This is a genomic window from Nocardia kruczakiae NBRC 101016, assembly GCF_001612965.1.
Taxonomy (GTDB): Bacteria; Actinomycetota; Actinomycetes; order Mycobacteriales; family Mycobacteriaceae; genus Nocardia; species Nocardia kruczakiae.
Map to the genome: position 1 here is coordinate 57,672 of NZ_BDBL01000005.1, position 115,343 is coordinate 173,014.

The window sequence follows — 115,343 nt, forward strand, 5'->3', positions numbered from 1 at the left end:
GTCATCAGCGCCGGCCCGCGATCGTCGAGCAACTGCCGGATCCGGGCATCCGGTGTCTCGGAGGTGCGCGCCACGATCACCCGGGCGCGGGCCTCCATCCCCAGGGTGAGGGCTTCGGCGAGGTCGGCCGCGCCGACCGCGAGGAACACATCGCCGGTAGCCGCGTGCGGGCGGATCGGGTCGTGGACCGCGACGCTGTGGATCTCGACCGCACGGTCCACGACGGTGCCGTGGAGGCGGGCGCCGTAGCGGCTCACGATATTGATCAACCGGTCCAATTTGACCATCGGTGCAGCTCACGACTCCTTCCGGGACATCGAGCGACCGTCACGCTGTTCGGCAGCGACAATATCGTCCGACAAGATTGTTTTCTGCCGACAATGTAGCGGGTATGTCGGCGGGTCACTCTGGAGGTGGACCCTCGGTGCGGCGGATGTGGTGTCGTCCGGGGGGCCGGGTGTTGTCGGCAGTGGACGAAGAGAATGAGATGACGGGAACCGAAAGCGTCTGGTTGACGCAGCACGCGTACGAGCGGCTGCGGCGGGAATTGCTGGAGTTGAGGGCGGCGCACCACGGCCCCGGCGACGAGGACGGGCAGTCCGCGGCCGGGCGGCGGTTGCGCCGCCTGGAGTTGGAGGAGTTGCTGGATCGTGCCGTGGTCGGGCAGGCGCCCGCCGACGACGGCATCGCCGAACCCGGGATGGTGCTGACCGTCCGGTTCGACGACGAGCAGACCGAAACGTTCCTGCTGGGCCGGCGCGACGGCGCCGACACCGCAGAGCTCGAGGTCTACTCGCCCGAGTCACCGCTGGGCAGCGCGCTCACCGGCGCCCGGCCCGGGCAGGTGTGCTCGTACCGCATTCCCAGCGGGGCGTCGGTGAACGTGACATTGCTCGAGGCGGTCCCCTACGGCATGCACCAGCGACGGCGTTGATCGCGGTCGGCCGCGGCGGACTCGGCCGGAAAGTGAGGTCGTGAAATGGATTGGCCACATCTGCTCAGGTTCGTCGGTGTCACCGTCGCGTTCTCGGCGCTGGTGCTGCTGATCCTGGTGCCGCGGAAGGTGACGCGCCGATTGTGCTCGCACTGCGGGCATTCCAATATCGTGCACGACCCGGTGTCGGGCCACTGCCGCAGCGCCGTGGACGCCGGGGTCCTGGTGTCGCGCGAGCGCGGCGCCGCGCTGCCGACGCAACCCTGCCGATGCCAGGACTATCGCGGCGAACAGTGACCGGGCTCAGGAGTGTGTGCCCGGTTGCCGGCGTCCGGCGAGGAAGTAGGCGATCGGGACCGTACCCGCCGAGTTGAGCAGCGTCACCGCGGTCGCCCATCGCAGTTTCGACCCTCGGATCTCGTCGGCCGGCCGGCGCGCGATATCGATGAGCGCAACCAGTTTCAGGATCCCTTCCACCACGGTCGCGGCCACGATCAGCCGCCGCGTCCGCTCGTTCAGCTCGCTCCACCGTCTCCTCGCCACGAGCACCCCTTTCCGACTCCGCCACGGTTCGATCACCTCATAGTGCACCGCGGGCAACCGCCGATCCAGGGTCGAAGGGCCCCGCGTTTCGCGGCGGCCGGGTAGGGTCGGTTCGGCGGCCCGGGCCGCGTTCACCGGTTCGGCTCCCCGTAGCTCGTTCACTGAATATCCAACCGCGACAAGCGGTTTCGTCCAGCACGGATCGTGTGGTCCGCGCGCGGTGCGGCGAAAGGTGAATCGATGTGCCGATTGTTCGGGCTCAGCGCGGCACCGCAGCGGGTGCACGCCACGTTCTGGTTGCTGGAGGCCCCCGACAGCCTGGCCCGCCAGAGTCGCCGCGAACCCGACGGCACCGGGCTGGGCACCTTCGAAGCCGACGGCGAACCGCTGGTGCGCAAACAGCCCATCGCCGCCTACGAGGACGAGCAGTTCGTGCGCGAGGCCATGGAATGCGAATCGGCGACCTTCCTCGCCCACGTGCGCTACGCCTCCACCGGGGCGACCGTCGCGGCCAACACCCACCCGTTCGAACAACACGGGCGGCTGTTCGCCCACAACGGCGTCGTCGGCGGCCTGCCGGAACTCGAACGCGCCCTCGGTGACTACCGCGATCTGGTCGCCGGGCAAACCGATTCCGAGCGGGTCTTCGCCCTCGTCACCCGATGCATCGACGAACACGACGGCGATGTCGTCGCCGGGATCAGCGCGGCGGTCGGGTGGATCGCGGACAACCTGCCGGTGTTCGCGCTGAACTTCGTACTCACCACCGCGCAGGATCTGTGGGCGCTGCGCTACCCCGACACCCACGACCTGTTCGTCCTCGAACGCGCCGCGGGCGGACCCGGCGGCGGCAGACATCTCGACCACGCCGGCACCGGGCCCCTGCGCGCCCGTTCATCCGCGCTCGCCGACCATCCCGCCGTGGTGATCGCCACCGAACGCATGGACGCCGACCCCGGCTGGCGGGATCTGCCGGTGGGCCGGTTGCTGCACGTCGGCCCCGATCTGGTGACCACCCGCCACACCGTCGTCGACCACGCGCCGCGGCACCGGCTCACCCTCGCCGATCTCGGCGAGCACGCCGCGGCCTCGCAGCGAGCCACCACCTGAGACAAACGTCTGTAACAGGTTCTATTTCCCGTGTTACATTCACTCCCATGAGACGGGGAGCCGGCACGGCCGCACGCAGTGGCGGGGTCCGCTGATGGTGGATTCGCGTACGCCGGTCGTCGTGGGCGTCGGACAGTCGATCGACCGCATCGACACCTCCGAGTACCGGCAGATGTCGTCGGCCGACCTCGCCGCCGCGGCCGCCCGCGCCGCCCTCGAGGACACCGGCATCCGCTACGCCGAGGCCGCCGCGAGCGTCCAGCTCATCGCCGGGGTGCGCCAGTTCGAGATCTCGGCACCGGTGCGCGCCCCGCTGGGCCGCTCCGACAACTACCCGCGCTCGGTGGCGCGGCGACTGGGCATCGATCCGGCCCGCGCCGTGCTCGAGGTGGTCGGCGGGCAGGGCCCGCAACATCTGCTCACCGAATTCGCCGCCGACATCGCCGCCGGGCGACTGGAATCGGTGCTGATCACCGGGTCGGACGCGATCTCGACCGAGCGCTACTACGCCGGACGAGACGACAAACCCGACTTCACCGAAACCGCCCCCGGACAGCTCGAGGACCGCGGCTTCGGATACGAATCGTTCGTCGACGACAACCTCATCGCCCACGCCGTCATGGGCGCACCCACCCAGTACGGCCTGCTGGAGAACGCCCGCCGCGCGCGTGTGGGCGCGACACCGCAGCAGTATCGCCTGCAGATGGGAGAGCTGCTGGCGCCGTTCACCTCCGTGGCCGCGAAGAACCCGCTCGCCGCCGCGCCGGTCGAGCGCAGCGCCGAGGAACTGGCGGCCGTCACCGAGGCGAACCGGATGATCTGCGATCCGTACCCGCGCCTGATGGTGGCCCGCGATCTGGTCAACCTCGGCGCCGCGGCCGTGGTGATGTCGCTGGGCAAAGCCCGCGAGCTCGGCGTACCCGACGACCAACTGGTGTATCTGCGCGGCCACGCCGACCTCGAGGAACAGACCCTGCTCGCGCGCCCCGACCTCGGCGCCGCACCCACCGCGTGGACGGCGGCGCGAGAAGCGTTGCGGGTGGCCGGAATCGGCCTCGACGACCTGACCACCATCGATCTCTACAGCTGCTTCCCCGTCGCGGTGTTCAACTTCTGCGACGGCACCGGACTGGCCACCGACGACCCGCGCGGGCTCACCGTGACCGGCGGATTACCGTTCTTCGGCGGCCCCGGCAACAACTACTCCATGCACGCGATCGCCGAAACAGTGGCCCGGATGCGGGAGCAGCCCGGCGCCTTCGGCCTGGTGGGTGCCAACGGCGGCATCATGAGCAAATATTCGGTCGGGGTGTATTCGACCACGCCGGCGCCCTGGGCGCCCGACCGCAGCGCACAGTTGCAGCGCACTGTGGCGGCGGCCCCGCAGGTGCCCAGCCGGGCGCGCGCCGACGGGCCGGCGCGCATCGAAACCTACACCGTGCGCCACGCATTCGAGCCGCGCACCGGACTGGTCGTCGGGCGCCTGCACGCCGACGACAGCCGGTTCCTGGCGTTGATGGCGCCGGAAAGCCTTGCCGCGGTGGACGATCCGATCGGCCGCGACATCCTCGTCACGTCGAGCGAGAAGGGCAACACCGCGGTCATGGTGGGGTGACCGGCCGCGGACGCGGGAACGGAGAGATTGATGGGGTTCGTTCAGCCGGAACTACCGGTCGTCGATCAACAGCAGTGGCAGGGCAGCGACCGCAGTGAGCGCATCCGGCTCATGGCGCGGCACTGGGCCGAGGTCGGCTTCGGCACACCGGTGGTGCTGCACCTGTTCTATGTGGTCAAGATCTGCCTCTACATCCTCGGCGGCTGGCTGTTCGCGCTGAGCACCAGCGGCATCGACGGATTCACAGATGTCGGCAGCTGGTGGTCGGAACCGATCGTGTTCGAAAAGGTCGTGCTCTACACGATGCTGTTCGAAGTGATCGGGCTCGGCTGCGGATTCGGCCCGCTCAACAACCGCTACTTCCCGCCGATGGGATCGATCCTGTACTGGCTGCGGCCCGGCACGATCCGGCTCCCACCGTGGCCGCGCGTCGTCCCGCTCACCCGCGGCACCACGCGCACCCCGGTCGACGCCGCGCTCTACGCGCTGCTGCTGGCGGTACTGCTGTGGGCGCTGCTGTCCGACGGCACCGGCTCGATCCCCGCCCTCGACACGAATGTCGGACTCCTGCCGGCCTGGCACGTCGGCCTCGTCGTGACCGTGCTGGCGGTGCTGGGACTGCGCGACAAGGTGATCTTCCTGGCCGCGCGCGGCGAGGTGTACGGCTCGCTCGCGGTGGCGTTCCTGTTCGGCGGCGCCGACGCGATCCTCGCCGCCGAACTCGTCTTCGTCGTCATCTGGATGGGTGCGGCGACCTCGAAACTGAACCGGCACTTCCCGTTCGTGGTCTCGACCATGATGTCCAACAGCCCGATCGTGCGCCCGCGCTGGTTGAAGCGGCGCTTCTTCGCCGACTTCCCCGACGACCTGCGCCCGGGACGGTTGTCACGGTTGGTCGCCCACAGCGGCACCGCGGTGGAGATGTGCGCGCCGATCGTGCTGTTCTTCTCCCACGGCGGCTGGCCCACCGCGGTGGCCGCGGTGATCCTGCTGTGCTTCCACCTGGCGATCCTCACCGCCATCCCGATGGGCGTGCCGCTCGAGTGGAATGTGTTCATGATCTTCGGGCTCGGGGTGCTGTTCGTCGCCCACGCCGACATCGGCTTCGCCGCCGCGGAACACCCGTGGCTGCCGGTGCTGCTGTTCGCGGTGCTCGTCGCGATCGTGATCACCGGCAACCTGCTGCCCTCGAAGATCTCGTTCCTGCCCGGTATGCGCTACTACGCCGGCAACTGGGACACCACGGTGTGGTGCGTCAAACCCTCGGCGGCGCAGAAGATCGACCGCAACATCGTCGCGATCGCCAGCATGCCGCAGGCGCAGATGGAGCGCTACTACGGCAAGGACCGAGCCCAGATCCCGCTGTATCTCGGCTACGCCTTCCGCGCCATGAACACCCACGGCCGCGCCCTGTTCACCCTCGTGCACCGCGCCATGCCCGCCGGCCGCGAAGACGAATACACCATCACCGACGGCGAACGCATCTGCAGCACCGCCATCGGCTGGAACTTCGGCGACGGGCACATGCACAACGAACAACTCATCGCCGCCCTGCAACAGCGCTGCCGCTTCGAACCCGGCGAAGTCCGGATCGTGCTGCTCGACGCCCAGCCCATCCACACCCAGGTGCAGGCCTACCGCCTCGTCGACGCCGCCACCGGCGAATTCGAAAGGGGCACAGTACGAGTCGCCGACATGGTCGAAAGCCAGCCGTGGGCCGACAACCTGCCCGTCCACGTCACCAGCACCGCGGGCCCGACCGTGCCCGCCTGACACCAGCGCGAGCCCGGGCGTGGGTATGGTGAGTCATGTCTTTCCAGCCGACCCGTTGGACTCCCCCGCCGGCGCCCGCCCGGGCCCGCGCCCCGCACAGCGAACCGCCCATGCCCGAGCTGCGGCTGCTCGACCTGCCCGGCGCCGGTCCCGAGGACGTGGTACTCGCCCCCGACGGGCGGATCCTCACCGGCATCGCCGACGGCGCCGTCCTCGCCGTCGACCCGGCCACCGGCGCGGTCGAGCAGATCGCCCACACCGGCGGCCGCCCCCTGGGCCTGCACGCCGAGGCCGACGGATCGCTGCTGATCTGCGACGCCGAGCGCGGACTGCTGCGCCTGGACCGCCCGCACGGCACCCTGGAAACCCTCTGCGACCAGGTCGACGGCGTGCCGCTGAACTTCGCCAGCAACGTCGTCGCCGACACCGACGGCACCGTGTACTTCTCCGAATCCACCCGCCGCTACCCGCTCGACGACTACATGGGCGACATCCTCGAACACTCCGGCACCGGCCGGCTGTTGCGCCGCACCCCCGGCGGCGAGGTCGAAACACTCGTCGACGGACTGCAATTCGCCAACGGCATCGTGCTGGCCCCCGACCGCTCCTGCGTGCTGGTCGCCGAAACCGGCGGCTACCGCATCGCCCGCCACCACCTCACCGGACCCCGCGCCGGCCACACCGACTACCTCGTGGAAAACCTCCCCGGCTGCCCCGACAATCTCGGGCTCGGCAGCGACGGCCACATCTGGGTCGCGCTCGTCACACCGCGAAACCCCATCCTGGACAGGCTGCTTCCGCTACCCGGCGTGCTGCGCCACATCGTGCGCGCCATCCCGCCCGCACTGCAGCCGAAACCTGCCCGCACCGTCTGGGTGCAGGCCTACGACTTCGACGGCGCCCTCGTCCACGACCTGCAACGCGAAGCCGACCGGTACGCGATGGTCACCGGCGTCGCCGAATCTGGCGGCACCCTGTACCTGGGCAGCCTCAGCGAACCGGCGATCGCGGTGGTGCGCCTGCCCTCGTGAGGCGAGTGTGGCGAAAGCCGATGCGCTGCAACTTTTTTACTGGCGTCCCAGTGTCCCGGTGATGGCGCCGATCGGACCGGTCATCGAATAGGCGACGGTGCGATCCGGGTTCAGCGTCAGGGTGGAGGATTGGCCGTCGTCCATACAGGTCGGCCCCGACACCAAGCGGGCGCGCAGCGTGATCACCGACTCGCTCGCCGAGGTGAGGGTTTCGGCGCGCCGGCAAGTGACACCACTGGTCCGGCCGGTATTGCTCGCACTGCCCAGTTCCGTGCCCACCGCGCCCGCGCGCAGGGTGACGACGATGTCGTAGGTGGCCAGCCCGTCGGTCGCGGTGCCCTTCCACGTGCCCGCGTAATCGGCGGGCAGCGCCGACAACTCGCTCGCCGCGGCCGTCGTCTCGGCCGTCGCCTCCGCCGTCGACGTCTCCTCGAAAACGCCGGTCTCGACCGAGGTTTCGGTGCCGGCTGCCGATCCCGGACCGTCCGACGACGCGCTGCGGAAGGCGAGCGTGGCACTGATCACCGCCGCGGCCACCAACAGCACCGCCACGCATCCGATCACGACCACCCGGCGCCGCACGGGCGGTGGCGACGGCGCACCGGGCCATGAACCCGACTGCCCGGGCATGCCGGTGTTCATGGGTCGACCCGGCATATCGGGTGAGGGCCGGCCCGTCTCGCCCGGACGTGATCGCCGAACGGTCGGCTGGGAAGCCTCGCTCGGCGCAACGGGCGTGTGCGGACGCCCGGCACCGGTCCGGCCCGCCGATCCGATCAGCGTCGAGGGAAGTTCGGGCGTCCCGGCCGGCGGTGACGGAATGTGCGGTGACGGAATGTGCGGCGCCGGGCCGGAATCCAGACCCAGCAGCATCACCGCCTGCCGGCTGATCGCCTCCAGGATCGGTCCCGGCAACCACCCCGAGCGGGCGTCACCCAGAGCCGCGCACTGTCTTTCGATATCGGCGGGCGTCGGGCGATTACCGGGCTGTTTGTCCAGACATGCCCCCGCGATCGGACGCAATGCCGCCGGAAGGCCGTCGAGCCGAGCCGGTTCCTGCATCACCCGCCACAGCATCGGTATCGAATCACCCGAACCGAAGGGCCCGCTGCCGCTGGCGGCATACACCAGTACTCCGCCGAGCGCGAACACATCGACCGCCGGCCCCACCGGCGCATCGCCCGAAATATGTTCCGGCGCCATATATCCCGGCGAACCGATCACCTTGCCGGTCGTGGTGAGCGAATCGTCGTCGACGGCGCGGGCGATGCCGAAATCGATCAGCCGCGGACCGTCGAGGGTCAGCAGCACGTTGGACGGCTTCAGGTCGCGGTGCACCACTCCGGCCGCGTGCACATCGGCCAGCGCCCGCGCCAAACCCGCCGCCAGCGGCACCAGCGCCGATTCCGGCAGCGGCCCGAACGAGTCCACGGCCTCACGCAACGACAACCCCGCCACATACCCGGTCGCCAGCCACGGCCGCTGCGCCTCCACATCGGCATCCAGAACCGGGACCGCGTGCGCACCCGTCACCCGGCGCGCGGCGGCCACCTCCCGCCGGAATCGGGTGCGGAACTCGGGATCATCGGACAGATCCGGGCGTACCACCTTCACCGCGACGGTGCGGCCACCGGCGTTGCGGCCCAGATAGACCCGGCCCATCCCCCCGGCGCCGAGCACCCCGAGCAGACGGTACGGGCCGATGGTCGCCGGATCACCGGACTCCAATGGGAGCATCTGGGCTCGTCGTTCCTTCCCGGCCGTGCCTGCCGCATGCGGGCTCGCTCGATCACACACGAGCGCGGCATCCGCCGCAAGCCGTAGCTCGGGTGGCTCAGGTCGGCTGCGGAACCGGTTCCTCGTCGGCGGCGTCGGGAACCTCGGTACCGGCCAGCGAAACCCCTGCGGTCTCCCGCAGGAAGAACCACGCCACCAGACCCACCAGGCACGCCCCGACCATGTAATAGGCGGGGAACAGATGCCAGCCGGTGGCATCGATGACCGACTCGTTGATCAGCGGCGCGGTACCACCGAACGCGGCGGTGGAGATGTTGTAGCCCAACGCGAATCCCGCGTACCGCACCTGCGTCGGGAAGATCGCCGGGAACGTCGCCGAAATCGTCGACAGCTGCGGAACATACAGCAGGCCGAGCACGACGAAGCCGACGATCGCCCACGCCGCGCCCTGACCCATCAGCCAGTACATGGGGATCGCCAGCAGCGCCAGCCCCACCAGCGACACCAGCCACATCGGCCGCCGGCCCACCCGGTCGGAGATCGCACCCGAGATCGGCAGCACCAGCGCCATCACGATCTGACCGATCAGCACCATCGCCGTGGTCTCGGAATCGCCCATACCCAAGGTGTTGTGCAGATAGGTCGGCTGATACGCCAGCAGCGTGTAGTTGACGACGTTGAGCGCGACCACCAGCCCGGCGATGGTCAGCAGTTCGCGGCGGTAGTCGCGCAGCAGAATCCGCAACCCGCCCTGGGCCTTCTGATGCTCGGCGACCTCGGTGAACACCGGCGATTCGTCGAGCTTGCTGCGCAGATACCACCCGATCAGGCCCAGCGGCACCGCCAGCAGGAACGGGATGCGCCAGCCCCACGATTCCATCGCGCTATCGGAGAGCAGAACCTGCAGGATCAGTACCACCGTGGAGCCACCGACGAATCCGGACAGCGTGCCGAATTCGAGGAAGCTGCCGAGGAATCCGCGGCGGCGCTCATCGGTCGATTCCGCGATATAGGTGGCCGCGCCACCGTATTCGCCGCCGGTCGAGAAACCCTGCACGACGCGCAACAGGATCAGCAGAATCGGCGCGGCGATACCCACCGCCGAATGGGTGGGCAGGATGCCGATGCAGCCCGTGGCCGCGGCCATCAGCAGGATCGTGGTCGCCAGCACGACTTTGCGGCCCACCCGGTCGCCGAGCGGACCCCACACCATGCCGCCGATCGGGCGCAGCACGAACGAGATCGCGAAACCGAGCAGTGTGCCCAGGGTGCCCAGCGAACCGGGGAAGAACGCGTCGGTCAGATAGGAAGCCGTGGCCGCGTAGACGCCGTAGTCGTACCACTCGGTGGCGTTACCCATGGCCGCGGCGGCCACCGAACGTCGTTGCTGGGCGTGCGGCAGGCTGGTGCTCACGCGCGCTACTCCTCACCTGTTTTCGGTTGCTGCGCGCCCGGACGCGAAACTGCGACGAGGGACACGAAGTACACGGGTACCCGGTGGGCGGTCCGGCAAACCGGGCGCCGGCGGCGCGGCCGGCTCGAGCGGTGGGATCCACCTGCGATGATATCGGGGTGGGTGACTCCGCTCACAGCGCAACGCGCGGCCGGTGAACCGGAGTCACCGGCCGGTACCGCGCCGGATTTGCCGGATATGGTGTCTGATTTGTCGTTTTGCGCTGCGGGGCAGCGCATCGGGTCCGCGCGATTCCGGTGGCGGCCCACGTACATTGACCCGGATATCGCTGGACTCCGGGATGCCCGGACAGATGCTCCCGAGGGGGACCACGTGACCGCCACCGCCACCGGACGACCGCGTTCGGCTTTGACGGATTGGTTGCTGCAGGGCGCCGACGAGGACCGCTACTCCCACCATCCCGGCCCGATGGTGAAGCAGGCCGAAGAACAGCACCAACGGTCGTGGTGGCAGGTGATGTGCCTGACCGGCGTCGACTACTTCTCCACTCTCGGCTATCAGCCCGGCATCGCCGCCCTGGCCGCCGGTGTGCTGTCCCCGCTGGCGACGCTGGTCCTGGTCGCGCTGACGTTGCTGGGTGCGCTGCCGGTGTATCGGCGGGTGGCCCGCGAATCCCCGCACGGCGGCGGGTCGCTGGCCATGTTCGCCGATATCCTGCCCCGTTGGACCGGCAAACTGTTCATCCTGGTCCTGCTCGGATTCGCCGCCACCGACTTCGTGATCACGATGACGCTGTCGGCGGCCGACGGCGCGGCCCACATCGTCGAGAACCCGTTCGTGCCGCACGCGCTGCGCGGGCACGGCCTGGCGATCACCCTCACCCTGCTGGCGCTTTTGGCGGCGATCTTCCTCAAGGGATTCGCCGAGGCGATCCGGATCGCGATCGGGCTGGTCGGGGTCTATCTGGCCTTGAATCTGGTCGTCGCGGTCGTCGGCGTGTGGAAGGTCGCCACCGCCTCGCACCTGGTCGTGGACTGGGGCCACGCCATGACCGCCCAGCACGGCAGCGTTTTCGCGATGGTGGGCATCTCGCTGCTCGTGTTCCCCAAACTCGCGCTCGGACTGTCGGGATTCGAAACCGGAGTGGCGGTGATGCCGCAGATCAAGGGCGGGCCCGACGACACCGAGGAGCACCCGGAACGCCGCATCCTCGGCGCGCGCACACTGCTGACCACCGCCGCGCTGATCATGAGCGCATTCCTGCTCGTCACCAGCTTCATCACCGTGGTGCTGATCCCGGAACGCGAATTCGAATCCGGCGGATCCGCCAACGGCCGCGCACTCGCCTATCTGGCCCACCAATACCTGGGCAACGGCTTCGGCACCGTCTACGACATCTCCACCATCGCCATCCTGTGGTTCGCCGGCGCCTCGGCCATGGCCGGACTGCTCAACCTCGTGCCGCGCTATCTGCCCCGCTACGGCATGGCGCCGGAATGGGCGCGCGCCACCCGGCCGCTGGTGCTGGTGTTCGCGGTGATCGCCTTCGGCATCACCTGGTACTTCGACGCCGACGTCGACGCCCAGGGCGGCGCCTACGCCACCGGCGTGCTGGTGCTGATCACCTCCGCCGCCGTCGCCGTCACCCTGTCCGCGGCGCGGAAACATCAGCGCGGCAAAGCTTTCGGATTCGGCGTCGTGGCGGCCGTGTTCGTCTACACCACCATCGCCAATATCGTGGAACGCCCCGAGGGCGTGCAACTGGCCTCGCTGTTCATCATCGCCATCATCGTGGTGTCGTTCGTCTCACGGGCGCGGCGCGCCTTCGAACTACGAGCCATCGAGGTCGACTTCGACGACAAGGCCGCCTGGCTGATCGACAAGATCGCCGCCTCGGGCACCATCCGCATCGTCACTCACGACGTCGACGACGCGGACGCGCGCCGGGCCGACGACTACCGGCAGAAGGAAGCCGAACAGCGGATCGAGAGCCACATCCCCGCCAAGGAGCCGATCCTGTTCCTCGAGGTGATCATCAAGGACGCCTCGGAATTCTCCACCGACCTGCACGTCGGCGCGGTCGAAATCGATTGCTACAAGATTCTTTCCGTCGAAGCCGCCGCCGTGCCCAACTCGATCGCCGCGATCCTGCTCGCCATCCGCGACCGCACCGGCATGAACCCGCACGTGTATTTCGAATGGACCGAAGGCAATCCGCTGCTCAACCTGCTGAAATTCCTGTTCGTCGGTGAGGGCGAGGTGGCGCCGGTAACCCGGGAGATCCTGCGCCGCGCCGTCGCCGACCCCAATCAGCGCCCGCACGTCCACGTCGACAGCTGACCTTGCCCCACCCCGGCACACGGGGTGGTTCGCCGCCACCGGGGTTCCTGGCATATCGCGGGCGAACACGCCTGTCGCCCCCGCGGGAGCGAACGCGCGGTTGTGTTGGGACAATAGGGCGGGCCGACGGTGCGACTGCCGGGGGCTGCGCCGGCCCGGACGCGCGTGAACCGGACAGCTGGTGTTTGCGCAACGGTAACCCCAGTGTGAGACAACCGGACGTCCGATAGCCGGAACGGGAGAGGCAGGCAGAAACGTGATCGTCGGTTCGCAGTCGGGTGCGGGCGCTACCGATGCGCCGCCCACCGCGCCCTCGGGCAGCGACACGAATGGTGAGCCCCCCGAAGCCCTGACCGACTCCCGAACCGGCGCAGATATCAGCCCCTCCGGCCCGACGGTGACGGGCACCGACGGGCAGTCGGCCCCGGAGGCCGGCGACCCGGACGACGAGCAGCGCACGGCGCACGCCCCGGTCTCGCCGCTGCTGCGCGGGGCTGCGGCGGCACAGCCCCGGACACTGGTCGACATCCTCGCCGAAACAGCACACGCACACCCCGACGCCGATGCCGTCGACGACGGCACCGAGGTGCTGACGTACCAGGAGTTGCTCGCGGCGATCGACGCGTCGGTGGCCGAGCTGCGGGCGGCGGGTATCCGTCGCGGCGACCGGGTCGGCGTGCGGATCCCGTCGGGCACCGCGCGGCTGTATGTGACCATCCTCGCCGTCCTGCACGCCGGGGCCGCCTACGTGCCCGTCGATGCCGACGACCCGGAGGAACGTGCCGACCTGGTCTTCGGCGAGGCCGCGGTCGCCGCGGTCGTCACCGCCGAAGGCATCACCGCCACGCGCCGAGACGACACAGCCGCCGCGCCGGAAGGCACCGCCCCGCGCGGCGACGACGACCGGGTGGCAGCCGATCCCGACGCGACCGGCCCCACCGTCGACGACGACGCCTGGATCATCTTCACCTCCGGCTCCACCGGAACCCCCAAAGGTGTCGCGGTCACCCACCGCAACGCCGCCGCCTTCGTCGACGCCGAAGCGCGAATGTTCCTGCAGCGGGAGCCGATCGGGCCCGGCGACCGGGTGCTGGCCGGACTGTCGGTGGCCTTCGACGCCTCCTGTGAGGAGATGTGGCTGGCGTGGCGGCACGGCGCATGCCTGGTTCCGGCGCCGCGCGCGCTGGTGCGCAGCGGGATGGATCTGGGGCCGTGGCTGGTGCGCCGTGAGATCAGCATCGTGTCCACCGTGCCCACCCTGGCCGCCATGTGGCCACCCGAGGCGCTCGACGCGGTGCGGCTGCTGATCTTCGGCGGCGAAGCGGTCCCCCCGGAACTGGCCGAACGGCTCGCCGGCACCGACGACCGCGAGGTGTGGAACACCTACGGGCCCACCGAGGCCACCGTGGTGGCGTGCGCGGCGCAGCTCACCGGCACCGCGCCGGTGCGCATCGGATTACCGTTGGACGGCTGGGATCTGGCCGTCGTCGACACCGACGGCACGCCGGTCGCCGAAGGGGAATCCGGTGAACTGGTCATCGGCGGCGTCGGACTCGCCCGCTACCTCGACCCGGCCAAGGACGCCGAGAAATACGCGCCGATGCCTACCCTCGGGTGGCAGCGCGCCTACCGCTCCGGCGATATGGTGCGCAACGACCCCGCCGGGCTGATCTTCCTCGGCCGCGCCGACGACCAGGTCAAAGTCGGCGGACGGCGGATCGAACTCGGTGAACTCGACGCCGCGCTGCAACATCTGCCCGGCGTCACCGCCGCCGCGGCCGCCGTGCGCACCACCGCCACCGGCACCCCGATCCTCATCGGCTACCTGTCCACCGGCGACGACGACATCGATCTGCCGCGCGCGCGGGAACTGCTCGCCGAACGACTGCCCGCCGCCCTCGTGCCCCGCCTGGCCGTCCTCGACGAATTGCCCACGCGCACATCGGGAAAGGTCGACCGTGACGCGCTGCCGTGGCCACTGCCGGGCGCCGACGGCGAACCCGGCGCGGGACTGGACGGCACCGCGTATTGGCTTGCGGGACTGTGGCATTCGGTGCTCGGCGCCGACATCGACGGCCTGGATTCGGACTTCTTCGACCTCGGTGGCGGTTCGCTGTCGGCGGCGCAACTGGTCACCGCGCTGCGCGAACGACTGCCGCAGATCACCGTCGCCGACCTCTACGACCATCCGCGCCTGGGCGCGCTGGCCGAATTCATCGACGCCGCCGCACCATCCGAACAGGCACCCACCCGCCACGTCGCCCCGACACCGCGACGCGCGCAATGGATCCAGGTGCTGGCCTCGGTGCCGCTGACCACCCTCACCGGCCTGCAATGGCTGACCTGGCTCGGCGTGGTCACCAACATCGCCTCCCGCTTCGGCGCGCTGCCGTGGATGCCGGGACTGTCGTGGTGGTGGGCGCTGGCCGGATTCGTGCTGTTCATCTCACCGCCCGGCCGGATGGCGATCTGCGTGGCCGGCGCCCGGCTGCTGCTGCGCGGCGTGCGCCCCGGCAGCTACCCGCGCGGCGGCTCGGTCCATCTGCGCCTGTGGACGGCGGTGCGGCTGGCCGAGGCGGCGGGCGCGGAAAATCTGTCCGGCGCACCGTGGATGGTGCCGTTCGCCCGCGCGCTCGGGGCACGCATCGGACACGGTGTCGACCTGCACACGCTGCCGCCGGTCACCGGAATGCTCGAACTCGGCGACGGGTGCAGCGTCGAACCGGAAGTGGACCTGGCCGGATACTGGATCGACGGCGACCTCGTGTACATCGGGGAGATCCGCATCGGCCCCGGTGCGGTCGTCGGTTCCCGCTCCACGGTGATGCCCGGCGCGGTGATCGGCAAGAACGCCGTCATCGAACCCGGTTCGGCCGTGTTCGGGAAGGTGAAGGCCGGACAGAGCTGGGCCGGATCGCCCGCGGTGAAAGTCGGCCCCGCCGAACATCGCTGGCCCGCCACCACACCGCCGCGCGCGGCGCACTGGGTGCTCGCCTTCGGGGTGACCTCGATGCTGCTGTCGGCGCTGCCGGTGATCGCCCTCGCCGCGGGCGGACTGCTGCTGGCCTGGTGGATCCGCGACGAAACCACCCTGACCGGGGCACTGGCGCACGCGATGCTGATGCTGCCGGTCGCCGCGCTGATCGTGCTCGCCGTCTTCGCCGCCGTGACCGTCGTCGCGATCCGGGTGCTCTCGATCGGATTGACCGCGGGCTACCATCCGGTGCGCAGCCGCGTCGGCTGGCAGGCCTGGGCGACCGAACGGCTCACCGACTCCGCGCGCACCTTCCTGTTCCCGCTGTATGCCAGTCTGCTCACTCCGCTGTGGCTGCGGCTGCTCGGCGCCGACGTCGGCAAGGGCGTCGAGGCGTCGACGGTGCTGCTGCTGCCGAAATTCACCAAGGTCGCCGACGGGGCGTTCCTCGCCGACGACACCATGATCGCCGGTTACGAACTCGGCGGCGGCTGGATGCACATCGGCGGCGCCAAGGTGGGAAAGCGGGCCTTTCTGGGTAACTCCGGGATGACCGCGCCCGGACGGCGGGTGCCCAAGAACGGTTTGGTGGCGGTGTTGTCGGCGGCTCCGGAGAAGGCGAAAGCCGGTTCGTCGTGGCTGGGCAGCCCGCCGGTGCGGTTGCGCCGCACCGCCGGCGATTCCGACACCGCCCGCACCTTCGACCCGCCGTTGAAACTCAAACTGGCCCGCGCACTGGTGGAGACCTGCCGGCTCGTGCCGGTGATCCTCAGCTTCGGCATCGGCCTGGGGGTGCTGTTCACGCTGGCGTGGCTGGCATCCGGGCCCGGTTACTGGCTGGCCGCACTGTGTTCCGGTGTGGTGCTGCTGATCGCCGGTGCGGTCGCCGGGGCGTGCGCGGTGGCGGCGAAATGGCTGATCGTCGGCCGCATCCAGCGGGTGGAACATCCGCTGTGGAGTTCGTTCGTGTGGCGCAACGAGGTGTGCGACGCGTTCGTGGAAACCGTTGCCGCGCCGTGGTTCGCGCGCGCGGCCACCGGCACGGCGGTGATGAACATCTGGCTGCGCGGGCTCGGCGCGCGCATCGGGCGCGGAGTGTGGTGCGAATCGTACTGGCTGCCCGAGGCCGATCTGGTCAGCCTCGGCGACGGGGCGACCGTGGAACGCGGCTGTGTCGTGCAAACCCATCTGTTCCATGATCGGATCATGTCCATGGACAGCGTGACCCTCGACGCCGGTGCCACCCTCGGCCCGCACTGTGTGGCACTGCCGGCGGCCCGCATCGGCGCCGGTGCGACCGTGGGCCCGGCGTCGCTGGTGATGCGCGGGGACACCGTCCCGCCGTCGACCCGGTGGCAGGGCAATCCGATTGCGCCGTGGCCGGACACCCGGCGCGGCAAGTGAAGGCAGGTCGTCGATGAAGCTGGGTAGAGGTGGCGCCGAGGCGCCGATCGACGACTATCTGCCGCAGAACGGCAACCGCGGCTACCGGGTCTCGCGCTACGAACTGGATCTGGGGTACAAGGTCGCCGCCAACCGGCTGACCGGGCGGGCCACCATCACGGCGGTGACCACCGCGGTACAGCCGCGATTCGCGCTGGATCTGTCGCAGACCCTCAGTGTCGCAAAGGTTTTCGTCGACGGCGCCAAACCCGCCAAATACACCCACACCCGCGGGAAGCTGACGATCACACCCGCCCGGCAGGTCCCCGCGGGAGCGGCACTGTCGATCGTGGTGCACTACGGCGGCACCCCGAAACCGGTGCGCGGACCGTGGGGTGAGGTCGGCTGGGAGGAACTCACCGACGGCGTGCTCGTGGCGAGCCAGCCCAACGGCGCGGCGTCCTGGTTCCCGTGCGACGATCACCCCAGTTCCAAGGCGAGCTACCGGATTTCGATCACCACCGACTCCCCGTACCACGCGCTCGCCAACGGCGTGCTCACCGCCCGCACCACCAAATCCAGCCAGACCACCTGGGTGTACGAGCAGTCCGAGCCGATGGCCTCCTACCTGGCCACCATCCAGATCGGGCCCTACCGGTCGCACCGCATCGACGCCGGTCGTGCCACGAAGGTGCCGATGACCGCGGTGCTGCCGCAGCGGCTGCGCACCGCCTTCGACCACGACTTCGCCCGGCAACCACAGATGATGGCCGAATTCGAGCGCCGGTTCGGGCCCTACCCGTTCCACGGCTACACCGTGGTCGTCACCGACGACGACCTCGAAATCCCCATCGAGGCACAGGGATTGTCGATCTTCGGCGCCAACCACTGCGACGGGCAGCGCGGCGCGGAACGGCTCATCGCGCACGAACTGGCCCACCAGTGGTTCGGCAACAGCCTCACCGTGCGGCAGTGGCGCGACATCTGGCTGCACGAGGGGTTCGCCTGCTACGCCGAGTGGATCTGGTCCCAGGCCGGCGGCGGACCCAGCGCCGACCAGCTGGCCCGCGCCGCCCGCCAGAACCTCGCCCGGACCCCGCAGGACCTCGTGATCGGCGACCCCGGACCGGCATCGATGTTCGATGACCGGGTCTACAAACGCGGCGCCCTCACCCTGCACGCGCTGCGCCTGCGCCTCGGCGACGACGCCTTCTTCACCCTGCTGCGCGACTGGACCGCCCGGCACCGCTACGGCACCGTCGCCGCCGAGGACTTCACCGACCTCGCCGGCCACTACAGCCCCGCACCCCTGCGCGAGCTGTGGGACAGCTGGCTCTACCGCACCGCGCTGCCCGAACTCCCGCAGCACGGGCTGGGCGCGGTCGGCAGCTGAGCCGATATCCGAGGCCCCGGCACGAGGTGTCGGTTTCAGGCGCCGGTCTCAGGCATCGAATCCGACATTCGCCAATTGCTTTGCCGCATCCGCTGATTGGCGCAGCCCGGCCTCGTAGGCGGGAGTCAACGCGGCCGGGTTGAACACGTCGAAGCCGAACACCGCCACCGCGTCGGCGTCGGGGGCGAGCGAGATCTCGGTCGCCGCGCCGTGTGCGCTGTCGGCGCGGGTGCGGGGGAACATGTGCGCGAGCGGTTCCATGATCACCACGTTCTCCGCGCCGGCGGCCAGGTCGGCGTTGAGGGCCGAGCGCACGCCGCCGTCGAAATAGCGGGATTCGCCGATCGGGATCGGCGGGAAGACGCCCGGCACCGAGGTACTCGCGGCCAGCGCCTGCGGCAACGTCGCCGCCGTGTCGCGGGTCCACACCTGCAGTTCGCCGGTGCCGATGTCGATGGTGGTGACACGCAGGTCGGCATCCGGCCATTCGGTGACACCGGCCAGCCGGGCGATCCGCTCGACATGGTCGCCGGGATCTCCGGCCTCGGCGGCAAGCGCCAATTCGCCCATGCGGCGGCGGATTTCGCGCGCGTCGCCGCCCGAGGTCCGCAGCGAGAAGATTTCGGCGAGCCGCCGCGGATCCGGCGCGAACGATTCACCGCCGGGCGCGCGGGTGGCCCCCAGGTGTTCCAGATCGCCGCCCGCCGCGAGCACCGCCCCGACCACCGAACCCGCCGAGGTGCCCACGATCCGGTCCGCGCGCGCGGGATCGAGCCCGGCCGAACGCAATCCGACCATCACCCCTGCCATCCACGCGATCCCGACGGGGCCGCCACCGCCCAGTACCAATGCGGTGCGGAATCGGTCGGGCGAAGGTGCAGCACACATGAGCGCGACACTACCGGCGAGCTCGCCGCCACGCAGCGCCTCGGACCATTACGGACCGCGATGCCGGCGGCCGATGCGCGGACGCGATCGGCCCGAGCGGTGAAGACACGCGCCGGGCGGCTCGTCCACGGCCGGTGTGGCCGAAGGGCTGTCCGGACGCCGGTTCGTGCCGCCGGTGTGCCGGGTCGATGCCATGCCCCCGGCGGGACTGCCCCGGCGATCGAACCCGGTTGACCGCGATGGACGTGACGGTGCTCGTGGGCGGGCTGTGGGTACTCGGCGTCGGTCGTGTGGCGCACACCACCAAGTAATAGAGCAGTTGCTCTGTTACGGTGAGGTCGTGCCCCGCCCTCGCATTCACGATCTCGATGTCGTTCTCGACCATGCCGAAGCGCTCGCCGTGGCCGCCGGTGTGCCGGCGGTGACCATCCGCGCGGTCGCGGCTGCCAGCGGAATGTCGAACGGGGCGATCTATCACAGTTTCGGCTCGCGCGCGGAACTGGTGGCGCGCATGTGGATTCGCGCCGCGCGCCGGTTCCTGGACGTGCAGAACGAACTCGTCGACGCGGCGCTGGCCGATGGTCCCGGCGGCGATGCCGCCGTGCAGGCGGTCGTGCGTGCGGCCGAGGCGCCCGCGGAGTTCGCCGAACGGTATCCGGCCTCCTCGCGCCTGGTGTCGGTGCTGCGCCACGACGAGGTCCTGGGCGCGGAGCTGCCCGAGAGTGTGGCCGCCGAGGTGCGCGCACAACACCGCGGGCTCGTCGCGGTGATGCGGAGGCTGTCGGCGCACCTGTGGCACCGCGAGGACCGGCGCGCCGTCGAGGTGGTCACCGCCTGCATCGTCGATCTGCCCACCGCGCTGCTGCTGTCGCGCGACCGCCTCGCCGACCCCGACACCCGCATGCGATTGCGGGCGGCCGTCCGGGCCGCCGTCACCGCCGGGCCACCACCGAAACGCTGACCGCGAAAACACCGGCCATCACCGAAAACCGAAGGAGACCCGATGTCGCCCACCCTCTCCTACCGTGACAGCGTCGCCGTCCTCGACCTCGGCGCGGAGGAGAACCGTTTCTCACCCGAATTCCTCGCCGCCGTGGACGCTCACCTCGACACCGTGCTCGCCGACGGCGCCACCGGATTGATCACCACCGCGAGCGGCAAGTTCTACTCCAACGGGCTCGACCTGGATTGGTTGAGCGCCAACGGCGACCGCGCCCCGTGGTATGTCGAGCAGGTGCAGGGGCTGCTGGCGCGCGTGCTGACGCTGCCGGTACCGAGTGTGGCGGCCCTGCCCGGCCACGCCTTCGGCGCCGGCGCCATGCTCGCCCTCGCGCACGACCAGCGCGTCATGCGCGCCGATCGCGGCTACTTCTGCTTCCCCGAGGTCGACATCCATGTGCCGTTCACCCCGGCGCTGGCCGCGCTCGTCCAAGCGAAGCTGTCGGCCGAGGCCGTCACTGCCGCCGTACTCACCGGCCGCCGATTCGGCGGGCTCGAAGCACACGAACACGGCCTCGTCGACGCCACCGCCGCCGCCGGCACGGAGATCGACACCGCCACCGCGCTCCTGGCTCCGCTCGGCGCCAAGGATCAAGGCACTCTGGGCTCGATCAAGTCCGTGTTCTACGCGAACGCCTACACCGCTCTCACCGCGTGAATGTCACGGCCGCAACCGGTGCCGGGTTGCGGCCGTACGCGCGGCGCTGCTCAGCGGCCCTTCCACTCCGGCGTGCGCTTCTGCGCGAACGCCAGCACACCCTCGGCCGCATCCTCCGACGACAGCGCACTGCCCGACACCTCTAGCTGGCGGGTGAACGCGACATCGGTGGACCAGTCCGGTGATTCATCGACGATGCGTTTGCTCGCCGCCAGACTCAACGGCGCGTTGACCGCGATCCGCTGCGCCAACTCCAGCGCGGCGTCGAGCGCCTTGCCCGGTTCGGTCACCTGATTGACCAGCCCCAGCGCCGCCGCGCGGTCGGCGGAGATCGGATCACCGGTCAGCGCCAGCTCCATCGCCACCGCCCGCGGCAACCGCTGCGCCAGCCGCAACACGCCACCGCCGACGGCCACCAGCCCGCGTTTGACCTCCGGGATCCCGAACGTCGAATCCTGGGCCGCCACCACCAGATCCGCGGCCAGCGCCAGCTCGCAGCCGCCGGCCAGGGCGGGCCCCTCCACCGCCGCGATCAACGGCTTCACCGGCGGTTTCGCGGTGATACCGAGCGGGCCGCGCTTCTCGGTCATCGGTGTCTCACCGCGCGAGGCGGCCTTGAGATCCATTCCGGCGCAGAAATATCCACCCGCGCCGGTGATGATCGCGACCTGCGCCGACGGATCGGCCTCGTAGGCGTCCAGGGCCCGTTCCAGTCCGAGGGCGGTGGCCAGATTCACGGCATTGCGCACCTGCGGGCGGTTCAGCGTGATGATCGTGATCGGGCCGCGCCGCTCCACCAGCACCGGCGGTGCGGGCGGGGCCGGCAATTCCACCCGTTCGCGGCCCTCGACGCTGATCTCGTGGCCGGATACCGTCACCGGCAGGCCCAGCAGATCGCCGTCGACCATTTCCCCGATCAGCTCGGCATCGGTGTTGCGCAGCAGGATTCGGCCGCCCCCGGGTTCGATCAGGCTCACGATCGCGGCTTCGGGCTGCCCGTCGCGGGCATAGGCGACGGTGTAGGCCTCCACCACCGCCGGACCGTCGTGGGTGCCGCGGGCCGGACGCGCCGGCGGATTCTCGATGATCGGGCGCAGATGCCGGTAGGGCTGGGCGGGCGGCAGCGACGAATACACGCCCAGGGCGTGTTTGGTGACATACCAGCCCAGCGAACTCGCCAGACCGAAGGTGCCCGGTTCCGCGCGCAACCGCGCGACCATCGTCGCCACCGCGTGGCCGCCGTAGTTGTTGCCCGGACCGCCACCGAAGGTCAGGCCGCCGGTCACCGACAGCGGACGTGCCGGATCGTCGATCGCCAGTCCCAGTTCGCGCGCGGCGATCTGCACCGCCACCGGGAAACACGCGTAGAGATCCACATGGGTCAGCGCGTCGACACCGATACCGCTGTGTTCGAGCACCGCCCGGCCCAGCGTCGCGATCGCCGGCGAGGCGGCCAGCTCGGCGCGTTCACTGGTGAACCACTCGTCGTGACCGGACGCGCCGGCGTGGATGAAGATCCACTTGTCCTGCGCTATTCCGGCCTCCTGCGCGGCCTCGGCGCTGCACATCACGATCCCGCTGGCCATATCGACGGTCAGATTCGCGCATTCCAGCTTGGTGTAGGGCGTGGAAACCATGCGATTGTCCGGGCCGGGGGTGGCGATCCGATCGGCATCGAATTCCTCTGGCTGCCAGGCGTATTCGTTGCGCGCCGCCACCGCCGACAGCCGCGACCAGAGTTCGGCCACCGCCTTGGCGTGATCGCCGGGACTGCGGCCGAGCCGATGCCGGTTCGCCGACTCCAGCAGGGCGTACATATTGATCGGCGCGATCAGTCCCGCCGCCGTCTCGGCGGGATTGTTGGCCGGTTTGTCGATACCGATCGAACGGGTCGGCGCGACCTCGGGTCCCTGCTGCGGCCAGGACAGCTCGACACCGGCGCGCTGCGCGGCGGCCTGCGTCGCTCCGGCCTCCGCGCCGGTGATCAGGACCATGTCGTAGTCGCCGGCCGCGATCGCCGCCGCGGCCTCGTTGATCACCAGCTGACCGCCGTCGCCGCCGAAGGGACTCGACTGTGCGGTGTCGATACCGGCCACACCCAATCGCTGCGCGACCACCGCGCCCATATCGCGGTACTGCCATGACGTGCACGCCACCGCGAACACCGCGTCCGCGCGGCGCAGCAGGTCCTCCCCGGCGCCGCTGTCGGCCGCGGCGCGCCGCAACGCGGTCACCGCGAGCGCGGCCGGATCGCCGTAGCCGGAATCCGGTGTGCGCTGGGTGATCTGCCCGACGCCCACCAGCACGGGGGTGCGCGGATCGATCTCGGTGCCCGAGGCACGGTGCCGGATGGGCTGCGCCGCACGCTTTTTCACCGGGCCGGCCGCGGCGATCGCTTCCGGCAGCCGGGCCAGGGACTGCTCCATCGCCTCGCCGAGGCTGCGGGCCACCGACGCGCCCAGCGGGCCCTCGACCGGCGGGCCGCCCAGCCCGGCATCGAAATACACCGTCGCCTGGTCACCGGAACCGGCGACGGTCAGCCAATATCCCAGCCGCACCCCCTGCGGCCCCTCCCCGGCCAGCGCGAAACCGCGCTCACCGGCCTCGACGACAGTCCACCGCAACTCGGCAGGGATGCCCATCACCAGCGCCTGCTGCGTGAACGTCAGGCCCTCCCGGACGGCGCCGGGCGCTTGGCCGCGCCAGCCGGCGTGCAGGGTGAACCAGTCGGCCAGCCGGCTCAGATCCGACAGATAGGCGGCCACCGTCTCGGGTGCCACGGCGATGCTGCGGCGGGCATGCGCGGACTTGGCGTAGTCGCTCACCCCGGCGGGCGTGAGGTAACCGTCCGCCTCTTCGGCGTGGGCGGCCTCGGGGGCGGACTGTGATCGGGCGGCGCCGATCAGACCGGTGATCAGGTCACGGGCGATGCGCGGATCCTTGCGCACCGCCGCGAACAGGGCATTTCCCGCCTCGAGCTTGGTGCGTGCGGCGCGGATTCGATCCGATCCCGGCAATGGCGACACCGACAACCTCCTTGTTGCGTCTCGAGACAATTAATCACCCACTCTTTCGAGGCGTCAAAGACTTGTGATCTGCATTACGTAAGTTTAGACTTACGGTTCGTGGGGACTTACCAAGATGGTGCGCTCGACGCTCTCGGGGACCCGACCCGGCGAGCGATCTTCGAACGACTCGGGCGCGGACCCTGCGCGGTCGGTGAGCTGGCCGCCGAACTCCCGGTCAGCCGTCCGGCGGTCTCCCAGCACCTGAAGGTGCTCAAACAGGCGGGACTGGTCCTCGACGAGGCGATCGGCACCCGCCGGATCTACCGGCTCGACCCGAACGGCATCGACGCACTGCGCGGCTACTTCACCCGGTTCTGGACCACGGCGATGTCGTCGTTCCGCGACCGGGCCGAGGCAGCGGCACGCGCCGGGCAGGCGATCGAAACGCACAGCGGCACAACCACATCCGAGGAGAAGTCATGACACAGCAAACCAGCGACACCCAGGTCCGCGTCGAACTCACCGTCGATGCGCCGATCGACACCGCCTTCGACGTCTTCACCACCGGCATGGACAGCTGGTGGCCTCGCGAACACCACATCGGCGCGGGACCGCTGGCGGAAGTAGTGGTCGAACCCCGCGTCGGCGGGCGGCTGTTCGGCCGCGAGGCCGACGGCACCGAATGTCCGTGGGGCCGTGTCCTGGTCTGGGACCGTCCCGGCCACTTGGCCTTCTCCTGGGACATCTCCCTGGACTGGAAATACCAGCCCGATCCGGCGCTGACCAGCCGCGTCGACGTCACCTTCACCCCCATCGACGCCACCCACACGGCCGTCACCCTCGTCCACGGTGACTTCGGCAATCACGGCGAGGGCTGGGAATCCATGCGCGATGCGGTCGGCTCCTCTGGTGGCTGGCCCGGACTGGCCGACACCTACGCTCGCGTCGCCGCGGCCGCCTGACTTCCGCGTCCTGGGCTGGTCGGGAGCGAGTCAGGGCGATGTCGTCGTCGGCTTCAGCTCCCCGGCCCGAGAAGATGGCGGCCACACCGACCACGGACCTGGTCACCGTCGGCGTGGGTCTGCACGGTGGGCACACACACGTCGACGAACTCGTCGGGTCGCTGCCGCTGTTCGGGTGACCCGCCGTGTGTTGCACCGGCTGCCATCCGGCGCTCGGTGCCCACGGTGAACAATGGGGCGCGGCCGGTCGGCGCTGCATCGCGGCGCATCCTGTCCGGCTGCGGTCCCGATTCGGGTTGAGATGTGGTGGAGGTTTGTGAGTATGGCCGGAATTTCTTCGGTGCCGACGTCGGCGCTGGCCGCCGGTGGGCTGCTCGGCGGTTTCGCGCTCGCGCAGGCGACCAAGCAGCGGCAACTCGGTGGGCTGGTCTTCGCCGCGGCTACCGCGGCCGCGGTCCCGCGCTGGCATGCGGCGGTCGGCGTTCCCGGCGCGGCCGCGCTGACCGGGCTCTCGGTGGGCGCCATGGGCGCCTCACATCCGCTGGCCGAGAAGATCGGCGCGTGGCCGTCGGTGGCGGTGGTCTCCGGCGCGGTGGCGATCACCTCGTGGGTGCTCGCCGACCGCCGCGCCTGAACGATCGAGCCGGCTCGCGCGCTGTGCTCAGAGGGTGATGCCCAGCAGCGCGTCGACCGCCGTGCGGACCAGTCCCGGCGCCGCGGTGTCCGGGCCGCCGTACTCCAGCGCCTGCTGCACCCAGCTGTCCACGGCCGCAAGGGCTTTCGGGGTGTCCAGATCGTCGGCCAGATGCTGTCGCAATCGCGCGACCGTTTCCTCGGCCGCCGGACCCGACTCCAGCGCCGTCGCCTGCCGCCAGCGCGCGAGCCGCTGCTGCGCCTGCTCGAGCACGGCATCCGACCACTGCCGGTCGGTCCGGTAGTGCTCGGCGAACAGGCCCAGCCGGATCGCGGACGGATCCACGCCGGCGCGCCGCAGCTTCGACACGAACACCAGATTGCCGCGCGACTTGGACATCTTCTCGCCGTCCAGGCCGATCAGCCCGGCATGCACGTAGTGGCGGGCGAAGCGCCGATGCGACACCAGCGCCTCGGCGTGCGCGGCCGAATACTCGTGATGCGGATAGATCAGATCGCTGCCGCCGCCCTGAATATCGAATTCGGGGCCGAGCCGGTTCAACGCGATCGCGGCACACTCGATATGCCAGCCCGGACGGCCCTCGCCGAACGGCGCCGGCCACGACGGCTCACCCGGCCGCGCCGCCCGCCACAGCAGCGCGTCGATCGGGTCGCGCTTACCCGGGCGCTCCGGATCGCCACCGCGTTCGGCGAACAGCCGCTCCATCGTGGACCGGTCGTAGCCGGATTCGTAGCCGAACTGTTCGGTCGCGTCGTGGCGGAAGTAGATGTCGCGGTATTCGGCGTCGTCGACCACATACGCCGCTCCGGCGGCCAGCAGCTTATCCACCAGCTCCACCACCTCGCCGACCGATTCGATCGCACCGATGTAATCGCGCGGCGGTAGCACCCGTAGCTGCGCCATATCCTCGCGGAACAACTCGATCTCGCCGGTGCCGAGTTCACGCCAGTCCACCCCGTCGCGTTCGGCCCGCTCGAACAGCGGATCGTCGACGTCGGTGATGTTCTGCACGTAGTGCACCTCGTGGCCGCCGTCGCGCAGGATCCGGTTGATCAGATCGAAGGCCAGATAGGTCGCCGCATGCCCGAGATGCGTGGCGTCGTAGGGTGTGATGCCGCAGACGTACATGGTGGCGGTCGCTCCGGGCGACACCGGGCGCACCTGCCGGTCGGCGGTATCGAACAACCGCAACGGCGGTCCGGATCCGGGGACGGCGGGAACGGAGATTTCGGACCAGGACTGCATGATTCGAGGGTAAGGGTCCGGGCGGGCACCTCGCCGCCCGACCCCGGCTACCGGGCCCGTCGCGGGGTGTTCGCCACCACATCCGACCTCGGCCGAGGCGTCCGATCCGGCGAAGTCAACCGTTGCGCGCCGCGCGCACCGAATGCGGCCCGCACGTCGGCGGATCGACGCGACCGGAACCGCCGCGGATCAGAACGCCGGCCAGGGAATGGGACGAGAGCTGATCGGTTGCGGCAGTACCGGATCGTCGAGCAGCTCACGCGTCCGCGCCTCGAGGGCCTCGATCTCGTCGTCGGTGATGTGCTCGGCCAGCGCCGCACCGATCGGACCCGAGAGCCGGTCGGCGAATTCGGCGATATCGCCGAGCAGTTCCTCCCCCACCGGCTCCCCCGCCCAGCCCCACAGCACCGTGCGCAATTTCGGTTCACTGTGCAGGCAGATGCCGTGGTCGACACCGTAGACGCCGCCGTCCACGCCTTCCAGGGCATGCCCGCCCTTGCGGTCGGCGTTGTTGAGCAACACGTCCAGCACCGCCATCCGGCGCAGCCGCGGATCGTCGGCATGGACCAGCGACACCCGCGCACCCGTGCCGTCCACCGCCCGCAGTACCTCGCGGAATCCGGCGGGCACCGCACCGGCGGGCACCAGATCCACCAGATCCAGGCGCTGCGACGCCGACTCACCCGGGTCGACGGTCTCGATCCAGCGCTGCACCATGCCGGGGCCCAGCGGGCCCTCCCGCAGGATCGTCTCCGGAATCACCGACCAGCCCAGCGCCGCCGACACCAGATACGAGGCCACCTCACGGCCGGCCAGCGTTCCGTCGGGAAAATCCCACAGCGGCCGCTCACCGCGCACCGGCTTGTAGACCACCCGCAGCGGTTCCCCGCCTCCGTCGACCGCCGGGGCGTCGATCTCGCAGACCAGGGTCAGGTTGCTGGCAGTGGTCACCCGGCCGATGATCGATAGCTCACCGCTGTAGAGGCCGTCGCGGGCCGCGCCCTCGTCTGCGGCCGCCGCGCGCGTGGTCACCGGTCCTCAGTCCTCCAGATCGGTCGCGCCGAAGATGTCGCCGCGCTTGTAACCGTTGGTGCGCACACACATGTGGCCCTTGGGCGAGAGCGGTTCCCCGCACAGCGGGCAGGGCGGGCGCCCGGCCGCGATCACCTTCGCCGACCGCAACGCGAACTCGCGCGCCTGCTCCGGGGTCAGGAACACCCGCACCGCGTCGGGTCCCTCCTCGGTGTCGTCGAGCACCACCGACTCGTCGACCTCGGTCTCGGTGATCGCCAGCAGCTCCACCACCACCGCCCCGGCGTCGGCGTCCCAGCCCAAACCCATTGTCCCGACCCGGAATTCGGTGTCGATCGGCATCTGGAGCGGAGCCGTGTCGTTGACGTCCTCGGCCTGCGGCGGCACCGTCGCGCCGAACCGGCGCGCCACCTCGTCCAAGAGCAGGCCCATCCGGTCGGCGAGCACCTTCACCTGCTGTTTCTCCAGCAGCACGCTCACCACGCGGGGTTCCTGCACGGCCTGTAGATAGAAGGCGCGATCCCCTGGCTCACCGACGGTTCCGGCGACGAAACGGTCGGGGGTGCGAAACACATGGATTGCTCGGGCCATCTGCACCTCCTGAAACCGACTGCATCACTGATTGCGCTCGTTCCCCGAATCGGGGGGATCCGCAATATTCCCATTATCCGCCCGCGCCGCGGCGCCCACCTCACCGCCGGGGACGGGCCCGGCCCGCTGCTCGGACGGTTGTGCGACCGCGGCCAGCGCCGACAGGTCCGAACCGGTGTCGTTGACCCGCCACACGTAGGGGGCGGCCGGGGTGTAGCGCACCACGCTGATCGAGGCCGGTTCCACCACGATGCGCTGGAACCCGTCGAGATGGATGCCGAACGCGTCGGCCAGCAGCGACTTGATCACATCGCCGTGCGTGCAGGCCACCCACAGCACGTCGCGGCCGTGGCGTTCGGCCAGCTCGGCGTCGATCGCGCGCACCGCGGCCACCGCCCGGTACTGCACCTGGGCCAGGCCCTCACCGCCGGGGAACACCGCACCCGAGGCGTGCTGCTGCACGACCTTCCACAGCGGCTCCTTGACCAGCTCCGACAGCAGCCGGCCGGTCCACTCGCCGTAGTCGACCTCGAGCAGGCGCTCGTCGGGTTCGGGGTCGAGGCCGAGTTTGTCGGCCAGCGGCGAAACCGTGCGCGTGCAGCGCAGCAGCGGGGAGTGCACGATGTGCTCGATCGGTAACGGTGCCAGGCGTTCTGCCACCGCCAGCGCCTGCTCGGTGCCGCGCTCGGTGAGCTCGACGCCCGGGCTGCGGCCGGCCAGCGTGCGCGCGGTGTTGGAGGTCGACACCCCGTGCCGCAGCAGGATCACCGTCATGGGACCAGACTAGGCGATCACCGCCGCCGAACTCGCGCCGTCACCGGCCCGCCACCTCGGACGCATCTGCTGACGATGCGGAATCCGCTGTGGTGCAACCTGTTTCGCTGTCGGAGGAATCGGTGTCCGCCGTCCGGGCCGGCCTCCCCGCACCGGCGGGCGCTGTGGTGCACCTCGCATCTTCCGGCGGTTCGCGAGTGGTATCCGTTTCCGGGACCGGTTGTGGCCCTAGGCTCGGACACTGTGACAAGAGCTGGGGCGGTGTGGTGATGGAACAGCGGGCGGTGGGTCGTAGTGGCCTGCGGGTATCGCGGATGGGGCTGGCCACCCACACCTGGGGCCGGGAAACCGATGCCGAGGACGCGGCGGCGCAGCTGGTGGCCTTCGTGGAGGCCGGCGGAACGCTGGTCGACACCTCGCCGGTGTATCAGGGCGGGGCCGCCCAACGCATGCTCGCCGAGCTGGTGGGCGAGCTGGTACCGCGCGACGACCTGGTGATCAGCGGATGCGCGGGCCTGGTGCCGGTGCCCGGTGTCACCGACCCCGACGGCGGGCCCGCGGCGGGCATCCACTGGAGTGTGGACGCCTCGCGCCGCACCCTGATGCGTCAACTCGACCGCACCCTCGCCGAGCTGGGCACCGACTACCTCGACATCTGGAGTGTCGCGGCGTGGGATCGGCACACCCCGCTCGACGAGATCGCGGCCACCCTCGACCACGCCGTGCGCTCGGGCAAGGTGCGCTACGCGGGTGCGCGCGGCCTGAGCGCGTGGCAACTGGCCACGCTGGCCTCGGCCGCCCCGATCGTCGCAGCGCAGTCGCCCTATTCGCTGCTGGCACGTGGCGCGGAAAGCGAACTGCTGCCGGCGGCCGGACACCACGGGGTCGGATTGATCGCGGCCTCGCCGCTGGCCGGTGGGATCCTCACCGGCAAATACCGCGACGGCGTGCCCGCCGACTCGCGCGGCGCCGACGAGGCGACCGCCGCCGAGATCCGCGACCGTCTCGACGAACACGCCACCCGGGTCGTGGACGCGGTGGTCACCGCCGCCGACGGGCTGGGCACCTCACCCCTCGCGGTGGCGGCGGCCTGGCTGCGCGACCGGCCCGGCGTCGCGTCGATGATCGTCGGCGCACGCGATATCGGCCAGCTCACCGGCGTACTCGCCGCCGAAACGCTGGAACTTCCACGCGCGATCGCGGCCGCCCTCGACGACGTCAGCGGCATCTGACCGGCCGAGCCGGGCGAACGCGCGGAGACAGGGCGATGACAACCCGTCCGCGCGACCACTTAGGCTTGCCTACATGAGGTGTCTCGACGTTCGTTCGGCCCGCGCCGCCTCCGCCGCACCGGCGGGGCCGAGGGCTGCGACGACCGCACAGAACCGTTCGGCTTCGACCGAGCCGGGTGCGTGGCGGATGGCCGGGCGGCTGCTCACGCTGCTCGGGGCCGTGCTGCTCATCGGAGTCACCACCGCGTGCGGCGGCAGCGGCACCTCGGGCGGGCAGCCGGGGGCGGCCACCGCCACCCTCGCGAATCTGGATCCGACGCCCATCGGCCCCGCACCGGCACCGGCGCTGCCGGTCACGGTCCACTCGTTCGACGGCGCCGAGGTCACCGTCACCTCCGCGGAGCGGATCGTGGCCGTCGACCGCTACGGCACCCTCGCCCAGACCGTGTGGGCACTGGGTCTGGGTTCGAAACTGGTGGGCCGGTCGACGTCGGCGGCCTTTCCCGCGGTGCGTGATGTGCCCAACGTCGCGGGCGGCAACGGCAGCATCAATATCGAAGCCGTTGCCGCGCAACGGCCCACGGTCTTCCTCACCGACACCACCAGCGCCACCCCCACCATGCGTGATCAGCTGCGTGCGCTGGGCATCACGGTCGTCTACTTCGATCCCCAGCGCACCATCGACGGCGTCGGCCCGCAGATCCGGTCGGTCGCCGACGCGCTGGGCGTGCACGACCAAGGGGTGAAACTGGCCGACCGCACCCACGCCGAAATCACCGCCGCCACGTCCGCGGTGCCGAAACACCAGCCGCCGTTGAAGATCGGATTCGTGTATCTGCGCAGCACCGCGATCACCATGCTCGCCGGGCCCGGCTCGGGCGCCGATTCGCTGGTGACCGCGCTGGGCGGCATCGACGCCGGAACCGCGGCGGGACTGACCGAACCGTTCACCACCATCACCAGTGAGGCGATGATCAGCGCCGCGCCGGATGTGCTGCTGGTGATGTCGGACGGGCTGAAATCGGTCGGCGGCGTCGACGGCCTGGAGAAGGTCCCCGGGGTCGCGCAGACGCCGGCCGGACGCAACCATCGCATCGTCGACATGTCCGATGCGGTCCTGCTCAGCTTCGGACCCGAGACCGGTCACGTGCTCGAAGCGCTGTCCAAGGCCGTCTACGGCGCCCAGCCCGCATGACCTCCGGCGATTCACCCGGCGAGGAATCCGCCGATTCCGGTCCTCGTCCTGCGGCGCTGATTCCGGCGCACCCGGACCCGGGCCCCGATCGCCGCGATACCGGGGAAGCCGTCGTCGGCCCGCGCACACCGCGTCGCTGGTCCCGCATCACCGTCGTCTTCGCGGTATCGATCGCCTTGCTGGTGATCCTGGCGCTGATCTCGGCCGCCGTCGGACAGGTCCCCACGACCCCGCTGGAGGTGGCCGGCAGCGTGCTGCACCGGATCGGGCTGGACTGGGGGCCGATGCCGCACCACCCCGCCGGTGAGGTCACGCTGTGGGAGGTCCGGTTCCCGCGCGTGGTGCTGGCGATGCTGGTCGGTGCGGCGTTGGCGACCGCCGGTGCGCTGCTGCAGGGTGTGTTCGCCAATCCCCTCGCCGAACCCGGCGTGATCGGTGTGTCCGCCGGCGCGGCCGTCGGTGCCGGGGTGGTGATCGTGGTCGGTGGCGCGTTCGCGGCGGCCTGGTCGGTCGCCGGTGGCGCCTTCGTCGCCGGACTCGGGACCACCCTCGCCGTGTATCTGTTGTCGCGCTCGGGCGGGCGCACCGAAACCGTGACGCTGGTGCTGACCGGTGTCGCGGTCAACGCCTTCGCCGGCGGTCTGATGTCGTTTCTGCTGTTCACCGCCTCCCCCGCCGCCCGCGATCAGATCGTGTTCTGGCAGATGGGCAGCCTCAACGGCGCCACCTGGCAGGCGGTGGCCGTGGTGGCGCCGCTGGCGGCGCTGGGCGTGGCGGCGGCGGTCGTGATGGCGCCGCGTCTGGATCTGCTCGCCCTCGGGGAATCGGCGGCACGGCACCTCGGTGTCGACGTGGAACGATTGCGGCGCAACGTGATCGTCGTCGTCGCGATCCTGGCCACCGCCGGGGTGGCCTTCACCGGCATCATCCTGTTCGTCGGACTGATCGTCCCGCACGTGGTGCGCATGCTCGTCGGTCCCGCGCACCGGGTCCTGATCCCGCTGTCGGCGATTCTCGGCGCGGTGGTGCTGCTGGCCGCCGACATCGGCGCCCGGACCCTGGTCCACAACGCCGATCTCCCCCTGGGCATGCTGACCTCGCTGGTCGGAGGGCCGTTCTTCTTCTGGCTGCTGCGGCGCACCCGCGCCCGATCGGGAGGCTGGGCATGAGCGGCACGGGCTCGGCGCGGATGCGCGCGCTGATCCGCACACTCCGTCCCGCACACGGCATCCCACAGCCGACACCACGCGGGGCGGTCACCCTGCGGGCCCGCGGTATCGATATCGCGCGCGGCGGGCGACCGGTGCTCGAATCGGTCGACATCGACGTCGTCGCCGGGCAGATCCTGGCCCTGGTGGGGCCCAACGGGGCGGGCAAGTCGACCCTGCTGGCCGCGCTCTCGGGCGAACTCGAACCGGCAAGCGGCACAGTCGAACTCGACGGCCGGCCGATCGCCGGCTGGACCCCCACCGATATGGCGCGCCGCCGCGCGGTGCTGCCGCAGAACCACACCGTCGGATTCCCGTTCACGGTCCGCGAGGTCGTCGCCATGGGCCGCTCCCCCTGGGCTCGCACCCCGCGCCAGGAACTCGACGATCAGGCGATCGCCGCCGCGCTGGCCGCCACCGATATCGAACATCTCGCCGCGCGGCCGTTTCCCGCGCTCTCCGGCGGCGAGCGCGCCCGCGCGGCGCTGGCCCGGGTACTGGCCCAGGACACCGAGACGTTGCTGCTCGACGAGCCCACGGCCGCATTGGATCTCGGCCATCAGGAACAGGTGCTGCGCCTGGCATCGGCCCGTGCCGCCGAGGGGGCGGCCGTGGTGGTCGTGCTGCACGATCTCGGTCTGGCCGCCGCCTACGCCGACCGCGTCGCCGTGCTCGACGGCGGCCGCCTCGCCGCGGTCGGCCATCCCCGCGACATTCTCACCACCGACCTGCTGACCACCGTCTACCGCCACCCGGTCGAGGTCATCGACCATCCCGTCACCGGCGCCCAGCTGATCCTGCCCGTGCGCCGCTGACCTCGGCTCAGCCCGCGATCGAATCCGGATGGCCGAACAGGGCGACCAGGGCCGGATCGTGGAACTTCACCACGTGCGACACCCCGGCGGCGGTCGCCGCCAGCACCACGATCCCGTCCGCGCGCAGCACTCCGTCCGCGCAACGGTGGTAGACGACGGCGGCGGGCTGCCCATTGGCGGTGGTGACGATCATTCGCCACTCGCCGGGCACACCCAGCACACAGGTGTCGAGCATCCGGATGCAGTGTTCACGCCCGGCCTGCCACTCGCGGAACGGGGTCGCCTCCAGGGTGGCGTCGGTGCGCAGCACCTGTTCCAGCAGGGCGGCATCGGATCGCTCGAAGGCCGCGATGTAGCCGTCGAGCAGCGCTCGCGCGCGCCGGTCGGTCGGTTCCAGGAGTGCCTCGGGGGCGGGTTCCAGTTCGTCCAGACGGGCGCGGGCACGCTGCAGGCCGCTCTTCACCGCCGCGGTGGTGGTACCGAGAATCTCCGCTGTCTCGGCCGCGGAAAACGCCAGCACCTCCCGCAGCAGGAGGATGGCGCGCTGGCGGGCGGGCAGGTGCTGCAGGCTCGCGACCAACGCCAGGCGCAGCGACTCGCGCGCGACGACCACCGCCACCGGATCGCCGGTGTCCGCCGTGACGCAGCCGTCAGGCAACGGCTCGAGCCACGAAACCTCTTCTGCCGCAACCTCTCTCGGCGCGCGATCCGATTCGCCGCCCGGACCGTTGAGACCCGAGGGCAGGACCCGCGTACGGTGCGACGTCCGCGCGGTGAGGCAGACGTTGGTGGCGATCGTGTACAGCCACGACCGCATCGACGCCCGGCCCTCGAACCCGGCGTAGGAGCGCCAGGCCCGAAGGTAGGTCTCCTGCACCAGATCCTCGGCATCGTGTGCCGAACCGGCCATGCGGTAGCAGTGCGCCAGCAGCTCCCGGCGGTAGCGCTCGGAGTCGGCGGCGAATCGGTCCCGGTCCGCCGCCCGTGGCTGCGCCGTCATATCGCCGAGTGTAGGAGTCGTGATCACGGCCGCAGTGCCAGTTTGCCGACGGTCGTGCGGTTCTCCAGCTCAGCCAGCACCTTCGGCCCGTCGGCCAGGTCGTAGACCGTGGGCCGTGCGGGTGCGACCACACCGGCGGCGACGAGGCCGGACAACTCCGCCATGACGGCGCCGAAGATCTCCGGCGCCGCCTGGATCAGCACACCGATATTGAGGCCGATGAGCTGGATCTGATGTTCGTAGATCAGCTGCCGGTTGCTGATCGCGGCATCGCCACCGGCCGCGCCGAATACGACCACCCGGCCGGTGACCCGTTTGGCCGCGGCCAGGCTGTCCGCGAAGCCGGGGCCGCCTGCGGACTCGAGCACCAGATCGACGCCGGTGCCGCCGGTCAGCTCCCGCACCTCCGCGGCCGGGCTCGCACTGCGCGAGTCCACGACATGGTCTGCGCCGAGCTCGCGCACGATGTCGTGTTTGCCCGCGGCGGCGGTGGCGATGACCGTCGCCCCGTAGTGCTTGGCCAGGGTCACCGCGACCTGTCCGGTCGCACCCGCCGCGGCCTGGATCAGCACGGATTCACCGGCTACGAGGCGGCCCAGCGGCTTCAGCGCGGCGAGCGCGGTCGGGTGGTTGACGGCCAGGCCCAGGGCTTGTTCGGGTGTCCAGCCCTCCGGCACCGGGACGGCCGCGACGGCCGGCAGGACCAGGTATTCGGCGAAGGCTCCGTCTCCCACCCCGGCCACGCGCGCTCCCGGCAGGGGTTCGCTCACGCCCTCGCCCACCGCCACGACCTCGCCGACGGCCTCGAACCCCGCCAGGTACGGCGGCCGCGGGCCGCCGCCGAACGTGCCGTGGCTGCGCGAGATGTCGGCGAAGTTGACCCCGGCCGCAGTCACGCGGATCAGGATCTCGCCCGGGCCGGGGTGGGGCACCGGCGCGTCGGTGATCAAACGGGTGTCCTGCGGCCCCAGCAGTGATGTCTGCTGCAGGGCCCGCATGGTTGCGGGAACGGTCACGGCACTCAACTCTCTTTTCTCGGCTCGTCGCGGCCCACCGGTTCGGCGCCGCCGGCCATGTAGACCTCGGGCGGTGTGAAAAGGAATCGGTGGCCCGGTGCGAGTCGTCTCGGTCGCACTTCCACCCCAACCGGACCATGGGGTCCGGTTGGTTCCGGGTGAAAGCGCGTCACCCCGGTGAGCGACTGACCGTTCCGCCGTGGTCGTTGTTGTGCCGGTCAGCGACGACCGCGGAAGGTGCGGCGCAGGTCGTCGATCCACAGATCCGGGATCTCCCACGGGATGAAGTGGCCGCCACGGTCGTGGGCGGTGAGGTTGACGTGGTTGTACCACTGGGCGCGGTCGCCGGTGCGGAAGTTCTCGACGCGGCCGTCGGTGTCGACGCCGGGTGGGTTCTCGTAGCCGACGAAGGTGATGCCGGTGGGTGCCTCGACGACCGGGAGGCGGTCGTGCGCGGGCGTCCAGGGGTAGCGATTGTTGTTGGCGTAGAGGCGGATCGACGTGCCGATGGTGTTGGTGACCCAGTAGATCGTCGCGTGCGTGAGCAGATCGTCTCTACTGAACACGTTTTCCACGTCACCGCCGTTGTCGCTCCACTTCGACCACCGCTCCAGGATCCATGCCAGCATGCCCGCCGGGGAATCGGACAGCGCGTGGGCGAGGGTGCTGGGGGCGAGCAGGTGTGCCGCCAGGTGCACGGCGAAACGCCTGTCCAGCTCCACGAATCGCGCGTGCACCGCGGCGGGCAGGTCGTCGGGAATCGGCCGTCCGCCACTGAAGTCCCAGGCGCGATCGCCGTTGAACAGGGTCAGTTTCAGCCCGGACCCGATGTGGATGGCATACAACTCGCCGGCGTATTTGTGACCGAGCTGCGCGGTGACCAGCGCGCCCACATCGCAGCCCGCCGCAGCGTATTTCTCGTGGCCCAGCACCTCGGTCATCAGTGTGTGCCAGAGGTCGGCGACCTTCCAGAAGTTCAGATCCGGGCGGTCGGTCAGCGGGCTGGAGAATCCGAAGCCGGGAAACGACGGCACGATCACGTCGAACGCCTCGCCCGGGTCGCCGCCGTGCGCCCCCGGATCGGCCAGCGGGCCGGCGACCTTGGACCAGTGCCAGAACGTCCAGGGCCAGCCGTGGGTCAGGATCAGCGGCGTCGGATTCGGTCCGACGCCGGGCTTGCGCATGAAATGGATCGGCACCCCGTCGATGTCGACCCGGTAGTGCTGGAAGGTGTTGATCTCGGCTTCGGCTGCGCGCCAGTCGTATCCGCTGCGCCAGTAGTCGACGAGCTCCCGCAGACAACTTCCGCGCACACCGTAATACCCGTCCTCGTTGCCGGCGTCGTCGGGCAGACGGGTCAGTTCCAGGCGCTGCCGCAGGTCGGCGAGCGCACTGTCGGGGACGTGAATCGTCGTGGGAGTCAAGGGGAACGGTCGGGCATCGTGGGTGGTGTCGCTCATGTGGCCTCCTGTTCCGTGTGGTCGCTACAATTACATAAGCAACTTATTTAAGCAACTTGTATAAGTTCCGGATATAGTCGACCGTGTGGACGACATCGACGATTTCGACGTGGACGGATTCGCCGCGGTGATCGAGGACTTCAACCGCGTCTACATCCGCATCCCGGTCCGGGAGAAACTGCCCTTCACCACGCTGTCGGTGCTCGACACCCTGGCCCAGCGCGGCCCGATGCGGCTGACGGAACTGACCGAGACCGAGCAGATGACCCAGCCGGGCATCACGCAACTCGTCGCGCGCCTGGAACGTGACGGGCTGGTGCTGCGCCGCCGCGACCCCGGCGACGGGCGAGCCGTACTCGTCCACCTGACCGATGCGGGCCGCCAGATCCGGCAGAGCCGCCACGACGACCGAGTCCGCTACCTGGCACCGCTGATCGGCGACCTGAGCCCGGCCCAGCGCCGGGCGCTGGCGGCCGCGTTGCCCGCCCTCACCCGGCTGGCGCAGCTGGAGCGGGAGCGCTGACACCGCGAGCGCGGCGCGATTCTCCGCAGCGGCGGCCGGACCGCGGTTGACGCGCCCGCCCCGGCGAAACGCTCACCGCCACACCAGTTTCAGCACCGCGGGGGTCAGCAGCATGCGGATCACCGTGGCATCGAGGATCAGCGCCGCGATCATGCCGTAGGCGATGTACTTCATCAGCACCAGATCCGAGAATCCGAACGCGCCGGTGACCACGATGAGAATCGCCGCCGCCGAGGTGATCACCCCGCCGGTGTGGGCGATGCCGTAGCGGATCGCCTCCGCCGGCGGCGCCCCGTCCGCGCGGGCCTCGGCCATGCGCGACTGCAGGAACACCTCGTAATCGGTGGACAATCCGAACAGCACCGTCACGATCAGCACCAGCACCGCGAACATCAGCGGCCCGGGCGTGAAGCCGAGCAGGCCCGCACCGTGGCCCTCGACGAAAATCCACGTCAGAATGCCCAGTGCCGCACCGAGACTCAGCGCGCTCATGATCACGGCCTTCAACGCCAGCACGATCGAGCGGAAGGCGATGTACATCAGCACCAGCGCCGCGGTCGCCAGAATCGTTGCCAGCAACGGTAATCCGTCGATGAGGCCGTGGATGGCGTCGCGTTCCAGGGCCGGCACCCCGGCCACCATCACCTGCACATCGGGTGGATGCGGAATCGCACGCAGCGCGGCGATGGCGGCGTCGGCGTCGGATTTGTGCACCACGCCGGTGGACAGCACGTTGACGCCGTTGGTCGTCGGCGCCGCCGCCTCGAACGGACCCGTCAGACCGGGCGCGAAGTTGGCCTGGAACCGGATATCGGACAGCTGCTGCGGATCGGCCCCGACGACCACCAATTTCAATGGCTCGGTGCGGAATTCGGGGAACAGCGTGTCGAACTTCTCCTGCGCCACGCGGGCCGGATTGTCGGCCGCGAGGTACCGCTCCGACAGGCCGCCGAATTCGATGTTGCGGAACGGGATCAGGAGGAACAGCAGTCCGGCCACCACCGGCACGATCACCCGCGCGGGATGGCGCATCGCGAACAGGGCCAGCTTGGAGAAGAATCCGTTGTCGATCTCCTGGGCGCTGCGGATCCCGGCGAACCGGTGCCAGCCCCACAGATCGATGCGCCGCCCGACGATGCTCAGCGCCGCGGGCAGCGCGGTCACCGACAGCAGCGCCGCCAGCAGCACCGAACTGATCCCGCCGTAGGGCACCGAACGCAGCACCCCGTTGGGATAGATGAACAGCGCCGCCAGGCTCACCGCGATGATCGCCGCGGAGAACAGCACTGTTCGCCCGGCCGTGGCGACGGTGCGCGCGGTCGCCTCCTCCACACTGCGCCCCGCGGCCAATTCCTCCCGGAAGCGGGTCACCGCGAACAGGCCGTAGTCGATCGCCAGCCCCAGGCTGACCAGGGTGACCACGGCACTGGCGAAGACGTTGACGTCGATGTGGTCGGTGAGCAGGCGCATCATGCCCTGACTGCCCAGAATCGTCATCCCGCCGATGAGTACCGGCAGCAGCGCGCCCACCACGCCGCCGAACACGAAATACAGCAGCACCGCCACCACCGGCAGCGCGATCAGCTCGGCTCGATGGATATCGTCCTGCATCCCGATATTGATGCCCTCGACCACCGGCTGCAGACCCGCCAGCTGCACCGTCGTGCCGCCCGGCCCGCGCCCGGAACCGCCTGCGCCCAAATCCTTCTGGATGGCGAGGTAGTTGTCGACCGTGGCGGTGTCCGAGCCGTGCAGGCCGATGCTGGCGAAGGCGTGGGTGCGCGAGGCGTCGGCGAACTGCCCCATCATGGAACCGTCGAAATAGCTGTCGATCTTCTTGATCCGGTCCGGATACCGGTCGTGCAGATCCTTCAGCGCCGAGCCGATCGCCGCGCGGATCGGCGGATCGTCGACGGTATGGCCGGGCGGTGCGGTGTAGAGCACGATCACGTCGGCGTCGGTGTCGCGCCCGAAGGTCTGATCGGCGAGTTTGGAGGCGACCACCGATTCGCTGTGCTCGTCGAACCATCCGCCCTGGGTCAGCCGCGAGCCCAGATCACGGCCGTAGAACCCCGAGACGGCCACGATCAGGACGAAGACCGCGAACACCAGATACCGATGGCGGTGGACGAATCGGCCCCACCGCAGGAGAAACCCCTCGAGCATGCCGGGGGTCAGCCGCAGGCCGCGGTGCGATAGTCGGCCGAACGCAGGATTCCGCACAGGTCGGTGCGCGAGATCTTCCACTTCCCGTCGAGATCGACGAAATGCACGATGGTGGTGCGCACGTTCTCGCCGCTGCCGTCCTTGTCCAGCCGCATCGTGGCGGTCAGGGTGCCGTCGTGATTGTCGAAGACGGGATCGACCACGCCGTATACGGCGCGCGGATTGTCGTGCAGCGCCTTGTACATATCGGGAATGGCGTCCTTGAACGCGGCGCCGTCCTCGATCAGGTCGGTGCGCTCACTGTCGGGCAGCGACGGATCCAGGGCGCGTTTGATCTGCGAGTCCAGCTGCGCGGCGGACGGCAGCGGCGGCCGGTTGGCGCTGCTGACGGCAGCCGCCTCCGAGGACGAGGTGAGTGCGGCGTAGGCCGACGAGCGCGCCGCCGCCACCGAAGCCTCGTCGGGACCGCTGTCGCAGGCGGCGATCACCAGCGCGAGCATCGTGATTCCCCAGGCGCCGTGGACCGTGCGTCGCAATGCCATTACGTCCTCGAATGTGTCGAAAGTAACCGGTGGTTCCTACAGTCTGGCACGGGGATCAACGGCCCTCGATCACCGCGCTCAGCCGGTTCAGCAAGGCACGCACCGTCGTGGTCGCGCCGCGCTGTTCGGATACCGGCACGGCGGTCGGCACCAGATCACGCACCAGAGCGCGCACGCTGCGGGCGTCGTCGAGGTCGATATCGGTGACGGCGGCCTCGACCACGGCCACCACATCCTCGGGGCCGGGCACGTCAGTGGTGGCGTCGGCGCGGTAGATCTCCAGGGTGAGAGTGGAGCGCACCGTACGGAAGGCGAACGGCTGCCCCTCGGCCGTTCGGCCGAACCCGTGCGCGAACGGACCAACGGTTAAATCTTCAAGTGTGAATTCAGACGTGCGGTCTGTTTCCAACCGAGACTCCCCTGATTCGACGTCCGATGCGAGGTACCCACGGTAACGGGTGAGGTGCGTGCCACGCCGGAACCACCCCGGTGACCGGGCCGCGTGTCCGATCATGGTCAGATGAAACAGTACGCATGAGTCACACGAAGGAGTTCGGAGCATGCGGGGTAACCGGTCGGCACTGAGTGCCGTCCTCGCGGCCGCCGGTGCCGTCGTGCTCGTCGCGGGCTGTTCCTCCCACAGCGACGACGCGACCTCTCCCGCGGCCGGTGCTCCCGGCACCGCCGCCGCCGCGCCGGCGACGACGGCCGCGCCCGCCGGAGCCGTCACCGCCTTCGGGCCGGTAGGTTCGCTGCTCGCCGAACCCACTACCGGCCGGGTCGTGGCGCTCGATCCCAACGGGCTCGGATTGCGCCTGGTCGACCCGGCGAATCCCGCTGCCGCGCGGTCGGTCACCCTGCCCGCGCACGCCACCGGTCTCGCGCTCGGCGCCCCCGGTGAGGTGCTGGTAGCCGCCGGGCGCGAGGTGTTGCGCGTCGATATCGCCACCGCCGCGGTCCGCCCGGTACCCGTCGACGGCGACGTGCGCGCGATCGCCCGCCGCGGCGACGGCAGCCTGGTCGCCGGGCTCGACGGCGGCCGCGTGCAGATCCTCGATGCCGACGGGCACCCGAAGCGCACCGTCAGCGGCCTGGGCACCGTCGATGCGGTAACCGCCACGGCCGATGCGGTGGCCGCGCTGGATCTGGACCAGACCACCCTCACCGAGCTGGACCTCGATCGCGACCGCCCCGGTCTGGCTCTGCGTGCCGGCCTCGGCGCCACCCACCTCATCAGCGATCACTACGGCCGCCTGCTCGCGACCGACACCTCCGGCGGCGCGCTACTGGTCTACACGGCCGATCCGCTGCTGCTGCGCCAGCGCTTCCCGGTCGGGCCGTCTCCCTATGCGCTGGCCTACGATGAACGGTCCGACACCGTATGGCTCACCCTGAGCGGAAGCAACCAGGTGGTCGGTTTCGATCTGTCGACCGGTATACCGGAGGAAGTGGGTCGCTTCGCGACGGTGCGCCAGCCCAATTCGCTGACGATCGACAGCCGCACCGGCGACATGTTCGTCGGGTCGGCAACCGGAGACGGTCTGCAACGCATCGGTGCGGACCAGAGGAAGAGAGGTCAGTGATGGCTCGAGCGCCTCGATACGAGTCGGCGTCCGGCGCCGCACACCATGACCGGCGCAGAGGGTCGATTCCCCCGGGATGGGAGGAGACCAGCGAAGAAGGAGAATACGAGTACGTGCCGCTACGACTACCCCCGGACGTGAATCGGGTCACCGCGTCCATGCGCCTGGCCATCCAGGCCGAATTCGGCGGCTGGGAGCTCTCGCGAGTGCGGGCCTACACCGACGGCAGCCGGCGAGTGTTGTTGCGGCGGCGCAAAACCAGCTTCCCCGTGACCGAAACGGGGATGTGAGGGATGTATTCCTTATTCCTGCGGTTGCTGTTCCTGGTGCCGCCCGAGCGTATCCACCACCTCGTGTTCACTGTCATCCGGCTCACGACCGCCTTCCCGCCGACACGATGGCTGGCCCGCAGGCTCACCGCGGCCGCTGATCCGATCCTCTCCACCACCGTCTTCGGCGTCGACTTCCCGGCGCCGCTGGGCCTGGCCGCCGGGTTCGACAAGGACGCCGCCGGTGTGAACGCCTGGGGCGCACTGGGTTTCGGCTTCGCAGAGATCGGCACCGTCACCGCGCAGGCGCAGCCGGGTAATCCGGCGCCGCGACTGTTCCGGCTGCCGGCCGACCACGCGCTGATCAACCGGATGGGCTTCAACAACCACGGGGCGGCCGCGGCCGCGGAACGGCTGGCCGCACGCCGCAGCGGTGGCGTGCCCATCGGCGCCAACATCGGCAAGACCAAGGTCGTGGAGCCCGAACACGCCGCCGAGGACTATGCCCTCAGCGCCCGGCTGCTGGGCCCGCTCGCGGACTTCGTCGTGGTCAACGTCAGCTCCCCCAACACCCCCGGCCTGCGCGATCTGCAGGCCGTGGGATCGCTGCGCCCGCTGCTGCGCGCGGTGCTCGACAGTGTCGCGGCCGGCGCCGAACCCAAACCGGTGCTGGTCAAGATCGCCCCCGACCTGTCCGACGAGGACATCGACGCGGTCGCCGACCTGGCCGTCGAACTCGGTCTCGCCGGAATCGTGGCCACCAATACCACCATTCGCCGTGACGGACTGGCCACCGCGGCCGCGAAGGTCACCGCGATGGGTGCGGGCGGACTGTCCGGACCGCCGGTCGCCGACCGCTCACTGGAAGTACTGCGCCGCCTCTACGCCCGCGTCGGGGACCGGCTGGTGCTGATCTCGGTCGGTGGGATCGAGAACGCCGATCAGGCCTACGAACGCATCCTCGCGGGGGCCTCGCTGCTGCAGGGCTACACCGGGTTCATCTACGGCGGGCCGTTCTGGACGCGGGCCGTGCACCGCGGCATCGCCGCCCGCCTGCGCGCGGACGGATACCGCAGTCTCGCCGAGGCCGTCGGCGCGGCGCACACCGCCCGCGCCTGAGGGGAGCCGATCCCGCCCGCTCGCCCCGATCCCACCGTTCGCCGGTCACACTGCTCGCCGGTCACACTGCCGCGGCCTCTTTCCGGTGCGCGGGGCCGGTTGCTACCGGCCGGAAGAGCCCCCCGAATGTCCGATTTGACGTTTAGGATGGGTGATCCGCATCACGTCCCAGACGTGATGTTCGTGCACTGACCGGGAACAAGGGATATGACCACAGCAGAGATCGGCTACACCCACCACACCGGCGCCACGGTCCGCACCGTGCCCGAGGCCTTCCAGCAGACGGCGACACTGCGCCCGAACCAGGTCGCGTTGCGGACCGTCGGCGGCACCCAGCAGATCACCTGGGCCGACTACGCGCGCCGGGTGCGCGCGATCGCGGCCGGCCTGGCGAAACTCGGTGTCGCGCATGGTGACACGGTCGGGATCATGCTCACCAACCGGCCCGAGTTCAACCTGGTCGACACCGCGATCCTGCACCTGGGCGCCACCCCGTTCTCGGTGTACAACACCAGCTCTCCCGAACAGATCGCGCACGTGTTCGGCAATGCCGAGAACGGCGTGGTCGTCACCGAACAGGCCTTCCTCGCGCCGATCACCGCGTCCGGAGCGAAACTCGAGCACGTGATCGTCGTCGACGGCGCCGCCCCCGAGGGCGGTCTCACCCTGGAGCAGGTCGAAAACGATCCGGCCGAGGATTTCGATTTCGACGCCGCCTGGCAGGCGGTGCGGCCCGACGATCTGGCCACTCTGATCTACACCTCCGGCACCACCGGGCCGTCGAAGGGCGTGGAGATCACCCACGCCAATGTCGTCGCCCAGATCGTCGCGCTCACCAACGGCGCCCTCGTCGCCGATATCGATGCCCGGGCGGTGTCCTACCTGCCGGCCGCCCATGTCGCCGACCGCATCTCCGGGCACTGCCTCACCCTGTTCACCGGCGTCACCATCACCTGTGTGCCGGATCCGCGCGAGATCGCCGCCGCCCTGCCCGATGCCCGGCCCACCTTCTTCTTCGGCGTGCCGCGGGTGTGGCAGAAGATCAAGGCCGGTGTCGACGCGGCGATCGCCACCGAATCCAGCCCGGTGAAGAAGGCGCTGGCGCAGTGGGCGATCGGCGTCGGCGTGGCCACCGCCCGGGCGCGGCTGGCCGGCGGCAACGGCGGCCCGCTGCTGGCCGTACAGCACAAACTCGCCGATGCGCTGGTGCTGTCGAAGTTGCGCGCCACCCTCGGCCTGGACGAGTTGAAGGTCGCCTCCTCCGGCGCGGCCGCGATTCCGCCCGAGACACTGGAATTCCTGCTGGGACTGGGATTCACGGTCAGCGAGGTGTGGGGTATGTCGGAGACCACCGGCGTCGGCACCTTCACCGAACTCGACAAGCCGCGCCCGGGATCGGTGGGCCGGGCCGTCGACGGGGTGGAGATCCGGCTCGACCGCGACGGCGAACTGCTCATCCGCGGCGGCATCGTCACCCACGGCTACCGCAAGATGCCCGAGAAGACCAGTGAGGCCATCGATTCCGACGGCTGGCTGCACACCGGCGATATCGCGACCATCGACGGCGACGGCTACGTCACCATCGTGGACCGCAAGAAGGAATTGATCATCACCGAGGCCGGGAAGAACATCTCCCCCACCAATATCGAGAATTCGGTGAAGGCCGCCTCGTCGCTGGTCGGCCAGATCGTCGCCATCGGCGACTCGCGCCCCTACATCGCCGCGCTGGTCGTGCTCGATCCCGACACCGCCGCCGTGCGCGCGAAGGCGCTGGGCATCCCCGACGCCGATCTCGACACCCTCGCCAGCCATCCGCAGATCCTGGAGGAAGTGCGCGGCGCCATCGTCGCCGGCAACGCGAAACTGTCCCGGGTGGAGCAGATCAAGCGTTTCCGCATCCTCGCACGAGCCTGGGAACCCGGTGGCGTCGAACTCACCCCCACGCTGAAGTTGAAGCGTTCACCGATCGCCGCCGAATACGCCGCCGACATCGCCGAGCTCTACACCGATCCGGTCCCCGAGGGCGTACACAACCTCTAGCCGAATCGCTTCGGGCGCAGTCTTTTTCACGGCGGTGGGGTCTTCGGTGATACCGAAGACCCCACCGCTCGACCGGCTACTTCTGTTCGTAGGTGCCGACGAGGGTCGCGCGCGCGATGGCGTGCGAGAACAGGTTGAAGCCCAGGTAGGCCGGGGTCGCGTCCGCGCCGATGCCCAGCGATTCGACATCCACGGCGTGCACCACGATGAAGTAGCGGTGGTAGCCGTGTCCGGGCGGCGGGCCGGCGCCGACGAATCCGGCGAAGCCGCCATCGTTGCGCAGCTGCACCGCACCGCTCGGCAGTGCGCCGCCTTCGCTGCCCTCACCGGCACTGCCCGCACCGGATTCCAGCGAGGTCACCGACGCCGGGATGTCGGCGACGGCCCAGTGCCAGAAGCCGGAGCCGGTCGGTGCGTCGGGGTCGTAGACGGTGACCGCGAAACTCTTGGTCTCCGCCGGGAACCCGCTCCACGACAACTGCGGGGAGATATCTCGGCCGCCCGCCCCGAACACCCCGCTGACCTGTTCGTTACCCAGCGGCTGTCCGTCGGTGACATCGGTGGAGGTGAGGGTGAACTCGGGCAGCTGCGGCAAGGCCGCATAGGGATTGTAGGAATAGTCGGGCACGAGGACCGTCCTTTCTGCTAGTCGAGCGGATCGTCAGCTGTGCAACAGGAAATGCTCCATGACGCGAGCGCCGAATTCCAGCGCCGACACCGGCACCCGTTCGTCCACGCCGTGGAACAGTGCGGAGAAATCCAGGTCCGGCGGCAACTGCAGCGGCGCGAAGCCGAAACACCGAATTCCCAAGCGCGCGAACGCTTTCGCATCCGTGCCACCGGACAGCATGTAGGGCACGGTGCGGCCGTCGGGGTCGTGGGCCAGGATCGCGTCGTTCATCGCGTCGACCAGATGGCCGTCGAAGGTGGTCTCGTAGGAGTCGAGTTTGGTGATCCATTCCCGCTCCACATCGGGGCCGATCAGCTCGTCGACCTCGCGTTCGAAGGCCGCCTGCCGGCCTGGCACCACCCGGCAGTCCACGGTGGCCTCCGCGGTCTGCGGAATCACGTTCGCCTTGTAGCCGGCGCGCAGCATGGTCGGATTGGCGGTATCGCGCAACGTCGCGCCGATGATGCGGGAGATGGTGCCCAGTTTCGCGAGCTGCCCCTCGATATCCGGACTGTCCGGATCGAACTCGATGCCGGTCTCCTCGCTGACCGCGGCCAGGAATTCGGCCACCGAATCCGACAGCACCAGCGGGAACGTGTGCTTACCCAGCCGCGCCACCGCCTCGGCCAGAATCGTCACCGCGTTGTCGTCGTGCAGGAACGAACCGTGGCCCGCGCGGGCCTTGGCGCGCAACCGCATCCAGCCCAGACCCTTCTCCGCGGTCTCCACCAGATACAGCCGCCGCTCGGTGCCGTCGCGGCGCGGCACGGTCAGCGAGAAGCCGCCGACCTCACCGACCGCCTCGGTGATTCCCTCGAACAGGTCCGGCCGGTTGTCGGCCAGCCACTGCGAGCCCCACTTGCCGCCGTTCTCCTCGTCGGCGAGGAAGGCGAAGACCAGATCGCGGGGCGGCACCGTGCCCTCGATCTTGAACTGGCGGGCGACCGCCAGCATCATGCCGACCATATCCTTCATGTCGATCGCGCCGCGGCCCCACACGTACCCGTCGCGGATCGCACCCGAGAACGGATGCACACTCCAGTCCGCGGCCTCGGCCGGCACCACGTCCAGATGCCCGTGGATCATCAGCGCCCCGCGGCTGGGATCGGCTCCGGGCAAGCGCGCGAACACATTTCCGCGTCCCGGCGCGCCCGACTCCACGTACTCGGTGGTGTACCCGGCCTGCTGCAACTGATCGGCCACCCATTGCGCGCACTCGCGTTCGCCCTTGGTGGTTTCGAGCACCCCGGTGTTGGAGGTGTCGAAACGGATCAGCGTGCTGACCAACTCGACCACTTCGGCTTCCGCCCGGGAGCGGGAGGACTCGCGCTGTACACCTGTCACGCCCCTTTCCTACCACGGGTGGCGACTCGGCGAACGACGCCCGACTCGCGGCGGCCGGCGAACTCGGCCGGTGACCGCCGCCTCGGCACACCGACGCCGCGGCCGCGAAGCCCGCACCGCGACCGGTCCGACACTTTCGGATCTCGCCGATCGAATTGCGGCAACCGCCCATCGGTTCGACGGTGGCGGGAGTCGGGCCGGGCGTCCCGCGCGGCGCTCGTGTTTCCGAGGCAGGCGCGTTCTTCACATTTCGGGCGCGCGGATTTCGGCGTCGGCGCATACCATTCCGGTATGCGCCGACGTAGGTGGCTTCGAGCCGCGGTGTGCTCGGTGGTTCTGGTCGCCTGTGGCTGCGTCGGCGCAGTCGAACGCGGAGACTTCGAACAGCAGATCCGTGCCCGGGGTGGCGGTTTGATCAGCGGATTGCCGGCCGCCGCCGTCGACGCGTTGCGAAAGCGGTTGGGTGCCGATGACTTCCAGGCGAATGTCATCCTGCTGACCGCCCCGGATTCCGCGGGATTCCGGCTCGTCCTGGCCGACCAACCGGCACAGGTGACGAACTTCATGGCAGATCCGGGCGAATTCGCGGCCCGCAATCCTGCTGTGCGCCTGCGCGTTCGCACCATGCAACGGCCCCGCGAGCTCGACGACTATTCCTTCATGCTCGGTGCGCTCAGCGCGCCGACACCGGTCCGGGTGTCGGCGTTCGACGATCTCGACGGGGACTGCTTCGCCGTGAGCGACGTACCCGGGCTCGGTCGCATCGAAGCGATCGTCGACACCGCCCGCGTGCGTAGCGGCCTGACCGACGGCACGGTGCCGGTCATCGTGGTGAGCAGGTTCGGCCGCGAGATCCGCATCGTCGCGAACGTCGTTTCCCCGCGCTCGGAAACGATCGCGGAATTCGACGCCACCGGCGAATTCCTCCGAATCCGCAAGGCGTGAATCATGGCCAAACCGCTCATATCCGCCGTCACGACGGGCATCGGCGCCGGGAGCGTGATCAGTTTCGTACTGCCGCTTGCGATCTGGCCGGGGGAAGCCCGCCTCACCGCGCCGCTGTTCTGCTCGGCCCCCTACCCCGATCCGATGGTGGTGTCGGACACCTTCCACGATTCCGAGGGAACATCGGTGAACTACACGCTGTACTGCGTGAGCGAGCGCGGCGCCCTGACCGACGAGGGGTTCGTCCTGCCGTTTCTGGTGATGTTCGCCGCCCACATCGTGCTTGTGACCGCTGTCGTGCTCGCGGTGACACTGGCGGGCCGCTCCCGTCCGGCTGCGCCGGCGCCGCCCGACGCCGGCGCCGTGGAAGGTGCCGTAGAACTCTGAGTTGTCGACCATCGGGCACGGCGGCGAATCAGGCCGGGACGGGCGACTTCTCGGGGTGCGCTGCTGCGTCGCCGGTGTGCTCGCGCCAGCCGGGCGGGCCGAAGACGTAACCCAGCCGCCCGCGCCAGGTGCGGGCGTCGCGCACATCACGCAGCAGAACCGCGAATTCGTGATAGTTGACCTTCAGCGGATTTCCGGTGCCGATGTCGTGGGTGAGCCCGTAGCGGATGGGTTCGGATTCGGCGGCGAAACTGCCGAACATGCGATCCCAGACGATGAACACGCCGCCGTAGTTGGTGTCGAGGTAGGGCTGGTTGGAGCCGTGGTGCACGCGGTGATGGGCCGGGGTGTTGAACACGAATTCGACCGGGCGCCAGAGGTTTCGGACGCGCTGGGTGTGGATCGGGAACTGATACAGCAGGCCGAGGGTGTTCAGCAGGAAGATCATCCACGCGGGGAAGCCCAGCAGCGCGGCCGGCACCCACGCCAGGCTGCGCGTCATCGACGCGATCGGGTTGAGCCACGGCAACCGGATCGCGGTCGTCAGATTGAAGTGGGTGCTGGAGTGGTGCACCGAATGCGCCGTCCACAGCAACCGGATGCGGTGGTCGGCCCGGTGGGCCCAGTAATAGCAGAAATCGGTGACCACCAGCCCCAGCAGCCAGACCCACCAATCGCGCGGTGACAGGTGCAGCGGTGTCCACGAGGCGGCCAGCACGATGGTGGAAAACGGCAGCACATACTGGAGCAGGGGCTTGGTGAGCTGGCCGATCGCATAGGTGGCCCAGTTGGTGGCCGCCTCGCGCCCGTAGCGTGCGCTGGGTGCGCGATCGGGATCGCGGCGCGCGTCCCACCACTCCACGCCCATCATCGCGATGAAGGCAGGCACCGCATACAGCGCCAGGTCCGCATTGTTCATCCGAACTCCTGTCCCGATCCGTGATCCGGCCGCCCGCGGGAACCGAGTGTCGTCGCGGCGTGCCACAGCGACGGTAATGCCGCCGACCAGCCCGAACATCGGGCCCGAGAGGGACCGCGGATCCCCCGGCCGAGGGACTCGCCGTCCCGCCCCGCGCCGGTATCGTCGCGGTGTGTTGTGGGAGCGAGCGGCGTCGCCGAGCCCGTGGGCGCTGCTGCGGCGTACCCCACGGCAGCCGGGGGCCGATGGCGCGGCGGGGCTGCCGGGCGGTGAACTGCGGGCGGTGCGCCGGTCGCTGACCAGGCAATCGGTGGCGGTCGCGGTGGTCGCGGCGCTGGTGGACGCGGTCGTCTTCGCACTCTCCGGCATCTTCGCGGTGGCGCCCGGCCCGGCAAGCGCGGTCCTGGTGGCCATCGTGGTGGCCGATCTGGCGTTCGCCGCGCCACCGGCAACGGCCGCGGTCGTCGCCGTCCTCCAGGTCCTGATCCGGCTGGCGGTCACGGTGCTGTTGCACCGGCACGGGCTGCCCGTCCGGGTGGCAGACGTCGGTTTCCTCGTCGCCGGCTATCGAGCGGGTGCCTGGCTGTCGGGCCGGGCGTCGCTGGTCACGGTGCCCGTGCTGGTGCTGGGTGCGTGCGGTGCGCCGTTGATCGCGGGCGGCGCGCCGGCGGCGGACTGGCGCCTGCTGCTCACCTCGGCGATCTCCAGCGGCGTCGTGCCGTGGCTGGTCGGCCGCTACACCGCAGGTCGCGGCGCCTATATCGCAGAACTGGAGCAGCGCGAACGGCTTGCTCGCCAGCAGCAACGCACCGCGCTGGAACGAGCACTGACCGACGAGCGCGAGGCGATCGCCCGCGATCTGCACGACGTCATCTCCCATCACGTCAGCGCGATCGGCATCCACGCGGGCGCGGCGCGCCTGGCACTGCACGGAAGTGGCGCGGCCACCGCCGCGGCGACACGTTCACTGTCGGCCGTGGAATCGGAGAGCCGCGCGGCGATGGTGGATCTGCGCCGTCAGCTCGATCTGCTGCACGGCCGCGAGGACGCCGCCCGCCAGCCCGGTATGGCCGATATCGACGCTCTGGTCGACCGCGTGCGCGGCGCGGGCCTGGATCTGACCGTCACCACCAGCGGCGCCGAACTCCCCCGCTCGCTCGACATCACCGTCTACCGGATCGTGCAGGAACTGCTCACCAACGCCCTGCGCCACGGCGCCGGCAGTGCGCGGCTGACGGTCCGCAACGACGGCACCGGGATCGAGATCGAACAGTCCAATCCTCTTGCCGGCGAAGAGGATTCGAACATCTCCGCACCTTGCGTACCAGCGGGGCGGGTAACGGGTCCGCTCGATTCGGCGGCGACTCCGCACGGGCCGGATGCGGTGCGCTTCCCGGTGGGTGAGCGCGCGACCGTCCGCGCCACCACACCGGCCACGGTCAGGTTCCGTTCCGGCCGGCGAGCGCCGTTGCGAGACCGCGGCCCCGTCGCCCGGCCGGGCGATGCCGCGCCGGAGACGACCACAGGCGTGCATCGCGGACTCGACGGCATCCGCCGGCGCGCGGAGCTCTTCGGCGGCAGCGTGGACCACGGCGTCGCCGACGGCCGCTGGCGCGTCCTCGTCCGGCTCCCGGGCGGGCGGTCGTGACCGGCCCGGTCCGGGTCCTCATCGCCGACGACCACGCGATGTTCCGATCCGGACTGCGAGCCGTCCTCGATGCGGCCCCGGATCTCGAATGCGTCGGCGAGGCGGGCGACGGCCGCAGCGCCGTCGCCGAGACCGCGCGGCTACGACCCGACGTGGCGATCCTCGATATCCGGATGCCGAAACTCGACGGTCTGGCGGCCACCGGGGCCATCGTGGCGGCCGGCGGCACCCGCGTGCTGGTGCTGACCACCTACGACAGCGAGGCGAGCCTGGCGCGCGCCCTGCAGGCCGGTGCCAGCGGATTCCTGCTGAAGACGCTGCCGCCGGAGGAGCTGATCGCGGCGATCCGGGTGGCGGTGCGCGGTGACGCGATCATCGACCCGTCGATGACGCGCCGCCTGGCCGCACGGCTCGCCGATACCCTGGCCCCGGCGCCGCCGCCCGATCACGCCCTGACCGCCCGGGAACAGCAGGTTCTCCTCCTGCTCGCCGATGCCCGCAGCAACGGCGAAATCGCGGCCGCTCTCGGTGTCGGTGAGGAGACCGTGAAAACCCACGTATCCCGGATTCTGGCGAAACTGCAAGTGCGCGACCGCATTCAGGCCGTCGTGTACGCCTACCGGCACGGCCTGGTGCGATCGCCGGGCCGCTAGCCGTCCGCCGAGCACCCCGGCGACGTGGGCGAATCGTGGCAAATTTCCCGCATCTCGGGTATCCGAACCCCCGGCACCACCGCCGAACCGGGATTATCCTCGCGGTGTGTCGACCCATCACCGGGCTGCCGGTGATGTTCAATCGGTGCCGTTGAGGTTCCAGCGAACGAGTGAAAGGTTAGAGACATGGCACTTCCCACCATGACCGCCGAGCAACGCTCCGAAGCGCTGGCCAAGGCGGCCGCGGTCCGTAAGGCGCGGTCGGAACTGATCGAGCAGATTCGCAAGGGCTCGGTCTCGTTGGCCCAGGTGCTCGAGCGTGCCGACAAGGAGGACTTGGTCAAGAAGACGAAGGTCGCCGCGGTCATCAAGGCCCTGCCCGGTATCGGGCCGGTCAAGGCGGCAAAGCTGATGGACGAAGCCGATATTCCGGTCGACCGCCGTATCGGCGGCCTGGGGTCCCGTCAGCGTGCCGCACTGCTCGAGGCGTTGACGAACTAGCCCTCCCGAAGGCGGCGCTCAGCAGTCACCCGCGAGTCCGGGACCTGCACGGACACCCGTGATTTGGACCTCGCGGAGAGATCCGTTAACCTTGCTGAGCACCACCGGTCCGGGTGGCGGAATGGCAGACGCGCTAGCTTGAGGTGCTAGTGCCCTATTAACGGGCGTGGGGGTTCAAGTCCCCCTCCGGACACTGTGTGTAACTCAGAGTTACAGATAACCCCCGGCTTCGGCCGGGGGTTATCTATTTCCCGTCATTCTATCGGGTCGGGCCGACTTCGTGGGTAGATCCCCTCATCTCGTCGTCTGCCGTCGCGCACGGTCCTTCCCTGCGTCAGGTGTCGTAGGCTCGAGCGGACGAATCACCCGGAGGAGTTGACTGTGACGGTATCGAATCCCGGCGCGCATCCGCGAATCTCGGCCGAGGAGTTTCTGGGTACCGAGCCCGACGCCTTCAGCAGTACGTTCGGCGACGTCGAGATCGTCGACGGCCTCGTGGTGCGACTGATGGCCCAGAGCGAGGCGCACAGCCGAATCGTGCGCCGACTGGCGACGGCATTGGACGACGCTCGTGACCCTGCGGGCCCATGCCTGCGTGTCGGCTCCGACGTCGCCGTCCGTTTCGCCGACGCGGACGATCGGCGAACCGATCACCGGCTCAACGTCCGCTATCCGGACATCTTCGTCCGCGATTGCGAACCGTACGACGTCAACACCGTCCGCGACCACATTGCCCTCATCGTCGAAGTCGTCTCCGAGACCACCGTCGACACGGATACGAGCGAGAAACACAAGCTCTACGCGCGCTCCGGCATACCCGCATACCTGATCGTCCACTTCGACAAAAGCTGGGAGACAATCGACCGCATCGAGGAGTATCGCCTCGACTGGTCCGGGTTGCGATACATGCCTCATAAAGTCCACCGCACCGCCCTGGTCCTCGACACTCCGGTGACACTCGCCATCACCTTCGACGCGCTCCACCGCCCCTGACCCCGGCCACAGACAGAACGCCACACAACGCGAGTCCGCGGGCCGAATGATGTACGCGACGTTGGATTTTCGCGATCAGCCCGCGGGCAGAAGGACGTCGTCGAATTTGTCGACGGGCTCGTCGTATCGAACCTCGAAGCCTTTCATCACGGCCTCCTCGAGCACGGTGGTCTCGACGTCCTGCGGCTTGCGGGGCGCCGGATTTCCCAGCGAATTCTCGTAGTAGAAGACAATGACGTCGAGGTAGACGGGTTTGCGCAGACGGCGTGGGCCGAGCCGGGCGATCAGCGCAGCCGCCACTGCCGGATACGGAGTGAACTCCGGATCCTCGAGCCATTGGACGAGGTCGTTTCTCGGCACGCTGAAGTCCACGCCGACGGCTTCGAGGGTCGTGATCAGATGGGGCGCGTGTGGCACGGGGGCCTCACCTGCGGCGGTGATCGCGAACGGTGCGTGATTCCACCCCTGATCCGGAGCCGCGTCCCACCACTGTGTAGCGATCGCCCCGTCCGGGCGTACCCAGAACACATCGAGGTGACGAGCGAGACGACCGGCGCAGGTGATCGGTGATGCCGGGTCGGCGGAGCCCGCAGGTGCGATCGGAAAGGCACTGTGATCGGCCCAGCCGTGCGCCGGGGCTCCATGCCACCACTGAGTTCCGACGGAGCCGTCCGGAGCCACCCAGAACACATCGAGGTTGATCGGCGTGCGCGCCGTCGCCGCGATACCGCCCTCGCCGACCGCACCCGCGGAAGTGATCGCGAACGAACCATGGTCGGCCCAGCTGTGCCCTGGGGCCGCATGCCACCACTGGCTGCGGACCGACCCATCCGGTCCGACCCAGTACACATCCACGTTGTCCGGAGTGCGCGCCACGACAGCGAGCGGGGATCCCGCTCGGGCCGACCCGGCCGGCGCGACGGCGAAAGCCCCGTGATCGGCCCAGCCGTGGCCCGGCGCCGCATGCCACCACTGGCTGCGAATCGATCCGTCCGGTCCGACCCAGTACACGTCGAGGTTGTCCGGAGTGCGAGCGACGACCGCCAGAGCCGACCCGGGCTCCGCCGATCCGGCCGGCACGATCGGGAAGGCCCCGTGATCGGCCCAGCTGTGGCCCGGCGCCGCGTGCCACCACTGAGTGCATACGGCCCCGTCCGGGGCGACCCAGAATACGTCGAGGTTGTCGGCAGTGCGCGCGACCGCCGCCACCGTACCGCCGGGCCGCATTGCGCCGGCGGGCGTGATCGTGAACGACCCGTGGCTGCCCCAGGCTGCGTCGGGTGCCGACCACTGGGTCGTGACGGCGCCGTCTGCGCCACCCCAGAAAGCATCGAGGTGGTTCGGCTCACGGGATACTGCCGCGACGGACGACCCTGCCGGCGCGGCACCCGCCCCCGCGATGTTCACCACGCCATGGTCGCCCCAACTCTGGTGCGGCGCGATGTCCCACCACTGCCATCCAACCGCTCCGTCCCGGCGCGGCCAGAACACGTCCAGCCGATTGCCTTCGGGCGCAAGCACACTCAGCCCGGACGACGCCGCAGCCCGAAGGTTCGCCGGCGGATCGTCGGTGGGGTTGCGGCCGAGTATGTCGTTCCAGATATAGCGGTAGTACGGATTCTGCTGGTCCATCGCCATGGACCGAGCGCTGCGGTCGGTGCCGCCGAACCATTGGTCCACGATGGCGCCCTGTTGCTCGGCGTTGAACGCCGCCCAGTCGGGGCCTGCCGAGCCGTACTGATAGACGTTGTCGCCCATGGTGTATTGCGCTTGGTTGACCATGCCGCTGCACATGAGTGCCGGCAGGAAGCCGGCGTGTGCGATCTGCCAGGCATGTGCGAGCTCGTGGATGAGGAGCTGCCCCGGCTTCGGGTACGAGTTGCCGCCGGGACCGAGGGGGTTGTCGTAGCCGTTGCCGAGGTTGCAATAGGTCTTGCCGTCGATGCCGGGTGCGGTGAAGGCGCGTCCGCCCAGGCCGGCGAGGTTGGTGATGAGCACCTTGTCGTACGGCATCGAGTTGCCGTAGACCTGACGGGCGAACCTGATCTCGGCGTCGTTGAGTGGCCGGTACTTGATGAGCGCGTTGGTGACCGCGCCGACGGCGACGCCCGCGACGATGCCGAGGACGATCGCGCCGCCGATCCCGGCACCGGCAGCGGCCGCGACCGCGAACACCACGACCCCTCCGACGACACCGAGTGTGCCGCCAGGTCCGAGTGTCGCGCCCAGCCAGTCGATCGCCTCCCTGGTCGCGCCGATCACGACACCGAGCGCGGCGCCGGCGACACCGGCCGCGACATCGACCACGTCTTCGACCAAGTCTTCGAGTGTTCCGACGACGCCGCCCCACTTGTAGTCCTTGGCGACGCTGTAGGTGGGTGCGGCCTGTAGCTGGAGCCAGTACAGCGCGAGCAGAGGATTGTGGCCGTGTTCTTCGCGGTCCCAGCTGTCGACTCCGGAGACGTGTCCGCTCTGTATGAATGCCATCGTGGGAAAGCCGGGCGCCGTGAGATAGGCGCGCAGGTTGAAATCGAAGTTCCCGAGAATGCTGCTCGAATGGGTGTGGAATCTGACGAAGTAATCGCCGTTGTCGCTGACTTCTACGTGGACCGAACCACCGAGCGGCGTGCCCGGCGGCGTGACGATGGGGCGGTCGAAAGTGAGAGTTGCCATCTCGTGTGAACCTCCGTGACGGTGAGCCCGAGGCCGAGCCCCCGGGAAGGGCTATCGGCCAAGGCTGCACCGTCGCGCAGGATCCGTATAGAGTAGGCGTCTACTCGTTCCTGCGCAGCGCTGACCAGCACCTACACGGATTCACTGCCTTCCGCCCCATCGCTACCGGAATCCTCCTTTTGTCCGGCCGCAGCGGCATCGCCTGTTCATCGAGCTCCTACTTCGGACTCGTCGCCGCCTTGTCCGTCTGCGGAGCCAGCCGGCGCATCAGTTCGAGTAGTTCACGTTGTTCGGCGGCGGTGAGCGGCTTCGAGGCGTCGCCCGGCATTCCGTCGGAACCGCTGCCGCTCGGTATGCCGATCGGCTGGCCGGCACTCACGCTCAGAGGAGCCCCGGCCTCGGCGGGACGCAGTGCGGCGATATCCGCGGCGGTGAGCGTGTTGTCGACGTGCGCGGGTTCGCGGCCGCACAGCCGGAGGAGCTGGTGCAGATCACCGTCGAATTTGTCGACGCAGGAGGTGTGCTGAGTGCCGACGACGGCGTCCGACGCGAACTGCAGTATCTTCGGCTTCCGCCCGGACATGGGCTTCCAGCCCGCCTGGAAGTCGGTCACGCCCTGGTATTGCTCCTTGAACGGACGGGGAGCGCCGGATCCGCCGTAGTTGCTGTTCCAGATGTCGTAATCGCCGGTGAGCGTGTCCCCGTAGAGCCACCTCGGCGCATAGGCGATGACATAGCCGACCGCATTGTGGGCCGTCATCCGTGCCCGCAGTGTTTCCACCGCGCGGCGAATCTCATCGGGGTTGGGTGGGCGGGGCATCGGCTTGGATCGCTCGGCGTCGATCTGCCAGATCCACGGGACGTCTTTCCACCACGGGGTCTTCTCGTCGACGTAGTCCATCCAGAAGCCGACCTGCCGCTCGATGTTGTCGGGCCACAGGAAGTGATACGCGCCGAGGACGGGGATCTCGGCACCGCGCGCCCGTTCCAGCGCGTCCTGGAAATGTGCGGCCCGCCAATCACTGCCTTCGGTCGATTTGTGGGTGAAGAACGAAATGCCGTCGCGGCGGGCGGCAACGAGATTCATGGGACCGCGATCCCAGTCGTAGTCCGAGGCGTCCCATCCCCAGACCGGGGCGGTGTTCGCCACGCCGACCGGCGTGACGACCGCTCCCCCGACGACATCCGGATGGACACGATCCGGCGCGGATTCGCCCGCTCGCTGTTCCAGTCGTGTCATCAGATCGGCCGAGGTCGCCCAATGGACGTGGTCGAAGTGCCCGATGGCCTGTGGACCGCCGTACACGCTGCCACCCGGATTTTTGACCTGGTTCTTGACGTAGAAGCCGTTGTCGTCGCTGAAGGGTGTCGAGTGGATCAACTCGACGGTGAAGTCCGCGTAATTGTCGTAGAGCCATTTGGCGAAGTCGCGCATCTTCACAGCCCCCGCCGGCGTGAGACCACCGGCGCCGATGTCCAGGGCCGCGGTGGGCGAACCGGAGTATGTCAGTCCGTAGTGATGCGACACCGCGCCGTGGTCGCCGTCCATTCCGCTGGTGATGTAGATATCGTCGGCGTGCGGGTAGCGCTCCAGGAACTTCGCCATCCGGTTCCCGAGCGGACCGGTGACGACACCTTGCCATCGCGCAATAGCCATGCTCGGCCTCCTTCGTGAGAAGTGACGGTTGTGGTCGACGACTCGAGTGATCAGCTGAATCGAAACCGATGCGTCGCGTGCCGTCGCGGGAATTGCTGGCCGCACTGTTTTCGGTGTGAATCCGGGAATACGTCCGGCACGGAATTCGATATGCCGGTTGCGGTTGAAATGCACCCAGGGTCCGAATGGTCCACAGGCGACGCGGCGAGCCTCGTGTTGCTCGCCCGATATTCTCCGATCCCCGTGTCATCGGGATCCGATACGCAAAGGTAGTCCGACGAATCTTCGTCGCCGACTTGCCTTCTCATCCTCGTTCGAAACGAAGACCGCAGTCACTATTGTAGGCGAACCGCGTGAGGCGGCGCGTGGAGTTGGACCGATCCAGAAGTTTCGGTTGCGCATGGCTTTTCGCCCGTCAACGGACAAAGACCGTATGCCGTGGAGATACCGACGTGGCGTGGGACTGCTGGTCCCGGTCGACCGTGCGAGGCCGCGTGAATTCGTTGCGCTAAGTATTGATCAGGTTCGGACATGGCGTTTCTCGATTTCGGGTAGACGACTACTCGCGCAATTGCATACTTGGGTGAATGGATTCATTCCTCCGCGGGGCTGTTCGATCGGCCGGTTCGCGAAAAGAGGAGGGCGGTGGCGATGCACCCGGAGCGACCCCGTTTCGATCCGAGGGATCTCTACGGATCGGTGATCACCGCACCATTGCTCGCGGACATGCGTGAGCAGCCCGCCGCCACCCTTCATCGGGTGGTGATCGACCTGCATTACGGCTACCCGGCGGGGCGGGCGGCCGCGGGGCGGGCTGTACGCGACTACATTCGGCGCGCCACCGACACGTCCGAGGACCAGTCGGGAGTGGACGACGGGCTCGCCCAGTATGTGCTCGCCCGCCTGACCGCGGACTCCATCCGTGAGGTGGTACGCCTCGACCGCGCGGCTGCGGATGCCGGGACGGGGCGTGCGATCTACCGAATCTGGCCGGATTTCGGAATCGGCCCGCTGATCAACCGATCGGCTGCCACGGTCAAGGCCGACGCCGCCCATGCGTCCTTCACCGCGCGCGGGGCCGACATCGTGTGGGCGGTCATCGACTCCGGAATCGACGGCCGTCATGGCCATTTCGGGACGCACGGCACGCTCGAGGTGACGTTGCCGGTGCGGCACTTGGATTGCACCGGAGGCGATTCACCCCTGACCGACGAGTTCGGCCATGGGACACATGTCGCGGGCATCATCGCCGGCGAAGGCGCCGGTACCGCCGCGCAACCGCTGAACGCGATCCGCGCCGAGATCGACGGCAACGAGGACGTGCGTTACCGCGCCGAATCGGTCACCCGCATGTCTGCGATGGCGCCCCTGTGCCGGCTGGTCAGCTACAAGGTCCTCGACAGCGAGGGCGACGGTCAGACGAGTTCGATCATGGCCGCGCTGAAGGATATTCAGGAGATCAACAATCACGGCCGCGACATCAAGATCCACGGCGTGAACCTTTCGGTCGGCTACCCGTTCGACCCGAAATGGTTCGCATGCGGCGAAAGCCCCGTATGCCAGGAGGTGACGCGGCTCGTCCGCTCGGGTGTGGTGGTCGTCGTCGCGGCCGGAAACACCGGGTACGGATACAACCTCGACTTCATCAAGGGAAATGTCGCCGCGGGACTGGATCTGACCATCAACGACCCCGGCAACGCAGAGATGGCGATCACCGTCGGTTCCACCCACCGCGATATGCCACACCGCTACGGGGTCTCGTACTTCTCCTCGAAGGGACCGACCGGCGACGGGCGTGCCAAACCCGACCTCGTCGCTCCGGGCGAGCGGATCCTGTCGTGCGCGACGGGCCGGGCTCTCGCCGATATCACCGCGACCGGAGATGTCACCGGACCTGTCGACTACGTCGAGGACAGCGGAACCAGTATGGCTGCCGCCCACGTCTCGGGGGTCGTCGCCGCATTCCTGTCGGTGCGGCGGGAGTACATCGGGGATCCGGAGTCGATCAAACGCATCTTCACGGGTACGGCCACCGACCTGGGCCGGACGACGAACTTCCAGGGACATGGGCTGATCGACCTGATGCGCGCCATTCAGTCCGTGTAGCGCCCGCCGGCGCCCACCGTCTTGCCATCCTCCGAGCAGCAGGGAGCGCGACAATGACCGAACTATCCGGTTTTCCGCGTGCGGAAGTGCAGTTCGATCGCGACGCCGGGGTGGTCGGCGGCACCGAGGGCCTGCTCCGCCTCGTCACCGATCCGACGGTGACCGACCTGATGGTTGTCAGCCACGGATGGAACAACGATATGACCGAGGCGCGGCAGCTCTTCAGCAAGCTCGCCGCCTCCTTGCGCGGCGTCCTCGACGCCGGCTCCGTCACCGGACTCGCCGGTCGTTCGATCGCGATCGCGGGGGTGCTCTGGCCGTCGAAGAAGTTCGCGGACACCGACCTCGTCCCCGGCGGAGCCGCCGCGGCCGCCTCTCCGATCGATGCTGGACGGCTGCTGACTCAGATCGAGGATCTGCGGGACCTCTTTCCCGATCCCGCCGCGCAGCAGACCCTCGACACCGTCGCCGCGCTCGTTCCCGCATTACGGGACAAGAGCACTGCCCGCACTGCCTTCGCCGACGAACTGCGATCGCTGCTCAACCGGACCGCGGCCGATCCCGAGGACGCCACCACCGATCTGTTCGGCCAACCGGGCGGCACCATCATGGACCGCCTGGCCATCCCGGTCTCCCTCGCACCGCCGCGGAAGGCGACCGGTGGGGCCGCCGCACTGGGCCCGGCCGCCGACGCGAGCCGTGGCACCGTCGGCGGCGCCGCCGGTCTCGGCAGCCTGCTCGGCGGGGTCATGGGAGCGGCTCGCAATCTGCTGAACTTCACCACCTACTACGAGATGAAGACCCGATCGGGCCGCATCGGCGAACAGGGTCTCGCCCCGGTGATCGCCCACGCCCACCGGACACGGCCCGAACTACGCGTGCACCTCGTGGGCCACAGCTTCGGTGGCCGCTTGGTCTCCGCCACCGCCAAGGCGCTGCCCGACGAGGACAGCTTGTCGACGCTGACCCTGCTCCAAGCAGCGTTCTCGCACTACGGATTCGCCGAGAACTGGACACCCGGGCAATCCGGATTCTTCCGCACTGTCGTCAGCGACAAGAAGGTCACCGGTCCGGTCCTGATCACCGACACCGCCAACGACCTGGCCGTCGGCATCGCCTACGCCATAGCCTCCCGGATCGCCGGTCAGGTCGCGGCCGCGGTCGGCGACGCCGACGACATCTACGGCGGCATGGGCCGAAACGGTGCCCAGAAGACCCCGGAGGCGATTTCCGCACGGCTGCTGGACACGGGAGGCCAGTACACCTGGAAGGCCCGCGCCCTGCACAATCTGCTCGCCGACCGCTTCATCACCGGCCACTCCGACGTCACCGGCCTTCAGGTCGCCTACGCACTGCTCTCCGCCCTCTCCACCACATGAGCCCGGAGCGCACAGCTCGGATGGGGGTCGAATCACACCGGAACTCATTGCACCGCAACGACTGTCGACGTCGACAGACCTAACGTGTCGGCTCGGTGCCGTCGGAGTGTTCGTCCACATCGGGCAGGTCCGCGACCGCCGCCGTCACGGTCGGATACAGCCCGACCGGTGTCGCCTGCGCTTCCGCGGTGCCCAGCGCGTCACCGAACTGGCCGATCGAGCGGGCGATCCGGAAGTCGATGTGGCGTCGGCCCAGATCGTCGCGCAGGTCGGCCAGCATCGCCGCGGCCGTGACGTCGATACTTGGCGAGGTCTCGGCGTCGAGCACGACCAGCCGGGTGCGGTCGGTGCACAGCTGCTCGATCCGTCCGCGCACGTAATCGGCGTTGGCGAAGAACAGACCCGACTCGACCCGCACCACTACGAGGTCGGGGCGCTGGGTCAACTCCGGGTGCCGATCCGCGTCCAGCCACAGCGTGCCCGACCGCACCACCGGCGCCACATGCGGGCGGGACGTGCGATACACCAGCAGCAGCATGGAAATGCCGATGCCGATCAGCAGGCCGGGCAGCGTATCGAACAGCAGGACGCCGACCATCGCCGCGACGGCGGCGGCGAAGTCGGCGCGGGCGGCCTTGCCGTAGATTCCGCCGAGTCGCCGCGTCCACACCCGATACAGTCGCCGCAGCGCCGCGAAGTCGACCAGCTCGATCACCGCCGCGATCACCACGCCCGCCAGCGTCGCCTCGGGCAGGTTCTCGAACAGACCGGTGAGGAACAGCAGCGTCAGTACTGTCAGCGCGGCCACCACCAGCCCGCTGCCCTGTGATCTGGCCCCTGCCGAGCCGTTGACGGCGGTTTTGGACAGGCTGCCGTTCACGACCATGCCCGACGCCAGACCGGCGCCCAGATTCGCCGCGCCCAGTCCGAGCAGCTCGCGGTTGGCGTCGATCTGGTAACCCGCTTTGGCCGCATAGGTTTTCGCCGCGCCGAGGCCTTCGGCGAAGCCGATCAACAGCACCCCGACCGCGGGCCCCAGCAGATCGATGTAGTTGCTGACATCGAGCCCGTCCGGAAGCCCCAGGGCCGGCAGACCCGAATCGATGGGGCCGACGATGGCGACGCCACGCTCGTCCAGATCGAACGCGGCGACCGCGCCGATCCCGACCAGCACGGCGAGCAGCGAACCGGGTACCAGCGGCAGCCAGCGCTTCACCCCCAGCACGATCGCCAGGCTCACGACACCGACCACCACGGTCCGCCACTGCGCATCGCCGAGATGGCGGAGCACACCCCAGGCCTGTTCGAAGAAATTGCCCTCGTGTTTGTGGATGCCGAGCAGTTTCGGTACCTGGCCGATGATGATCGTCAACGCCAGTCCGATGATGAAACCCTTCAGCACCGGTTCGGAGATGAACGCCGCGACGAAGCCGAGCCTGATCGCGCCCGCGATCAGGCCCACGATTCCGGTGGCGATGGCGAGCCCCGCCGACAACGCGATATAGCGGCCGCCATCGGCACTCGCCATCGGCGTCACGATCGCCGCCGACAACGCCGCGGTCGCCGACATGGGCCCCACCACCAGATGCCGGGAACTGCCGGCCAGCGCGTAGAGAACGAGCGACGGCACGGCGGCGTAGAGGCCCACCACCGGCGGCACGCCCGCGATCGACGCGTAGGCCAGTGCTTCCGGCACCAGAACCGCCCACACCGTGAGGCCGGCGACGACGTCGGCACGCAACCATTGCGGGCGATATCCCGCCAAGGACTCGAATATCACCCAGCGTGCCGCCACCTGTCCTCCACCCGTCGCCGCGTCCGGCCTCCCGATCCGGACCGTCGTTGCCGCTCGGCGGCGACGCTAGCGACGATGACGGCGGACGCGCGTCACACGTTGCGGGTGAATTCGCGGTCGGCGCTCACACCTTCCGGCCGACCGCGCCGTACAGCGACACCTTCTTGTCGTGGTCGGCGGGATGTTCGATGCCCTTCTGCCGCCACCGGTGAATCACCTCGACACCCGGTTCGACGAGTTCGAGGCCGTCGAAGAAGCGGGCGACCTCCTCGCGGCTGCGCGGGCGCACCGGAATGCCCTGATCCGAATACACCTGCAGCAGCCGGCCCATCCCGTCGGGATCGTCGGCGCCGTTGTCGAAATCCGTGGTGACATGGCTCATCGCGAGATACGAACCGGGAGCCAGCGCGTCCATCAGCGTGTTCACCATGGCGTAGACGTCGCCGGGGACGAAGTGCACCACCGCCATCAGCGAAATCGCCACCGGCTGCGACAGATCCAGAGTGTCGCGCAGTTCGCGGGAGCCGAGGATCGCCTCGGGGTTCGCGGCATCGGCCTGCACATAGGTGGTGCGGCCTTCGGGCGCGCTCACCAGCAGGGCCCGCGCGTGCGCGAGGACGATCGGATCGTTGTCGACGTACACCACCCGCGATTCGCACGCCCGTTCCTGCGCGACCTGGTGCAGATTGGGTTCGGTCGGGATCCCGGTGCCGATGTCGAGGAACTGGCGCACGCCCTGCTCGGCGAGATAACGCGTCGCGGTGCGCATGAATTCGCGATTGGTGCGCGCGGTCAGGCGGACCGCCGGGAAGTTCGCGAGAGCGGTCTCGGCGGCACGACGGTCGGCCTCGTAGTGGTCCTTGCCGCCGAGAAAGTAGTCGTACATACGGGCCGGGTGTGCCACATCGGTGCGGAGGTCGACCGGATGATCGGACACGGGAATGCTCCTCGCGGGTTGGGAAGGTATCGCCGATATATAGCGCATACGGGCCAATTCAGCAGCGGGACGGCGTAATTCGTGTGCGATCAGGCCGGGGCGGAGTCGTCGGGCGGGAGCCGGGGCGACCACGTATCGGGCCCGGCGTCGTGCGTCGGGCCGATGCGCGGGTCGGCGAAGACCTCGGCGGTATCCGAGAGCGCCGCCGCCCGCGTCGCGGCCGCATCGCTCACCCGCAGCGCGTACAGGTGCTGATCCGGGTCCACCGCGACGAGGCCGTAGTCGAGGTCGACCTCGGCCTCGGTGAGGTGCAGTTCGCGCAGCGCCGCCGCCAAGGTGGGGTCGGCGGCGAGCCGGACGGTGAGCAGCGGCATGGTTCCACGCTACGCGCGGATCTCGGTGTTCTTCAGCTCCGCCAGCAGGGCGGCGGCGTCGACCACACCGAATCCGTAGTCGTAGTCGAATCCGCCGGGCTGCGCGGTCGCGGTGCGCCGCAACAGATCTCGCAGCTGCGCCGGAGCCAGCTTACTCGCCGGGTAGACGGTCCGGATCGCCGCGACCAGTCCGGCGGCGACCGGGCAGGCGGCCGACGTGCCGGTATCGGGTTCCTTCGCGCCGAACACCGTGGAACCGAGGAAGTGGGTGTAGCTGCAGATATCGGGTTTGCGGTCGGACAGCCGGCCCGGCCCCTGCGAGGAGTAGCCGACCCGCTGCCCCTTGGTATCCGCGCCGCCGACGCTCAGCACGCTCGGATGCGAGTTCGCGCCGCCGATCGGCCGATCCCGGTACGCGCACCGCGAATCGGGGCAGTCGCGGCCGCAGTTGCCGGCGGCGAACAGGATGTCGGCACCGGCCGATTCGAGCGAGCCGACGATCACGTTGAACGGATGGGACGGATTGTCGGAGTAGTTGCCGGGCTGCCCCACCGGGAAGTCCCAGTCCGGTGAGAACGCGCCCCAGCTGTTGCTGATCACCAGCGTGCGGGTGGTCTCCGGCTGATCGGTGAGCACGGTGCGCAGATGGGCGTAGGCGGCCAGTGCGTCCGAGAGCAGCCCGTCCATGGCGGAGCCGCCGCGAGTCTTGCTCTGCAGCACCGGAATGTCGAGCAGGGTGGCGTTCGGCGCGCCGATCAGGGTGTCGAACGCGCACATCGATCCGTGGTCGACCGGGAATTGCCCGGCCGTGCCGCTCACCCCGGGCGGGTTCCAGCTGCGCGCGGTGTCGACGGTCACCGGCCCGCCGCGCGCCTGCTCGACGCGGGCGGCGTTGATCCCGGTGTCGACGATCGCCACCGCGACGGATTTTCCGTCCATTCCCCCGGCGGCCAGATCGCCGGTGTGCAACAGGGTTTGGACATCGTGCCAGGTGCCGACCGCCGGATCGCCGCCGCAGGTGAGGTTCGTCTCGATCCGAGGGTCGGCGAAAACGCCTGCCACGCCGCGGGTTCCGGTCAGTCGCGCCAGGGTGGCGTCGAGGTCGCCGTCGGGAATCTGCCCGCGCACCACCACCGAACCCGCGCCCGCCTGTTCGGCGGCCACCGTATCCGGGACGGAGAGTGGGGCGAAGTCGTGGTCGAGGTCGAACCCGGGCAAATCCCCGGCGACATCGGCGGGGGCCACCGCGACGGCCGGATCGGCAACTGCGGCAATCAGATCGGCGGAGGGACGGAGTTGGATGAGTGCGCGCATACCTGCCATCCTGCCGCCAATTGCCGCGGATTTCCCGCCTATCGCCGCAACGGACTGCGCACCGGGTCAGCGCGTGGCCGACACCAGGTCCACGAGGGCTTGTACGGCACGGGCGCAGTCGTCGCGGGTGTAGCCGAGCAGACGCACCTCGCCGGCGTTCGGTTCGTAGGCCAGAGTGTTGCCGCGGCCCTGGATGATCGAGGCGTCCGGCTGCAATCGATGCTGCTCGTCGCGCTCGGCGATGATTCGCCCGCCGCCGGCGGCGTCGACGAGCATCTGGAAGAACTCCCGGTAGGACAGGTTCTGATCGCCGACGAGATAGGCCGCACCCGGCTCACCTCGCACCAGCGCGCCCCGAATCGCTTGTGCGAGTGAGGCGGCGGACATGTAGTTGGTGCCGCCGGGCGGTGCGAAGTCGGGGATGTCGGGTTCGTTCCCGGCCGCCCAGGAGACCATTCGCCGATACCGGCGAGCCGACGGTCCGGGCACGGCACCGATGATCGACGGCGGATTGAGGGTGCACGCGGCGAACGAGTCGCCGGCGAGCGCGCGGACGCCTTCGTCGGCGGCTTTGCGGGCCGCGATATACGGATTGCGCTCGGCGAGGTCCGGGCGCAGCTGGTGGTAGTAGCTGCCGACCTGCACGAAGCGCGGCACGCCGGCCTGCTCGGCCAGTGCTGCGAAACGGGGTACGCCGACGCTCTGGGTGGTCTCCCAGAAGTGCGGGGTGTCGTCTTCGGGAGTCTTGTGCCGCACGTCCTGCCCCGCGGCGAACACGATGCCGTCGAAGTGTTCCAGTTGTGCCGGGGTGAAGGTGGGCACCGTGCAATCGCCCAGTAGCAGCGGAAATTCGGCGACCGGTGATTCGGCAGATATCGGGCCGCGACCCGCGACGGTGACATCGTCACCGTGCTCGCGCAGGTGCAGTGCGGCATGCACGCCGATCATGCCGGTGCCGCCGACGATCAGGATCTTCATGGACAGCCATTTCTCGCTCGGGGACGGGGACGATCGCTTCGGTCACTCGTCAGCGTGGCCGGGGAACGCGCTTGTCGATGAACAAACCCTCCACCGAGACGCAGAGCGTGCCGTCGGCGGTGTGGATCGCGCCGACCGAATTGATCTTGCGGCCGTCCTCCGACACCATCCGGCCGCTGACCGTGAGCGGCTCGAACAGAGGAGTCGGACGGTGATAGCGCACATTCAGTTGCGCCGTCGCGCCGCTGCGTCCCGACCAGGCGTTCGCCACCCCGAGCGTGTGGTCGAGCAGCAGCGCCGCCACTCCCCCGTGCACATGTCCCGGCGGTCCCTGATACGGAAGCGTCAGGGTCACGACACCGTCCACCGATCCGTCCGCACGGCCGGTGAGCGTGAGAGGCGGTGCGATCGCATTTTCCGGACCGGTGACCGGGTCGTGGCGGGTCACACCCTCACCGCGCCACATGTCGATCAGCCGTTCCGCGACCACCGGTGCATGCTGTTCGAGGTGGTCGGCGATGCTGTCGAGTTCCTCGGCGACCCGGTCGAGATTCGCATTCGCCCGATCGGTGCGCAGCAGCGCGTCGATCACCCGCCGCGCCGCGGCTGTCGCGCGATCGACGGGGACATCCTGCTGCTCCGACGTCAGGACGATGTCGGCAGGCGAATGGCCCACTGTAGGAACGCTTTCCGGCTCCGGCTCGGCCGACGTCATCGAATCCATCGTGGTTCTCCTCTGCCGTTCGCGGGTGTCGCGATACGTCGTTCGCACGTTAGCGGTGTCGACCGGCCCCGTGACCGGCGAGGTCCCACCCACCGGAAAACCCTGTTCCCGAGCCGGGTTCGGCGGCGAGGATGGGGAGGTGGAATCGGACCGACTTGCCATCACCACACTCACGGCACGATATGCGCGCGCCGTCGACCGCCGGGACGGTGCGGCGCTCACCGCGCTGTTCACGCCCGACGCGGTTCTCGTGTTACCGCCCGTACTGAACGCGATGGAGACGACTGTCGAGCTGGCGGGCAGGCAGGGCGTGGTCTCGTCGGTGATGGACGCGGTATCCCGGTTCGTGCTCACCCGCCACGTCGTGGAACAGCATGTGCTCGAGCCGGTTTCGCCCGATCTCGTGCGCGGTGAGGTCTACTGCACGGCACACCACATCTCACGACGTGACAACGGCTATCGCGACCGGCGGGTCGCCATCCGCTACCAGGACGCCTTCGCCCGCACCGGGGAGAACTGGCTGTTCTCGCGGCGGGAACTGGTGGTCGACTTCATCGAGGATGTCGCGGTTCGCGTGCCGGCTTAACCGCGGCCCGCGTTGCGAGCGGTCCCGCGGTGGGCGGGCACGGTGGTGGGGTCTTCCGGCCAGGCGTGTTTGGGATAGCGCCCGCGTAAATCCGCGCGGACGCGAGGCCAGCCGGTGCGCCAGAACGAGGCGAGATCCGCGGTCACCGCGACCGGGCGCTGAGCGGGTGAGAGCAGATGCAGCACGAGCGGGACGCGACCGTCGGCCAGGCGCGGCGCGTCGGTCCAGCCGAGGATCTCCTGCACCTTGATCGCCAGCACCGGCGGATCGGCGGAATAGTCGATGCGGGGGCGGCTGCCGGACGGGACCGGCACACGTTCCGGTGCCAGTTCGTCCATGCGCGCCGCATCCGGCCAGGGCAGCAGGCGACGCAAGGCTTGCGCGGTGTCGATGCGTTCGAGATCGGTGCGGCGGCGCGCGACGGCGAGTTCGGGGCCGAGCCAGGTGTCGGCGGCGGCGAGCAGTGCCTCGTCGTCGACCGCCGGCCACGGACCGCCGAGGGTGCGGTGCAGGAAGTCGAGGCGCTGACGCAGGGCGGTCGCCTCGGCGGGCCAGGCCAGCAAGCCGAGTCCGGACGAGGTCAGCCCCCGGCGCACGGCGGCGGCGAGCAAGCTCGGATCCGGGTCGCGAAGAGCCTTCTCCGACAAGGTGATCGCACCCAGCCGTTCGATGCGCCGCGCCACCACATCGCCGTCGACCCACTCGACCTCGTCGACGGTCGTCAGAAGTTCCGAGGCGGCGCGGCGGGCGAGGGGTTCGTCCGCGACCGCCGCCAGCCGGATGTAGCCCTCGGAGCGACCGGGGTCGCGGGTGGCGACGCCGACCGCCAGCCATTCCGGATCGCCGGTCCCGGAGCCCGGCGGCAGCGTGACCGCGGTGCCGCCGGCCATGAGATAGCTCGCCGAGCCCGGGGCGCGCCGTCGCGCGAGCCGTTCCGGATATGCCAGCGCCACCACGTAAGCGGGATCGTCGGTGCCCTCCGGCCCGTCGATCGTTCGGGCCAGCCGCTCGGCCTCGCGTCGCCAGCGCGCCGGCTGCTCGCGGCGGAGCCGACGCAGGCCGGTCGTGAGGTCGACACCCGAGATCAGGGTGTCGTCGTCGAGGACGGTGACGACTTCTGCCGCCGTTCGTGCTCCCACCTCGACCGCTCCGTCGAGCAACGCGCGTGCCAGTCGCGGGTGCAGCCCGATGCGGGCCATGCGCCGCCCGCGCTCGGTCACCGCGCCGTCGGTGTCCACGGCTCCCAACGCGTGCAACACATTCCGGCCCGCGGTCAGCCCACCGGCCGGCGGCGGATCCCACCAACTGAGCCCCTGCCCGTCCGCCGTGCCCCAGCAGGCCAGTTCCAAGGCCAGCCGGGTCAGATCCGCGGTGCGGATCTCCGGCTCGGGATAGGCGGGCAGGGTGGCGTGCTCATGTTCCGGCCAGCATCGCCACACCCGGCCCGGTGCCTCGCGCCCGGCCCGCCCGGCCCGTTGATCGGCGACGGCCGCCGAGACACGGACCGTGGCCAACCCGGACAGCCCACGCGCCCGATCGATGCGTGGCACTCGTGCCAGGCCCGAATCGACCACGGCACGCACGCCGGGCACCGTGAGGCTCGACTCCGCGACCGCCGTGGCGAGCACCACGCGCCGCCGCGGTCCGGGACGCAACGCCGTGTCCTGGTTCGCCGCGCTGAGTCTGCCGTGCAGCGCGACGATATCCACGTCGTCCTGGTCGTTCAGAAGTGCTGTGACTCTTCGAATTTCGGCCGCACCTGGCAGGAAGACCAGGATGTCGCCCGCGGTTTCGGCCAGCGCGGTTCGGGTGGCGCGTGCGACCTGCGCGTCGATTCGCTCCCGGGGCAAGGGCGGGACGTAGGTCGTGTCCACGGGAAAGGTCTGCGCTTCGACCCGCACCACCGGCGCCGCGTCGTCGGTACTCAGCAGGGCCGAAAGCCGTTCGGCGGCAACGGTGGCCGAGGTGGCGAGGACCCGCAGGTCGGGCCGTAATCCGGCCCGGGCGTCCAGCAACAGCGCCAACAGCAGATCGGCGTCGAGATGGCGCTCGTGACATTCGTCGAGCACGACCACGTCGACCCCCGCCAACTCCGGATCGTCCTGCAGGCGGCGCACCAGCAAGCCGGAGGTCACGACCTCGATGCGGGTCCGTCGTCCGACTCGTCGATCCCCGCGGACCGAGTAGCCCACGGTTTCGCCCACCTGCTCGCCGAGCAGCGCGGCCATCCGCGCGGCCGCGGCCCGGGCTGCCAGCCGCCGTGGCTCGGCTACGAACACCCGACCGGAGTTGTTCTGCGCCAGCGCCAACGGCACCAGCGTCGTCTTCCCGGTGCCCGGCGGCGCGACCAGGACCGCGGTCTGCCGGTCGGCCAACGTCGCGACGAGATGGTCGAGGACGGCCCGGACCGGCAGATCGGGAAGTTCGAGCCCGGTCACCGCAGCCCCAGCGTGCGCATCGCGGCGTCTCGCGCGGCCCCGCGGTCGGTCTTGCCGCCCGGGCCGAGCCGGAGCCGATCCACCACCACGACATATTCGGGCGTGTATTCCTTGGTGACTCCGCGAGATTCGAGCCGCCTGGACAGGCCCGCCGCGTCCAGGGTCGCGCCGTCGGCGAGAACGACCACGGCACAGACGCGTTCGCCGTAGACGTCGTCGGGAACACCGACGACGGCGACGTCGGTGACCGACTCGTGCTCGCGCACGAGTTCCTCGATTTCGGTGATCGATACGTTCTTGCCGCCCCGGATGACGAAATCCGAGGTCCGTCCGACCACCCGCACCCGGTCGGTCTCGTCGATCTCCACGATGTCACCGAGCAATGTCCACCCGTCGGGCGTGTACAGCTCGGCGTCGGCTGCCGGATCGTCCCAGTAGCCGGCCGAGACCAGCGGCCCGCGCACCGCGGGCCGGCCGCGACGGACCGCACCGTCCACGTCGGCGCCCGCATCGTCGAGCACGCGGACGTTCATCGTCGGCAGTGTGCGGCCGCAGGTGCGCAGCCTGGTGTCGGTGTCGTCGTCGAGGGTGGTCCGGCTGACCGCGCCGCTCTCGTTGGAGCCGTAGAACTGCAGGACCTTGGCGCCGGTTCGTTCCTCGAACGCGCGGGCATCGCGATACGGCACGGGCTCTCCGCCGGTGTACAGCACCCGCAGGCTGGACATGTCACGGCGTTCGAGCGCCCCGGAACGCAACAGCATCTTGAATTGCGTACTGACACAGCACAGTACGGTGACGCGCTCGCGCTCGATGAGCATCGCGGTCTCCTCGGCGTCGAAGCGGGCGGTGACGACGACGGGGATTCCCAGCAGCGCGGGCAGGAAATGCGCCGACCACAGGCCGAATCCGTACGGCGCCGGAACCACCGAGCAGATGACGTCCCGGGGACCGATCCGGGCGCCCAGCATCGCCTCACGCGCGAAGGCCGTCCATCGTCGTTCGGTGTGCGCGACGATCTTCGGTGTCCCGGTCGTTCCCGAGGTCGAGTTGAGAACGGATACCTGCGACGGCGTGAAAGACGCGGCGGCAGAGGGGTTCTCGTGCGTCTGCTGCACGCCGATGGTGTGGTGGGCGAGGGCGCCCGACTGCTCGTCGACCACCAGGACGTCGCCCGGCATCACACCCTCGGCCTCCAGTTCCCGGACCAGCGTCTGCCAGGTTCTGCCGCGAATCTCGGGCACGGTGATCAGTGTCGACGAACCGGTCCGGCGCATCACGTGCGCGATCTCGCGCACGCCCGATCGCACTCCGACAGCCGCGGCGATACGGCCCGCGCGCGAGCATCCGCACAGCGCCGCGTGAACCGCGGCGGTATCCGGCAACAGCAGCGCGACCCGCGAACGTGGACCGCCGGGAGTGGTCCGTACCTCGTCGCGGATCGTGTCCGCCAACCGGTCGTATTCGCTCCAACTGGTCGATCCGCCCACGGTGACGAAAGCCGCGTGCTGCGGGATGTGCCGCGCCCAGATACGAACGATGTCGCCGATCGGGTGATCCGCGTAGGACTCCGGAGCGGTCGCGAAGCTCCCCGGGACGATCGAATCCGCCGCGCGGTTCCCCATGACCACCTCACTCACCTACCGCCACCGATGGCGCGTCCCCAACCGTAACCACCGCGCCGCGGCGCGCCGTGCGGCGGTCAGAAGATCGCGACCGGGGCGACCGGACTCCCGGTGGCGCCGACGAACGGCTCGGGCATCGCGGACAGCAGGAATTCGTAGCGGCTTTCCTCGGCGCACACCCGCGACAGGTCCTCGAGGTTCCAGTTCTGTCCCTGCAACATGCCCATTTCGACCAGGTGCAGGGCATGTACCGCCAGCCACGGCCCGTCTGCCTCGGGCGGGCAGATCTCGAAGGTGAGGGTGTCGGCGGCGACGGCGGCGACGTCGCGGGCGTGGAACCATTCCGGGCAGCGCACCGACAACCCCGGCGACGGTGTCGCGTAGCCCTCGCGGTCACCGGCGAGGTAGAGCCGCATCTGTCCCGTGCGCACGAGCACCACATCTCCGGGCCGTACCTGCACCTGCGCCAGCGCGGCGGCGGCGTCGAGATCCTCCGGTGAGACGGCGTGATCGGCGGCCAGTCGATCGACTCCACGGGCGTGCGCGACGTCGAGCAGCACGCCGCGCGACACCAGGTGCGGCACCTTCTCGATACCGCTGAACCGCGCGCCGCGGTGGGCGGTGATCGAGTCGGCGGGACGGCCGTTGTAGAGGCGCCCGGCGTAGGAGACGTGCCCCAGGCCGTCCCAGTGCGTGCCCGCCTGCAGCCCCATGGTGATCGAATCATCGCTGGTCGCAATCGTGCCGGGGCCGAACATCTCCCAGTTCAGGGCGACCATGGTGTGCAGCGGATTCACGCGCCCGGGCACGAGCCCGGTCTGCACACCGCGCTGCTGCAGCGGCAGGGCCAGCCCGACACGCCGTCCCGTGCGCACGGTCGCCGCGGCGGCCCGCACCACCTCGTCGGTGACGAAGTTCAGGGTGCCGATTTCGTCGTCGGCGCCCCAGCGGCCCCAGTTGTTCACGCGCGCCGCGATCTCACGAAAGACAGACATGTCCGGCATGTGCGCACGGTACCGGCGGTTGCGTGGGTTGCCAATCCTCAACTCCCACTGAGCGAAACGGCGACCCGGGTCGCACCGCGAGGGTGCCGGGCGGACCGGCATTCCGCCTACCGGGAGGTGCCGTCCCGAGGCGACAGGTGCCGGCGCTTCCACCGGCGCGGCGCGGGGGTCTATGGTGTGAGGCGATGTCTACCGGGACGGCTTCGCGCCACACACGGATGGGTTACCCGGTGCTCTTCTGAGCGCCGTGCGGGCCGGTACGGGCTCGCGTATCGATCGGGCCCGCCGTGGTGTCGCCCGGGCTCCGCCTTCGTCGTATCGATCACGAAAACTCGACTACGACAGAAGGATTCGACAATGACTGCAACGCACGGTATGTCGGTCGACGTACTGACACCCGACGGTGTCGCCGACGCCTACCTCACCTCCCCCGCCGACGGCGCCGCCCATCCCGGAGTGCTGGTGATCCAGGACGGTTTCGGGCTGCGCCCCAGCCTGCGGGCGCTGGCCGACCGGATCGCCGCCGGCGGCTACACCGTCCTGCTTCCCAACGCCTACTACCGCCACGGGCGCGCACCGGTGATCGAGTTGCCGGACTTCATCGACCCGGCGCAGCGACCCGAGATCTTCCAGCAGGTCTTCCCCATGATCCGCGATCTGACACCGGAGCTCTGGCGCTCCGATGCCGGCGCCTACCTCGACTGGCTCGCGACCTCGCCGAAGGTCACCGCGGGCAAGGCCGGCGTCACCGGCTATTGCATGGGTGCCCGCCTGGCCGTGCTGACGGCCGCCATGTTCCCCGATCGGGTCGCGGCGGCCGCCGGATTCCACGGCGGACCGCTCGTCACCGACACCGCCGACAGCCCGCACCGCAGTGTCGGCAACATCACGGGCGAAGTGTATTTCGCCCACGCCGGCGAGGACGACCACATGACCGCCGAACACATCGGCGCATTCGACAAGGCGCTCGCCGACGCCGGGGTTCGCCACCGCACCGAGGTCTACGCGGACGCCTACCACGGGTTCACCCAGGCCGACACATCCGCCTACGACCCCGAAGCGGCCGAACGGCACTATCGCGAACTCCTGGCCCTGTTCGACCGCACCCTGCGCACGTAGGTCAGGGCGGCGGGCACGACGCCGGATCGATGGAGTCGGGCGCGCGGGCTCGGTCAGGCGGCGGCGACGCCGACTACACCGAGCCCGGCTGTCGCCGCCGTCCACGCACCTGGCGGCTACTTGGGTGCGACCAGCTCCAGAGCGATATTGTCCGGATCCCGGAACTCCAGTATGTAACTGACGCCGATGTCCTTGATGTCCTCATGCGCGATCCCACACGCGTCGAGATGCGCTGCGGCGGCTTCCAATTCGGCGAGCGAGGCAACCGGGAAAGCGAGGTGGTCGAGACCGACGCGATTCTCGTCGAACCGATCGTTGCCCACGGGCCGCAAACCGAGCATCCCGTGTTCCATCCGGTAGAGCACCCCGCCATAGAGAAAACCGAGGCGCTCCCGCGTCTGCTCATCCGCATCGGCCGGAACCTCCAACGCCACAGGCCAGCCGAAAACTTTGTCGTAGAAGTCCCGCGAACGGCCGATATCGCACACCGTGAGACGGATGTGCGCAATGGATCCCGTAGCAATCGCCATGTCGTACATGCTTGCACGCCGTCCCCCTACCCGCAGGTTCCCAGCAAACGCCCGGCCTGCAAGGTCTTGGCCCCGTGGTCCAACACCTCGACGACACGGATCGACAACCGGCGCCCTACCCCTAATCCGGGGGCAGATGGCCCCGCTCGCGGCAGATCCTCGCCAAGGTGATCTCGGACCGGCACCCATGCCCGGCATGCAACCGGAGGTTGAACAGTAGTGGGTGGTTGCTGAGCGTCGTTGTGGCGCTGGTGGTTTCATGAGCGGCTGTGCGTGATGAGGGTGTGGTGGCGGGGTACGGCCAGTTCGGGGTGCTGACGCGGGCCGAGCTGGAGCGGTTCTTCCATCTCGACGAGCAGGACCGGGAGCTGATTGCCGAGCGGCGCCGCGACAGCAATCGATCGGGGTTCGCCGTCCAGCTGGTGACGGTCCGCTACCTGGGGATGTTCCTGCCGGAACCGCTGGAGGTGCCAGCGAATGTGGTGGACTATCTGGCCGAGCAGCTGAGCATCGACGATCCGGCGTGCGTGAAGGCGTACCTGGACCGCAAGCAGACCCGGTATGACCATCAGGACGAGATCATCCGCCGGTACGGGCTGATCGAGTTCGCCGACATCGAGGGTGAGCTGGTGGCGTGGATCGCCGATCAGGCGTGGACGACCGGCGACGGCCCGAAGGTTCTCACCGCCGGGGCGGTGCGGTGGCTGCGGGAGAAAGGCGCGCTGCTGCGCGGCGTCACCACGCTGGAGCGGCTGGTCGCTGAGACCAAACAGGCCGCCGATCAGTGGCCCGCCGATGGCTGGATGTTCTCCAGGTCGTCGAGCAGGCCGGGGTGTTTCGGCTGCCACCCGAGGGTTTCGCGGGTGTGGATGCTGGACGCGGGCTGGTCCAACGCGAAGATCGGGCCGAACGGGCCGAAGCTTTCCTCCGGCACCGGCTCGACCGGCAGGCCCAGTCGCCGGCCGATGACGGTGGCGATGTCCCGCACCGCGTCGCCCTCGTCGGCGACTGCGTGCCAGGCCGTCCCGGCCGGCGCCGATTCCAGGGCCAGCCGGAACAGGACCGCCGCGTCGAGGGCGTGCACGGCTGGCCAGCGCTGGGTGCCGTCGCCCGGGTAACCGGCGACCCCGGTGCGGCGCGCTTGATCAATCAGCAGGCCGGCGAATCCGCCCTTGCCCTCGTTGTGAACGGTGCGCGGCATGCGGACGGCCGTGGCGCGGGCTCCGCGCGAGGCCATCTCCAGCAGAGCATTGACCGTTCGGCCGCGACCGCCCACCGGTCCGTCGGTCGGCAGTGGATCGGTCTCGGTGGAGGGGCGGCCCGGCACCCAGGGTGTGCCCGAGACGGTGACGATCGGGCGGTCGCTGCCGATCAGCTCCCCGACCAGCGCGGCAGCGGCGGCGCTCTCCTCGGCGACGGCCTGTGCGAGCCCATCCGTGTCGCTGTAGTCGCGGCTGAAGGCGAGGCTGATCACGCCGTCGGACTTTGCGGCACCGGCCCGCAGGACATCGAGATCCGCGATCGTGCCACGCAGCACCTCGGCGCCGGCGCCCCGGAGCGCCTGCGCGGAGGCGTCCGAGCGGGCCAGTGCGAGGACGGTGTGGCCGTTGCCTAGCAACTCGGCGACGACGGCGGAGCCGATGGTGCCGGTACCGCCGGTGACGAAGACATGCATGAGACTCTCCCGCTCAGTGATGGGACTGTTGTCTCATCACAGTAGCAAACCGATGGGACACCTGTCGCATCACTCTGTTATGGTGGCAATATGGCTCGTTGGGAACCTGGGGCGCGAGAACGCATGGTCGTCGCGGCCGTGGACCTGTTCACCGAGCAGGGATACGACGCCACCACCGTGGCGCAGATCGCCGAGCGTGCCGGAGTCACCAGAAGTACGTTCTTCCGGCACTTCTCCGACAAACGGGAAATCCTGGTGGCCGGGCAGGAGACGCTGAGTCGGCTGCTCGCCGAGGGCATCGCGGACGCACCGGCGAGCGCCGGCCCGTTGGAGGCGGTCGCGGTCGGTCTGGAACGGGCATCGAACGAGATGGGACCGATGAATCGCGAGCTCGGCCCCCGCCTGAAAGCCGCTGTGGCGGCCAGTGTCGAGCTCCAGGAGCGGGATGCGCTCAAGAGCCTCGGTCTAGCGACCGCCATGACTGCCGCACTCGTTGCCCGCGGCGTCCCCGATCCGACCGCGGTCCTCGCGGCCGAGTTAGGGGTCCTCGCATTCAAGCGCGGCTTCGCCCGGTGGACCGAAGCCGACGGTGACGACGCGACCGGGCTCGCGCACCATACGCTGGCCGCCCTGGCGGGCCTTCGCGCCGCAGCCGCCACGCTGGGCTGACTCGCTTCACCGACCCGGCGCAGTGCCGATAGCCGACAGCATGCGGCGTCGGCGCACCGCGCCCGCGTGACGAGTGCCGGTCCGACAGCGCGCGAACCACTTCTGGCTCGAGCAGCACGTCTGAGCTAGCGGTCGCACCGCCCGATATCCGGCCGATGCTACCGCTAACTCGGTGAGCTCGAAATCGCTGCAAGCTGCCAAGGACGCCGAGATCCCTTGGTGGCGTTCAGTTCTGGCAGCCGTCATCGCACGATTATGCCCCCCGCCCAGGCTCCTTGAGCCGTTCGGGCAGCATTCGATGGCACCGCCGGTCAGACCGATGGTTTCCGTTACGGCCGATTCTCTAGCGGCACGGCCGGAAATCGCCTGTGCCCGTTTGTGACTCCGTTCGCCGAGCGTGATGGCGACGTGCTGTTCGGATCGCGGAGTTCAGCCGGCCGGTTCCGACTCGTGCAGTGTCACGGCGCGGTCGGCGGTCTTCAACGTCAGTGTCGCGCCGTCGAGACTCCATGCGGGGCTTGCCTGCAGGAGCGAGGTCGCCCATTCGTCGGCGCCGGCGCGGTCGCCGACGCAGGCCATGCGGGTGCCGGCGAGAGGGCCGGTGTGGAGGGTGCTGCCGGCCAGGTCGGCGGAGCCCATGAGGGTGTTGCAGCCGGCGGTGGCGCTGAGACGCCCCTCGGTGAAGGTCAGTCGCAGCGGGCCGTCGCCGGGGATTCGCGGACCCTGGACATCGGTGGAGACGTAGGTGTGGCCGACGGGTGTGGAATCCGTTGGGGTGGAATCATTTCCGGAGGAGCAGGCGACGCCGGCCGCCAGTACGGCCAGGACGGGAACGATTCGCAGGATATTCGCCGACATGATCGGATGGTAGCGGCCGGGTAGTCCGGATCAGCTGCTCGCGTTACCGGCCTGCCAGACGTTCCATGGAACCTCCCAATCGCCGTAGGTGTCCCATACGGGCAACGGCTGGCCGCCCGAGTTGGTGATCTCCACGACGTCGCCGACGCCGAAGTGGTCGAAGAACCACTGGGCGTTGTCGGGTGAGAGATTCACGCAGCCGTGCGACACGTTGCTGGCCCCCTGCTGTCCGACCGACCAGGGTGCCGAGTGGACGAATTCGCCGTCGTTGGAGATGCGTTCGTCCAGGTCCACCTTCTCGCGGTAGTACCCGGGCTGGCCGGCGCAGACTCCGTAGCTGCAGGAGTCCATGATGATCGACGGCGATTTCTCCGAAATGACGTGCGGCCCTTCATGGGAAGGGAAACCGGGCGAGCCGAGACTCATCGGCATCTGGTTCACCTGCGCACCGTTGTGCAGGATCGTCAGCTGTTCGGTGTTGCCGTCGGCCTGCGCGATCCAGGAGTCGTGCACCGTGTAGTCGGCACTGTTGTTCTCGGCGCCGAACACCCCGTCGCCGAGGTCGACACCGAAGACATCGGCTTCGATGTGGATCTTGGTGCCCGGCTGCCAGTACTGCGCGGCGCGGTAGTGCACATCCTTGTCGTCGACCCAGTACCACGCGCCGGGCTGCGGCGGGGTGACGGTGACCTTCAGATGCTTCTGCACCTCCGCCTTGTTCGCCACCGGCGCGGTGAACTGGAACACCATCGGCTGCCCCACCCCGATGCCGGTCTGCGCGACCAGATCGGGCGCGGGCACCACGTTCGCGTATGCCTTGTGGCCGGCGTCGATCGTGGTGACGGTGACGGTCTTGTCGGTCGCGACCTGGGCGAGGTTGACCGCTTGGGCATCGACGCGGTAGGTGGCCCCGTAGTTCAGCGGATCCTTCGACGTCCAGCTGTGATGGTCGGCGCCGAAATCACCGGCGACCGCTTTGCCGTCGCCGTCGGTGACAGTGACCTTGGTGAGCATGCCGTCGGCGGAGTTCACCACGAGGGGCGTCGCCGGATTGAGTGGTCCGTGATCGGCGGCGGGCACATCGATCGCCGCGGGCGCGGTGATATCGGGCCCCTCGGACACCGGCGCCGAGGAGGTGCCGCCACCCGAGCCGCCACATCCGCCGACGAGCACGACGATCGCCGTCAGTACCGCCGACACCACCACTAGAGATCGACGCCTGCGCACGTCCTCACCGCCTCTGTCTCGCACCCTCGCATGCACAGCGCCCACCCGGGACACAGCACCCTCCAGTCCACACCATGAATCCGGTGTCGCACCGCAGCAGAGAGTACGTGTCGTCGTCGCTCGGTGCGCGCCCGGCGTGGCCGGACCAGGCGTTTTGCCGTATTCGGGGTATTCGGCGGGGTGTGGCGCGGGCTCACCCGCCGCGGGTGAGTGCGGTGGCGGCGTGCGGGCTAATAGTGAAGCGATCTTCGATGTCTGTCGAGGAAGGTGACCGATGCCCAGGCAAGATGGCTCCCGGTGGCGGACCGCCGCGGCCGCGATCGGCGACTACATCCGGCACGCGCCCGGCACCTACATCTGGCTGGCCACCCTGCTCGTGTCCACCCTCGTGGTCCGGCACCTGTCCCCCGATCAGGCCGAGATCCTGCTGGGCAACCGCTCGACCAATCTGCATCACCTGCGCGAGGACCCGGTGCACGTGCTGATCTCCAGCGCCTTCTGGCTCGCCGGCGGCGGCTGGTTCGGGTACGCGGTCAGCTACACCGTCTTCCACGCCCAGGCCGAACGCTGGCTGGGGACGCTGCGCTGGCTGGCGGTGGTCGTGATCGCGCACGTGGGCGCGACCTACCTCAGCGAAGGTGTGCTGTATTGGGCTATTCAGCACGGTTACGCACCCGAATCCGCGGTGAACACCCTCGACTACGGCGTGAGCTACGCCTTGGCGGGTGTGATCGCCGTGCTGGTGTATCGGATCGCGACGCCGTGGCGGTACCTGTATCTGCTCGGGGTGGTCGTCTTCTATGCGATTCCGGTGTTCGCGAACCGAACCTTCACCGACATAGGGCATTTCAGTGCGATGGTGCTCGGTTTGGCCTGCTATCCGCTGACCCTCGGGCGGCCGGGAGTGTGGGATCCGGAGGTGGCGGTGCGTGGGCTCGCCGGGTCGGTGCGACACCGATAATCACACCGCCGGACGGGCGCCGCGGCAAGGATTGGATTCAGTGCGATCCAGAGTGCTGACCCCGCATCGGAATTCCCCTAGCGTGACGTTTCGCCCATCCAGAGCGATCGAGAGACCCGGCTCCACGACGTCGCAGCAACCCCCGACTGGGTGTGGGTGCTACCGCCGGGACCGATGGAGGAATCAATGGTACGCAGCGTTTTTCACGTCGGCCAGGACGATCCTATGGCCGCGCCGCTGCTGGCGGAGCTGGCCATCGAATACAGCAGCCGCTACGGCCGGAGCGTCGGTGAGGTGCACGCCGATCTGGTGAACTACCCGGCCGCCGATTTCGCGGCCCCGCACGGCGATCTGCTGGTGGTGGTCGAGGACGGCGAACCCGTCGCCGGCGGTGCGTTCCGCCGTTACGACGAGCGGAGCGCCGAATTGAAACGCATCTGGACCGCGCGCGAGCACCGCCGCCGCGGCCTGGCGACCTTCGTACTCGCCGAACTCGAGGCCGAAGCGCTGCGCCGCGGATATCGGCGGATCTACCTGACCACGGGTCCGCGGCAGCCCGAAGCGGTCGCCCTGTACCTGTCCGCGGGCTACACCCCGCTCGAGCGCACCCCGTCCGTGCTGCCCGGTCTGCTCGCGCATGCGTTCGAGAAGTATCCGACTCGTGTGGCAAAAGCGCAGCGGCGCAATCGTTTCGGCCGGGACCGCGACGGTGTGTACACACCGGTGCGGTCCGGGTTCCGCTATCAGCCGGTGCGCGGCGAGGCCGGTGCCGTCCACGTATGAAATTCCGCATCGATCCACCCGGAGTCACCGAATGAAACGAATCCTCTCGCCGGCGCTCGCGCTCACCGCGACGCTGGCGATCGCCGCCTGCGCGAACACCTCCGGTGGTGGCGGCGACGCCGGTCCCCCGCAGCCGGGCGGCACCCTGCGCTACGGCCTGTCGCAGGCGCCGACCTGCTCGGATCCTGCCCAGGCCGGCACCAACCAAACCCTGTACGTGGCACGCCAGATCGTGGATTCGCTCACCGACCAGGATCCCGCGAGCGGGGAGATCGAGCCGTGGCTGGCCACCTCGTGGCAGGTGAGCCCGGACGCGAAGACCTTCACCTTCCATTTGCGGCCCGACGTCACGTTCAGCGACGGCTCGCCGCTGACCGCCACGTCGGTGCAGAAGAACTTCGACGCCATCGTGCACACGCTCACCGCGGCGAAAGCGCCGCTGGGAGCGAGCTATCTGGCCGGCTACGCGGGCACCACCGCGGTCGATCCGCTTACCGCCGAGGTTCGATTCGACGCGCCGAACGCCCAGTTCCTACAGGCCTCCTCGACACCGCAGCTGGGCATTCTCGCGGACGCGACCACCGCGAAACCGGCCGAACAGCGCTGCCTCGGCGACAATATCGGCAGCGGTCCGTTCGTCTACGCCGGTTATCGCCAGGACGCCTCGGCCACGCTGGTGAAGCGCCCCGGATATCGGTGGGGTTCGGCGGTATTCGCCCATTCCGGCGAGGCGTATCTGGATCGCATCGAATTCACGGTCGTCCCCGAGGCCGGGGTGCGGACCGGCAGCCTGTCGTCGAACCAGCTCGACGCCGTCAGTGACGCGCTGCCCCAGGACGTTCCGCAACTCGAGGCAGCCGGCGCCAAGGTGCAGTTCGACTCGAACCCCGGCGTTCCCTTCGGGCTGCAACCGAATGTGAGTCGCGCGCCGCTGTCGGATTCCGCCGTGCGCCAGGCCCTGTTGCACGGAATCGACCGCAAGCAGCTGGTGGATACGGTGCTGGGGCCGCAGTTCCTGCCCGCCACCGGGCCGCTGGCCTCGAAAACACCCGGTTACGTGGATCTTTCGAAGTCGATCGCCTACGACCCCGACCAGGCGCGCCGCATTCTGGATCAGGCCGGATGGGTGCCCGGCGGCGACGGGATCCGCGTGAAGGACGGGCGGCGGCTGTCGTTCGGTGTGCTGTTCGGTGCGCAGTTCGCCGCGAATCAGGCGACCTTGGAACTGGTGCAGCAGCAATTGCGCAAGATCGGGGTGGACATCCGGCTGGAGTTGACGCCCGTCGCCGACTACACCGCGCGCCAGAACTCCGGAGATTTCGACGCCACCTACTTCAACACCACCCGCGCCGACGGCGACATCCTGCGCACCACGTTCGGCCGCGGGCAGCGAAACCTCAACCAGCGCGGGCCGATTCCGGCGCTGGACCAGGCGCTCGCCGACCAGTTGTCGACCACCGATCCGGTGGCGCGGGCGGGGATCATCGGTCAGGCGCAGCGATCGGTGATCGAGAACGGACTGTGGTTGCCGACGATCGAATTGTCGCAGGCGATCGGGGTGTCCGGCGCGGTGCACGATCTGAAGTTCGAGGCCTCGGCGCGCCTGCAGTTCTACGACACCTGGTTGAGCAAACGATGAATCCGATGACCCGGTATGTGATCGTGCGGGTGCTGCAGGCGATCGGGGTGTTGTGGGCGGCGTTCACCATCTCCTTCGCCGTGTTGTTCCTGCTGCCGTCGGATCCGGTGCAGATGGCTGTGGACGCGGATCCGGGCGTGCCGCCGGATCCGGCCGCCATCGCGGAACTGAGGGCCAGATACGGGCTGGATCGCTCGGTGCCGGAACAATATTGGACCGCCCTCACCCACGCCGTCCGCGGTGATCTCGGGCGCTCCCTGAACACCGGGCAGTCCGTCACCGGCGCGCTGGCGCAGTCGATTCCCTCGACGCTGGCGCTGGCCGGGCTCGCGCTGCTGCTGGCGATCGTCTTCGGCGCCGCGCTGGCCGTGGCCGCGTCCTACACCCGGCGGCCGTGGTTGCGGAATCTGCTGACGGCGTTGCCGCCGATCGGTGCGGCGATGCCCACGTTCTGGGTGGGACTGCTTCTGCTGCAACTGTTCTCGTTTCGCCTGCGCCTCGTGCCCGCATTCGGCGGGACCGGCTTCAGCGGTACGATCCTGCCCGCGATCACGCTGGCCGTGCCCGTCGGCGCGGTGATCGCGCAGGTGTTCTACAGCGGTCTGGCCACCACGTGGCGGCAGCCGTTCGTCGATGTGGCCTTCGCCAAAGGCGCCTCGCGGCTGTGGGTGCAGTGGCGGCATGTGCTGCGCGCGGCGGCCGGACCCGCGCTCACCGTCGCGGGACTGTGGGTCGGCACGGTGCTGGCGGGTTCGGTGGTGGTCGAGACCGTGTTCTCCCGCGGCGGTCTGGGCCGGCTCACCCAGAACGCGGTGCTGCATCAGGACATTCCGGTGGTGCAGGGCATCGTCTTGATCGCCGCCCTGGCCTTCGTGGTGGTGAACCTGGCGGTGGATCTGATCTATCCGCTCCTGGATCCGCGCGTCGCCGTGGCCCGAGAGAGAGTGGGCGCTCATGTCTGACACACTGCTCATCGCCGACCCCGCGGCCGCACGGATCACGGAACTGCGGCGGGCGCTGGCGCCGAAACGCCTGCGTGCCTCCGCCGGACTGGCGGTGTCGATTCTCGTGCTGATCGTGGTCCTCGGCTGGGCGGTCGCGCCCTCGCTTCTCGCCGGCGACGATCCACGCGCGGGAGTGCCGGAGGAGAAATTCCGCGGCCCGAGCCCGCAACACTGGTTCGGCACCGACAACCTCGGCCGCGACCTGTACACCAGGGTGGCGCACGGGGCAGCGCTGACACTGTCGGCGACCGTCTGTGCCGTGCTGCTGGGGCTGGTGATCGGTTCGGCGATCGGTCTCGTCTCGGGCACCCTCGGCGGGACCGTCGATGCCGTCGTCATGCGCGGAGTCGATGTGCTGCTGGCTATTCCGGAACTGTTGTCGGCGCTGGTACTCATCACCGTGCTCGGGCTCGGTACCCGGAATGTGGCCATCGCGGTGGGAGTGGCGCTGATCGCCCGGTTCGCGCGGGTGATGCGCGCGGAAGTGCTGCGGGTGCGTCGCGCGCCCTACGTGGAGGCGGCGTTCGCGTCCGGGGTGCGCTGGCACACCGTGCTCATACGCCACATCCTGCGCACGGCATACGCGCCGGTCGCCGCGCTGGCCGCGGTCGAATTCGGCGTTGCGGTACTGGCGATTTCGTCGCTCAGCTTCCTCGGTTACGGTGCCGCGCCACCCACCCCGGAATGGGGTTCGCTGATCTCGGAGGGCCGCAACTACCTCGTGCTCGCCTGGTGGATGACCACGCTGCCCGGCCTGGTGATCGTCGCGGTGGTGCTCGCCGCCCAGCGCATCGGCCGCGCGATCGGGACACCGGAGGACCGATGAGACACACTGGCGCAGCCTCTCGTCGGCCCGACCGGGTGCGGGTGTCCCGCAAGACACAGGAGGCTCGACCATGAGCGACGAGACCTTGTTGCGGGTCGACGACCTGCACGTCCGCTACGGTGGCACGTCGGTGGACGCGGTGTCGGGTGCGACGCTGGAGATCGCGCGCGGGGAGACCGTCGCGCTGGTCGGCGAATCGGGTTCGGGCAAATCCACACTCGCCCATGCCGTCATCGGCCTGCTGCCCCAGTCGGCGGAGGTAACCGGCGGCGGAATCGTTTTCGACGGGCACCGGCTCGACACCGCGTCCGAACGCACCCTGCGCGGCCTGCGTGGTGCGCGCATCGGACTCGTCCCGCAGGACCCCGGTACGTCGTTGAACCCGGTGCAGCGCATCGGCGATCAGGTGGCGGAGGTGTTGCGCATCCATCGGCGGGCCGACCGTCGCACGGCGCGGCTGGAGGCGGTGCGGTTGCTCACCGAGGCGGGCCTGGACCGGCCGGACGTGCGGGCACGGCAGTATCCGCAGGATCTGTCCGGCGGGCAACGCCAGCGGGTGCTGATCGCGATCGCCCTGGCCTGCCAACCGGAACTGGTGATCGCCGACGAGCCGACCAGCGCCCTGGACGTCACCGTGCAGCGCCGCATCCTCGACCACCTCGCCGATCGCACCGCACAACTCGGCACCGCGGTACTGCTGATCACCCACGACCTCGCGGTGGCCGCCGACCGGGCCGATCGGATCGTGGTGATGCGGCACGGGCGGATCGTCGAAACCGGTACCACCACAGCCGTTCTCACCGATCCGCAGCACGAATACACCGCCGAGCTGCTCGCCGCCGCGCCGAGCGCCGAGACACCGGTGCGCCGGGCGCGCCCGCGTGCCGAACGACCGCTGCTGGTGGCGACAGGTCTGCGCAAGAGTTTCCGGATCGCGCGGGGCGTGCGCACGGATGCGGTCGACGACGTGTCACTGGATCTCGATCGCGGCGAAACACTCTCGCTGGTCGGCGAATCCGGTTCCGGCAAGACCACCACCGCTCGCATCCTCGCGAGGCTGTCGGCACCCGATGCGGGCAGCATCCGCTTCGACGGGCGCGATGTCGCCGGGTTGCGCGGCGCCGGGCTGCGAGAGTTTCGCCGGCGCGTCCAGGTGGTGTACCAGAACCCGTACACGTCGCTGAATCCCACTCTCAGTGTCGCGAAGATCGTCGGAGAACCGTTGCAGGCCTTCGGGATCGGCGATCGCAGCGAACGCCGCGCCCGGGTCGCCGAACTGCTCGAGCAGGTCGCGCTTCCCGGCGAGGTCGCGGACCGGCGCCCGGAGCGGCTGTCGGGCGGGCAGCGCCAGCGCGTCGCGATCGCGCGGGCGCTGGCACTGCGGCCGGATGTGCTGGTGCTGGACGAGCCGGTGTCGGCACTCGATGTGGGGGTGCAGGCGCAGATCCTCGCGCTGCTGGAGCGGCTGCAGTCCGAGCTGGAGCTGAGCTATCTGTTCATCTCCCACGATCTGGCCGTAGTGCGCCGCATCAGCGACCGCGTCGCCGTGATGCGGCAGGGGCGGATCGTCGAAACAGCGACCACCGCAACGCTGTTCGACAACCCCAGGCACGAATACACCCGCGAGCTGCTCGCCGCGGTACCGGGCCGGTTCGCGCGGCCGGTGATCGAACGGTCCGCATGAGGTCGCGAACTATTCGTCGGAGTCGGCCGGGTCGGGCTCGCTCGCGCCGGCCTGCCGGTCCCGCCACACCCAGAACACCGTGGAGGCGACCAGCGCCCACCCGGCGAGCACCAGATACGGGAATATGTGCTGGTGGCCGGAGAAATACACCGCGGTGTGCTGGGCGTTCACCGAGGCGCCCGGCGGTAGCCAGCGGCCGATCGCGCCGAGAACCGAGGGCAGCAGCGGCCACGACACCGCGCCGCCGGAGGACGGATTGCCCAGTAGCACCATCACCCCCCAGGTCGGGATCATCGCCCAGCGTCCGAACAGCGCGCTGAACATCGAGAAGATCATGCCCGAGGTGAACATCGTGAACGCCAGAATTCCCCACGAGTGCAGGAACGGCAGCGTCAGCGCGCCCAGCCACCAGTCGACCACGGCGGCGATCGCGAACCCGCCCAGCAGGGCGTAGGCGACGGTGAACGCGATCCGCTGCACCGCGCTCAACGCACCGGCGTGCACATTGAGCTGGATGGCGCCGACGAAGCCGATGATCACCGCCGCCAGCGTGATGTAGAAGATCGCCAATCCGCGCGGATCGCCCGGCTGCAGCGGATTGATATCGGTCACCGCGATCGGTATCCGGGTCTGGCGGCTCGCCTCGGCGGCCGCGGTGACGAGCACCTGGGCCACCGACGATCCGGACGCACCCGAAATATCGACCGGGATCCGCTCCGCGGTGCGCACATCCAGGATGGCGAACACCCGCTGCGATTCGACGGCCTCGCGCGCCGCCGCCGGAGTGTCGTAGTGCAGCGGATGCAGGGAGCCGTTCAGAGCCTGATCCATGGTGTCGAGGAAGCGCTGGTCGGGTGCGGGCACCGCGGTGCCCGCATCGACGACCGCGACCGGAATCCGGTGTGGTGTCGGATTGGCGAGGATATAGGTGTAGGAGCCGGCGAACAGTCCGGCCGCGATCGCCAGGATGAACACCAGCACCGTCGCCGGCAGATACGGCGAGTGCCGGAATCGGTGCCGGCGGCCGCGCCATCCGGTCGGGGCCACCGGCACCGCGGCCGGGATATTCCGCTCGTTGTCGGACATGCCGCCACCTTAGGAGCCCGCGGCTCCGGAATTCCGGAAGCGGGCAGATGCGGCGGCCCGCGCAATCCGAGCCGTCCTCGCCGACGCGGCTCCCCGCCGATGCCGCCCGCCGCAAGAATAGAATTCACCGCGATCGAGAGTGCTGACGCCGCAGGCGATTTCTCATAGTTTGAGCTTCTGCCCATCCGGCGATCGCGGGACATCTCCGCTTCCCGCGAACCGCGATTCGGCGGTGTCTCTCCTGTCGATCGAAAGGACGCCTTCGCATGTCGTCGTTCCCGCCTCTGCTCGGGGTGGAATTGTCCGGCACGGGTATCCACCCGGCGTCGTGGCGGCGGGCCGACTCCCGCGCCGAAGAGCTGTTCACGCCCGGCTACTGGCTCGACGCGATCACCGCCGTCGACCGGGCCGGACTCGACTTCGTCTTCCTCCCGGACTCCTTCGGCGTGGACGCCAGTGGTTACGGCCCGCTCGACGCGATCGCGCTCGCCGCCCGCGCCGCCGCCGCGACCCGCAGCATCGGGCTGATCCCGCAGGCGACGGTCACCCACACCGAACCGTTCCATGTGTCCAAGGCGATCGCTGCCCTCGATTACGCCACCTACGGCCGGGCCGGTTGGGAGGTCGCGGTCTCCGCGGATCCCGAGCAGACGACCCTGTTCGGCCGCAAACAGCCGCAGGACGACGCCTCGCTGTGGCGCGAGGCCGAGGAGGCGATCGAGGTGGTGACCCGGTTGTGGGACAGCTGGGAGGACGACGCCGAGATCCGCGATCTCGCGACCGGCCGCTTCATCGACCGCGACCGGTTGCACTACATCGATTTCGAGGGCGAGAACTTCTCGGTCAAGGGTCCTTCGATCACACCACGCCCGCCCCAGGGGCAGCCGCCGATCGCGGTGCGCGCCGAGTCGCCCGCGAGTACCCGCCTCGCGGTCCATCGCGCGGATCTGATCCGGGTCGGCGCCGCCGATCTCGACGAAGCCGCCGCCCTGCGCACCCAGCTGCGCTCCGCAGTCGCCGCGGCCGGGCGGTCCCCCGACGAGGTGCGGATCCTGCTCGACGTCGAGGTGCATCTGGCCGCGACCGAGGACCGGGCGCACGCCGAACTCGGGCAGCTGGACGCCTGGGGTCCGACGGCCCCGCCCGCGACCGTGCGCCACCTCGGCACCGCCGACGGACTGCGAGCGCTGTTCGACCGGACCCAGCGCGCGTGCGCCGCCGACGGTCTGGTGCTGCGGCCCCTGGCGGTGCCCGCGTTCACCGCCGCGCTCGACCGGCCGGCACGCAGTCTGCGCAGCCGCATCGGATTGACGCGCCCCGCCAACCGCTACGCACTCGCCCGAGGATGAGGATGCCGAAACAACAGGTACGCAAGCAGATTCATCTGGCCGCCCACTTCCCCGGGGTGAACAACACCACGGTGTGGAGTGTGCCGGAGTCGGGCAGCCAGATCGAGTTCGACTCTTTCGTCCACCTGGCGCGCACCGCCGAGCGCGGATTGTTCGACTTCTTCTTCCTCGCCGAGGGGCTGCGCCTGCGCGAACATCGCGGCCGGATCTTCGACCTCGACGTGGTCGGTCGTCCCGACACCTTCACCGTGCTCGACGCGCTCGCCGGGGTCACGACCCATCTCGGCCTGGCCGGCACGATCAACACCACGTTCAACGAACCCTTCGAACTCGCACGGCAATTCGCCAGCCTGGACCACCTGTCGGGTGGGCGGGCCGCCTGGAACGCCGTCACCTCGTCCGACGCGTTCACCGGTGAGAATTTCCGGCGTGGTGGCTATCTGGACCACTCGCAGCGCTACGTGCGCGCGGCGGAAGTGGTCGACGCGACCCGCGCGATCTGGGACAGTCGCGCCGGCGGGGCGCCGGTCGTCGACCGCGAACGCGGGGTGTTCGGCGGCCCGGCGCCCCGATTCAGGTATCGCGGAACGCAATTCGATATCGAGGGCGTCTACGGATTGCCGGCGAGCCCGCAGGGATATCCGGTGCAGATCCAGGCCGGTGATTCCGAGGAGGGCCGGGAGTTCGCCGCCGCGAAGGCCGATGCGATCTTCAGCCGCCACGGCGAACTCGAGGACGGGCGCCAGTTCTACACCGACATCAAAACCCGGCTCGCGAAGTACGGCCGCCGGCGCGACGATCTGAAGATCCTGCCCGCGGCGACGTTCGTGCTCGGTGACAGCGACGCCGATGCGCAGGAGCGGGCGCGGGAGATCCGGCTGCAGCAGGTCGGCCCGCAGACCGCGATCGCCTTCCTCGAACAGGTCTGGGGCCGTGACCTTTCCGGCTACGACCCCGACGGTCCGCTGCCCGAGATCGATCCGGTCGACAACGCGAACATCACTCGTGGACGCGTCCGGCACGCCAAGGACCCGCGCGCAGTGGCCGAGGCCTGGCGCGCCAAGGCGGACGCCGAGAAGCTGAGCATCCGGGAACTGATCATCGAGGTGACCGCGCGCCAGCAGTTCGTCGGCACGCCCGCTCAGGTCGCCGCGGAGATCGATCGGTATGTCCAGTCCGACGCCGCCGACGGCTTCGTGCTCGTCCCCCATCTGACGCCCGCCGGACTCGACGAATTCGTGGACAAGGTCGTTCCCGAACTCCAGGAGCTGGGCAGTTTCCGAACCGAATACACCGGTGTGACCCTGCGCGAACATCTGGGGCTGCGCCATCCGCATCGCGGCAGCGAAGGAGTGCGAGCGTCATGACCGTGCCGTTGTCGATTCTGGATCTCTCCCCCGTCAGTGCCGGGTCCACACCGCGGCAGGCGCTGCGCAACACCGTCGATTTGGCCCGCCACGCCGAGTCGTGGGGTTATCGCCGATTCTGGGTCGCCGAACACCATTTCGTCGCGGTGGCCTCCTCCGCACCGACCACGCTCATCGCGTTGATCGCGGCCGCCACCGACACCATCCGGGTCGGCTCGGCCGCCGTGCAGGCCGGCCACCACACCTCCGCCGCGGTGGTCGAGGCCTTCGGCACCATCGACGCGCTGTATCCGGGACGGCTGGATCTGGGGCTGGGGCGCTCGGCACATCGGATCGCCGAGGTGCGCTCGGCGGGGGTGAAACCGGTGCCGGCCCCCGACCGTCCTACCCGGGTACGCGACGGTGTGGTGATCCCGCCGCCGTTCAGTTCCGGACGGCTGCTCGATACCGCCCGGCTGGCGGCGAGTTTCGAGGCGCTGCAACTGCCGGGCACCCAGCCGCTGGACTACGGCCGTCAGGTCCGCGAGATCCGCGACCTGCTGACCGGGAACTACCGCAGCTCGGAAGGTATTGCCCTGCATGCTGTTCCGGGTGAGGGCGCCGAAGTTCAGCTGTGGCTGTTCGGTAGTTCCGGCGGTGAGAGCGCTCAGCTCGCGGGCCGGCTCGGACTGCCCTTCGCGGCCAACTACCACGTCTCCCCCGGCACGATCGTGGAGACGGTGGAGGCGTATCGCGCCGCCTTCCGGCCGTCGGCGGTGCTCGACCGGCCCTATCTGGTGGTGTCGGCGGATGTGGTCGTGGCCGACGACGACGCGACCGCTGCCCACCTGGCCTCGACCTACGGGCATTGGGTCTACAGCATCCGCAGCGGCGCCGGCGCCGCCGAATATCTCGACCCCGACACCGCGCCCGCGCTGACCGAACAGCAGCAGCGCCTGGTGCACGATCGCGTCACCACTCAGTTCGTCGGCGCACCCGGTTCGGTGGCCGAGCGGCTCTCCGCGCTGCAACAGTTGACCGACGCCGACGAACTCGTCGTCACCAGCGTCACCTACCGGCACGAGGACCGGCTGCGCTCACACGAACTGCTCGCCGCCGAATGGGGATTACCGCAGATCCGCGCCGCCTAGGATCTACTCGCGGCGAGAACGTAGCGCCGCGCACAGACCCAGCGCGGCGACGAACACCAGACTCACCGCTGCTTCGATGTGCGGCCGATGAGTTCCGGGTGCGGAAGGAGTCTCCTCAGCAGACGCAACCGCAGAGGAGTCGCCGTGCCGCTTCATGGTCAACGCTCGCCCGAGCACATGGTCACCGTCGGTGACGCCGATTTGTGTGTGACCACCTTCGGAGACCGCCGGCGGCCTCCGGTGGTGCTGCCCAGCACGTCGGGACTGTTCTGGGAGGACGAGTTCTGCGACCGGCTCGCCACCGCCGGCCGGTTCGTCCTTCGCTACGACATTCGCGACACCGGCCGGTCGACCACCTATCCGACCGGCTCGCCGGGATACGACCTCCGGGATCTGGTTTCCGACATCGTCGGACTGATGGATACCTTCGGACTGCCGCGTGCCCACCTGGTGGGCTTCTCGGTGGCCGGATGGATCTGTCAACTCGCCGCCCTCGATCACGGCGACCGTGTATCGGCCCTGACCCTGATCAACACCCGCCCGACCGCGCCCGGCCCGGCGGATCCGGATCTGCCGGAACACTCCGACCGGATCGTGGGCTTCTTCACGGCGACACCCGCTCCGGACTGGTCCGACCGAGCGGCGGTGATCGACTATCGCGTCGAGCAGGCCCGGACACTGTCCGGCGCACACGGATTCGACGAACAGCGGGCACGGCAGCAGGCGAGGCGCACGGTCGCCCGCACGACCGATATGGGCTCCAGTGTGCTCAATCTGGCGTTCGTCGAGGCGGGCGAGCGCTGGCGGGAGCGTCTGGGCGAGCTCACCGTGCCGACCCTCGTCGTCCACGGCACCGACGACCCGTTCTTCCCGTACGGCAACGGGCAGGCCATGGCCCGTGAGATCCCGGGCGCCGAACTGCTCCCGCTGCCGGGCATCGGCCATGAACTGCCTGCCTCGACCTGGGATCCGCTGCTGGCCGGCATGCTGGCACTCGAGGACGCATGAAAGGAGGTGAGCGCCGCGCTGCTGCGCCGATGGCCCGGCGACATCGAGCGCGGCATCCGTAACATGCAGAGCCAGGGCGAGATCGCGGCTCGGCTCGCCGCGGCCACGTTGCCGGCGGCAGGCGCCTGCTGGTTGCCATGATCGTGCTGACGTGGTGGCCGCGGCTGGTCGCCGCTGAGCCCATGCCACACGCGACCGCCCACCGTCCGGATCGTCCTACCTGCCCGCTGCCCCCACCCCACGGCCGCCCGCCGGGTACAGCGGCGTGCCGATCTCGGCCGCTGGCGCCGATGTATTCCGCGCGGGTCGCCGGCGATCGCCCGACGAATGCTCCCGTAACGGATGTGTCCCCGCCATGGATATCCGGTGGTGCCGCGCCTGTGCGGTCGAATCGGTAGCTCGACCATCGGCAGGAGCGATATCGATCCGAATCCGTTGTGGCACTTCGTCTTGTCACCACACCGGTTCGACCCGATATGGCAAACCGAATGCCCGGATTGCCGCCTTCACGTTAAACTGCTTGCGAGATAGGCGGTTTCGATGCATGTAACTGAGTTCTTCATGCCGTTCGATCCGGAGGGGGCCAATCCCGCCGAATCGGAGGCCGAGCAGGTCATGTGGGCCTGGCTCGAACGTTGTGATCTGGTTCCCTCGGAGCCGACTCGCCGGCGCATGCGCCGGACCCGGCCGGCTCGTATGTACGCGCTGTGGTGCCCGTACGCCGGGGTGGACGCGCTGGGATTGCTGAGCCGTTTCACCGCGTGGGCTTTCATCGTCGACGATCAGTTCGACATCGAAATCCCCGACCCGGCACGGACCTTGGCGACCATCACCGAACTGGAGGAGGTGTTCGACGACGGTGCGCAACCGCGCGGGGTGCTCGCGGTGGCCTTCGCCGAACTCTGGCGCGAACTGTGCGCCGGACGTTCCAGCCAGTGGCGCCATGCCGTACGCACCGAACTCTCCGCGTGGCTGTGGACCTACTACACCGAGAGCATCGGGCGGCTCACCGATCGCTATCCCGATCTGGACGACTACCGTGCCCACCGCCGCGATTCCGTTGCACTGTACGTATTTCTCGACATCAGCGAGATCGCGGAGGGCGTCGACCTGTGCGCGGAAGCGCGTGCCCTTCCGGCGTTGCGTGCGATACGGGAGGCATCGGTCGAACATATGGGACTGTTCAACGACATCCTGTCCATCGACTCCGACGAGGCCTCGGAGTACCTGTACAACTCGGTGCTGCTGGCCGAACGGCAGCAGGGTCTCGACCGGAAACAGGCGGTGGAGGTGGTCGACCGGATGCTCACCGGATGTGTGCGCCGGATGCTGGCGGGCATCGATGCGCTGCCCGCCGAACTCGACGCGGCGGGCCTGTCCCGTCGCGAGCGCGCCGATATCCTCAGTACCGCAACCTGTTACACCCGATACGTGCGAGCTAACTTCGACTACCACTATCAGGCCGCGCGCTACACCAGTGCGCCGCGCGAGGCACTCGAGCACGGCGCACCCCTGACCTGACGGCGAACCCGCGGGCGTTGCGCAAACGCAACCCGGGCCACCGCCCGGCCCGCGGGTTCCGGTGCGACGATGAATACTTCACGCACCGCCGACCGCGACGCGGAGCGGGCGCGGCGGCTGTGCCCTAGCGAGCGGGGCCGGTCATGCGATCATCCAAACCCACCACCTACCCTCCCGAACGTCCTCCCGCAGCGGACCGCAAGGACTGCACACTCCCCCGCGAACCCGGGCGCCGCCCACGCGCCGCCAGCGATGTCACACCCGGTACGCGCTCTGCGGGGGCCTTGCTCGCCGATGCCCGCACGGCGATCGCGCCGGTCCTGCGGGCCGCTGTCGCGACGCTCGGTCACCCCCTGGACCGGATGGCCGGTTATCACTTCGGCTGGTGCGACGCCGAGGGCAATCTGCGCACCGGTGCGCACGGCAAGGGTCTGCGCCCGGCACTGACCCTGGCCGCCGCGGCCGCGTGCGGCGCACCGGCCGCCGATGCCGTCCACGCCGGTGCGGCGGTCGAACTGCTGCACAACTTCTCCCTCGTGCACGACGATGTGATGGACGCCGACCCGTTGCGCCACGGCCGGCCCACGGTCTGGCGGGTATGGGGCACCACCAATGCCACTCTGCTCGGAGACGCGTTGCAGGCGTTGGCGTTCGCCGTGCTCTCCGACGGCGGAGTGCCGGAGGAGACCGGTGCCGCCGCGGTGATCCGGCTGGCCCGCACCGCCGCGACGCTGTGCCACGGCCAGTATCAGGACTGTGATTTCGAGACCCGCCCGGATGTGAGCATCGAGGACTATCTGTCCATGGCGGCGGGCAAAACCGCTGTGCTGCTGGGTTGTTCGTGCGCACTGGGCGCGTTGTGCGCGGGTGCGGATTCGCGGACGGTGGCCGCGTTCAACACCTTCGGCCGCAATCTGGGGCTCGCGTTCCAACTGGTCGACGACGCCATCGACATCTGGGGCGATCCGGCGGTGACCGGTAAACCCGCGCTCAGCGACCTGGCCGCACGGAAGCGGTCGTTTCCGGTGGTGTGCGCACTGGCCTCCGATACCGACGCGGGCCGCGAGTTGGCCCGGCTGTACAACGAGCCGCGGCCGATGACGACGGCCGACGTAGCGCGCGCGGCGGAACTGGTCGCTGCCGCCGGTGGCCGTGAACTCACCCGCGATTACGCCGACCGGGCGTTGCGTTCGGCGCTTGCCGGGCTGCCGTCGGGTGTCGTCCGGGGCGATCTCGAAACCCTGGCCCACGTGGTGGTCCGGCGAAACAGGTGAGCCGGTCCGTGATCACCGGCAAGCGATCACGGACCGGCCCTCGATTCCCGGCGATTCCTCGGTAGCGGTGCCCTAGGAGTGCGAGTTCTTGCGGCGGCTCCGTATCACCACCAGCGCGCCGAGAAGCAGTCCGAGGAGGACGACACCGGCGATGACGGCGACGAGGACCGTCGGCGAAACACCGTCGCCGGATTCCGAGGCGGCCGATGCCTGCGATCCGCCGCCGCTGTTCGCCGAGGACGAGGCGTCCGGTGACTTCGTCGCGTGCTCACCGAATATGCCCTCTGCCGTGGTGGATTCGTAATGCGGTCCGGGTTCGGGGGTCCCGCCGACGGTCACATCCAGGCGAATCGGGACCGGCGCACCGAGTCCTTCGACATTCGAGGCGCTGACGGAGACGGCGATGTAGTACCAACCCGCCAGGCTCTGGTCGGCGCCCTTGCCCGTCCCGGCCGCGCGATTGCTGTAGCGCACCGGCAGCGTGGCCAGCGGATCGCCGGCCGGCATCGTCGCGGATTCTCCGTTGTAGCTGGCGAAGTCGTGATCGATCTCGGTGCGAATCGGCGAGTACAGCGTGGTCGTGACCCGTGACAGCCCGTCGAGTCCATGCTTGTCGGAATCCAGGAAATTCACCCGGTAGGCGAGACCCTGCCCCCATCCGAGCGGGACACGATAGAACACCGACTCGCCCCGCTGCAGGGTGTCGGAATAGCTGCCCGAACCTTCCACTGTGGCTGCGGCATTGAACGATCCGCCTCCGGTCACCGCGACGGCACTGCCGGTCGGTGGCGTGAATGCCGTCTTCGTGGTCGACGCGGGCGGGCCGGGGTCGCCGGCCGAGGGTTCGATGCCGAACAGCAATTCCATGGGCATCTGCTGCGGCATGTTGTCGGCGACGCCATGCCACTCCGGTGCGAAGTAGTAGCGACCGCCGCCGCGGCACGCGTTCGCGGCGCTGTCGGATCCGGAATCGGTCTTCGTCGCGCCGTCCCACGCCTTGGTGACGGTCAGGGCCACACCGTCACTGGTGTTGACGACCTGCTCGAACTCGAAGACGTTGCAGTCCTTGCCGTCCTCACCGTAGACCCGCAGGTACAGCACACTGTTGTCGTTGCCGGACTGTTTCTGCCGCACGTGCGGGAAGGCAACCGTCGCACTGAAGTACGCCATCGCCCCCTGCGGCACGTCCAGGGCGTAGTACTTCGTCTCGTGCTGGGCGATCGTGTCCAGATATTGGCCCGGCGCCGCGATCGGCGCGTCCCGATAGGCCGCGGCGCCGGAAATCGGTGCGCCGATCGGCGTATAGGTGCGCAAGGCCGCCTGGCTCACCCTGGGCAGAACGCGTTCGAGCGAGGTGCCGTCGGCGGCGTCGGTGTACGTACCGCCGGTCTGCTGCGCGATGCACGTGAGCTGTTTGCGCGCGGGCCCGTCGACACCGAATCCGATGGCGTGCACCACGATCCTCGCGCCCTGGCGCTCGAGTTCCCGGGCGACCTCACAGGGATCCGGTGGCGCACAGGTGTCTTCGCCGTCGGAGACGAGGACGATCGAACGCGGGCCCTCCTTCGGAAGCGCTTCGGCGGCCGCCCGCAGCGCGGCGCCGATCGGCGTGTATCCACTGGCCTCGATACCGTCGAGGGCGGTGTTCACGGCGGCTCTGTCGATGATGTCGGCGCCGCGCAGCGTGCGCACATCCGCACATCCGGCGGTCTTCTCCGCGTCCGAGGATCCGGTTCCGGTCCCGTACACCGTCAGTCCCACTCTCGACCGCGGTGGGGCCGCGGCGACGAAACTGTGGACGGCGGCCTTGGCCGCATCCAGTTTCGTGCCGCCGCCGGGGTCCGGGGCCCGCATGGATCCCGAGGCGTCCAGCACCAGCATCGTGGGCGCGTATTCGGGTTGCTGCTGCGCGTGCACCGGCACCGCGGTGAGCACAACCGCCGCCGCGGCCGCCCCGAGCGTCAGCAGCTTCCTCAATCTCGACATACTCTCCACTCCGATGACTTCCAAGATCAACAGACCCTAATACGACAAATCCGGCTGCCTGCTACCGAATCGGCCGCGTCGGCTATAACTGCTGCATGGGAAAGTTCGGCGAGGATGGTCGCAGTACGGACACGGCGCCGTCGATGGCCCGAACTTCCCTGCTGCGGGAATTGCCCACCACCGAACGCGGGCTGCGCACCCGCTCGGCGCTGATCGCCGCCGCCCGCCGGGTCTTCGAGACCAGTGGCTATCTCGACACCCGGCTGGTCGACATCACGACCGCGGCCCATTGCTCCTCCGGTACGTTCTATACCTATTTCTCCAGCAAGGAGGAGATCTTCGCGGCGGTCCTGGAGATCGCCCAGGAGGACATGTTGCATCCGGGGATGCCGCATGTACCCGAGGCCGACGATCCGGCCGCGGTCGTGGCCGCGAGCAACCGCGCCTATTTCGAGGCCTATCAGCGCAATGCCAAACTCATGGGCCTACTGGAACAGGTCGCCAATATCGACCCCGAATTCCGGGTGCTGCGCCAACGCCGTGCCGAGGCGTTCATCGACCGCAACGCGCGCAGTATCGAATCGCTGCAACGCCGGGGCCTGGCCGATCCGGAGCTGGATCCCCTCCTCGCCTCGCGCGCTCTCTCCGGGATGGTGAGCCGTCTGGCCTTCGGGCATTTCGTGGGCGGCGACGACACCGACCGTCCGGTCGACCTGGACGAGCTGACCTACACCGCGACCCGGTTGTGGGTCAACGCGCTGCGTATCCCGGCCAAGTCCTGACTCGCCGTTTCGCCCTGCGGCACGGCGCGGACCTGCTACAACAGCGGAGTGCGGCGTCCACGCACACCCGCAATTGAACTTGACGTCGACCTCAACTACGGTGAGGTGACATCACGGACAGGGACAGGGGTACGGCAGTGCAGGTTGCGCAGAAAGTGGCCATCGTGACCGGCGGCGGAGGTGGTATCGGTGGCGCGCTCGCCGGCCGCCTCGCCGCCGCGGGCGCGCGAGTCGTCGTCGCCGATCTCGACGAGGCCGCCGCCGAGAACGTCGCGGACGCGGTGGCGGCCGAGCATCCCGGCGCCTGCGTGAGCGCCGGTGCCGACGTCAGCGATCCGGAGGCGATCGCGAGCCTGATCGCGCTGGCGGAGAAGACGTTCGGCCCGGTCGACCTGTATTTCGCGAACGCCGGCATCGCCGGTGCGGCCGGGCTCGAGGTCGCCGAGGCCGACTGGGACCGGTCCTTCGAGGTCAACGTGCGCGCGCACATCCGCGCCGCCACCCAACTCGTGCCGCAGTGGCTCGAGCGCGGCGAGGGATACTTCGTCAGCACCGCCTCGGCGGCCGGACTGCTCACCCAGATCGGGTCGGCCACCTACTCGGTGACCAAACACGCCGCCGTCGGCTTCGCCGAATGGTTGTCGGTCACCTACGGCGACAAGGGAATTCGAGTCAGCTGCCTGTGCCCCATGGGGGTCGACACGCCCCTGCTGTACGCCGGTCGCGACTCCGGCGACCGGCTCGGCGCGGCCTCGACCCGGGCGGTGACCGCCGCGGGCGAGGTCCTCGAACCCGCGCAGGTCGCCGACGCGGTGCTGGCCGCGATCGACACCGAACAGTTCCTGATCCTGCCGCATCCGAGCGTGCTCGAGATGTACCGGCGCAAGGGATCCGACTACGACCGCTGGCTGGCCGGCATGCGCCGCTACCAGCACAGTCTGCTCGACGAGAACTGAAGCCGCACACCAGATTTTTCAACGATCAGGAGATCACATGTCGATGTTCGACATCTCCGAGCGGGCCGAGAAGTATCGCGCCCAGCTGCTGGAGTTCATGGATTCGCACGTCTACCCCGCCGAGGCCGTCTACGACGAGCAGATGCGCGCCGCCGGTGATCCGCACTTCCAGCCGCCGGTCCTCGAAGAGCTGAAGGCCGAGGCGCAGCGGCGCGGTCTGTGGAATCTGTTCCACCCCTACGCGGAATGGGGTCCCGGTCTGACCAACCTCGAATACGCACCGCTGGCCGAGATCATGGGCCGCAGCCACCTGGCCCCGGAGGCGTGCAACTGCAACGCCCCGGATACCGGAAATATGGAGGTCTTCACGCTCTTCGGCACCGACGAGCACAAGGAGAAGTACCTGAAGCCGCTGCTGGCCGGCACGATCCGCTCGGCGTTCGCGATGACCGAACCCGCGGTCGCCAGTTCCGATGCCACCAATGTGGAACTGTCGATGGTGCGCGACGGGGACGAGTACATCCTCAACGGCCGCAAGTGGTTCGCCTCCAACGCGCTGCACCCGAACTGCACCGTACTGATCGTGATGGGCAAGACCGATCCCGACGCCGCACCGCACCGCCAGCAGTCGATGATGGTCGTCCCCATCGACGCCCCGGGTGTGACCGTGCTGCGCGGCCTGCCGGTCTTCGGCTATCAGGACCGCGAAGGACATGCCGAAATCGATTTCGCGAATGTCCGGGTACCGCTGAAAGACGTGCTGAAGGGCGAGGGTGAGGGGTTCGCGATCAGCCAGGCCCGGCTCGGACCCGGCCGCATCCACCACTGCATGCGGGCCATCGGAATGGCCGAGCGCGCACTGGAATTGATGTGCCGGCGCGCGAGCACGCGCATCACCTTCGGCAAGCCGATCGCCGCCAACGCCAATATCCAGGACTGGATCGCCGAGGCGCGCATCGATATCGAGATGATCCGGCTGCTGACCCTGAAGGCGGCCTATCTGATGGACACCGTCGGCAACAAGGAGGCGCGCACCGAGATCGCCGCGATCAAGGTGGCCGCGCCCAATATCGCGCTGAAGATCGTCGACCGGGCCATCCAGGTCCACGGCGGCGCCGGTGTCACCGACGACTTCCCGCTCGCCATGGCCTGGGCGCACCTGCGCACGCTGCGGCTGGCCGACGGGCCCGACGAGGTGCACAAGCGCACGCTGGCCCGGCAGGAACTGCGCAAGTATCGAGATGTGAAGGCGGGCAACTGATATGGCGAATGCGGATCTGACCGGCCGCACCGCGATCGTCACCGGCGCCTCCCGCGGTATCGGCCTCGCGACCGCGCAGGCCCTCGCCGCGTCCGGGGCCAACGTGGTGCTGACCTCGCGGGATCAGGAATCGGCCGACGCCGCGGCCGCACAGGTACAGGGCAGCGCGCTCGGTATCGCCGCGCACACCGTCGACGAGGATGCCGCGCGCGCCTGCGTCGACCGCACCCTCGAGCGGTTCGGCAGCGTCGACATCCTGGTCAACAACGCCGGCACCAATCCGGCGTTCGGCCCGGTGATCGATCAGGACCACGGCCGGTTCGCCAAGATCTTCGACGTCAACCTGTGGGCCCCGATCCTGTGGACCTCGCTGGCGACCGAGGCATGGATGGGCGAACACGGCGGCGCGGTCGTGAACACCGCCTCGATCGGCGGTATGGGTTTCGAGGCGAATCTCGGCCTCTACAACGCCTCCAAGGCGGCGCTCATCCACCTCACCAAGCAGATGGCGCTGGAGCTGTCCCCACGGGTCCGGGTCAACGCCGTCGCGCCCGGCGTGGTGCGGACCAAGCTCGCCGAGGCACTGTGGCGTGAACACGAGAATCTGGTGGCGGAGGCGACCGCCCTGGACCGGATCGGCGAACCCGACGATATCGGGTCGGCCATCGCATTCCTGGTATCCGACGCGGCGCACTGGATCACCGGCGAGGTGATGGTCATCGACGGCGGGCAGCGACTCGGCCACCCGGCGGCATTCCGGACGGCACCGTGACGCCGGAGCAGCCCCGCGGAATCGATATCGCGGCGATCACCCGATGGATCGATGGGCTGGGCGTCGGGCTGATCGGCGCCCCGACCTTCACCCGGATCGGTCTCGGCCAGTCCAATCTCACCTATCTGGTGCGCGACGGCGCCGGGCACCGCTGGGTGCTGCGGCGCCCGCCGCTCGGCCGGCTGCTGGCCTCCGCCCATGATGTGGTGCGCGAGTCGCGGATCATGTCCGCGCTGTCCGGTACCGATGTCCCGGTGCCCGGAATCATCGCCGTCACCACCGATTCCGAGGTCTGTGACGCACCGGTGGTGCTGATGGAATACGTCGACGGACAGGTCGTGGACACCATGGAGGTCGCGGAGTCGCTGACTCCGCAGCGACGCCTGGCCATCGCCCAATCCCTGACCCACACACTGGCGCGCATCCACGCGGTCGATCTCGAGGCGGTGGGGCTGGTGGATCTGGCCAGTCACAAACCGTACGCGCAGCGGCAGCTGAATCGGTGGTCGCGGCAGTGGGAGCAGTCGCGCACCCGCGAGGTGCCCGAACTCGACGACCTCACCCGCCGGCTCGCCGAATCGGTTCCGCCGCAACGGGAAACGACGCTGGTGCACGGTGACTTCCATTTGCGCAACGTGATCACCGCGCGAGACAGCGGCGCGGTGGTGGCCGCACTGGACTGGGAACTGTCCACCCTCGGCGATCCGCTCGCGGATATGGGCAGCCTGCTCGCCTACTGGGTCGAGCCCGGCGAGGACATCGGCGGCGACTTCCCGGCCTCGGCACTGCCGGGTTTCCCGAATCGAGCCGAGATGGCGCGCGCCTACCTCGACGAGACCGGCCGCGACCGCGACGCTCTCACCTTCTGGCATGTGCTCGGATTGTGGAAACTGGCGATCATCGCCGAGGGGGTCATGCGGCGCGCGGCCGATACGCCGGGCAACAAGGCCGCCGCGGGCACACCGACCGTCGAACGCATCGACGCGATCATCGCCCACGCCCGCGAGATCGCCGCCGACGCCGGCCTCTGACGGGCGTCGATCACTACGCGACGGCGGCCGCGATCACCTCGGTGACCGGCCGCCGTGGCGTATGCGGCAGCGGTGCGGCGCCCGACGGCAACCAGCCCAGCCGCACCATCGTCTGCGGATACGCGCATTCGGCGAGCACATGGCGGCGCAGCTCGGCGCGCAGATCCGGCATGGCCAGCGGTTCGGACTGCAGACTCGACGACAGGCCCAGCGTGGTCGCCGACAACAGCAACGCGCTCACGGCCTCCCCCGCGCGCAACCGCGCGAGGCGGTCGTCGCCGGTCGTGCACACCACCAGCCATTCGGCGGCCTCGGGCTCGGTGGCCGGATCAGCCAGCTCCGGCGACTCGAACCGGCGTTTGGCGATCTCGTCGTCGGAACGCGGCGCGGGGGTGTTCGCGGCCGGGACACCGTCGGCCGTTCCGTGCCGCCCGCTCCAGGCCGCCAGCTCGTGCAGATAGGCGGGGTCGGCGGCGTGACGCACGGACGCGACCCGGGCGGCGTCGGCCAGTTCCGGGCGCAACTCCGGCGGCACCTGCCGTGCGGCGGCGCCGTAGGCGCGGGCATCGGCGGACACCTCACGCACGAACGCCTGCGGCACCGGGCGGGTGCTGTAGCGGCGGCGATCGGACTGCCGATGGGCGATCGCCGCGGCCAGGTCGATATCGCGCGCCGACGGGGTGCGCGGGCGCATCGTGATCGCCGCGAGGTGGTCGGGATCGGTGTCGTCGGGAAGGTAGGAGACCTGCGCGGACCCGCCGAGCATCGCCAGCGCCACCCGCATGTGGTGCAGCGCCGCGCCACAGCTCAGCAGCAGTGCTCGCTGCGCCGGATCGGTCACGGTCAGCTGCCGGGACTCGTCGGCGTGCAGGTGGATGGTCTCCCCGCGCAGCGACCACCGCCACGGCTGGGTGTTGTGCACCGAGGGCGCACGCACGGCCATCTCCACAGCGTCGGCGAAGACCGCGGTGAACGGATCGGCGAATCTCATGATGCCGGTTCTGCCTTTCGAGCGTCGCACGGACATGCCGGGACGGTGACCTGCGGATATCGGCCGCCGCGTCCGGTCCCTCTATCGATCAACCGCCGGCACGGCCGGTAAGTTTCGTAATAGTTCACAAAATCCCGGGGCGCTCACTTGTCACCCTGTGCTCAGGATTCCGCGGCGCCGGAATTCAGCTCCCGATAGCGCAGCGCCCACCACACCTGCTGCGCCACATGCGGATCCTTCAGCGACGCCCCGGTCAACTCCTCGAATCGGGACAACCGGTAGCGGACCGTGTTGTGGTGCAGATACAGCCGATGTCCGGTTTCGCTGGCGTTGAGACCCGCCGCGAGATACGCGTCGACGGTGTCGAGTATCGAGCCGGCCTCGGCATCGTCGAGCGGAGTGATATAGCGAAGCAGCAGGGCACCGCCCACATCGCTGTCGCCGACCACGGCCGGTAGGACGCCCAGCTCGGTGAGGGTGTGGCGGCCCGGCCGGCCGAACAGCCGCGCGGTCTCGGCGACCCGGCCGGCGATACGCAGGGAATGGGGAACCCCTTCGAGCGGACAGGCGGGGCCGACGCCGAGGAATACTCCGGCCGAGGGCGCCGAATCGTCGTGCGGATCGCAGATGCCGACCACATCGCGGTCCAGGATCGCCACCACGCCGCGCGGCGGACGGAACCCCGGCCGCTGCCGCAAGTCCCATTCGGTGTGCTCCGGTTCATCGGTGATCGCGCGGAAGGCCGCGTACGCACCGTCGAGGCGCAACCCGATGTATTGCGCGCGGCGGCGCAGTTCCCCGGCGGGCAGGGCGCCCTCGGCCAGCGCTCGCACCATATCGTCGCGCCGGGTGTCGAGACGGCGGGTGATCTGTGCCTCGGCCTCGCGATGGCCGGAGCTGTAGGCGACCGTGGCCGCGTCCGAGGCGCGCAACAGGGCCGCCAGCACCGACATCAGTGCCGAGCCCGGCCGGGTCGCCCAGTGTTCGGAGGTGCCGATACGTTCGATCACCTCCCCCACCACGATCTGCCATCCGCGCAGCATCGCATCGAGCGGCAAACCCAGTTCGGCACGCAATGCGCCGTACTCACGGAAGTCGGCGAGTTCTTGTTCGTCGAGTGGCCGATCGGCCGACGTGGCGCTGATCAGACGATCCACCGCGTCGGCGATCGAGGGCACCAGGGCCGATGCGGCAATCCCCCGGTACGCCGGAATCTCGCGCTGGAGCCGGGTGCAGACGTGTTCGGCGAAGGCGCCGGGATCGCCGATCACGGAGGGCCGCAATCGCGGACGCGTCGCACCGTCGTCGTCGCTCACATCGGTCGACGATACGGGCAGCGGAGGTGGAAACGGTGGCGGTCGCGGTCCGGCCGCCGAGTCGGAGGACCACCATCGGCGCAGTTCCGAGCCCTTTCGGCGACGCCGCGGGAGTGACGAGTCGGTCCGGCAGGTGCGGGCGAAGGCGAATGGTGAAGTCGGACGAGTCGATGGCGAAGGCGGTCCACAGCGGCGGTCCGGACTATCGCAGTATCCGGCCGGCAATCGGACCCTTCGCCGTCCCCGCCCGAAATCAGCACCCAGAGCGCGCTCTTTTCGGCGAACTGCAGGCAAACCCATTGCGCGGGAGCGTGTTTCGGCGCTCACGAATCGGAAACCGAACACCGGCGCGGTATCTGCGTAAGAATGGGAGCGGCCGAGATCCGGCCACAGGGGACATGTCGGCCCGGCCGGGCCGACGGAATGTGGGGAAAGATCATGAGAGCCAAGAAATTCGCCGCCACCGCGCTTCTGGCCGTCGGCGCCACCACCGCGGCCGCCGGCGTCGTGCAGGCCGCACCGGCCACGGCCTCCGAGATCGCGGTGCGCGGTGTCGAACAGGGCGTCGGCTTCGTCACCGCGCCGACCGCCGATCACACCGGTCTGACCACCACCGTGGACGCCGGATCCTTCACCGTCACCGGTGATTCGGTCACGCTCACCGATGCCGCCGGTCGTGCCGTCGCCTCGGTTCCGCTCGGCCTGCGCACGGCCTCCGGAACCGTCGGCCTCACCCCGCGCATCGAGAACGCCGGCCGCACGCTGACACTGACGCCGCAGTCGGCGACCGAGCGCACCGCGCAGGCCATCGACGAAGCCTCCGACACCCTCGCCCGCAAGCAGTACAACGCGGGTGTCGGAGCAGCGGTCGGTGCCGGAATCGGTGCGGTCCTGGGCTTCTTCCTCGGGGGCGTCGGTGCCCTGATCACCATCCCGATCGGTGCCGGGATCGGAGCCCTGATCGGCTACTCCACCCCGTAGCCGGCAACCTCGCGGCCGTGCGGCCCCTCGCCCGGCGAACCCGCACGGCCCGCGGTGGGCCGCACCATCTCGAGGTGCGGCCGCCTTGGGAGAAGTCATCATCGCCGCGTCGTCGCAGCCGGAAACCCGCCGCTGTGCACGAATGCTGTTGGGAGCCACCACGATCGGTGCATCCGCTCGCCGCACCGCGCAGTAGCCTCGTCGCATGGTGAGACCTTCGGCCCTGTCACGGCGCCGGGCGCTGACGCTCGCGGCCGCCGGCGCGGGTGCGTACGCCGTGGCCCGATCGCCACTGGCTCGCGCCGACGGGCCCGACAACGCACGCTACGGCGGATACTCCGCACAGGACCGCGCCGAGCCGTATGCCCATTTCATGACCGAACACACCGCCCCGCCGCAGTCGGCGGTCGCGGCGGCGTATGCGGGTCCGCCCACCCGGGCGGATCGCATTCCGCCCTTCTCCGCACTGACCGCGGAGCTGGGGCCGTCCGGATACGCGCCCATCGAAACCGGCTACGGGCAGACCGATTCCGGAATCGTCTGGGTGGCGGCGCGGACCGAGATGCCCCGGGTGACGGCCGCCATGTGGGACTGGTGGTTCGGGTGGCATCTGGTCGAATCGGCCCGGTACAAGCTGTGGCATCCGGACGCACACCGGTACGCGGAGGTGGCGGCCGATCGGACCGGTGCGGCGATGCCGGACCGGCAGCGGTATATCGGCAACATTTCCTACGTCGACGAGTACATCGGCCCGAAGTTGCAGCAACTCGCCATCGCCTTCCACGATCCGGTCGCCTACGGATTCACCGTGCCCGAGGATCACACGGTGGTGTTCGGCCGGGTCGGCAGCAGCATCGCGCCGGTCGATCTGGGCTGGCTGGCTCACCAGGTCCGCCCGATTCCCGGGGGATGCGAGATGCGCAGTCGCTTCTACCTGCGCATCTACGGAGTCCACACCGTCGATCCGGTGCATGCCGCGCGTGCGGTGCAGCGCGGTGCCGCCGCCGACGTCGGCGACCTCCTGCCCGGGCTCGACCTCGCGCGCGATCTGCTGTTGCACTGCGGGCAGGAGATGAACCACCTCGCTCGCTTCCTGCCCGAGCTGCACCACGAATTCGCCTGAACGGTTTCGGCCGTCACAATGGTGAGGTGCCCGATTCGCCGACCTCCCCTGCCGTTGCCGCGCTGATCCGCTGGCAGGACAGCGGTGGCGTCTGGCGAGTGCTGGGCAGGCGCGGCGCGCACGTGACCATCGGACTGTTCGAATGCACCGGCGGCGACGAGGTCGACCGCATCGTCTCCACGGACCCGGTATTGCGGGCGTTCGTGGGGCAGCGCGCCGGCAGCGAGGACTGAAACCGACGGTTCGGCACCATTTTCCGGTCGCAGGGACTACGGTGTGCGCGGCAACGCATCGATTCCCCCTACGGCTACGGCGAAAGGCGGCGCGATGGCCGATACCGGTGAGGCGAATCGTCCCCTGGCCGAGCGATATCCGGGCACCGAGCCGGTCGGCTGGCGTGGTGTCACGGTCCACCCGATGTACTCGCAGCGCCTGGGCGCCGAAACGACGGTGGTGCGGTTGGTGCTGCACGCCGCGGCACCGCCGCCGGGATTGCTCGGACTGGGCATCGGGGTTTCGGTGATCGACGGATACGTGACGTTGCGCGGGCACCGCTTGCCGGGCGTCGACGTGTGGAGCGATGCCCTCGCCGAGGGGGCCGATCTCCACCTGTCGGGAACCGGCCCGGCCGCCGCGTACACCCTCACCCCGGTCTGGATGACGGCCGCGGGCGCGGTCGAATCATGGACGGGCAACTACGGACTCGTCATCGAACGCGGCGCGGCCGGTTCGATGCTGCTGCGCTGCAGCACAGGAGTCGGGGATCCCGATTTCGACGAATTGGTGGTCGCGATGACCGTCACCGTCGACGCCGGCGGCGAGCAGGACCGCATCCGCTCCACGCTCTATCACCTCGGAGTGGAGGCGCACACTCGCGGCGACCTCGACCAGGCCCGGCGGATGTGGCGGCAGGCGGCCGATCTGGGACATACCGCAGCGGCCTACGATCTGGGCGTACTCGGTTATCGGACACGCGAATTCGACGAGGCGCAACGCTGGTGGCGCCTGGCGGCCGAACAGGGCGATTCACGCGCGATGGCGGGTCTCGCGGAAGTGCTGGAGCGCAGGGGTGATCCGGATGCGGCCCGGCGGTGGCGCGCGCAGGCTCAGGACGGCTGAAGCCCGAGCAGCTGCCCCGCACCCAGCACCAGTGCCGCGAGGGTGAGCAGGCCGAATACGACGACCCACAGCCGCGCCGGAACGCGCGTGAGCCAGGCCAGCTGGTCGGCATCGGACCCGTCGCCGCGCACCGACACCTGCCACAGTTCGATCACCGCGCGTACTCCGCCGAACAGCAGGAACCAGGTCACCACATAGCCGAAGACGCCCTGCCACACCGCTGTTCCGTACCAGGACACGGCGAAGGCGGCCCCGCCCGCGCAGATCACGGCGAGGAAGCCGAACAGGTTGCGGATCACCACGATCAGCACCACCAGCGCCGCGATGAGTATCCACAGCATCATCGTCTGGCGTCCGGTGCCGAGCAGGATCGCGAACCCGAGCCCGACCGCCGAGGGAGCCGGATAACCCGCCAGGGTGGTCAGCACCATCCCGAAACCGCGTGGCTTGCCGCGGGATACGGTCACACCCGAGGTGTCCGAATGCAGCCGGATACCGCTCAGGGTGCGGCCCGTGCAGATCGCGACCACCGCGTGGCCGATCTCGTGGGCGATCGTCACACATGTCCGCAGCACTCGCCATACCGGCCGATAGAGCACCACCGCCACCGCCACGGCAGCCGTCGCCAGCACGACCCATATCGGCGGCTGCGGAGATATCGTCGTCAATCTATCGGTTACCGACGACACCGCATCGGCCGTTCGAGACAGCTGCACCGCCGTAGGGTAGCGGTCCGTCCGATTCGGCCGGATACGACGGGGTATTCGGCCGGTGAACGCTTAGGCTTGCGGTCGAATTGCCGGGATCGGACCGGCACGCGGCCTCGACGAGGAGAACAGATGACATCCAGGGCCCATCGCGGCATCGCCGCGCTGTTCGGCACGATCGCGGCGGCCACGGTGACCGCGGGCCTGCTGAGCGGATGCTCGGACGTGCAGCGTGCGATCAACAAGGGTGGCGACACCCCGTGCAGCGACTATGTCAAACAGGACGCCGACACCAAGCGGGTCACGATCACCAAATTCGTGAAACAGCAGACGAACAACGATCATGAACCCGCCGGCACCCAGGTCGACGCCACCATGACGGCGGTCGATTTCCTGTGCGCCAACCAGCGCAACGCCGATACTCCGATCAAGAACGCGAATCTGACCGGAATCTTCTTCAATCAGTGAGCGCGCGGGTCGGTCACCGCTGCGGGTGACCGACCCGACCGGCTCAGCGCCCGGGCAGGAAGCGGAAGCTGCGCGCCAGCGTCATCAGCAACGCCTGCCACTTCGACTGCGGAATGCCCAGCGGCGCATCCAGATTCATTCCGCGGGTGACGACCACCGTCTGCGGTTCGGTGAACTTCAGCAGTCCGTCGGGACCGTGGCGGCGACCGACCCCGGAGATCCCCATACCGCCCATCGGGGCGCCGGTGCTCCCCCACGCCGGTGCGTAACCCTCGTCGACACAGACGGTTCCGGTCCGCAGCCGGGCCGCGATGGCCTGCCCCTCGGACGCGCTGCTCGCCCACACGCTGGCGTTGAGCCCGTATTCGGTGTCGTTGGCGCGGGCGATCGCCTCCTCGACGTCGGCAACCGGATAGATCGAAACCAGCGGGCCGAAGGTTTCGTTGCGGCCGCATTCCATCTCGTCGGTGACCTTGCTCAGAACCGTCGGCTCGAAGAACAGCGGACCCAGATCGGGCCGGGCGTTGCCGCCGGCGAGAATTTCGGCGCCCTTGGACGTAGCGTCGGCGACGTGCTTGGTGACCGTCTCGAGCTGCGCCGGCGAGATCAGGCTGCCGATATCGGTCGAGAAGTCGTAGGCCGCACCGAGTTTCGCGGCGCCGACCGCCTTCACGAACTTCTCGCTGAACTCCGCCGCGATCGACTGCTCGACGTAGATCCGCTCGATCGAGATACACAGCTGGCCGGCGTTGGAGAAGCAGGCGCGCACGGCGGCCTTGGCGACCTTGTCCAGATTCGCGCCGCGAGTCACGATCATCGGATTCTTCCCGCCGAGTTCGGCCGAGAATCCGATCAGCCGCTTACCGCACTGCTGTGCCAGCTCGCGCCCGGTGGCCGAGGAGCCGGTGAACATCAGGTAGTCGCACTGGTCGACGATCGCGGTGCCGACCACGCCGCCCGGGCCCGGAATCACCTGCAGCACATCGCGGGGCAGACCCGCGCGCAGCAGCAGTTCTACGCTTGCCAGCGACGAGAACGGGGTCTGGCTGTCGGGTTTCACGACGACCGCGTTGCCGGCCAGCAGCGCCGGGATCGCATCGCCGATCGACAGCACCATCGGATAGTTCCACGGCGCGATGACGCCGACCACGCCCTTGGGCTGGGTGCGCACCTGCGCGCGATTCAGCACCGGGAACGCCCCCGGCACCGAATGCGGCGCCAGCAGCTTCGGCGCCACGCGCGAGAAGTAGCGGGCCGCGAACATCATGCCCAGGATCTCTTCCTGCGCCGCCCACCGCGCCTTACCGGTTTCGGCCTGGATGACGTCCATCAGATAGTCGCGTTCGCTGATGATCAGTTCGCGGAAGCGTTCCAGCACCGCCGCCCGCTCCTTGGGCGTACGTTTCGCCCACTCTGCCTGGGCGGCGCGGGCGCGGATGAACGCGGCGCTCACATCGTCGGCGGTTCCCACCGGCACCTCGCCCAGCGGCCGCCCGGTGAACGTCTCGGCGATGGTCTTGTTCGCGTGCTCACGGGAACCGTCAACGGACGCGAACGCCCGCAGACGCTCGAACACCGCAGCTTCCGGCACGGGCATCGTCGCCTCCTACTTGTGAGTAATGTAACCCTCCGATACACATAATCTACCGCGCGCCGCACGGGCATATCTCCGCCCTGGGACGGATATTGTGCGACGTCCTCGAGCCCGGCGGCTCACAGGGGCAGCAAGGCCTTGACGGCGCGGCGTTCGTCCATGGCCCGGTAGCCTTCGGCGGCGTCGCCGAGCGGAAGCGTGAGGTCGAAGACCTTGCCCGGGTCGATCGTGCGGTCCCAGATCAGCCGGATCAGTTCGGGCAGGAAGCGCCGCACCGGGGCGCGTCCGCCGTGCAGGGGCTTCCTCGCCGCTCGAGGCCAGGATCATCGAGGTGATCTTCCCGCTGGCGCGCTGGCAATGCGAACGACGGCGATGGGCCGGCCGTGGGGAAGATGGCCCGGGTCAACCGTCATCGCGCAGCCATCATCACCAGGTCGCGGTATGGCAGCGTGACAACCGGCAATGTATCGATACTCAGCTCTAACTCGACCTGCTCGAGGTGCGTGGCCGCGTCGTGCGGGTCGCTCGCGCAGACTTCGGTTTCGACGAATTCGCCTGCACCGGTGACACTATCGAGAGCAACCACTGTGTCCTCACGGTCGGGATGGCGGAATACGTACCGATTCTTCTCCACGACCGCGAGTTCTCGCATCCCGACAGCCTCGAGCAGTGCGCGTGCCGCCTCGCTGTCCGCGATTCCTGCAAGAGCGACATTGATTTCACGTTTGGCGATGATGTGGCTCGCGCCGTGAGTGCCGGAATCCGACGGCGGTTTGTAGGTGATCTCGCAGAAGTCGCCACGGCGGCGTACTCGAAGGCATTCGACAGTCTGCATGTAATCCACATCGGGCCTGCTGTAGTAGACGTCGGTCTCGATGACTCGGGCGTTCTCGCGGTAACCCAGCGCGATGAGCCGGTCGCGCAGGGAGGGAGCATCGGTGAGGGCGCGTTTGCGCTCGACCTCGATCACATTCATCGGGGTTCAGCCTTTCCAATGGATGGCAGTGTGCAGCCGGGCGACGTTGGGCTTGGAGCACAGCTGTTGCAGCGTGGCCAGCGCTCGTTGCATGGTGTGGGTGTCGTGGGTCGGGATGTTTTGAAACAAGATCAGCTGTTTCGCGTCGACCAGCGGATTCGCAAGCCGCTTGGCGAGAAAACGATTGTAGTAGAGGCGATCTCGCGTGAACACGTCCTCTACGGAGACCGGCATCAACACCGTGTCTTGATTCGGCCGACCTTCCAGCGAGTTCACGGCGAACGCGGTGAGTAGGTCGTCCGCGGTCAGATACGCGTAAGTCTCATGGCCTTCGCGTGCCAGCCATCCGCGCCATGTCGGTTCGCATCGGGAGTCGACGAGTTCGGCACTGGAGAGGAATGCCATGAGTGCGGCGTCGGTGACAGCATCGAAGATGTCGCCATCGATCACGTAATGGTCGCTGTACCGTTCACTGACTGCGAGCAGCGCAGGCGGATGCGGAGAGACCATTTCCGAGTCCGTGAGGGTGTAGTGAACGCGCTTGTGACCGGAACGGAAATCAACCCAGTCCATCGACAGCTCGCCGTCCAGTATCGGCTTGAACCCGAGTATCCCGGACCGCCAGACATGGTCACGCAGGGTGAGGTAGTGGCGCTGCACCTCCCGGAACACCCCGACCGGTGCCTCGATGACGGCGCAGACGTTGGTATCGAGCTCGGCGACGGGCACTATCCGCGAGTTCTGTCGCGCGACGACCTCATCGTCGTGGTGATGGTAGGGATGCGCGCCTTCGACGAGGTAGTGAGGTATGAACATCCGCAGGAACTGCAGCCAGGATTGCGAGCTGTAGCAATGCACGACACGTTCGTGCAGGGTCGGCGCGTCGACGGCATAAACGTCACGGTAGACGAAGAATCCGTAATGCCGGATCACGGTCGGAAGCACCCGCATCATCGTGTGAAGCCCCGTGTACGCACCCCATAGGAGTACACCTCGTGCATGAGCGCCGAGGCGCTGATCACATCTACAGGGTCGGTGATCAGTGTGGAAAGGTCTTTGGCCCAGCCTTGGACAAGATGACAGGTGCCCACAGCCGCGAACGCTTCCATGGCCTCTCCCAGCGAATGCGAGGTCACCCCAGGGGCCTCGATCAACGTGAGCCGTGCCCGACTGTCGGCGGTGAGTCTCGAGGCGAGGTATCGGACGGCCGCGCCCCCACCAGGTCCGATTTCGACCAGGTCAGGGTCGGCCGTCTGCAGACGTGTGACGGCATGGTGGACGAGTGCGCCTTTCTCGTCGCCGTGATCGTTCGCGGCGATGTCGAGGTAGAACGCATCCGATTTCTGTTGATGGGCAAAAGAATTTAGTGTAGTCATCGGCTCTTCCTGAACTGAGAACATGCAGGGGAATCTCGAGGCGGAGCTACGGCTCCTGGCGCCGGGATTCGTGCCGGTCACCTTCGCTCCATTCATCGAGCCCTTGTGCGACGCGGATCAGCAGCGCTGCGGACGCCAGCGTGGTGGGATAGCGAAGAAACCCGAATTCACCGGGCGTGCGGCGTGGAAGTTGCTCGGTCATCGCGACGGCCCCTCGGCTTCCAACCGTGCCGACCTGTCAGCGGTTTCGGAGCCGGCATCCGGGACGCGACGCTGCGGGATGTCGATCACGGCGGAGGAGCCGCAACGATTGCGGTATGCGTCGAGACACATTGAAGTGCAGAAGACCCGACCGTCCACGCGAAGCGGTGCGCCTGGGATCTCGAGCGCGCACCAGTCGCACCAGTCGTCGTCGATGGTGGCGTTCACGCCGTCACCTCCGATGTCCGCGACAGGGCGGCCAGGTACTGCGGGCATCGCGCCCCATGATCGGCGTGAACGGTCAGAACCCGACGAGCCTCTGCCAGGCTGTCGATCGGGGCTGGGCAATCTTCACAGAACCGATGAACGACGTCCGACTGCCCGAGCTGATGTGCGGCACTCGGGCTCACCGAACGCCTCCGATGAGGGGCACACGCGGGTGGATGCGGCCCGCGTCGACCAGGACCATCCAGGCCGCGTCCTTGCGTGCACAATCACCACGGCGGCACTCGCGGTGGAGTTGCATCTCCCGGTGCGCTTGGTCCTCGGTGAACAGCATCAGGGGTGCGTGGTGTGGATACTCCGGATCCCGCGGGTCGTCGCCGTCGGATGTGGTGGGACGCGGTCGTGCAGGCATGAGGTAGGCGGCAGCGGTCAGCCCTATCAGTACGGCGGCGAGACCGCCGATCAGGAGTGATGTCGTCAGCATCGAAACCTTCGGTTTGTGTGTCGGCCGGATGGACGCTCCCGATACCCTGCGCGCCGACGGATTCAAAGCTATGGACTCGATCGGCACCGGAACCCCTTGTGGGGCTGCGGCATTGGGCCTCGGAAGCTGGAATCGAGCGTGCCTCGGGGAATCCCGCGACAGAAGGTCCACGCGGTACATGGCGGTATACGCTGGGTTCACGGTGGTATACGCACCCAGCACCAAGGGGCCAGGATTGGGTATGCATGTCACGTGGACAGGTGCCGACGCAACCGCGTTGCGGAAAGCCCTGGGACTTCCGCAGAAGCGATTCGCCGACCGGCTCGGGATTCATATACAGACAGTGAAGAAATGGGCCAACCGAGGGACAACAATCCGACTGGACGAGTTTTACGCCGGTCTGATGACGACACTGCTGGACGGCGCTACCCCGGAACAACGCGGGCAGTTTTATGCGAGACGCCAACAGGTCGCAACCCCTGCACCTGGCGTTGCCGGAAAGAGCATGGATGTCGCCGAGTGGGATCCGACATCGTGGAGTACTGATTGCGCCACCGTGACGGGAGAACTGACCAGGAGAGATTTGATGTTGGACCGACGCCAGGCAACCCGCGCCCTGATCGGCGTGGTGGTCGGTGCGAAGCTGATCGAACCGCTGGAACAGTGGCTACAGCGCGTAAGCGACGAGCCGATGGCCGCCATAGGCCGCGGCATTATCGGCTTACAAGAGGTCGAGCAGCTGGAGAACGCGGCGCAGATGTTTCGCGAGTGGGACGACCAATTCGGCGGCGGGTTGCGCCGAAAGGCCGTGGTCGGCCAATTGAGCGAGGTCAATGAACTGCTGCAAGACAGCCATCCAGCAGAGATCCGGCGCCGACTGCGGCGTGTATTGGCATTGCTTGCCGAAACGGCAGCGACGATGTCCTGGGATTCAGGGCTGCAGACGGCGGCCCAGGAGTACTACATGCTGGCTGTGGGGGCGGCGAAAGCTGCGGACGATCCGGCTCTGTGCGCGAACGCGATGGCAGGTATGGCCAGACAGCTTCTGTCTCTGGACCATTACGGCACAGTATCCAGGCGCAGGGATCTCGAACATCAGCGCGCGATGGATGCGCTGGAGATTATCCGGCTGGCGCAGGACGAATTCGGTGATGTGGTGACGCCAACGGTGCAGGCGATGCTGTACACCCGCGAGGCGTGGGCGTACGGGAAGCTCGAGCGACCGTCGGCATTCCGCCGGGCATGCGATAAGGCGTATGGGGCATTTGCCCGCGCCGACGCCGACAGTGATCCGTACTGAATTCGGTACTTCGATGCGGCCGAGCTTTCTGGGACGTTGGGCGGAAGGCTGCTCGAGTTGGCTCGCCACGACTCGAGTTTCGCTGCAGAGGCTGCGTGTGAAATCGAGCATGCAATCGAGTCGAGGGTGCCAGGACGGTTGCGAAGCTCGGCCCTGGACAAACTGGGGGTTGTAGAGGCGCGTTTACTCCAAGGCGAGTTGGACGAGGCGGCACGGCTCGGGCACGAGGCTTTGACGATGGTGGAGCAGACCGCGTCCGATCGCGTCCGGAAGAAGCTCTTGAACGTGTACAGCCGCACCGACCAACTCGCAGGGGTGCGGTCCGTCGCCGAGCTGAGGGATCGAGTGCGTCCACTGATCATGGTCGCGGTGTAGAACTCTTGCATGGTTCGAATCGGTGTCACCGGACATATGGACATCACTGACGACACACGGCGTCTGGTGTACGGGGAGATCGCCCGCCTATTGGCTCGCTACGATGGTGTGACGGGCATCAGTTGTCTTGCGAGGGGCGCGGATTCCGTATTTGCCCAGGCGGTTTTGGACTCGGGCGGCCGGCTCGAGGTGGTGATACCGTCGCGAAACTATCGCGAGAAGAAGGTCAAACCCGACCATGCGCCGGTGTTCGATCAGCTGTCCGCGCGCGCCGAAGTGGTGAACGTGATGCCGTTCGATGACACAGGACCGGAAGCTTATGAGGCCGCCAATGAGGCTGTGGTCGGGACATGCGATCGTCTCGTGGCGGTGTGGGACGGTCAGCCCGGCGAGCGCAGCGGAACCGGTTCGGTGGTGGAGTTCGCGCGGGCGAAAGGTGTGCCGGTCGACGTGGTGTGGCCCGAAGGCGCAGGGCGCGTAGGCCGGTAGCCAGGCTGCGACAGGGGCGGCGACGACCTGGCGGGCCGTCACGTTCCGGGCCGCCTCGTATCAACGGACTACAGGCGGATCGGATATCGGTCAACTACTGCACTCCGAGCCGGGCAGCCCGTCCGCCGATGCCCTCAGCCTGCTCGCAGCTGGACGGCCACCCAATCTGGGTGCCGCGCCGAACTCCCCGCTGCCCCTCCGACCGCGCTGACGTACTTCCGGTCGTTCGCCTGCTCGGGCCCCATT

Annotated in this window: 105 protein-coding genes, 1 tRNA gene, 3 pseudogenes and 1 riboswitch (1 of these 110 only partly in view); of the genes and pseudogenes, 62 read left to right on the plus strand and 47 right to left on the minus strand. The window is 68.9% G+C overall.

Annotated features, from left to right (window positions below; all coding sequences use genetic code 11):
* A protein-coding gene (locus NK1_RS04860; protein ID WP_063007373.1) for a PucR family transcriptional regulator crosses the window boundary here: on the minus strand, nt 1-287 show its beginning. It extends 1,243 nt beyond the left edge of the window; only the first 287 of its 1,530 coding nucleotides appear in the window; the start codon lies at nt 285-287; its stop codon lies beyond the left edge, outside the window.
* 200 nt (nt 288-487) lie between these two features.
* Here NK1_RS04860 and NK1_RS04865 point away from each other — a divergent pair, with 200 nt between their 5' ends.
* Together NK1_RS04865 and NK1_RS04870 are read left to right on the plus strand one after the other, a co-directional pair.
* Nucleotides 488-934, plus strand: coding sequence for a GreA/GreB family elongation factor (locus NK1_RS04865; RefSeq protein ID WP_063007525.1), 447 nt, complete (start codon nt 488-490; stop codon nt 932-934).
* A 45-nt stretch (nt 935-979) separates the two neighbouring features.
* Nucleotides 980-1,231 (plus strand): hypothetical protein, encoded by a 252-nt coding sequence (locus NK1_RS04870; RefSeq protein WP_063007374.1) that lies wholly within the window; start codon nt 980-982, stop codon nt 1,229-1,231.
* Between the two features lie 6 nt (nt 1,232-1,237).
* Here NK1_RS04870 and NK1_RS04875 read toward each other — a convergent pair whose 3' ends face one another.
* Complete coding sequence (locus tag NK1_RS04875) at nt 1,238-1,477, minus strand: hypothetical protein (RefSeq protein ID WP_063007526.1); 240 nt, start codon at nt 1,475-1,477, stop codon at nt 1,238-1,240.
* 240 nt (nt 1,478-1,717) lie between these two features.
* Here NK1_RS04875 and NK1_RS04880 point away from each other — a divergent pair, with 240 nt between their 5' ends.
* The 4 genes from NK1_RS04880 (at nt 1,718) to NK1_RS04895 (ending at nt 7,006) form a co-directional block, all read left to right on the plus strand.
* Nucleotides 1,718-2,587, plus strand: a complete 870-nt coding sequence (locus NK1_RS04880; RefSeq protein ID WP_063007527.1) for a class II glutamine amidotransferase — start codon at nt 1,718-1,720, stop codon at nt 2,585-2,587.
* A 91-nt stretch (nt 2,588-2,678) separates the two neighbouring features.
* Nucleotides 2,679-4,202 (plus strand): acetyl-CoA acetyltransferase, encoded by a 1,524-nt coding sequence (locus NK1_RS04885; protein WP_063007375.1) that lies wholly within the window; start codon nt 2,679-2,681, stop codon nt 4,200-4,202.
* Nucleotides 4,203-4,232: 30 nt separating this feature from the next.
* Entirely contained in the window at nt 4,233-5,975 is a 1,743-nt protein-coding gene (locus tag NK1_RS04890) for a DUF3556 domain-containing protein (protein ID WP_063007376.1), read from the plus strand.
* A gap of 35 nt (nt 5,976-6,010) precedes the next feature.
* Nucleotides 6,011-7,006 (plus strand): SMP-30/gluconolactonase/LRE family protein, encoded by a 996-nt coding sequence (locus NK1_RS04895; RefSeq protein WP_245660351.1) that lies wholly within the window; start codon nt 6,011-6,013, stop codon nt 7,004-7,006.
* 36 nt (nt 7,007-7,042) lie between these two features.
* Here NK1_RS04895 and NK1_RS04900 read toward each other — a convergent pair whose 3' ends face one another.
* Nucleotides 7,043-8,743 (minus strand): serine/threonine-protein kinase, encoded by a 1,701-nt coding sequence (locus NK1_RS04900; protein ID WP_063007378.1) that lies wholly within the window; start codon nt 8,741-8,743, stop codon nt 7,043-7,045.
* A gap of 97 nt (nt 8,744-8,840) precedes the next feature.
* Nucleotides 8,841-10,103 carry an MFS transporter gene (locus tag NK1_RS04905; RefSeq protein WP_084460617.1) on the minus strand — a complete coding sequence of 421 codons (1,263 nt, stop codon included), beginning with the start codon at nt 10,101-10,103 and terminating at the stop codon, nt 8,841-8,843.
* 522 nt (nt 10,104-10,625) lie between these two features.
* Between NK1_RS04905 and NK1_RS04910 the strand changes: the two genes are divergently transcribed.
* The 3 genes from NK1_RS04910 (at nt 10,626) to NK1_RS04920 (ending at nt 18,247) form a co-directional block, all read left to right on the plus strand.
* Nucleotides 10,626-12,497 (plus strand): APC family permease, encoded by a 1,872-nt coding sequence (locus NK1_RS04910; RefSeq protein WP_245660362.1) that lies wholly within the window; start codon nt 10,626-10,628, stop codon nt 12,495-12,497.
* A 397-nt stretch (nt 12,498-12,894) separates the two neighbouring features.
* On the plus strand, nt 12,895-16,875 hold the full coding sequence (locus NK1_RS04915; protein WP_084460618.1) for a Pls/PosA family non-ribosomal peptide synthetase: 3,981 nt from the start codon (nt 12,895-12,897) through the stop codon (nt 16,873-16,875).
* A gap of 13 nt (nt 16,876-16,888) precedes the next feature.
* Complete coding sequence (locus NK1_RS04920; RefSeq protein WP_063007380.1) at nt 16,889-18,247, plus strand: M1 family metallopeptidase; 1,359 nt, start codon at nt 16,889-16,891, stop codon at nt 18,245-18,247.
* A gap of 48 nt (nt 18,248-18,295) precedes the next feature.
* On the opposite strand, the gene NK1_RS04925 is transcribed toward NK1_RS04920, so the two are convergent.
* Entirely contained in the window at nt 18,296-19,135 is an 840-nt protein-coding gene (locus tag NK1_RS04925; protein ID WP_063905907.1) for a patatin-like phospholipase family protein, read from the minus strand.
* Nucleotides 19,136-19,475: 340 nt separating this feature from the next.
* On the opposite strand from NK1_RS04925, the gene NK1_RS04930 reads away from it, so the two are divergent.
* On the plus strand, nt 19,476-20,096 hold the full coding sequence (locus NK1_RS04930) for a TetR/AcrR family transcriptional regulator (RefSeq protein ID WP_063007530.1): 621 nt from the start codon (nt 19,476-19,478) through the stop codon (nt 20,094-20,096).
* Nucleotides 20,097-20,138: 42 nt separating this feature from the next.
* Nucleotides 20,139-20,792, plus strand: coding sequence for an enoyl-CoA hydratase-related protein (locus tag NK1_RS04935; RefSeq protein WP_063007382.1), 654 nt, complete (start codon nt 20,139-20,141; stop codon nt 20,790-20,792).
* 50 nt (nt 20,793-20,842) lie between these two features.
* Here the strand turns inward: NK1_RS04935 and NK1_RS04940 are convergent, their stop codons facing one another.
* Nucleotides 20,843-23,818 carry a type II toxin-antitoxin system Rv0910 family toxin gene (locus NK1_RS04940; protein WP_063007383.1) on the minus strand — a complete coding sequence of 992 codons (2,976 nt, stop codon included), beginning with the start codon at nt 23,816-23,818 and terminating at the stop codon, nt 20,843-20,845.
* A 99-nt stretch (nt 23,819-23,917) separates the two neighbouring features.
* Between NK1_RS04940 and NK1_RS04945 the strand changes: the two genes are divergently transcribed.
* From NK1_RS04945 to NK1_RS04955, 4 genes are all read left to right on the plus strand, one after another.
* The gene (locus NK1_RS04945) at nt 23,918-24,283 is read left to right on the plus strand and encodes an ArsR/SmtB family transcription factor (RefSeq protein ID WP_063007384.1); all 366 of its coding nucleotides are present in this window, start codon (nt 23,918-23,920) and stop codon (nt 24,281-24,283) included.
* On the plus strand, nt 24,280-24,762 hold the full coding sequence (locus tag NK1_RS04950) for an SRPBCC family protein (RefSeq protein WP_063007385.1): 483 nt from the start codon (nt 24,280-24,282) through the stop codon (nt 24,760-24,762). Before NK1_RS04945 ends, NK1_RS04950 begins: the two co-directional genes overlap by 4 nt.
* Before the next feature lie 38 nt (nt 24,763-24,800).
* Nucleotides 24,801-24,941 (plus strand): DUF2000 family protein, encoded by a 141-nt coding sequence (locus NK1_RS34200; protein ID WP_157104083.1) that lies wholly within the window; start codon nt 24,801-24,803, stop codon nt 24,939-24,941.
* Between the two features lie 143 nt (nt 24,942-25,084).
* Entirely contained in the window at nt 25,085-25,396 is a 312-nt protein-coding gene (locus tag NK1_RS04955; RefSeq protein ID WP_218023052.1) for a hypothetical protein, read from the plus strand.
* A gap of 27 nt (nt 25,397-25,423) precedes the next feature.
* Here NK1_RS04955 and mshC read toward each other — a convergent pair whose 3' ends face one another.
* The 4 genes from mshC to NK1_RS04975 form a co-directional block, all read right to left on the minus strand.
* Nucleotides 25,424-26,662, minus strand: coding sequence for a cysteine--1-D-myo-inosityl 2-amino-2-deoxy-alpha-D-glucopyranoside ligase (gene mshC, locus NK1_RS04960; protein ID WP_063007386.1), 1,239 nt, complete (start codon nt 26,660-26,662; stop codon nt 25,424-25,426).
* 189 nt (nt 26,663-26,851) lie between these two features.
* A complete protein-coding gene (locus NK1_RS04965) occupies nt 26,852-27,694 on the minus strand; it encodes an SCO1664 family protein (RefSeq protein WP_063007387.1) in 843 nt (280 codons plus the stop codon).
* Between the two features lie 6 nt (nt 27,695-27,700).
* Nucleotides 27,701-28,285, minus strand: coding sequence for a DUF3090 domain-containing protein (locus tag NK1_RS04970; RefSeq protein WP_036505610.1), 585 nt, complete (start codon nt 28,283-28,285; stop codon nt 27,701-27,703).
* Nucleotides 28,286-28,309: 24 nt separating this feature from the next.
* Nucleotides 28,310-29,059, minus strand: a complete 750-nt coding sequence (locus NK1_RS04975; protein WP_063007388.1) for a histidine phosphatase family protein — start codon at nt 29,057-29,059, stop codon at nt 28,310-28,312.
* A gap of 269 nt (nt 29,060-29,328) precedes the next feature.
* Here NK1_RS04975 and NK1_RS04980 point away from each other — a divergent pair, with 269 nt between their 5' ends.
* The 4 genes from NK1_RS04980 (at nt 29,329) to NK1_RS04995 (ending at nt 33,509) form a co-directional block, all read left to right on the plus strand.
* Nucleotides 29,329-30,291 (plus strand): aldo/keto reductase, encoded by a 963-nt coding sequence (locus NK1_RS04980; protein ID WP_063007389.1) that lies wholly within the window; start codon nt 29,329-29,331, stop codon nt 30,289-30,291.
* 187 nt (nt 30,292-30,478) lie between these two features.
* A complete protein-coding gene (locus NK1_RS04985) occupies nt 30,479-31,486 on the plus strand; it encodes a heme/hemin ABC transporter substrate-binding protein (RefSeq protein ID WP_063007390.1) in 1,008 nt (335 codons plus the stop codon).
* A complete protein-coding gene (locus tag NK1_RS04990) occupies nt 31,483-32,655 on the plus strand; it encodes a FecCD family ABC transporter permease (RefSeq protein ID WP_084460595.1) in 1,173 nt (390 codons plus the stop codon). The genes NK1_RS04985 and NK1_RS04990 overlap by 4 nt, the downstream gene beginning before the upstream one ends.
* Nucleotides 32,656-32,675: 20 nt before the next feature.
* The gene (locus tag NK1_RS04995; RefSeq protein WP_063007533.1) at nt 32,676-33,509 is read left to right on the plus strand and encodes a heme ABC transporter ATP-binding protein; all 834 of its coding nucleotides are present in this window, start codon (nt 32,676-32,678) and stop codon (nt 33,507-33,509) included.
* Nucleotides 33,510-33,516: 7 nt separating this feature from the next.
* On the opposite strand, the gene NK1_RS05000 is transcribed toward NK1_RS04995, so the two are convergent.
* The 3 genes from NK1_RS05000 to NK1_RS05010 all read right to left on the minus strand — a co-directional run bounded on the left by NK1_RS05000 (nt 33,517) and on the right by NK1_RS05010 (nt 36,985).
* Nucleotides 33,517-34,509 (minus strand): sigma-70 family RNA polymerase sigma factor, encoded by a 993-nt coding sequence (locus NK1_RS05000; RefSeq protein WP_063007534.1) that lies wholly within the window; start codon nt 34,507-34,509, stop codon nt 33,517-33,519.
* Nucleotides 34,510-34,532: 23 nt separating this feature from the next.
* Entirely contained in the window at nt 34,533-35,525 is a 993-nt protein-coding gene (locus NK1_RS05005) for an NADPH:quinone oxidoreductase family protein (RefSeq protein ID WP_063007535.1), read from the minus strand.
* Between the two features lie 218 nt (nt 35,526-35,743).
* Nucleotides 35,744-36,985: an epoxide hydrolase family protein gene (locus NK1_RS05010; RefSeq protein WP_063007391.1), complete on the minus strand. Its 1,242-nt coding sequence runs from the start codon at nt 36,983-36,985 to the stop codon at nt 35,744-35,746.
* 85 nt (nt 36,986-37,070) lie between these two features.
* Between NK1_RS05010 and NK1_RS05015 the strand changes: the two genes are divergently transcribed.
* On the plus strand, nt 37,071-37,508 hold the full coding sequence (locus NK1_RS05015) for a MarR family winged helix-turn-helix transcriptional regulator (protein ID WP_063007392.1): 438 nt from the start codon (nt 37,071-37,073) through the stop codon (nt 37,506-37,508).
* A gap of 72 nt (nt 37,509-37,580) precedes the next feature.
* Here the strand turns inward: NK1_RS05015 and NK1_RS05020 are convergent, their stop codons facing one another.
* From NK1_RS05020 to NK1_RS05030, 3 genes are read right to left on the minus strand one after another with little or no spacing between them, the layout of a single operon-like run.
* Entirely contained in the window at nt 37,581-39,674 is a 2,094-nt protein-coding gene (locus tag NK1_RS05020) for an MMPL family transporter (RefSeq protein WP_063007393.1), read from the minus strand.
* Between the two features lie 8 nt (nt 39,675-39,682).
* Nucleotides 39,683-40,216: a WKL family lipoprotein gene (locus NK1_RS05025; protein WP_063007394.1), complete on the minus strand. Its 534-nt coding sequence runs from the start codon at nt 40,214-40,216 to the stop codon at nt 39,683-39,685.
* Nucleotides 40,217-40,271: 55 nt separating this feature from the next.
* A complete protein-coding gene (locus NK1_RS05030; RefSeq protein WP_232329172.1) occupies nt 40,272-40,517 on the minus strand; it encodes a hypothetical protein in 246 nt (81 codons plus the stop codon).
* Nucleotides 40,518-40,776: 259 nt separating this feature from the next.
* On the opposite strand from NK1_RS05030, the gene NK1_RS05035 reads away from it, so the two are divergent.
* The 4 genes from NK1_RS05035 (at nt 40,777) to NK1_RS05050 (ending at nt 45,227) form a co-directional block, all read left to right on the plus strand.
* Complete coding sequence (locus tag NK1_RS05035) at nt 40,777-41,799, plus strand: YncE family protein (protein ID WP_063007395.1); 1,023 nt, start codon at nt 40,777-40,779, stop codon at nt 41,797-41,799.
* Nucleotides 41,799-42,089, plus strand: a complete 291-nt coding sequence (locus NK1_RS05040) for a DUF5703 family protein (RefSeq protein ID WP_063007396.1) — start codon at nt 41,799-41,801, stop codon at nt 42,087-42,089. The genes NK1_RS05035 and NK1_RS05040 overlap by 1 nt, the downstream gene beginning before the upstream one ends.
* Nucleotides 42,090-42,092: 3 nt before the next feature.
* The gene (locus NK1_RS05045; RefSeq protein WP_063007397.1) at nt 42,093-43,187 is read left to right on the plus strand and encodes a quinone-dependent dihydroorotate dehydrogenase; all 1,095 of its coding nucleotides are present in this window, start codon (nt 42,093-42,095) and stop codon (nt 43,185-43,187) included.
* A gap of 207 nt (nt 43,188-43,394) precedes the next feature.
* Nucleotides 43,395-45,227 carry an AMP-dependent synthetase/ligase gene (locus NK1_RS05050; RefSeq protein WP_063007398.1) on the plus strand — a complete coding sequence of 611 codons (1,833 nt, stop codon included), beginning with the start codon at nt 43,395-43,397 and terminating at the stop codon, nt 45,225-45,227.
* 76 nt (nt 45,228-45,303) lie between these two features.
* Here NK1_RS05050 and NK1_RS05055 read toward each other — a convergent pair whose 3' ends face one another.
* Together NK1_RS05055 and NK1_RS05060 are read right to left on the minus strand one after the other, a co-directional pair.
* Entirely contained in the window at nt 45,304-45,855 is a 552-nt protein-coding gene (locus NK1_RS05055) for a YbhB/YbcL family Raf kinase inhibitor-like protein (protein WP_039778190.1), read from the minus strand.
* 33 nt (nt 45,856-45,888) lie between these two features.
* Nucleotides 45,889-47,241 carry a M20/M25/M40 family metallo-hydrolase gene (locus tag NK1_RS05060; RefSeq protein ID WP_063007399.1) on the minus strand — a complete coding sequence of 451 codons (1,353 nt, stop codon included), beginning with the start codon at nt 47,239-47,241 and terminating at the stop codon, nt 45,889-45,891.
* A 291-nt stretch (nt 47,242-47,532) separates the two neighbouring features.
* Here NK1_RS05060 and NK1_RS05065 point away from each other — a divergent pair, with 291 nt between their 5' ends.
* Both NK1_RS05065 and NK1_RS05070 read left to right on the plus strand, forming a co-directional pair.
* Entirely contained in the window at nt 47,533-48,186 is a 654-nt protein-coding gene (locus NK1_RS05065) for a hypothetical protein (RefSeq protein WP_157104084.1), read from the plus strand.
* Nucleotides 48,187-48,189: 3 nt separating this feature from the next.
* A complete protein-coding gene (locus NK1_RS05070) occupies nt 48,190-48,573 on the plus strand; it encodes a hypothetical protein (protein WP_063007401.1) in 384 nt (127 codons plus the stop codon).
* Nucleotides 48,574-48,601: 28 nt separating this feature from the next.
* On the opposite strand, the gene NK1_RS05075 is transcribed toward NK1_RS05070, so the two are convergent.
* Entirely contained in the window at nt 48,602-49,492 is an 891-nt protein-coding gene (locus NK1_RS05075; protein ID WP_063007536.1) for a sterol desaturase family protein, read from the minus strand.
* Between the two features lie 172 nt (nt 49,493-49,664).
* On the opposite strand from NK1_RS05075, the gene NK1_RS05080 reads away from it, so the two are divergent.
* The 5 genes from NK1_RS05080 (at nt 49,665) to NK1_RS05100 (ending at nt 53,287) form a co-directional block, all read left to right on the plus strand.
* Nucleotides 49,665-51,140, plus strand: coding sequence for a histidine kinase (locus NK1_RS05080; RefSeq protein ID WP_063007402.1), 1,476 nt, complete (start codon nt 49,665-49,667; stop codon nt 51,138-51,140).
* Complete coding sequence (locus NK1_RS05085) at nt 51,137-51,793, plus strand: response regulator (RefSeq protein ID WP_084460597.1); 657 nt, start codon at nt 51,137-51,139, stop codon at nt 51,791-51,793. Before NK1_RS05080 ends, NK1_RS05085 begins: the two co-directional genes overlap by 4 nt.
* Before the next feature lie 186 nt (nt 51,794-51,979).
* Complete coding sequence (gene mihF / locus NK1_RS05090; protein WP_030516894.1) at nt 51,980-52,294, plus strand: integration host factor, actinobacterial type; 315 nt, start codon at nt 51,980-51,982, stop codon at nt 52,292-52,294.
* Between the two features lie 107 nt (nt 52,295-52,401).
* Nucleotides 52,402-52,487 (plus strand) — tRNA-Leu (locus NK1_RS05095).
* Nucleotides 52,488-52,675: 188 nt separating this feature from the next.
* Nucleotides 52,676-53,287, plus strand: a complete 612-nt coding sequence (locus tag NK1_RS05100) for a Uma2 family endonuclease (RefSeq protein WP_063007403.1) — start codon at nt 52,676-52,678, stop codon at nt 53,285-53,287.
* A 75-nt stretch (nt 53,288-53,362) separates the two neighbouring features.
* On the opposite strand, the gene NK1_RS05105 is transcribed toward NK1_RS05100, so the two are convergent.
* The gene (locus NK1_RS05105; protein ID WP_063007404.1) at nt 53,363-55,960 is read right to left on the minus strand and encodes a PLL family lectin; all 2,598 of its coding nucleotides are present in this window, start codon (nt 55,958-55,960) and stop codon (nt 53,363-53,365) included.
* A gap of 217 nt (nt 55,961-56,177) precedes the next feature.
* Entirely contained in the window at nt 56,178-57,617 is a 1,440-nt protein-coding gene (locus NK1_RS05110) for a GH25 family lysozyme (protein ID WP_084460598.1), read from the minus strand.
* 651 nt (nt 57,618-58,268) lie between these two features.
* On the opposite strand from NK1_RS05110, the gene NK1_RS05115 reads away from it, so the two are divergent.
* Together NK1_RS05115 and NK1_RS05120 are read left to right on the plus strand one after the other, a co-directional pair.
* Entirely contained in the window at nt 58,269-59,723 is a 1,455-nt protein-coding gene (locus NK1_RS05115; RefSeq protein WP_157104092.1) for a S8 family peptidase, read from the plus strand.
* A 53-nt stretch (nt 59,724-59,776) separates the two neighbouring features.
* Complete coding sequence (locus NK1_RS05120; RefSeq protein ID WP_063007407.1) at nt 59,777-61,102, plus strand: alpha/beta fold hydrolase; 1,326 nt, start codon at nt 59,777-59,779, stop codon at nt 61,100-61,102.
* A gap of 79 nt (nt 61,103-61,181) precedes the next feature.
* On the opposite strand, the gene NK1_RS05125 is transcribed toward NK1_RS05120, so the two are convergent.
* From NK1_RS05125 to NK1_RS05150, 6 genes are all read right to left on the minus strand, one after another.
* Nucleotides 61,182-62,897 (minus strand): SulP family inorganic anion transporter, encoded by a 1,716-nt coding sequence (locus NK1_RS05125; RefSeq protein ID WP_245660352.1) that lies wholly within the window; start codon nt 62,895-62,897, stop codon nt 61,182-61,184.
* A 124-nt stretch (nt 62,898-63,021) separates the two neighbouring features.
* Nucleotides 63,022-63,834: an SAM-dependent methyltransferase gene (locus NK1_RS05130; RefSeq protein WP_245660353.1), complete on the minus strand. Its 813-nt coding sequence runs from the start codon at nt 63,832-63,834 to the stop codon at nt 63,022-63,024.
* A gap of 89 nt (nt 63,835-63,923) precedes the next feature.
* A complete protein-coding gene (locus NK1_RS05135) occupies nt 63,924-64,208 on the minus strand; it encodes a hypothetical protein (protein WP_063905908.1) in 285 nt (94 codons plus the stop codon).
* A gap of 9 nt (nt 64,209-64,217) precedes the next feature.
* The gene (locus NK1_RS05140; protein WP_063007409.1) at nt 64,218-65,522 is read right to left on the minus strand and encodes a S8 family serine peptidase; all 1,305 of its coding nucleotides are present in this window, start codon (nt 65,520-65,522) and stop codon (nt 64,218-64,220) included.
* 66 nt (nt 65,523-65,588) lie between these two features.
* Complete coding sequence (locus NK1_RS05145) at nt 65,589-66,500, minus strand: NAD-dependent epimerase/dehydratase family protein (protein WP_063007410.1); 912 nt, start codon at nt 66,498-66,500, stop codon at nt 65,589-65,591.
* 49 nt (nt 66,501-66,549) lie between these two features.
* Entirely contained in the window at nt 66,550-67,215 is a 666-nt protein-coding gene (locus tag NK1_RS05150) for a PaaI family thioesterase (RefSeq protein WP_063007539.1), read from the minus strand.
* Between the two features lie 148 nt (nt 67,216-67,363).
* On the opposite strand from NK1_RS05150, the gene NK1_RS05155 reads away from it, so the two are divergent.
* Nucleotides 67,364-67,810: a nuclear transport factor 2 family protein gene (locus NK1_RS05155; protein WP_063007540.1), complete on the plus strand. Its 447-nt coding sequence runs from the start codon at nt 67,364-67,366 to the stop codon at nt 67,808-67,810.
* Here the strand turns inward: NK1_RS05155 and hrpB are convergent.
* The 3 genes from hrpB to NK1_RS05170 form a co-directional block, all read right to left on the minus strand.
* Nucleotides 67,807-70,248 carry an ATP-dependent helicase HrpB gene (hrpB, locus tag NK1_RS05160; RefSeq protein ID WP_063007411.1) on the minus strand — a complete coding sequence of 814 codons (2,442 nt, stop codon included), beginning with the start codon at nt 70,246-70,248 and terminating at the stop codon, nt 67,807-67,809. The two genes, NK1_RS05155 and hrpB, sit on opposite strands and share 4 nt — an antisense overlap.
* Nucleotides 70,245-71,885 (minus strand): class I adenylate-forming enzyme family protein, encoded by a 1,641-nt coding sequence (locus tag NK1_RS05165; RefSeq protein WP_245660354.1) that lies wholly within the window; start codon nt 71,883-71,885, stop codon nt 70,245-70,247. Before NK1_RS05165 ends, hrpB begins: the two co-directional genes overlap by 4 nt.
* Nucleotides 71,886-71,947: 62 nt before the next feature.
* Nucleotides 71,948-72,874, minus strand: a complete 927-nt coding sequence (locus NK1_RS05170) for a cyclase family protein (protein ID WP_063007413.1) — start codon at nt 72,872-72,874, stop codon at nt 71,948-71,950.
* Nucleotides 72,875-73,231: 357 nt separating this feature from the next.
* Here NK1_RS05170 and NK1_RS05175 point away from each other — a divergent pair, with 357 nt between their 5' ends.
* A complete protein-coding gene (locus tag NK1_RS05175; RefSeq protein WP_063007414.1) occupies nt 73,232-73,993 on the plus strand; it encodes a dienelactone hydrolase family protein in 762 nt (253 codons plus the stop codon).
* Nucleotides 73,994-74,109: 116 nt separating this feature from the next.
* On the opposite strand, the gene NK1_RS05180 is transcribed toward NK1_RS05175, so the two are convergent.
* Nucleotides 74,110-74,532 carry a VOC family protein gene (locus tag NK1_RS05180; protein ID WP_439955928.1) on the minus strand — a complete coding sequence of 141 codons (423 nt, stop codon included), beginning with the start codon at nt 74,530-74,532 and terminating at the stop codon, nt 74,110-74,112.
* A gap of 302 nt (nt 74,533-74,834) precedes the next feature.
* On the opposite strand from NK1_RS05180, the pseudogene NK1_RS35545 reads away from it, so the two are divergent.
* Nucleotides 74,835-75,227: pseudogene (locus NK1_RS35545) on the plus strand (DUF4158 domain-containing protein); the annotation flags it as partial.
* Nucleotides 75,228-75,304: 77 nt separating this feature from the next.
* Here the strand turns inward: NK1_RS35545 and NK1_RS05190 are convergent.
* The gene (locus NK1_RS05190) at nt 75,305-76,198 is read right to left on the minus strand and encodes an SDR family oxidoreductase (protein ID WP_063007416.1); all 894 of its coding nucleotides are present in this window, start codon (nt 76,196-76,198) and stop codon (nt 75,305-75,307) included.
* 90 nt (nt 76,199-76,288) lie between these two features.
* Here NK1_RS05190 and NK1_RS05195 point away from each other — a divergent pair, with 90 nt between their 5' ends.
* Complete coding sequence (locus NK1_RS05195) at nt 76,289-76,867, plus strand: TetR/AcrR family transcriptional regulator (protein ID WP_063007417.1); 579 nt, start codon at nt 76,289-76,291, stop codon at nt 76,865-76,867.
* 429 nt (nt 76,868-77,296) lie between these two features.
* On the opposite strand, the gene NK1_RS05200 is transcribed toward NK1_RS05195, so the two are convergent.
* Nucleotides 77,297-77,725, minus strand: coding sequence for an META domain-containing protein (locus tag NK1_RS05200; RefSeq protein WP_063007418.1), 429 nt, complete (start codon nt 77,723-77,725; stop codon nt 77,297-77,299).
* 30 nt (nt 77,726-77,755) lie between these two features.
* On the minus strand, nt 77,756-78,925 hold the full coding sequence (locus tag NK1_RS05205; RefSeq protein WP_245660355.1) for a L,D-transpeptidase: 1,170 nt from the start codon (nt 78,923-78,925) through the stop codon (nt 77,756-77,758).
* 301 nt (nt 78,926-79,226) lie between these two features.
* Between NK1_RS05205 and NK1_RS05210 the strand changes: the two genes are divergently transcribed.
* The 6 genes and pseudogenes from NK1_RS05210 to NK1_RS05235 all read left to right on the plus strand — a co-directional run bounded on the left by NK1_RS05210 (nt 79,227) and on the right by NK1_RS05235 (nt 85,849).
* Entirely contained in the window at nt 79,227-79,913 is a 687-nt protein-coding gene (locus tag NK1_RS05210) for a rhomboid-like protein (RefSeq protein WP_063007420.1), read from the plus strand.
* A gap of 91 nt (nt 79,914-80,004) precedes the next feature.
* A riboswitch (SAM riboswitch) is annotated at nt 80,005-80,094 on the plus strand.
* Nucleotides 80,088-80,564, plus strand: a pseudogene (locus NK1_RS05215) (GNAT family N-acetyltransferase); the annotation flags it as partial. It overlaps the preceding riboswitch by 7 nt.
* 163 nt (nt 80,565-80,727) lie before the next feature.
* On the plus strand, nt 80,728-82,335 hold the full coding sequence (locus NK1_RS05220) for an ABC transporter substrate-binding protein (protein ID WP_063007421.1): 1,608 nt from the start codon (nt 80,728-80,730) through the stop codon (nt 82,333-82,335).
* A 5-nt stretch (nt 82,336-82,340) separates the two neighbouring features.
* A complete protein-coding gene (locus NK1_RS05225; RefSeq protein ID WP_063007542.1) occupies nt 82,341-83,297 on the plus strand; it encodes an ABC transporter permease in 957 nt (318 codons plus the stop codon).
* Complete coding sequence (locus NK1_RS05230) at nt 83,290-84,165, plus strand: ABC transporter permease (protein WP_063007422.1); 876 nt, start codon at nt 83,290-83,292, stop codon at nt 84,163-84,165. The genes NK1_RS05225 and NK1_RS05230 overlap by 8 nt, the downstream gene beginning before the upstream one ends.
* A gap of 70 nt (nt 84,166-84,235) precedes the next feature.
* A complete protein-coding gene (locus tag NK1_RS05235; RefSeq protein WP_063007423.1) occupies nt 84,236-85,849 on the plus strand; it encodes a dipeptide ABC transporter ATP-binding protein in 1,614 nt (537 codons plus the stop codon).
* Between the two features lie 9 nt (nt 85,850-85,858).
* Here the strand turns inward: NK1_RS05235 and NK1_RS05240 are convergent, their stop codons facing one another.
* Complete coding sequence (locus NK1_RS05240; RefSeq protein WP_063007424.1) at nt 85,859-86,935, minus strand: hypothetical protein; 1,077 nt, start codon at nt 86,933-86,935, stop codon at nt 85,859-85,861.
* Between the two features lie 266 nt (nt 86,936-87,201).
* On the opposite strand from NK1_RS05240, the gene NK1_RS05245 reads away from it, so the two are divergent.
* The 7 genes from NK1_RS05245 (at nt 87,202) to NK1_RS05270 (ending at nt 94,584) form a co-directional block, all read left to right on the plus strand.
* Nucleotides 87,202-88,284: an LLM class flavin-dependent oxidoreductase gene (locus tag NK1_RS05245; protein WP_063007425.1), complete on the plus strand. Its 1,083-nt coding sequence runs from the start codon at nt 87,202-87,204 to the stop codon at nt 88,282-88,284.
* Nucleotides 88,285-88,286: 2 nt separating this feature from the next.
* Nucleotides 88,287-89,651, plus strand: coding sequence for an NtaA/DmoA family FMN-dependent monooxygenase (locus NK1_RS05250; RefSeq protein ID WP_063007426.1), 1,365 nt, complete (start codon nt 88,287-88,289; stop codon nt 89,649-89,651).
* A complete protein-coding gene (locus tag NK1_RS05255) occupies nt 89,648-90,781 on the plus strand; it encodes an LLM class flavin-dependent oxidoreductase (RefSeq protein WP_063007427.1) in 1,134 nt (377 codons plus the stop codon). The genes NK1_RS05250 and NK1_RS05255 overlap by 4 nt, the downstream gene beginning before the upstream one ends.
* A gap of 144 nt (nt 90,782-90,925) precedes the next feature.
* A complete protein-coding gene (locus NK1_RS05260; protein ID WP_245660356.1) occupies nt 90,926-91,789 on the plus strand; it encodes an alpha/beta fold hydrolase in 864 nt (287 codons plus the stop codon).
* Nucleotides 91,790-91,795: 6 nt separating this feature from the next.
* Nucleotides 91,796-91,930: a hypothetical protein gene (locus NK1_RS36000; protein ID WP_281189102.1), complete on the plus strand. Its 135-nt coding sequence runs from the start codon at nt 91,796-91,798 to the stop codon at nt 91,928-91,930.
* A gap of 399 nt (nt 91,931-92,329) precedes the next feature.
* Nucleotides 92,330-93,310 carry a terpene synthase family protein gene (locus NK1_RS05265; protein ID WP_157104085.1) on the plus strand — a complete coding sequence of 327 codons (981 nt, stop codon included), beginning with the start codon at nt 92,330-92,332 and terminating at the stop codon, nt 93,308-93,310.
* A gap of 143 nt (nt 93,311-93,453) precedes the next feature.
* Nucleotides 93,454-94,584 carry a polyprenyl synthetase family protein gene (locus NK1_RS05270; RefSeq protein ID WP_084460601.1) on the plus strand — a complete coding sequence of 377 codons (1,131 nt, stop codon included), beginning with the start codon at nt 93,454-93,456 and terminating at the stop codon, nt 94,582-94,584.
* A 72-nt stretch (nt 94,585-94,656) separates the two neighbouring features.
* On the opposite strand, the gene NK1_RS05275 is transcribed toward NK1_RS05270, so the two are convergent.
* Nucleotides 94,657-96,570, minus strand: a complete 1,914-nt coding sequence (locus NK1_RS05275) for a vWA domain-containing protein (RefSeq protein ID WP_063007543.1) — start codon at nt 96,568-96,570, stop codon at nt 94,657-94,659.
* A 143-nt stretch (nt 96,571-96,713) separates the two neighbouring features.
* Between NK1_RS05275 and NK1_RS05280 the strand changes: the two genes are divergently transcribed.
* The 5 genes from NK1_RS05280 to NK1_RS05300 all read left to right on the plus strand — a co-directional run bounded on the left by NK1_RS05280 (nt 96,714) and on the right by NK1_RS05300 (nt 101,372).
* Nucleotides 96,714-97,352 carry a TetR/AcrR family transcriptional regulator gene (locus NK1_RS05280; protein ID WP_036501446.1) on the plus strand — a complete coding sequence of 213 codons (639 nt, stop codon included), beginning with the start codon at nt 96,714-96,716 and terminating at the stop codon, nt 97,350-97,352.
* A 137-nt stretch (nt 97,353-97,489) separates the two neighbouring features.
* Entirely contained in the window at nt 97,490-98,308 is an 819-nt protein-coding gene (locus tag NK1_RS05285) for an SDR family oxidoreductase (RefSeq protein ID WP_063007431.1), read from the plus strand.
* 37 nt (nt 98,309-98,345) lie between these two features.
* Nucleotides 98,346-99,569, plus strand: coding sequence for an acyl-CoA dehydrogenase family protein (locus tag NK1_RS05290; protein ID WP_063007432.1), 1,224 nt, complete (start codon nt 98,346-98,348; stop codon nt 99,567-99,569).
* A gap of 1 nt (nt 99,570) precedes the next feature.
* Entirely contained in the window at nt 99,571-100,341 is a 771-nt protein-coding gene (locus NK1_RS05295) for an SDR family oxidoreductase (RefSeq protein WP_063007433.1), read from the plus strand.
* Nucleotides 100,338-101,372 carry a phosphotransferase family protein gene (locus tag NK1_RS05300; protein WP_063007434.1) on the plus strand — a complete coding sequence of 345 codons (1,035 nt, stop codon included), beginning with the start codon at nt 100,338-100,340 and terminating at the stop codon, nt 101,370-101,372. Before NK1_RS05295 ends, NK1_RS05300 begins: the two co-directional genes overlap by 4 nt.
* Before the next feature lie 13 nt (nt 101,373-101,385).
* Here NK1_RS05300 and NK1_RS05305 read toward each other — a convergent pair whose 3' ends face one another.
* Together NK1_RS05305 and NK1_RS36005 are read right to left on the minus strand one after the other, a co-directional pair.
* Nucleotides 101,386-102,399 carry an Acg family FMN-binding oxidoreductase gene (locus tag NK1_RS05305; protein WP_157104086.1) on the minus strand — a complete coding sequence of 338 codons (1,014 nt, stop codon included), beginning with the start codon at nt 102,397-102,399 and terminating at the stop codon, nt 101,386-101,388.
* Between the two features lie 125 nt (nt 102,400-102,524).
* Nucleotides 102,525-103,679 (minus strand): PucR family transcriptional regulator, encoded by a 1,155-nt coding sequence (locus NK1_RS36005; protein ID WP_063007436.1) that lies wholly within the window; start codon nt 103,677-103,679, stop codon nt 102,525-102,527.
* 438 nt (nt 103,680-104,117) lie between these two features.
* On the opposite strand from NK1_RS36005, the gene NK1_RS05315 reads away from it, so the two are divergent.
* The 4 genes from NK1_RS05315 (at nt 104,118) to NK1_RS05330 (ending at nt 106,902) form a co-directional block, all read left to right on the plus strand.
* Nucleotides 104,118-104,660, plus strand: a complete 543-nt coding sequence (locus NK1_RS05315) for a DUF8020 domain-containing protein (RefSeq protein WP_063007544.1) — start codon at nt 104,118-104,120, stop codon at nt 104,658-104,660.
* Nucleotides 104,661-104,865: 205 nt separating this feature from the next.
* Nucleotides 104,866-105,783, plus strand: coding sequence for a DAPG hydrolase family protein (locus NK1_RS05320; RefSeq protein ID WP_063007437.1), 918 nt, complete (start codon nt 104,866-104,868; stop codon nt 105,781-105,783).
* 26 nt (nt 105,784-105,809) lie between these two features.
* Nucleotides 105,810-106,016, plus strand: coding sequence for a hypothetical protein (locus tag NK1_RS05325; protein WP_063007438.1), 207 nt, complete (start codon nt 105,810-105,812; stop codon nt 106,014-106,016).
* 94 nt (nt 106,017-106,110) lie between these two features.
* The gene (locus NK1_RS05330; RefSeq protein ID WP_063007439.1) at nt 106,111-106,902 is read left to right on the plus strand and encodes a tetratricopeptide repeat protein; all 792 of its coding nucleotides are present in this window, start codon (nt 106,111-106,113) and stop codon (nt 106,900-106,902) included.
* On the opposite strand, the gene NK1_RS05335 is transcribed toward NK1_RS05330, so the two are convergent.
* Nucleotides 106,890-107,534 (minus strand): M50 family metallopeptidase, encoded by a 645-nt coding sequence (locus NK1_RS05335; protein WP_245660357.1) that lies wholly within the window; start codon nt 107,532-107,534, stop codon nt 106,890-106,892. The two genes, NK1_RS05330 and NK1_RS05335, sit on opposite strands and share 13 nt — an antisense overlap.
* Before the next feature lie 207 nt (nt 107,535-107,741).
* Here NK1_RS05335 and NK1_RS05340 point away from each other — a divergent pair, with 207 nt between their 5' ends.
* A complete protein-coding gene (locus NK1_RS05340; protein WP_063007440.1) occupies nt 107,742-108,077 on the plus strand; it encodes a hypothetical protein in 336 nt (111 codons plus the stop codon).
* Between the two features lie 43 nt (nt 108,078-108,120).
* On the opposite strand, the gene NK1_RS05345 is transcribed toward NK1_RS05340, so the two are convergent.
* The 8 genes and pseudogenes from NK1_RS05345 to NK1_RS05360 form a co-directional block, all read right to left on the minus strand.
* Nucleotides 108,121-109,674, minus strand: coding sequence for a succinic semialdehyde dehydrogenase (locus tag NK1_RS05345; RefSeq protein WP_036501313.1), 1,554 nt, complete (start codon nt 109,672-109,674; stop codon nt 108,121-108,123).
* A gap of 116 nt (nt 109,675-109,790) precedes the next feature.
* A pseudogene (locus NK1_RS34205) lies at nt 109,791-109,967 on the minus strand (IMP dehydrogenase); the annotation flags it as partial.
* 113 nt (nt 109,968-110,080) lie between these two features.
* Nucleotides 110,081-110,647, minus strand: coding sequence for a class IV adenylate cyclase (gene cyaB, locus NK1_RS05350; RefSeq protein WP_063007441.1), 567 nt, complete (start codon nt 110,645-110,647; stop codon nt 110,081-110,083).
* A 6-nt stretch (nt 110,648-110,653) separates the two neighbouring features.
* On the minus strand, nt 110,654-111,592 hold the full coding sequence (locus NK1_RS05355; protein WP_218023055.1) for a hypothetical protein: 939 nt from the start codon (nt 111,590-111,592) through the stop codon (nt 110,654-110,656).
* Between the two features lie 5 nt (nt 111,593-111,597).
* Complete coding sequence (locus NK1_RS35320; RefSeq protein WP_218023056.1) at nt 111,598-112,047, minus strand: hypothetical protein; 450 nt, start codon at nt 112,045-112,047, stop codon at nt 111,598-111,600.
* 22 nt (nt 112,048-112,069) lie between these two features.
* Nucleotides 112,070-112,225 (minus strand): hypothetical protein, encoded by a 156-nt coding sequence (locus tag NK1_RS34210; protein ID WP_157104087.1) that lies wholly within the window; start codon nt 112,223-112,225, stop codon nt 112,070-112,072.
* Nucleotides 112,222-112,452 (minus strand): hypothetical protein, encoded by a 231-nt coding sequence (locus NK1_RS34215; RefSeq protein ID WP_157104088.1) that lies wholly within the window; start codon nt 112,450-112,452, stop codon nt 112,222-112,224. Before NK1_RS34215 ends, NK1_RS34210 begins: the two co-directional genes overlap by 4 nt.
* 178 nt (nt 112,453-112,630) lie before the next feature.
* Nucleotides 112,631-112,933: a hypothetical protein gene (locus NK1_RS05360; protein WP_063007442.1), complete on the minus strand. Its 303-nt coding sequence runs from the start codon at nt 112,931-112,933 to the stop codon at nt 112,631-112,633.
* A gap of 241 nt (nt 112,934-113,174) precedes the next feature.
* Here NK1_RS05360 and NK1_RS35325 point away from each other — a divergent pair, with 241 nt between their 5' ends.
* Nucleotides 113,175-114,233: a helix-turn-helix domain-containing protein gene (locus NK1_RS35325; RefSeq protein ID WP_218023057.1), complete on the plus strand. Its 1,059-nt coding sequence runs from the start codon at nt 113,175-113,177 to the stop codon at nt 114,231-114,233.
* 384 nt (nt 114,234-114,617) lie between these two features.
* On the plus strand, nt 114,618-115,097 hold the full coding sequence (locus tag NK1_RS05370; protein ID WP_084460604.1) for a hypothetical protein: 480 nt from the start codon (nt 114,618-114,620) through the stop codon (nt 115,095-115,097).
* The last annotated feature ends 246 nt before the right edge of the window (nt 115,098-115,343 follow it).

Coding starts and splice junctions, on each gene's coding strand:
- NK1_RS04865 (WP_063007525.1), top strand. CDS start 488: ATGACGGGAACCGAAAGCGTCTGGTTGACGCAGCACGCGTACGAGCGG.
- NK1_RS04870 (WP_063007374.1), top strand. CDS start 980: ATGGATTGGCCACATCTGCTCAGGTTCGTCGGTGTCACCGTCGCGTTC.
- NK1_RS04880 (WP_063007527.1), top strand. CDS start 1,718: ATGTGCCGATTGTTCGGGCTCAGCGCGGCACCGCAGCGGGTGCACGCC.
- NK1_RS04890 (WP_063007376.1), top strand. CDS start 4,233: ATGGGGTTCGTTCAGCCGGAACTACCGGTCGTCGATCAACAGCAGTGG.
- NK1_RS04895 (WP_245660351.1), top strand. CDS start 6,011: ATGTCTTTCCAGCCGACCCGTTGGACTCCCCCGCCGGCGCCCGCCCGG.
- NK1_RS04900 (WP_063007378.1), bottom strand. CDS start 8,743: ATGCTCCCATTGGAGTCCGGTGATCCGGCGACCATCGGCCCGTACCGT.
- NK1_RS04905 (WP_084460617.1), bottom strand. CDS start 10,103: ATGGGTAACGCCACCGAGTGGTACGACTACGGCGTCTACGCGGCCACG.
- NK1_RS04910 (WP_245660362.1), top strand. CDS start 10,626: ATGGTGAAGCAGGCCGAAGAACAGCACCAACGGTCGTGGTGGCAGGTG.
- NK1_RS04920 (WP_063007380.1), top strand. CDS start 16,889: ATGAAGCTGGGTAGAGGTGGCGCCGAGGCGCCGATCGACGACTATCTG.
- NK1_RS04925 (WP_063905907.1), bottom strand. CDS start 19,135: ATGTGTGCTGCACCTTCGCCCGACCGATTCCGCACCGCATTGGTACTG.
- NK1_RS04935 (WP_063007382.1), top strand. CDS start 20,139: ATGTCGCCCACCCTCTCCTACCGTGACAGCGTCGCCGTCCTCGACCTC.
- NK1_RS04950 (WP_063007385.1), top strand. CDS start 24,280: ATGACACAGCAAACCAGCGACACCCAGGTCCGCGTCGAACTCACCGTC.
- NK1_RS34200 (WP_157104083.1), top strand. CDS start 24,801: ATGTCGTCGTCGGCTTCAGCTCCCCGGCCCGAGAAGATGGCGGCCACA.
- NK1_RS04955 (WP_218023052.1), top strand. CDS start 25,085: ATGGCCGGAATTTCTTCGGTGCCGACGTCGGCGCTGGCCGCCGGTGGG.
- mshC (WP_063007386.1), bottom strand. CDS start 26,662: ATGCAGTCCTGGTCCGAAATCTCCGTTCCCGCCGTCCCCGGATCCGGA.
- NK1_RS04970 (WP_036505610.1), bottom strand. CDS start 28,285: ATGGCCCGAGCAATCCATGTGTTTCGCACCCCCGACCGTTTCGTCGCC.
- NK1_RS04975 (WP_063007388.1), bottom strand. CDS start 29,059: ATGACGGTGATCCTGCTGCGGCACGGGGTGTCGACCTCCAACACCGCG.
- NK1_RS04980 (WP_063007389.1), top strand. CDS start 29,329: ATGGAACAGCGGGCGGTGGGTCGTAGTGGCCTGCGGGTATCGCGGATG.
- NK1_RS04985 (WP_063007390.1), top strand. CDS start 30,479: ATGGCCGGGCGGCTGCTCACGCTGCTCGGGGCCGTGCTGCTCATCGGA.
- NK1_RS04990 (WP_084460595.1), top strand. CDS start 31,483: ATGACCTCCGGCGATTCACCCGGCGAGGAATCCGCCGATTCCGGTCCT.
- NK1_RS04995 (WP_063007533.1), top strand. CDS start 32,676: ATGCGCGCGCTGATCCGCACACTCCGTCCCGCACACGGCATCCCACAG.
- NK1_RS05000 (WP_063007534.1), bottom strand. CDS start 34,509: ATGACGGCGCAGCCACGGGCGGCGGACCGGGACCGATTCGCCGCCGAC.
- NK1_RS05010 (WP_063007391.1), bottom strand. CDS start 36,985: ATGAGCGACACCACCCACGATGCCCGACCGTTCCCCTTGACTCCCACG.
- NK1_RS05020 (WP_063007393.1), bottom strand. CDS start 39,674: ATGCTCGAGGGGTTTCTCCTGCGGTGGGGCCGATTCGTCCACCGCCAT.
- NK1_RS05025 (WP_063007394.1), bottom strand. CDS start 40,216: ATGGCATTGCGACGCACGGTCCACGGCGCCTGGGGAATCACGATGCTC.
- NK1_RS05035 (WP_063007395.1), top strand. CDS start 40,777: ATGCGGGGTAACCGGTCGGCACTGAGTGCCGTCCTCGCGGCCGCCGGT.
- NK1_RS05040 (WP_063007396.1), top strand. CDS start 41,799: ATGGCTCGAGCGCCTCGATACGAGTCGGCGTCCGGCGCCGCACACCAT.
- NK1_RS05045 (WP_063007397.1), top strand. CDS start 42,093: ATGTATTCCTTATTCCTGCGGTTGCTGTTCCTGGTGCCGCCCGAGCGT.
- NK1_RS05050 (WP_063007398.1), top strand. CDS start 43,395: ATGACCACAGCAGAGATCGGCTACACCCACCACACCGGCGCCACGGTC.
- NK1_RS05065 (WP_157104084.1), top strand. CDS start 47,533: ATGCGCCGACGTAGGTGGCTTCGAGCCGCGGTGTGCTCGGTGGTTCTG.
- NK1_RS05070 (WP_063007401.1), top strand. CDS start 48,190: ATGGCCAAACCGCTCATATCCGCCGTCACGACGGGCATCGGCGCCGGG.
- NK1_RS05075 (WP_063007536.1), bottom strand. CDS start 49,492: ATGAACAATGCGGACCTGGCGCTGTATGCGGTGCCTGCCTTCATCGCG.
- mihF (WP_030516894.1), top strand. CDS start 51,980: ATGGCACTTCCCACCATGACCGCCGAGCAACGCTCCGAAGCGCTGGCC.
- NK1_RS05105 (WP_063007404.1), bottom strand. CDS start 55,960: ATGGCAACTCTCACTTTCGACCGCCCCATCGTCACGCCGCCGGGCACG.
- NK1_RS05110 (WP_084460598.1), bottom strand. CDS start 57,617: ATGGCTATTGCGCGATGGCAAGGTGTCGTCACCGGTCCGCTCGGGAAC.
- NK1_RS05115 (WP_157104092.1), top strand. CDS start 58,269: ATGCACCCGGAGCGACCCCGTTTCGATCCGAGGGATCTCTACGGATCG.
- NK1_RS05120 (WP_063007407.1), top strand. CDS start 59,777: ATGACCGAACTATCCGGTTTTCCGCGTGCGGAAGTGCAGTTCGATCGC.
- NK1_RS05135 (WP_063905908.1), bottom strand. CDS start 64,208: ATGCCGCTGCTCACCGTCCGGCTCGCCGCCGACCCCACCTTGGCGGCG.
- NK1_RS05140 (WP_063007409.1), bottom strand. CDS start 65,522: ATGCGCGCACTCATCCAACTCCGTCCCTCCGCCGATCTGATTGCCGCA.
- NK1_RS05145 (WP_063007410.1), bottom strand. CDS start 66,500: ATGAAGATCCTGATCGTCGGCGGCACCGGCATGATCGGCGTGCATGCC.
- NK1_RS05150 (WP_063007539.1), bottom strand. CDS start 67,215: ATGACGTCGGCCGAGCCGGAGCCGGAAAGCGTTCCTACAGTGGGCCAT.
- NK1_RS05170 (WP_063007413.1), bottom strand. CDS start 72,874: ATGCCGGACATGTCTGTCTTTCGTGAGATCGCGGCGCGCGTGAACAAC.
- NK1_RS05175 (WP_063007414.1), top strand. CDS start 73,232: ATGACTGCAACGCACGGTATGTCGGTCGACGTACTGACACCCGACGGT.
- NK1_RS05180 (WP_439955928.1), bottom strand. CDS start 74,532: ATGTACGACATGGCGATTGCTACGGGATCCATTGCGCACATCCGTCTC.
- NK1_RS05190 (WP_063007416.1), bottom strand. CDS start 76,198: ATGCATGTCTTCGTCACCGGCGGTACCGGCACCATCGGCTCCGCCGTC.
- NK1_RS05195 (WP_063007417.1), top strand. CDS start 76,289: ATGGCTCGTTGGGAACCTGGGGCGCGAGAACGCATGGTCGTCGCGGCC.
- NK1_RS05200 (WP_063007418.1), bottom strand. CDS start 77,725: ATGTCGGCGAATATCCTGCGAATCGTTCCCGTCCTGGCCGTACTGGCG.
- NK1_RS05210 (WP_063007420.1), top strand. CDS start 79,227: ATGCCCAGGCAAGATGGCTCCCGGTGGCGGACCGCCGCGGCCGCGATC.
- NK1_RS05220 (WP_063007421.1), top strand. CDS start 80,728: ATGAAACGAATCCTCTCGCCGGCGCTCGCGCTCACCGCGACGCTGGCG.
- NK1_RS05225 (WP_063007542.1), top strand. CDS start 82,341: ATGACCCGGTATGTGATCGTGCGGGTGCTGCAGGCGATCGGGGTGTTG.
- NK1_RS05230 (WP_063007422.1), top strand. CDS start 83,290: ATGTCTGACACACTGCTCATCGCCGACCCCGCGGCCGCACGGATCACG.
- NK1_RS05235 (WP_063007423.1), top strand. CDS start 84,236: ATGAGCGACGAGACCTTGTTGCGGGTCGACGACCTGCACGTCCGCTAC.
- NK1_RS05240 (WP_063007424.1), bottom strand. CDS start 86,935: ATGTCCGACAACGAGCGGAATATCCCGGCCGCGGTGCCGGTGGCCCCG.
- NK1_RS05245 (WP_063007425.1), top strand. CDS start 87,202: ATGTCGTCGTTCCCGCCTCTGCTCGGGGTGGAATTGTCCGGCACGGGT.
- NK1_RS05250 (WP_063007426.1), top strand. CDS start 88,287: ATGCCGAAACAACAGGTACGCAAGCAGATTCATCTGGCCGCCCACTTC.
- NK1_RS05255 (WP_063007427.1), top strand. CDS start 89,648: ATGACCGTGCCGTTGTCGATTCTGGATCTCTCCCCCGTCAGTGCCGGG.
- NK1_RS05265 (WP_157104085.1), top strand. CDS start 92,330: ATGCATGTAACTGAGTTCTTCATGCCGTTCGATCCGGAGGGGGCCAAT.
- NK1_RS05270 (WP_084460601.1), top strand. CDS start 93,454: ATGCGATCATCCAAACCCACCACCTACCCTCCCGAACGTCCTCCCGCA.
- NK1_RS05275 (WP_063007543.1), bottom strand. CDS start 96,570: ATGTCGAGATTGAGGAAGCTGCTGACGCTCGGGGCGGCCGCGGCGGCG.
- NK1_RS05280 (WP_036501446.1), top strand. CDS start 96,714: ATGGCCCGAACTTCCCTGCTGCGGGAATTGCCCACCACCGAACGCGGG.
- NK1_RS05290 (WP_063007432.1), top strand. CDS start 98,346: ATGTCGATGTTCGACATCTCCGAGCGGGCCGAGAAGTATCGCGCCCAG.
- NK1_RS05295 (WP_063007433.1), top strand. CDS start 99,571: ATGGCGAATGCGGATCTGACCGGCCGCACCGCGATCGTCACCGGCGCC.
- NK1_RS05305 (WP_157104086.1), bottom strand. CDS start 102,399: ATGTCCGTGCGACGCTCGAAAGGCAGAACCGGCATCATGAGATTCGCC.
- NK1_RS05315 (WP_063007544.1), top strand. CDS start 104,118: ATGAGAGCCAAGAAATTCGCCGCCACCGCGCTTCTGGCCGTCGGCGCC.
- NK1_RS05320 (WP_063007437.1), top strand. CDS start 104,866: ATGGTGAGACCTTCGGCCCTGTCACGGCGCCGGGCGCTGACGCTCGCG.
- NK1_RS05330 (WP_063007439.1), top strand. CDS start 106,111: ATGGCCGATACCGGTGAGGCGAATCGTCCCCTGGCCGAGCGATATCCG.
- NK1_RS05340 (WP_063007440.1), top strand. CDS start 107,742: ATGACATCCAGGGCCCATCGCGGCATCGCCGCGCTGTTCGGCACGATC.
- NK1_RS05345 (WP_036501313.1), bottom strand. CDS start 109,674: ATGCCCGTGCCGGAAGCTGCGGTGTTCGAGCGTCTGCGGGCGTTCGCG.
- cyaB (WP_063007441.1), bottom strand. CDS start 110,647: ATGAATGTGATCGAGGTCGAGCGCAAACGCGCCCTCACCGATGCTCCC.
- NK1_RS35320 (WP_218023056.1), bottom strand. CDS start 112,047: ATGTTCTCAGTTCAGGAAGAGCCGATGACTACACTAAATTCTTTTGCC.
- NK1_RS34210 (WP_157104087.1), bottom strand. CDS start 112,225: ATGACCGAGCAACTTCCACGCCGCACGCCCGGTGAATTCGGGTTTCTT.
- NK1_RS05360 (WP_063007442.1), bottom strand. CDS start 112,933: ATGCTGACGACATCACTCCTGATCGGCGGTCTCGCCGCCGTACTGATA.
- NK1_RS35325 (WP_218023057.1), top strand. CDS start 113,175: ATGCATGTCACGTGGACAGGTGCCGACGCAACCGCGTTGCGGAAAGCC.
- NK1_RS05370 (WP_084460604.1), top strand. CDS start 114,618: ATGGTTCGAATCGGTGTCACCGGACATATGGACATCACTGACGACACA.